At 64.0% G+C, this 115343-nt stretch carries 109 protein-coding genes and 4 tRNA genes (1 of these 113 cut by a window edge); 37 read left to right on the top strand and 76 right to left on the bottom strand.

The genetic code is table 11. The annotated features are described in order from the left end of the window. Window positions 1-398, bottom strand: part of the annotated coding region (locus TX88_RS34910; protein ID WP_244438360.1) for an MMPL family transporter (this coding region is incomplete at its 3' end). Its footprint begins 633 nt before the window's first position; 398 of its 1031 annotated nt are in view. Further along, the gene (locus tag TX88_RS04825) at window positions 395-832 is read right to left on the bottom strand and encodes an MmpS family transport accessory protein (RefSeq protein WP_084621813.1); all 438 of its coding nucleotides are present in this window, start codon (window positions 830-832) and stop codon (window positions 395-397) included. The genes TX88_RS04825 and TX88_RS34910, both read right to left, overlap by 4 nt. Window positions 833-1123: 291 nt before the next feature. On the opposite strand from TX88_RS04825, the gene TX88_RS04820 reads away from it, so the two are divergent. Then, complete coding sequence (locus TX88_RS04820) at window positions 1124-1801, top strand: TetR/AcrR family transcriptional regulator (protein WP_044515040.1); 678 nt, start codon at window positions 1124-1126, stop codon at window positions 1799-1801. Here TX88_RS04820 and TX88_RS04815 read toward each other — a convergent pair. Then, the gene (locus tag TX88_RS04815) at window positions 1763-2509 is read right to left on the bottom strand and encodes a helix-turn-helix transcriptional regulator (protein WP_044515038.1); all 747 of its coding nucleotides are present in this window, start codon (window positions 2507-2509) and stop codon (window positions 1763-1765) included. The genes TX88_RS04820 and TX88_RS04815 overlap by 39 nt on opposite strands. Before the next feature lie 109 nt (window positions 2510-2618). Here TX88_RS04815 and TX88_RS04810 point away from each other — a divergent pair, with 109 nt between their 5' ends. After that, complete coding sequence (locus TX88_RS04810; RefSeq protein WP_044515037.1) at window positions 2619-3782, top strand: LLM class flavin-dependent oxidoreductase; 1164 nt, start codon at window positions 2619-2621, stop codon at window positions 3780-3782. Window positions 3783-3945: 163 nt separating this feature from the next. Next, complete coding sequence (locus TX88_RS04805) at window positions 3946-4494, top strand: VOC family protein (RefSeq protein WP_044515035.1); 549 nt, start codon at window positions 3946-3948, stop codon at window positions 4492-4494. Here TX88_RS04805 and TX88_RS04800 read toward each other — a convergent pair. After that, a complete protein-coding gene (locus tag TX88_RS04800; protein WP_244438359.1) occupies window positions 4460-5236 on the bottom strand; it encodes a hypothetical protein in 777 nt (258 codons plus the stop codon). The two genes, TX88_RS04805 and TX88_RS04800, sit on opposite strands and share 35 nt — an antisense overlap. 14 nt (window positions 5237-5250) lie before the next feature. Further along, complete coding sequence (locus TX88_RS04795) at window positions 5251-5808, bottom strand: TetR/AcrR family transcriptional regulator (protein WP_280113232.1); 558 nt, start codon at window positions 5806-5808, stop codon at window positions 5251-5253. A gap of 196 nt (window positions 5809-6004) precedes the next feature. Between TX88_RS04795 and TX88_RS04790 the strand changes: the two genes are divergently transcribed. Beyond that, entirely contained in the window at window positions 6005-9235 is a 3231-nt protein-coding gene (locus TX88_RS04790) for an ATP-binding protein (RefSeq protein WP_049924851.1), read from the top strand. Between the two features lie 2 nt (window positions 9236-9237). Here TX88_RS04790 and TX88_RS04785 read toward each other — a convergent pair whose 3' ends face one another. Continuing rightward, a complete protein-coding gene (locus TX88_RS04785; RefSeq protein ID WP_044515031.1) occupies window positions 9238-10401 on the bottom strand; it encodes an aromatic ring-hydroxylating oxygenase subunit alpha in 1164 nt (387 codons plus the stop codon). A 69-nt stretch (window positions 10402-10470) separates the two neighbouring features. Between TX88_RS04785 and TX88_RS04780 the strand changes: the two genes are divergently transcribed. After that, on the top strand, window positions 10471-11070 hold the full coding sequence (locus tag TX88_RS04780) for a TetR/AcrR family transcriptional regulator (RefSeq protein ID WP_044515029.1): 600 nt from the start codon (window positions 10471-10473) through the stop codon (window positions 11068-11070). Here TX88_RS04780 and TX88_RS04775 read toward each other — a convergent pair. Then, window positions 11067-11909 carry a PhzF family protein gene (locus TX88_RS04775; protein WP_044515027.1) on the bottom strand — a complete coding sequence of 281 codons (843 nt, stop codon included), beginning with the start codon at window positions 11907-11909 and terminating at the stop codon, window positions 11067-11069. The genes TX88_RS04780 and TX88_RS04775 overlap by 4 nt on opposite strands. A gap of 91 nt (window positions 11910-12000) precedes the next feature. Between TX88_RS04775 and thiD the strand changes: the two genes are divergently transcribed. Then, a complete protein-coding gene (gene thiD / locus TX88_RS04770) occupies window positions 12001-12807 on the top strand; it encodes a bifunctional hydroxymethylpyrimidine kinase/phosphomethylpyrimidine kinase (protein WP_044515025.1) in 807 nt (268 codons plus the stop codon). Window positions 12808-12813: 6 nt separating this feature from the next. Here thiD and TX88_RS04765 read toward each other — a convergent pair whose 3' ends face one another. From TX88_RS04765 to TX88_RS04755, 3 genes are all read right to left on the bottom strand, one after another. After that, window positions 12814-13695 carry an LLM class F420-dependent oxidoreductase gene (locus TX88_RS04765; RefSeq protein ID WP_049924850.1) on the bottom strand — a complete coding sequence of 294 codons (882 nt, stop codon included), beginning with the start codon at window positions 13693-13695 and terminating at the stop codon, window positions 12814-12816. Window positions 13696-13778: 83 nt separating this feature from the next. Continuing rightward, complete coding sequence (locus TX88_RS04760) at window positions 13779-15059, bottom strand: DUF4185 domain-containing protein (RefSeq protein WP_110917890.1); 1281 nt, start codon at window positions 15057-15059, stop codon at window positions 13779-13781. Continuing rightward, window positions 15056-17107 carry a DNA/RNA non-specific endonuclease gene (locus TX88_RS04755; protein WP_049924849.1) on the bottom strand — a complete coding sequence of 684 codons (2052 nt, stop codon included), beginning with the start codon at window positions 17105-17107 and terminating at the stop codon, window positions 15056-15058. The genes TX88_RS04760 and TX88_RS04755 overlap by 4 nt, the downstream gene beginning before the upstream one ends. Window positions 17108-17347: 240 nt before the next feature. Between TX88_RS04755 and TX88_RS04750 the strand changes: the two genes are divergently transcribed. The 3 genes from TX88_RS04750 to TX88_RS04740 are packed head-to-tail and all read left to right on the top strand — an operon-like array spanning window position 17348 to window position 20032. Further along, window positions 17348-18670 (top strand): LLM class flavin-dependent oxidoreductase, encoded by a 1323-nt coding sequence (locus tag TX88_RS04750; RefSeq protein ID WP_044515024.1) that lies wholly within the window; start codon window positions 17348-17350, stop codon window positions 18668-18670. Between the two features lie 56 nt (window positions 18671-18726). Continuing rightward, window positions 18727-19359, top strand: coding sequence for a helix-turn-helix domain-containing protein (locus TX88_RS04745; protein WP_044515022.1), 633 nt, complete (start codon window positions 18727-18729; stop codon window positions 19357-19359). Between the two features lies 1 nt (window position 19360). Further along, a complete protein-coding gene (locus TX88_RS04740) occupies window positions 19361-20032 on the top strand; it encodes an FMN-binding negative transcriptional regulator (protein ID WP_044515020.1) in 672 nt (223 codons plus the stop codon). Here TX88_RS04740 and TX88_RS04735 read toward each other — a convergent pair. Further along, window positions 20007-20291, bottom strand: coding sequence for a hypothetical protein (locus TX88_RS04735; RefSeq protein WP_162563087.1), 285 nt, complete (start codon window positions 20289-20291; stop codon window positions 20007-20009). The genes TX88_RS04740 and TX88_RS04735 overlap by 26 nt on opposite strands. Before the next feature lie 96 nt (window positions 20292-20387). After that, the gene (locus TX88_RS04730; protein WP_244438357.1) at window positions 20388-21011 is read right to left on the bottom strand and encodes a TetR/AcrR family transcriptional regulator; all 624 of its coding nucleotides are present in this window, start codon (window positions 21009-21011) and stop codon (window positions 20388-20390) included. Window positions 21012-21085: 74 nt separating this feature from the next. Between TX88_RS04730 and TX88_RS04725 the strand changes: the two genes are divergently transcribed. Continuing rightward, entirely contained in the window at window positions 21086-22024 is a 939-nt protein-coding gene (locus tag TX88_RS04725) for an SMP-30/gluconolactonase/LRE family protein (protein ID WP_044515014.1), read from the top strand. Here the strand turns inward: TX88_RS04725 and TX88_RS04720 are convergent. Then, complete coding sequence (locus TX88_RS04720) at window positions 22008-22418, bottom strand: RidA family protein (protein WP_049924848.1); 411 nt, start codon at window positions 22416-22418, stop codon at window positions 22008-22010. The genes TX88_RS04725 and TX88_RS04720 overlap by 17 nt on opposite strands. A gap of 35 nt (window positions 22419-22453) precedes the next feature. Here TX88_RS04720 and TX88_RS04715 point away from each other — a divergent pair, with 35 nt between their 5' ends. Further along, window positions 22454-23116 (top strand): nitroreductase, encoded by a 663-nt coding sequence (locus TX88_RS04715; RefSeq protein WP_044515010.1) that lies wholly within the window; start codon window positions 22454-22456, stop codon window positions 23114-23116. Here TX88_RS04715 and TX88_RS04710 read toward each other — a convergent pair. Next, a complete protein-coding gene (locus TX88_RS04710) occupies window positions 23100-23582 on the bottom strand; it encodes a VOC family protein (protein WP_044515008.1) in 483 nt (160 codons plus the stop codon). The genes TX88_RS04715 and TX88_RS04710 overlap by 17 nt on opposite strands. Before the next feature lie 79 nt (window positions 23583-23661). On the opposite strand from TX88_RS04710, the gene TX88_RS04705 reads away from it, so the two are divergent. Continuing rightward, window positions 23662-24441, top strand: coding sequence for an SDR family NAD(P)-dependent oxidoreductase (locus TX88_RS04705; protein ID WP_044515006.1), 780 nt, complete (start codon window positions 23662-23664; stop codon window positions 24439-24441). Between the two features lie 82 nt (window positions 24442-24523). Beyond that, window positions 24524-25150 (top strand): hypothetical protein, encoded by a 627-nt coding sequence (locus tag TX88_RS04700; protein WP_044515004.1) that lies wholly within the window; start codon window positions 24524-24526, stop codon window positions 25148-25150. 9 nt (window positions 25151-25159) lie between these two features. On the opposite strand, the gene TX88_RS04695 is transcribed toward TX88_RS04700, so the two are convergent. From TX88_RS04695 to TX88_RS04685, 3 genes are all read right to left on the bottom strand, one after another. Beyond that, window positions 25160-26137 (bottom strand): glycoside hydrolase family 6 protein, encoded by a 978-nt coding sequence (locus tag TX88_RS04695; protein WP_044519098.1) that lies wholly within the window; start codon window positions 26135-26137, stop codon window positions 25160-25162. A 63-nt stretch (window positions 26138-26200) separates the two neighbouring features. Further along, window positions 26201-27463: a sulfotransferase family protein gene (locus tag TX88_RS04690; protein WP_044515003.1), complete on the bottom strand. Its 1263-nt coding sequence runs from the start codon at window positions 27461-27463 to the stop codon at window positions 26201-26203. Next, complete coding sequence (locus TX88_RS04685) at window positions 27460-28569, bottom strand: DUF1214 domain-containing protein (RefSeq protein ID WP_110917889.1); 1110 nt, start codon at window positions 28567-28569, stop codon at window positions 27460-27462. Before TX88_RS04685 ends, TX88_RS04690 begins: the two co-directional genes overlap by 4 nt. A gap of 70 nt (window positions 28570-28639) precedes the next feature. Between TX88_RS04685 and TX88_RS32730 the strand changes: the two genes are divergently transcribed. After that, window positions 28640-29302: a TetR/AcrR family transcriptional regulator gene (locus TX88_RS32730; protein ID WP_049924847.1), complete on the top strand. Its 663-nt coding sequence runs from the start codon at window positions 28640-28642 to the stop codon at window positions 29300-29302. Here TX88_RS32730 and TX88_RS04675 read toward each other — a convergent pair. The 3 genes from TX88_RS04675 to TX88_RS04665 all read right to left on the bottom strand — a co-directional run bounded on the left by TX88_RS04675 (window position 29242) and on the right by TX88_RS04665 (window position 32904). Next, window positions 29242-29805 (bottom strand): TetR/AcrR family transcriptional regulator, encoded by a 564-nt coding sequence (locus TX88_RS04675; protein WP_044519095.1) that lies wholly within the window; start codon window positions 29803-29805, stop codon window positions 29242-29244. The two genes, TX88_RS32730 and TX88_RS04675, sit on opposite strands and share 61 nt — an antisense overlap. Window positions 29806-29920: 115 nt before the next feature. Then, window positions 29921-31213 (bottom strand): lipase family protein, encoded by a 1293-nt coding sequence (locus TX88_RS04670; protein WP_084621812.1) that lies wholly within the window; start codon window positions 31211-31213, stop codon window positions 29921-29923. An 86-nt stretch (window positions 31214-31299) separates the two neighbouring features. Further along, window positions 31300-32904, bottom strand: coding sequence for an FAD-binding protein (locus tag TX88_RS04665; protein ID WP_044514999.1), 1605 nt, complete (start codon window positions 32902-32904; stop codon window positions 31300-31302). A 93-nt stretch (window positions 32905-32997) separates the two neighbouring features. On the opposite strand from TX88_RS04665, the gene TX88_RS04660 reads away from it, so the two are divergent. Beyond that, window positions 32998-33597, top strand: coding sequence for a TetR/AcrR family transcriptional regulator (locus tag TX88_RS04660; RefSeq protein ID WP_044514998.1), 600 nt, complete (start codon window positions 32998-33000; stop codon window positions 33595-33597). On the opposite strand, the gene TX88_RS04655 is transcribed toward TX88_RS04660, so the two are convergent. Then, window positions 33589-35886 carry a molybdopterin-dependent oxidoreductase gene (locus TX88_RS04655; RefSeq protein WP_044514996.1) on the bottom strand — a complete coding sequence of 766 codons (2298 nt, stop codon included), beginning with the start codon at window positions 35884-35886 and terminating at the stop codon, window positions 33589-33591. The two genes, TX88_RS04660 and TX88_RS04655, sit on opposite strands and share 9 nt — an antisense overlap. A 161-nt stretch (window positions 35887-36047) precedes the next feature. Between TX88_RS04655 and TX88_RS04650 the strand changes: the two genes are divergently transcribed. Further along, window positions 36048-36686: a DsbA family protein gene (locus tag TX88_RS04650; RefSeq protein ID WP_044514994.1), complete on the top strand. Its 639-nt coding sequence runs from the start codon at window positions 36048-36050 to the stop codon at window positions 36684-36686. Here the strand turns inward: TX88_RS04650 and TX88_RS04645 are convergent, their stop codons facing one another. Next, a complete protein-coding gene (locus TX88_RS04645; protein ID WP_044514993.1) occupies window positions 36687-37064 on the bottom strand; it encodes an ArsR/SmtB family transcription factor in 378 nt (125 codons plus the stop codon). Window positions 37065-37131: 67 nt separating this feature from the next. Here TX88_RS04645 and TX88_RS04640 point away from each other — a divergent pair, with 67 nt between their 5' ends. Continuing rightward, the gene (locus TX88_RS04640; RefSeq protein ID WP_044514991.1) at window positions 37132-37551 is read left to right on the top strand and encodes a DUF5313 domain-containing protein; all 420 of its coding nucleotides are present in this window, start codon (window positions 37132-37134) and stop codon (window positions 37549-37551) included. A gap of 11 nt (window positions 37552-37562) precedes the next feature. Here TX88_RS04640 and TX88_RS04635 read toward each other — a convergent pair whose 3' ends face one another. From TX88_RS04635 to TX88_RS04620, 4 genes are all read right to left on the bottom strand, one after another. Further along, window positions 37563-38501, bottom strand: coding sequence for a M56 family metallopeptidase (locus TX88_RS04635; protein WP_044514990.1), 939 nt, complete (start codon window positions 38499-38501; stop codon window positions 37563-37565). Further along, window positions 38498-38872: a BlaI/MecI/CopY family transcriptional regulator gene (locus TX88_RS04630; protein ID WP_044514988.1), complete on the bottom strand. Its 375-nt coding sequence runs from the start codon at window positions 38870-38872 to the stop codon at window positions 38498-38500. The genes TX88_RS04635 and TX88_RS04630 overlap by 4 nt, the downstream gene beginning before the upstream one ends. Before the next feature lie 85 nt (window positions 38873-38957). Next, window positions 38958-39854, bottom strand: a complete 897-nt coding sequence (locus tag TX88_RS04625) for a cytochrome c biogenesis CcdA family protein (protein WP_084621811.1) — start codon at window positions 39852-39854, stop codon at window positions 38958-38960. After that, entirely contained in the window at window positions 39851-40591 is a 741-nt protein-coding gene (locus TX88_RS04620; protein ID WP_044514987.1) for a DsbA family protein, read from the bottom strand. Before TX88_RS04620 ends, TX88_RS04625 begins: the two co-directional genes overlap by 4 nt. A gap of 90 nt (window positions 40592-40681) precedes the next feature. On the opposite strand from TX88_RS04620, the gene TX88_RS04615 reads away from it, so the two are divergent. Continuing rightward, window positions 40682-41620, top strand: a complete 939-nt coding sequence (locus TX88_RS04615; protein WP_244438354.1) for a L,D-transpeptidase — start codon at window positions 40682-40684, stop codon at window positions 41618-41620. Window positions 41621-41645: 25 nt separating this feature from the next. Here the strand turns inward: TX88_RS04615 and TX88_RS04610 are convergent, their stop codons facing one another. Next, on the bottom strand, window positions 41646-42818 hold the full coding sequence (locus TX88_RS04610; RefSeq protein WP_044514985.1) for a phage tail sheath family protein: 1173 nt from the start codon (window positions 42816-42818) through the stop codon (window positions 41646-41648). A 164-nt stretch (window positions 42819-42982) separates the two neighbouring features. On the opposite strand from TX88_RS04610, the gene TX88_RS04605 reads away from it, so the two are divergent. After that, window positions 42983-44452 (top strand): glyceraldehyde-3-phosphate dehydrogenase, encoded by a 1470-nt coding sequence (locus tag TX88_RS04605; RefSeq protein ID WP_084621810.1) that lies wholly within the window; start codon window positions 42983-42985, stop codon window positions 44450-44452. On the opposite strand, the gene TX88_RS04600 is transcribed toward TX88_RS04605, so the two are convergent. The 11 genes from TX88_RS04600 to TX88_RS04550 form a co-directional block, all read right to left on the bottom strand. Next, on the bottom strand, window positions 44428-45120 hold the full coding sequence (locus tag TX88_RS04600; RefSeq protein WP_044514982.1) for an MspA family porin: 693 nt from the start codon (window positions 45118-45120) through the stop codon (window positions 44428-44430). The two genes, TX88_RS04605 and TX88_RS04600, sit on opposite strands and share 25 nt — an antisense overlap. A 63-nt stretch (window positions 45121-45183) precedes the next feature. Then, complete coding sequence (locus tag TX88_RS04595; protein WP_409365874.1) at window positions 45184-45795, bottom strand: MspA family porin; 612 nt, start codon at window positions 45793-45795, stop codon at window positions 45184-45186. A gap of 384 nt (window positions 45796-46179) precedes the next feature. Then, window positions 46180-46953, bottom strand: a complete 774-nt coding sequence (locus TX88_RS04590) for a response regulator transcription factor (protein ID WP_044514980.1) — start codon at window positions 46951-46953, stop codon at window positions 46180-46182. 111 nt (window positions 46954-47064) lie between these two features. After that, on the bottom strand, window positions 47065-47709 hold the full coding sequence (locus TX88_RS04585) for a hypothetical protein (protein ID WP_168441628.1): 645 nt from the start codon (window positions 47707-47709) through the stop codon (window positions 47065-47067). Window positions 47710-48184: 475 nt separating this feature from the next. Next, on the bottom strand, window positions 48185-48427 hold the full coding sequence (locus TX88_RS35700) for an FAD-dependent oxidoreductase (RefSeq protein ID WP_409365846.1): 243 nt from the start codon (window positions 48425-48427) through the stop codon (window positions 48185-48187). A gap of 180 nt (window positions 48428-48607) precedes the next feature. Continuing rightward, window positions 48608-48681 (bottom strand) — tRNA-Arg (locus tag TX88_RS04580). Between the two features lie 11 nt (window positions 48682-48692). Further along, window positions 48693-48766, bottom strand: a tRNA-Arg gene (locus tag TX88_RS04575). 195 nt (window positions 48767-48961) lie between these two features. Beyond that, window positions 48962-49033, bottom strand: a tRNA-Lys gene (locus TX88_RS04565). A gap of 150 nt (window positions 49034-49183) precedes the next feature. Beyond that, a tRNA-Leu gene (locus TX88_RS04560) sits at window positions 49184-49271 on the bottom strand. 535 nt (window positions 49272-49806) lie between these two features. Further along, the gene (locus TX88_RS04555; protein ID WP_044514977.1) at window positions 49807-50421 is read right to left on the bottom strand and encodes a cadmium resistance transporter; all 615 of its coding nucleotides are present in this window, start codon (window positions 50419-50421) and stop codon (window positions 49807-49809) included. A gap of 83 nt (window positions 50422-50504) precedes the next feature. Further along, entirely contained in the window at window positions 50505-51077 is a 573-nt protein-coding gene (locus TX88_RS04550) for a TetR/AcrR family transcriptional regulator (protein ID WP_044514975.1), read from the bottom strand. Between the two features lie 96 nt (window positions 51078-51173). On the opposite strand from TX88_RS04550, the gene TX88_RS04545 reads away from it, so the two are divergent. Continuing rightward, a complete protein-coding gene (locus tag TX88_RS04545; protein ID WP_044514973.1) occupies window positions 51174-52028 on the top strand; it encodes an alpha/beta hydrolase in 855 nt (284 codons plus the stop codon). Window positions 52029-52049: 21 nt separating this feature from the next. Here TX88_RS04545 and TX88_RS04540 read toward each other — a convergent pair whose 3' ends face one another. From TX88_RS04540 to TX88_RS04510, 7 genes are read right to left on the bottom strand one after another with little or no spacing between them, the layout of a single operon-like run. Then, window positions 52050-52547, bottom strand: a complete 498-nt coding sequence (locus tag TX88_RS04540; RefSeq protein ID WP_210741651.1) for an Rv2253/PknI dimerization domain-containing protein — start codon at window positions 52545-52547, stop codon at window positions 52050-52052. A 46-nt stretch (window positions 52548-52593) separates the two neighbouring features. After that, entirely contained in the window at window positions 52594-54159 is a 1566-nt protein-coding gene (locus TX88_RS04535; RefSeq protein WP_044514971.1) for an MCE family protein, read from the bottom strand. Further along, entirely contained in the window at window positions 54159-55349 is a 1191-nt protein-coding gene (locus TX88_RS04530) for an MCE family protein (RefSeq protein ID WP_244438352.1), read from the bottom strand. Before TX88_RS04530 ends, TX88_RS04535 begins: the two co-directional genes overlap by 1 nt. A gap of 26 nt (window positions 55350-55375) precedes the next feature. Further along, on the bottom strand, window positions 55376-56722 hold the full coding sequence (locus TX88_RS04525; RefSeq protein WP_044514968.1) for an MCE family protein: 1347 nt from the start codon (window positions 56720-56722) through the stop codon (window positions 55376-55378). Next, on the bottom strand, window positions 56722-57789 hold the full coding sequence (locus tag TX88_RS04520) for an MCE family protein (protein ID WP_044514966.1): 1068 nt from the start codon (window positions 57787-57789) through the stop codon (window positions 56722-56724). The genes TX88_RS04525 and TX88_RS04520 overlap by 1 nt, the downstream gene beginning before the upstream one ends. Further along, the gene (locus TX88_RS04515; protein WP_044514965.1) at window positions 57789-58817 is read right to left on the bottom strand and encodes an MCE family protein; all 1029 of its coding nucleotides are present in this window, start codon (window positions 58815-58817) and stop codon (window positions 57789-57791) included. Before TX88_RS04515 ends, TX88_RS04520 begins: the two co-directional genes overlap by 1 nt. Next, entirely contained in the window at window positions 58814-60037 is a 1224-nt protein-coding gene (locus TX88_RS04510) for an MCE family protein (protein WP_244438350.1), read from the bottom strand. The genes TX88_RS04515 and TX88_RS04510 overlap by 4 nt, the downstream gene beginning before the upstream one ends. 53 nt (window positions 60038-60090) lie before the next feature. Between TX88_RS04510 and TX88_RS04505 the strand changes: the two genes are divergently transcribed. Then, a complete protein-coding gene (locus TX88_RS04505) occupies window positions 60091-61779 on the top strand; it encodes a GMC family oxidoreductase (protein WP_244438349.1) in 1689 nt (562 codons plus the stop codon). A 5-nt stretch (window positions 61780-61784) separates the two neighbouring features. On the opposite strand, the gene TX88_RS04500 is transcribed toward TX88_RS04505, so the two are convergent. The 3 genes from TX88_RS04500 to TX88_RS04490 form a co-directional block, all read right to left on the bottom strand. Then, a complete protein-coding gene (locus TX88_RS04500) occupies window positions 61785-62636 on the bottom strand; it encodes a CbbQ/NirQ/NorQ/GpvN family protein (RefSeq protein ID WP_044514962.1) in 852 nt (283 codons plus the stop codon). After that, window positions 62636-64252 carry a nitric oxide reductase activation protein NorD gene (locus TX88_RS04495; protein WP_049924845.1) on the bottom strand — a complete coding sequence of 539 codons (1617 nt, stop codon included), beginning with the start codon at window positions 64250-64252 and terminating at the stop codon, window positions 62636-62638. The genes TX88_RS04500 and TX88_RS04495 overlap by 1 nt, the downstream gene beginning before the upstream one ends. A gap of 95 nt (window positions 64253-64347) precedes the next feature. Continuing rightward, window positions 64348-65478, bottom strand: coding sequence for a spirocyclase AveC family protein (locus TX88_RS04490; protein WP_049924844.1), 1131 nt, complete (start codon window positions 65476-65478; stop codon window positions 64348-64350). Window positions 65479-65631: 153 nt separating this feature from the next. On the opposite strand from TX88_RS04490, the gene TX88_RS04485 reads away from it, so the two are divergent. Next, window positions 65632-66117 (top strand): MarR family winged helix-turn-helix transcriptional regulator, encoded by a 486-nt coding sequence (locus TX88_RS04485; RefSeq protein ID WP_044514959.1) that lies wholly within the window; start codon window positions 65632-65634, stop codon window positions 66115-66117. A 245-nt stretch (window positions 66118-66362) separates the two neighbouring features. Here the strand turns inward: TX88_RS04485 and TX88_RS04475 are convergent, their stop codons facing one another. Continuing rightward, complete coding sequence (locus TX88_RS04475) at window positions 66363-67094, bottom strand: helix-turn-helix domain-containing protein (protein WP_044514955.1); 732 nt, start codon at window positions 67092-67094, stop codon at window positions 66363-66365. A 63-nt stretch (window positions 67095-67157) separates the two neighbouring features. Here TX88_RS04475 and TX88_RS04470 point away from each other — a divergent pair, with 63 nt between their 5' ends. Next, complete coding sequence (locus TX88_RS04470) at window positions 67158-69044, top strand: alpha/beta hydrolase family protein (RefSeq protein ID WP_044514954.1); 1887 nt, start codon at window positions 67158-67160, stop codon at window positions 69042-69044. A gap of 44 nt (window positions 69045-69088) precedes the next feature. Continuing rightward, the gene (locus TX88_RS04465; protein WP_049925124.1) at window positions 69089-69727 is read left to right on the top strand and encodes a DUF3159 domain-containing protein; all 639 of its coding nucleotides are present in this window, start codon (window positions 69089-69091) and stop codon (window positions 69725-69727) included. A 38-nt stretch (window positions 69728-69765) separates the two neighbouring features. Here TX88_RS04465 and TX88_RS04460 read toward each other — a convergent pair whose 3' ends face one another. From TX88_RS04460 to TX88_RS04450, 3 genes are all read right to left on the bottom strand, one after another. After that, on the bottom strand, window positions 69766-70263 hold the full coding sequence (locus TX88_RS04460; RefSeq protein WP_244438348.1) for a nitroreductase/quinone reductase family protein: 498 nt from the start codon (window positions 70261-70263) through the stop codon (window positions 69766-69768). Further along, a complete protein-coding gene (locus TX88_RS04455) occupies window positions 70260-70838 on the bottom strand; it encodes a VOC family protein (RefSeq protein ID WP_044514951.1) in 579 nt (192 codons plus the stop codon). Before TX88_RS04455 ends, TX88_RS04460 begins: the two co-directional genes overlap by 4 nt. A gap of 102 nt (window positions 70839-70940) precedes the next feature. After that, on the bottom strand, window positions 70941-71615 hold the full coding sequence (locus TX88_RS04450) for a helix-turn-helix domain-containing protein (protein ID WP_044519088.1): 675 nt from the start codon (window positions 71613-71615) through the stop codon (window positions 70941-70943). A gap of 444 nt (window positions 71616-72059) precedes the next feature. Here TX88_RS04450 and TX88_RS04445 point away from each other — a divergent pair, with 444 nt between their 5' ends. Next, a complete protein-coding gene (locus TX88_RS04445) occupies window positions 72060-73349 on the top strand; it encodes an MFS transporter (RefSeq protein WP_162563084.1) in 1290 nt (429 codons plus the stop codon). A gap of 54 nt (window positions 73350-73403) precedes the next feature. On the opposite strand, the gene TX88_RS04440 is transcribed toward TX88_RS04445, so the two are convergent. Both TX88_RS04440 and TX88_RS04435 read right to left on the bottom strand, forming a co-directional pair. Next, window positions 73404-74144: an SDR family NAD(P)-dependent oxidoreductase gene (locus tag TX88_RS04440; RefSeq protein ID WP_044514948.1), complete on the bottom strand. Its 741-nt coding sequence runs from the start codon at window positions 74142-74144 to the stop codon at window positions 73404-73406. Between the two features lie 270 nt (window positions 74145-74414). Further along, a complete protein-coding gene (locus TX88_RS04435) occupies window positions 74415-75593 on the bottom strand; it encodes a 3-ketosteroid-9-alpha-monooxygenase, oxygenase component (RefSeq protein WP_044514946.1) in 1179 nt (392 codons plus the stop codon). Window positions 75594-75672: 79 nt separating this feature from the next. Between TX88_RS04435 and TX88_RS04430 the strand changes: the two genes are divergently transcribed. Further along, window positions 75673-76284, top strand: a complete 612-nt coding sequence (locus TX88_RS04430; RefSeq protein ID WP_044514945.1) for a TetR/AcrR family transcriptional regulator — start codon at window positions 75673-75675, stop codon at window positions 76282-76284. A 414-nt stretch (window positions 76285-76698) separates the two neighbouring features. On the opposite strand, the gene TX88_RS04425 is transcribed toward TX88_RS04430, so the two are convergent. Further along, window positions 76699-77703 (bottom strand): oxygenase MpaB family protein, encoded by a 1005-nt coding sequence (locus TX88_RS04425; protein WP_044514943.1) that lies wholly within the window; start codon window positions 77701-77703, stop codon window positions 76699-76701. Between the two features lie 542 nt (window positions 77704-78245). On the opposite strand from TX88_RS04425, the gene TX88_RS04420 reads away from it, so the two are divergent. Next, window positions 78246-79052, top strand: a complete 807-nt coding sequence (locus TX88_RS04420) for an SDR family NAD(P)-dependent oxidoreductase (RefSeq protein WP_044514942.1) — start codon at window positions 78246-78248, stop codon at window positions 79050-79052. Window positions 79053-79055: 3 nt separating this feature from the next. On the opposite strand, the gene TX88_RS04415 is transcribed toward TX88_RS04420, so the two are convergent. The 5 genes from TX88_RS04415 to TX88_RS04395 all read right to left on the bottom strand — a co-directional run bounded on the left by TX88_RS04415 (window position 79056) and on the right by TX88_RS04395 (window position 83624). Continuing rightward, complete coding sequence (locus TX88_RS04415; RefSeq protein ID WP_044514940.1) at window positions 79056-79325, bottom strand: helix-turn-helix domain-containing protein; 270 nt, start codon at window positions 79323-79325, stop codon at window positions 79056-79058. A 376-nt stretch (window positions 79326-79701) separates the two neighbouring features. After that, window positions 79702-80619 (bottom strand): alpha/beta hydrolase, encoded by a 918-nt coding sequence (locus tag TX88_RS04410; RefSeq protein WP_049924842.1) that lies wholly within the window; start codon window positions 80617-80619, stop codon window positions 79702-79704. Then, window positions 80612-81586 (bottom strand): ketopantoate reductase family protein, encoded by a 975-nt coding sequence (locus tag TX88_RS04405; RefSeq protein WP_044514939.1) that lies wholly within the window; start codon window positions 81584-81586, stop codon window positions 80612-80614. Before TX88_RS04405 ends, TX88_RS04410 begins: the two co-directional genes overlap by 8 nt. A 54-nt stretch (window positions 81587-81640) precedes the next feature. Then, window positions 81641-82087, bottom strand: coding sequence for an SRPBCC family protein (locus TX88_RS04400; RefSeq protein WP_044514938.1), 447 nt, complete (start codon window positions 82085-82087; stop codon window positions 81641-81643). Further along, window positions 82071-83624: a flavin-containing monooxygenase gene (locus tag TX88_RS04395; RefSeq protein WP_044514936.1), complete on the bottom strand. Its 1554-nt coding sequence runs from the start codon at window positions 83622-83624 to the stop codon at window positions 82071-82073. The genes TX88_RS04400 and TX88_RS04395 overlap by 17 nt, the downstream gene beginning before the upstream one ends. 228 nt (window positions 83625-83852) lie before the next feature. Here TX88_RS04395 and TX88_RS04390 point away from each other — a divergent pair, with 228 nt between their 5' ends. Then, on the top strand, window positions 83853-84584 hold the full coding sequence (locus tag TX88_RS04390; RefSeq protein ID WP_044514935.1) for an IclR family transcriptional regulator: 732 nt from the start codon (window positions 83853-83855) through the stop codon (window positions 84582-84584). Between the two features lie 17 nt (window positions 84585-84601). On the opposite strand, the gene TX88_RS32725 is transcribed toward TX88_RS04390, so the two are convergent. The 13 genes from TX88_RS32725 to TX88_RS04325 form a co-directional block, all read right to left on the bottom strand. Next, window positions 84602-85246, bottom strand: a complete 645-nt coding sequence (locus TX88_RS32725) for a TetR/AcrR family transcriptional regulator (protein WP_162563083.1) — start codon at window positions 85244-85246, stop codon at window positions 84602-84604. After that, window positions 85243-85881 (bottom strand): TetR/AcrR family transcriptional regulator, encoded by a 639-nt coding sequence (locus tag TX88_RS32720; protein WP_049924840.1) that lies wholly within the window; start codon window positions 85879-85881, stop codon window positions 85243-85245. The genes TX88_RS32725 and TX88_RS32720 overlap by 4 nt, the downstream gene beginning before the upstream one ends. A 100-nt stretch (window positions 85882-85981) precedes the next feature. Beyond that, window positions 85982-87106 (bottom strand): DUF3500 domain-containing protein, encoded by a 1125-nt coding sequence (locus tag TX88_RS04375; protein WP_280113217.1) that lies wholly within the window; start codon window positions 87104-87106, stop codon window positions 85982-85984. Next, window positions 87103-87933, bottom strand: coding sequence for a fumarylacetoacetate hydrolase family protein (locus TX88_RS04370; protein WP_044514934.1), 831 nt, complete (start codon window positions 87931-87933; stop codon window positions 87103-87105). Before TX88_RS04370 ends, TX88_RS04375 begins: the two co-directional genes overlap by 4 nt. Further along, entirely contained in the window at window positions 87930-89522 is a 1593-nt protein-coding gene (gene mhpA, locus TX88_RS04365) for a bifunctional 3-(3-hydroxy-phenyl)propionate/3-hydroxycinnamic acid hydroxylase MhpA (RefSeq protein WP_044514933.1), read from the bottom strand. Before mhpA ends, TX88_RS04370 begins: the two co-directional genes overlap by 4 nt. A 92-nt stretch (window positions 89523-89614) precedes the next feature. Further along, the gene (locus TX88_RS04360) at window positions 89615-91174 is read right to left on the bottom strand and encodes an MCE family protein (protein WP_044514931.1); all 1560 of its coding nucleotides are present in this window, start codon (window positions 91172-91174) and stop codon (window positions 89615-89617) included. Window positions 91175-91176: 2 nt separating this feature from the next. Continuing rightward, complete coding sequence (locus tag TX88_RS04355) at window positions 91177-92334, bottom strand: virulence factor Mce family protein (protein ID WP_084621805.1); 1158 nt, start codon at window positions 92332-92334, stop codon at window positions 91177-91179. Beyond that, the gene (locus TX88_RS04350) at window positions 92331-93731 is read right to left on the bottom strand and encodes an MCE family protein (protein WP_044514928.1); all 1401 of its coding nucleotides are present in this window, start codon (window positions 93729-93731) and stop codon (window positions 92331-92333) included. The genes TX88_RS04355 and TX88_RS04350 overlap by 4 nt, the downstream gene beginning before the upstream one ends. Continuing rightward, complete coding sequence (locus TX88_RS35525; RefSeq protein ID WP_044514927.1) at window positions 93732-95177, bottom strand: MCE family protein; 1446 nt, start codon at window positions 95175-95177, stop codon at window positions 93732-93734. Then, window positions 95174-96205: an MCE family protein gene (locus TX88_RS04340; protein ID WP_044514925.1), complete on the bottom strand. Its 1032-nt coding sequence runs from the start codon at window positions 96203-96205 to the stop codon at window positions 95174-95176. Before TX88_RS04340 ends, TX88_RS35525 begins: the two co-directional genes overlap by 4 nt. Beyond that, window positions 96202-97407, bottom strand: coding sequence for an MCE family protein (locus TX88_RS04335; protein ID WP_044514924.1), 1206 nt, complete (start codon window positions 97405-97407; stop codon window positions 96202-96204). The genes TX88_RS04340 and TX88_RS04335 overlap by 4 nt, the downstream gene beginning before the upstream one ends. A 211-nt stretch (window positions 97408-97618) precedes the next feature. Further along, window positions 97619-98062: an SRPBCC family protein gene (locus TX88_RS32715; RefSeq protein ID WP_049925122.1), complete on the bottom strand. Its 444-nt coding sequence runs from the start codon at window positions 98060-98062 to the stop codon at window positions 97619-97621. A gap of 207 nt (window positions 98063-98269) precedes the next feature. After that, window positions 98270-98899, bottom strand: a complete 630-nt coding sequence (locus TX88_RS04325) for a TetR/AcrR family transcriptional regulator (RefSeq protein ID WP_244438347.1) — start codon at window positions 98897-98899, stop codon at window positions 98270-98272. 78 nt (window positions 98900-98977) lie between these two features. Between TX88_RS04325 and TX88_RS04320 the strand changes: the two genes are divergently transcribed. Next, the gene (locus tag TX88_RS04320; protein ID WP_044519081.1) at window positions 98978-99943 is read left to right on the top strand and encodes an alpha/beta hydrolase; all 966 of its coding nucleotides are present in this window, start codon (window positions 98978-98980) and stop codon (window positions 99941-99943) included. A gap of 58 nt (window positions 99944-100001) precedes the next feature. Next, window positions 100002-101096 carry a saccharopine dehydrogenase family protein gene (locus TX88_RS04315; RefSeq protein WP_044514922.1) on the top strand — a complete coding sequence of 365 codons (1095 nt, stop codon included), beginning with the start codon at window positions 100002-100004 and terminating at the stop codon, window positions 101094-101096. Between the two features lie 786 nt (window positions 101097-101882). On the opposite strand, the gene TX88_RS04310 is transcribed toward TX88_RS04315, so the two are convergent. After that, entirely contained in the window at window positions 101883-102530 is a 648-nt protein-coding gene (locus TX88_RS04310) for a porin MspA (protein WP_044514921.1), read from the bottom strand. Between the two features lie 1124 nt (window positions 102531-103654). On the opposite strand from TX88_RS04310, the gene TX88_RS04305 reads away from it, so the two are divergent. Beyond that, window positions 103655-105103, top strand: a complete 1449-nt coding sequence (locus TX88_RS04305; protein WP_162563082.1) for a hypothetical protein — start codon at window positions 103655-103657, stop codon at window positions 105101-105103. 483 nt (window positions 105104-105586) lie between these two features. Here the strand turns inward: TX88_RS04305 and TX88_RS33165 are convergent, their stop codons facing one another. Then, the gene (locus TX88_RS33165) at window positions 105587-106444 is read right to left on the bottom strand and encodes a sugar phosphate isomerase/epimerase family protein (RefSeq protein WP_162563081.1); all 858 of its coding nucleotides are present in this window, start codon (window positions 106442-106444) and stop codon (window positions 105587-105589) included. 192 nt (window positions 106445-106636) lie between these two features. On the opposite strand from TX88_RS33165, the gene TX88_RS04295 reads away from it, so the two are divergent. From TX88_RS04295 to TX88_RS04275, 5 genes are all read left to right on the top strand, one after another. Continuing rightward, window positions 106637-107500 carry a transketolase gene (locus TX88_RS04295; protein WP_044514918.1) on the top strand — a complete coding sequence of 288 codons (864 nt, stop codon included), beginning with the start codon at window positions 106637-106639 and terminating at the stop codon, window positions 107498-107500. Beyond that, entirely contained in the window at window positions 107497-108489 is a 993-nt protein-coding gene (locus TX88_RS04290) for a transketolase family protein (RefSeq protein WP_244438346.1), read from the top strand. Before TX88_RS04295 ends, TX88_RS04290 begins: the two co-directional genes overlap by 4 nt. 155 nt (window positions 108490-108644) lie before the next feature. Then, a complete protein-coding gene (locus TX88_RS33160) occupies window positions 108645-109559 on the top strand; it encodes an NAD(P)-dependent oxidoreductase (protein ID WP_084621801.1) in 915 nt (304 codons plus the stop codon). 5 nt (window positions 109560-109564) lie between these two features. After that, window positions 109565-110887 carry an MFS transporter gene (locus TX88_RS04280; RefSeq protein ID WP_044514915.1) on the top strand — a complete coding sequence of 441 codons (1323 nt, stop codon included), beginning with the start codon at window positions 109565-109567 and terminating at the stop codon, window positions 110885-110887. Between the two features lie 61 nt (window positions 110888-110948). Then, complete coding sequence (locus TX88_RS04275; protein ID WP_244438344.1) at window positions 110949-111920, top strand: cyclase family protein; 972 nt, start codon at window positions 110949-110951, stop codon at window positions 111918-111920. Window positions 111921-111996: 76 nt separating this feature from the next. Here TX88_RS04275 and TX88_RS35520 read toward each other — a convergent pair whose 3' ends face one another. Further along, the gene (locus tag TX88_RS35520; RefSeq protein WP_280113216.1) at window positions 111997-112131 is read right to left on the bottom strand and encodes a hypothetical protein; all 135 of its coding nucleotides are present in this window, start codon (window positions 112129-112131) and stop codon (window positions 111997-111999) included. Window positions 112132-113161: 1030 nt separating this feature from the next. Here TX88_RS35520 and TX88_RS04270 point away from each other — a divergent pair. Next, window positions 113162-114709: a purine-cytosine permease family protein gene (locus TX88_RS04270; RefSeq protein ID WP_084621799.1), complete on the top strand. Its 1548-nt coding sequence runs from the start codon at window positions 113162-113164 to the stop codon at window positions 114707-114709. Window positions 114710-115343: the final 634 nt, after the last annotated feature.

Below are 115343 nucleotides of genomic sequence, written 5' to 3'. Positions count from 1 at the left end.
TCGCTCTGCGAGCCGGCCGAGGTGATGCGATCACCCCAGAAATCCTGCACGTGCTGGACGTGCTCGGTGTCGCGTTCCAGGTTGGCGACCAGTTCGCCGTAGAAGCGGCGGGCGTCGTCGCCGAGGGGCTCGTCGCCTTCCAGCACCACCATCAGTGCACTGTCGGAGTTGAACTCGCCGAACTTCTCGCCGATGTGCTTCATCGCGATCACCGACGGCGCGTCCTGGGGAGACAGCGAGACGGCGTTGTTCTTGCCGACGATCTCCAACTGCGGCACCAGCACGCTCACCGCGATGGTGGCCGCCAGCCAGAACAAGATGATCGGCACCGACAGCATGCGGATCAGTCGGGGATACAGCGGCGGCCGGGCGCCCTCGACGCTACGGTGGCCGCTCATGCCGCCTTCACCAAACAGCTTGTGGTGGCGGTGTATCCGTCGGCGGACTGCTCGTCGCGCACTTCGCCGTTGACCGTGATGCGGCAGCCCAGTGCCCCGCTGTCGCCCTGCGCGATGACGTTCGCGAACACGCTGGGCACGGTGGTGGTCAGCGTCAGCGTCCAGGGCAGGGCGCTGAACTGCGCTTCCTGCGCCTGCGCATGTTCGTCGATATAGCTGACCATCCCGGAAGTTCCGGCAGGTCCGTACACCTCGTAGGTCACGTACTTGGGCACGGTCGAGACGATGTTCTCGACCCGGGCGTCACCGCCGGCGAGCCGCTGCGTGCCGAACACCCCGTGGAACCGGTTGATGACGAACCCGCCCGCGCCGACCACCACGACGATCGCCAGCAGAATCCACATCCGCGCCAACGCGCTCACCAGCGTCTTCATCGCCTGCACCCAGGCGTGTTTCGCGCTACCGCACCCAACATGAATGGTGACCTTACAACCATAAGCAAACAGCTGTAAAGTTGATGGAATCGAGTGACCTCTCAAGAATCGAGAGGTGCATGGAAATCACTTAATCCGCTGAGCGGCAATCGTTTTGAGTGAAACCCGGACGCGGGCGTCGACAACGCCGCCCTGCGCGCAGAAATGCCGCCAGGGCCAGGCACCGCCACCTATAGTGGGCAGGCGCGCCAAATGAGCGAGCCCTAACCTAACACGTGTTAGCATACGGGCATGGTTTCCGCCCCTCGCCGACGCAATGTGCGTGGTCAGGGTGCGCTTCTCCGCGACGAGATCTTGTCGGCCGCCATCCGCGTCATCGACGCCGCACAGAACGAGGCCGAGGTCTCGCTGCGCAGCATCGCTCGGGAGGCCGGCATCGCGGCCCCGTCGGTCTATGCGCACTTCGAACACCGCGACAGCGTGCTCGACGCGGTGGCCGAAGCGAGTTGGGCGCAGGTGTCCGAGGAGATCGCCGAGCACCGCACCGGCAGCAAGCCCCCACGCGAGCGACTATTCCTGGGCTGCCAGACCTACGTGTCGTTCGCCGAGCGCCATCCGCTGCGCTACGCGCTGATGAGCCAGATCACCGATACCTCGCCGGCCGCCCGGCAGGCATTGGCGATCGTCACCCGGGGCCTACTGGCCTGCCGCGGCGATGAGCCGCAGGCACCGCCGACCCCCGAATCCGACCGGATCGCCGCGGCCCTGTCGGTCGCCGTGCACGGCGTGGCGATGTTGCACCGCACCGATACTCCGCACCTGTGGCTGAGTTCGTTCAGCACCGACGAGATCCTGCGCAGCCTGATCGACGCGGCCATCCTGCAACTCGATCAGGCCGGCACCGCCCCACCCGCAAAGCGGAAATCGACATCAGGGCGTGGCCGCAAGGACCGCAAGCTCGGTACGTGACCGGCAGCCCGTCGTCGCGAGAGCACGGCTCACGTACTTCTTGACGGTGTCCTCGGTCAGGCACAGCGTCTCGGCGATATGAGCGTTGGTCTTCCCGCGGGCCAGTAATTCGACGACATCGCGTTGCCGTTGCGACAGCTGCGCGAGCGGGTCGGTCCGCGCGGCAGGCAGCAGCGGACGCGCCAGTCCGCGCAGGCGCCGGCACAGCAACCGCAGTGCCGAGGCATCCCGCGCGTCGACCGCGTCCGGGTCGGGATCGAACACGCCGAGCAGCCCGTGCGCGGCGCTGCCCATCGGGAAGGTGAACGCATTGCACGAGCGCAGGCCGGCCCGATGCAGAAACTGCTCGACATAAGGGGCCGCCGACGCGGGCACAGTGGGCAGCTCGCGCAGGCTGACCGATCCCGCGGTGTGCAGTTGCCTCAGGGCCACCGGGGTGGCGAAGACGTCGTGCCCGCGCCACCTGCTCATGTAGTCCTCGAGCAGCACGTGCTCGCGATCGGTGGTGACCGGGGCGGTGTCGGAGAATGCGCCGGCCACCGACGGCCCGGTGAAGAACGTGACGCCGCGGACCTCGAACACCTGACGGATCGCGTCCACGACGGCACGGCGGAACTCGGTGAAGTCGGCTGCGTCATCGCAGGCATCGAGCACCGCGAAGACCTTCTCGTAGTCTGCGACCTGCAGCTCGGCTGTGACGCGCCTCACCCGACGAGTAAACGACGACGGGCGTCAAATTGTCCACTTTCGTGCACTGTCGGCGCCGCGGGCGCGAGGCTAGCTTTCTGGCAAGCACACTTCGCGTCTAGGAGGCCCCGTGTCCCGACTCCGGTTCGGCTATTTCATCGCCCCGTTCCACCGCCCCGGCATCAACCCCACGTTGGCGCTGCACCGGGACCTGGAGTTCATCGAGCATCTCGACGCGCTCGGGTACGACGAGGTCTGGATCGGTGAGCACCACTCCGCGGGCAGCGAGATCATCAGCTCGCCGGAGGTGTTCATCGCCGCGGCGGCCGCCCGAGCCAAGCGCATCAAGTTCGGCACCGGCGTGATTTCGCTGTCGTACCACAACCCACTGTGGGCGGCGGACCGGTTGATGCTGCTCGACCACCTCACCCACGGCCGCATCATCGGCGGCGTCGGCCCCGGTTCCCTGCCCACCGACTCGGCCATGATCGGGCTGAACCCGACCGACACCCGCGAGCTGCTGGAGACCAACCTCGACATCATGGTGCGACTGCTCGCCGGGGAGACGGTGAGCGCCAAGACCCCCACGCACGAACTGTTCGACGCGAAGCTGCAATTGGCGCCGTACGCAGAAGGCGGGATCCCGCTGTCGGTCGCCGCCGTCGCCTCCCCGACCGGCGCCCGGTTGGCAGGCAAGCACGGCATCGGCCTGCTGTCGGTCGGCGCCACGTTGAGCGCAGCCGGTTTCGATGCACTGGCCCACCACTGGAACATCGCCGAGGAGCGGGCGGCGGCGTTCGGCACCACGGTCGATCGCAGCAATTGGTCGCTGGTCGGACCGTTCCACGTCGCCGAGACTGATGCGCAGGCCCGCGCCGAGGTCCGGTACGGCATCGAGGCCTGGTTCAACTACTTCCAGAAGGTCGCGGCATTCCCGCAGATGACCATGCCGGGCGACACCGTTGACGGGATGATCGACACGATCAACGAACTCGGCGCCGGCGTGATCGGAACGCCGGAACGGGCACGGGCCCAGGTGCAGCGCCTGTGGGATCAGTCCGGCGGTTTCGGATCCATGCTGCAGATGGCTGCGGATTGGGCCAATCCCGCGGCCACCCGGCGCTCGGCCGAATTGTTCGCCGAGGAGGTGATGCCGCATTTCCAGGGGCAGGCCCAGCCGACCCTGGATGCCGCGGCGCGCGCCGGGCAGGTGCGCGAGGAGCTGGCCCAGACCCAGATCGACGCGATCGCGCACATGGCGCAGAAGTACGAGGCCGAAAAGGCTGACACATAGGGGGATTCGGTGACGATCGTCGCCGCCCTGACACGCCGATTTCTACGCCTGGTCTGCCACTTCGCAATGATCGCGACCAGGACGTAGAAAACGGCGCGTCCGGCACTTCCCAGCGCGCCCATTGAGTACTACATTCGGTAGTAGTCGACTCCCAGGGGGCAGGATGCGGTGGCGCGGCGTAAGTCATGTCGAGTTCGCGGTCTTGGACTATGACGCATCGATCGAGTTCTACGACGCGATGTTCGGCTGGCTGGGGTTCAGCAGTTTCTCGTCACTGAACATGGAGTACCAGTCGGTCTACTACATGACGCGATTCATCAACCCGCACAGCTATATCGGTATCCAGCCAGCTCGTACCGGGGAGAAACTCACCCACACCGACCAGGCCGTCGGGATCAATCACATCGCGCTGTGGGCCCGAAACAGGAAGGAAGTGGACCGCTTTCACCGCGACTTCCTGACCGCCAGGGGCATTCCGGTCACCGATGAGCCCAAGGACTATCCGCAGTACTGGCCCGGCTATTACGCGGTCTTCTTCGACGATCCGGTCAACGGAATTCACTGGGAGCTGGCCTGGGTGCCGAAAGTTCCCACCCCGCGGCAGGTCTGGTCGTTCTATCGGACGATGCGCGCCTTCGGTAAACAGCGACCGGACCTGGCGAACTCGGTGCCCGGCATCACCCGGCAGGCGACGCGGCCGCTGCAGCGATGATCCAGTTGCCGAACTCGACGGCTAGGTGCCAGCGGTGCGCGGCGATCATGCGCGACGGGAACAGCCCGGGGAACTCGACCGTCAGGACCGCCTCCATCGCACCGTCATGGTCTCGGAACTGGTGGCGGACGCCTCCGATGACCAGACCGTCGTCGAGCACGGCCCGACCGGCGATCTGCACCGGATAGCCTGGTTTCACCGGAACCGAAACCGACTCGGCCGCAGCGTAATCGACCAGGAATCGGGTCGGGGTCGGCGATCCCCCGGTGGTCTCGACGACTTCCTGACGTCCGTCCGGCAGCCCTCGCAGCAGATAGTGGTCCGGACAGGACCGAACCATGGCATCCTCGTCGTTCGTCGCGGTGAGGCCGTCGAACCATGCGCCGAACTCCACGGCGGATATCCCCTCGGCGACGAGTCGAGTTGTGCCGTAGGCCTTTCTGCCCCGACTACCGGCCACCGCGATCCGGGCTACCCGTTCGGACATGGCCAGCTCGTGGCGCAGCATCGCATAGATACCCGCATGCCCGAGTCCGGATTTGAGTGCGCACAACGCTTCCCGCTGCGCATCCAGGTCCGCGTCGATCACCGTGTGGAGGTCGGCACCGGGAAGAATCTCGGCGACCGCCCGCCGGCCCAACCTGGAACCAAGTTTGGCCAGGACCGCCTTGGCGCGCCGCGCTTCCCAGCGCTGGACGTCGGAACGGCTGACTTCACGTCCGTCGATGAACGTCTGAATCACGACATCACCTGTCATCAGTTGCTACCCGCTTCACCGTTGATGGGGCCGCGCGGCAGAATGCCGGCGAGCACGAGATCGACGAGGCGGATGCACAGACCGTCGTCGATCGCCTCGCGCGTGACCAGAGTTCGAAAGCTCAATGGAGCGACAAGGACCTCCAAGACCAATCGAGGGTCAGTGCCGGCCGGCAGTTCCCCACGGTCGATCGCCCGATCGATGATGGTGCGGGCCAGCTCCAGCCGCCCGGTCCAGAATTCCTGCCGGACTGCGGCCCAACGCGATTCCTCACCGCTGAAGGCCAGCGCTTGCGCCAGCGCCCGTCCGACCGGGCTGCTGAGGTAGGCCGCGATACCGCTCAGCAAGCCATGCAGGTCAGTACGGATCGATCCGGTGTCGGGCACCGGGATGACCTTCTCGCTGTAGCCCAGCAGCGTCTCGGCGATCAGGCTCTCCCGACTGCCCCATCGCCGGTAGATCGAGGTTTCATGGACCCCGGACCGCGCTGCGACGTCGCTGACCGTGAAGTCGGCGATGCCCTTGTCAGCCATGACCTCCAACGTCGCATCGACCACGGCGCGGCGGACACGCTCGGAACGGCCACCTGGCCGCCGTCGGATTTCTTCAGCCACAACAACCCCCTAACGCTAGCCACTCATGCGTTAAGTATGAGCACGTCGATCGGGCTAACGCAAGGAGTACTTGCGTTAACTCGCGGTTCGGCGCCGTTGATCCGCCGCGGACCAGCAGCGACAGTGCCAAACTTGTGACGTGGTGGATGGCCCGATCACCGCACCGCTCGACGGAGACCACGAGATGCAACGCGCCTCGATCGAGGCGCTGATCGACCGCGCCGTGTCCGCGATCAACACCGGCGACCGGGCGACCGCGACGGAGTTGGCCGACCAGATCCTGGCAGCAGACCGCGGGAACACCGATGCCGAGGACCTACTGGCTGCCTCGACGAACGTCGGGGAGATACGACGCCTCACCATGTTGGTGGCCGATCTCGTCGATTCCACCGCCCTGTCCACCCGGATCGGGCCGGACGCGTACCACTCGGTGGTGGGCGGGTTCCGCGAGCAGGTACATCGCATCATCGCTGACCATGGGGGTCACATCGGCGGTACCGCCGGCGACGGCGTCTTCGCGGTGTTCGGTCATCCGACCGCCCACGTGGACGACGCGGGCCGCGCGGTGCGGGCTGCGCTCGCACTGTGCGAGGGCGTCACCCGCATCAGCGAACAGGCCCGCCGCCGGCATGGCGTCGAAATCGCCGTGCGAATCGGAATCCACCGGGGCTTGGTGTATCTCGATGTCGCACACGACGACGTCTACGGCCTGGCAGCCAATCTCGCCGCGCGGGTCTCGGGCCTGGCTCCACCAGGGTCCGTGGTCGTGTCGACAGCGGTGGAGTCGCTGATCCACAACGACTTCGACCTCGTCGAGCGACCCGCGGCGACAGTCAAGGGCGTACTGGATCCGGTCGCGCATTTCCAGGTGCTGGGCGAGCGGTCCACGCCGCTGACGCTGACGCGAGCTCCGCTGATCGGGCGGGAGCGCGAACTCCGATTGATCGAAACCCGTTGGCGGCAAATGCAGAACGACAGTCCGTCAACACGGGGAATCCTCATTCGCGGCGAACCCGGGATAGGAAAGTCCCGGCTGGCCGCCGAGGCCGCGGACCGGATTCACAGCCGAGCGGGCTCGGTACTCGAGGTGGCCGGGTCCCCGGACCACACCGATGTGGGGTTGCACCCGATCCGGAAACTGCTCGAGCGACGTTGTGGGATCGGACGCGAAGCTCCTCCCGCCGAGCAACTGCGCAGACTCGAAAGCGAGTTCGCCGCTTGCGGTCTGGACCCGGCCACGATGATTCCGGCCCTCGCCCCCGTGCTGGCGATCGGGCCGGAGCACGGATACGAACCGATGCCCGCCGAAGGGCGGAACCTGGTGGGACTCATCGTCGCGTCCGCCCGCACCTATCTCATGGCCTGCATCCGCGCAGACGCCGGAATGCTGATCGCCGACGATCTCCAATGGTTCGACGAAGCAACGCTCGGGCTGCTCGAATCGATCCTGGTTGACGGGCAACACCGCCTGCTGGTCGTCGGGACGTGCCGGGACAACTGGCCGCCACCGCAGTGGCCGCTCGAGACGATCGACCTGGAACGCTTGTCCGATGCACAAACAGACGAGCTGATCGATGCCCTGGGCATACCGGCTGATCAGACCCAGCGAGCTCAGGTTCGCAGCCGCTGCGACGGGATCCCGTTCCACATCGAGCAGGTGGCGGCGAGCATGCGGGAGCGCGCACCAGAAGCTCCCCACGTACCCGATGCTCTCTACGATCCGCTGCTCTCGCGGCTGTACGCCGAACGGCTCGGTGTGCCGGTAGCCGAAGCGGCGGCGGTCATCGGCCGAGAATTCGACGGTGCGCTGCTCCGTGCTGTGCTCGGCATGGACCAGGCTGATCTCGACGACGCCATCGCTCGACTGACCACGTCCGCGGTCGTCGAACCCATCGGCACCGACACCTGGCGCTTCCGCCATGAGCTCCTCCGCGAGGTTGCCTTCGAATTGGTGCCGGCCGAGGCACGGCGTGCTCTACATGGCAGAGTCGCCGACGCGCTGATCGCCCAGAGCCCGGGCGAACCCGACTGGTCAACGGTGGCCGCCCAGTACGAGAATGCCGGCCGGGACGCCGACGCCGCGTCGGCCTCTCACCAGGCCTCGGTGGCCGCACGCCGGCGAGGAGCCTTGGCAGAGGCCCGTGCTCACCTCGGTCGCGCCTTGGCTCAGATCGATCGCTGCTCTCCAGGCACCGTCCGCGACCGCATCGAAATCACCGCGCGGCTGGAACGCGGATACCTCACGGCCACGGTCGAGGGCGCCCAAAGCGTGGTCGCCGTGGCGGACTTCGAGCGGTGCCTTCAGCTGGCAACCGACGGCGCGTACGACGAGGAGCTTGTGGCCGCGCTCGGCGCGGTGGGCGCGTACTACTTCTGGCGCGCCGACCTCCGCCGAGCGCGGCAGCTGCTCGACATAGCCTCGACGAAGGTACAGAGCCAGGGGTTCCCGCAGTTGCTCGACGGATTCCGCGGAATCCTTGCCTGGCTCGGCGGCGATTTCGAAACCGCCACAGAATATTTCGAGCAGGCGACCCGGTCACTCGACGAGAACTATGACCGCCAACTGGCCAAGCTGTGGTTCGTGGCCCACGATCCGGTGGCACTGGCGTATGAACACCGGGCGTGGACACACCTGATCCATGGCGACATCGCCGGCGCTGACGAGCGGTTGGAGCGCGCGGTCCAACGGGCTGAGCAGCTGACCTACCCGCAGGGGCCGTACAACCACCTCTACGCGACCGATATGCAAATCTGGCTTCGCGCGGAATCCGGCCAGTTCGATCTCGCCCGCCCGTTGGTGGACTCGCTGCTCGATCAGGCACACGAATACGGACTCGATGAGGTGTACTGGCAGTTGCTCACCGCGACCGAACGCGCCATGGTCACCGGACTTGCCGAAGTATGCAGTGAAACACCGGATTTGGATGTTCTCGGCGCGCAGATCGAGGCGCTCTCCGGAGCGGTCAGAATCTGGCAGGCGCTGGGTGCGGCGACGTACCGGCCGTTCTTCTGGTGCATGCTTGCCCGGTTCCTCATCACCGCCGGTCAGTTGGACGCGGCGCGCAGTCGCATAGACGCAGCCCTGGCCTTCGCCGAGGAGACCGGAGTGCAGTTCTACAGCGCCGAACTCCTACGGATACGGGCCCGCACCCAGACCGATGCGGCCGCGAAGGCTGTCGACCTGTCGGCGGCGCGAGAGCTGGCGAGAAGCCAGCAGGCCTGGCTCTTCGAACTGAGGTGCAGCCTGGACGATTTCGACCTACGCGGAACACCCGCCCGTCAAAGCCTCACCCAGGTGGTCGAGAAGATGCCCAGCAATTGCCCGCTTCCCGAAGTGCAGCGGGCCCGCACGATCCTCGGCCCACCGTAGGGCTAGGCCAGAGCCACCCCCAGCTCCTGGGCGAACACCTTGATCATGTGCTGAACCGCAATTTCGTTGCGGCCGATGATCATATGGTCGTGCTGACCGTGACGGACTCCTTCACCGCACTGCGGGAGCATGGCGAAGTCCTCGTCGCGCACCGCGGCGTGGACCCCTTCGTAGACGGCGTCATAGGCCGCGCGCATGTCGTCATTCGTGGCCGGGACCCGACCCATCCAGCTGTGCCGCACCGTGCAGCGGGTCGGTTCCCCCTCCGGCAACATGTCAATGATCTCCACCCCCACCGGGCTGTTCGCGAGAATGAGGTTCGGGTAGACCCAGTAGATGACACCCATGTTGGCCGATGGGTCGAACGAGGCACTCGGGTCGTCGGTGAGATTCTTGATCCAGTTGAAGGGGAAGCCGATGCGGTGATGTCTGCCGAACTCGTCGTAGATCGCGGTGTTCGGCAGGGTGTTCTGCCCGATCAGGCTCTCGCCATGGACGAACGGGAAGTGGTAACCCTCGGCGAACGCCTCGAGTGCTCCCTTCCACGACACCTCTGAGGAGAACTCGCGGTCGGTGTGGTAGCCGTACGCCTCGTAATTCCATTGCGCCAGTTCGGGACCGAGTGCTCCCAGGTGGCCGTCGAGATCAATCGTGGCGTCCGCGGTCAGCACCGCCCAGACGAAGCCGTAACGCTCCTCCGACGGCAACTCCACCAGGCCGTACTCCTTGGGGTCCATGGTGTCGAAACCGGCCTTGCCCGGGACCATGAACAGCTCACCGGTGTTGCGATAGGTCCACGCGTGATACGGGCAGACGAACCGTGACGCGTTGCCGGACCCGCAGGCCGGCATCGCGCCGCGGTGACGGCAGTAGTTGAGGAAAACGTGGCTGGCACCGGTGCGGTCCCGGGTGACCAGCAGCGAGTCCCCGAGCACCGATCGGACGACGAAGTCGTTCTTCTCCGCGATCTGGGCCGACGGCACGATCGCCAGCGGGACCCGGCGCAGGATCTGGGATTCCTCGATCTCGGTGATCTTCGGGTCGCGGTAGTAGTGCAACGGCACCTTCAGCACCTGGTCGGCCATATCCGTCGTCCCCTCGACGGCGTGCCGCAGAGCGCGGCGGGTCAGGTCCTCATCGGTGCTGCTCACTGGGCTGACAGTCATGATCTGACCATACAATGATCATCGACTGTATTGTCAAGATCTGATCGTCGTTCATGCGACGATCAACGGATGCGCAGGCACGGCTGGTCGGGAGACATTCCCGCCGATGACGACGAAGCCGTCGGCCGCATCATCGGCGCGGCCCGCCAGGCGATCGACGCGCGCGGCACGGTGAGCGTGTCCGAGGTGGCTCAGGCCCTCGGGGTGACGCGCCAGACGATCTACCGTTACTTCCCCACGCTCGAGAGCCTCATGGTCGCCACCGCCGTCTCCTCGGTGGACGGGTTCCTCGACCGGCTCGCCGCGGAACTGGGTTCCATCACCGACCCCAGCGAAGCGGTCGTCGAAGGCATCGCCTACACCGCCGAACAGATCCCCCACGACCGCTACCTCAGCCTGGTCCTGCAGCCCGGCAAGGCCAGCGCCTTCACCGCCGGCGTGACATCGGACCTTGCCATCGAATTCGGCAAGTCGATCCTGCGGCGTTTCGATATCGACTGGGCTGCAGTCGGATTCGCCGGAGACGCGCTCGATCAGCTGGTCGAGTTCATGCTGCGGACGCTGCAGTCGTTCATCGTCGACCCGGGCGGGCCGTCACGCCATGACACCGGACTGCGTACCTACCTGCGGGACTGGGTGGCCCCGGCCGTTGCCGCGCACGCGCGTTAGAGCGTCGCGACACCCTCGAAGCAGGTGGTGGTGGCACCGCCGACCCAGACCGACCCATCGGATTCGGCCACCACACTGATCTCGCCGGCCCGGCCGAGCCGTGCCCCCTGAGAGACCCGGTATTCCGCCGGCGCCGCACCGGTACTCGTCAACCATTGCCCCACCGAGGCATTCATGCTGCCGCACACCGGATCCTCGGGAACGCCGACGCCGGGTGCGAACGTCCGCATTTCGTAGTCGTGCGCCGACCCGGGCGGATACGCGCCGACGAAACCGACCATGGCCGTGGGGATCCTGGCCAGGTCAGGTTCCAGTTCGAGCACACGTTGCGCGCTGTCCAGTACGAGGACGGCCCATCCAGGACCGTTGTCCGCCCACTGGTGTGCCAGGACATCGGTGCGTGCCACCCCGAAGGCGTCGACGATCTCATCCAGATACTCATCGTCCAGAGACCCCGACCGCAGCGTCGGTGGCGCCTGGAAGTACAGCTCGCCGTCGCGCTGCCGGACCTCCACGAGGCCGGCACCGCATTCCTGCACGACGCGTCCCCGACGCCGGGGCTGCCCGCCGTGTCCGAGCCAGGCGTGTGCGGAACCGAGTGTGGGGTGCCCGGCGAACGGCAGTTCGCTGCCAGGAGTGAAGATCCGTAGGCGGTAATCGGCCTCAGGCCGCGTCGGCGGCAGCACGAACGTCGTCTCCGACAGGTTGGTCCAGCGTGCAAGCCGTTGCATCGCAACGTCGTCGAGGCCTTCGCTGTCGAGCACGACCGCGACGGGGTTGCCGAGGTACGGGGTTCGGGAGAACACGTCGACCTGGGCGAATGCACGATGACGGGGCATGGTCCTCCCACCTCTGAAGAGCGCAGCAACGTACGCCAGTATCCGCCGAGTTCATGTCGGGCGCTCACAGCTCAGGCGTACGCTCACCCACGTGGTCGATCTCTCGTATGTCATCGCCGGGTCCGAAGCCACCGGCGGCGCCGGCCTGCAGGCCGACCTGCGCACCTTTCAGGAGCTCGGCACCTACGGCGTGGGCACCGTGACCTGCATCGTGTCGTTCGACCCCAAAGCCAGCTGGGGCCACCGGTTCGTGCCCGTCGATCCACAGGTGATCGCCGATCAGATCGAGGCGGCGACGTCGGCGTACGACCTCGATGTCGTCAAGATCGGCATGCTCGGCACCCCCGCAACGATCGACGTCGTCGCCGGCGCGCTCGCCGTCCAATCCTGGCGGCACATCGTCGTCGACCCCGTGCTGATCTGCAAAGGGCAGGAACCCGGCGCCGCGCTCGACACCGACACCGCCCTGCGCCGTCAGATCCTGCCACTGGCGACCGTCGTCACCCCGAACCTCTTCGAGGCCCGCACCCTCGCCGGGATGGACGCCATCTCCTCGATCGACGACCTCGTCGAATCTGCCCGACGCATCGCCGACCTCGGCCCCCGCTATGTCCTCGTGAAGGGCGGCGTCGAGTTTCCCGGCGACGACGCGGTCGACGTCCTCTTCGACGGCGACGACGCCGAGATCCTGCGCGCACCGAAGGTCGGACACGCCCGCGTCGCGGGCGCGGGATGCACTCTGGCAGCGGCGATCACCGCCGAGCTGGCCAAGGGGGCCGGTGTCCCGGAGGCAGTGCGCCTGGCCAAGGACTTCACCACCGCCGGAATCGTCGATCGGATCAGCGGTAACGCACCGTTCGACACCGTGTGGCAGGGTGCGCGCGGCACGACTCGCTGACACCGGTCACCCGGGCGCGATTCCCAAAGCGCCGGCGAGGGTTTCGTAGATCCCGAACGCGTCGTCGTCATACACCTGGAGCAGAACCTCGGGCATCTGCGGGTGCGGCGCCGAATGCTCGCCCACCACCTGGATCTGCACGTGATTCGCCCCGGCCGCGAGATGCTCACGCAATCCGCGCGCGACCGTCGCCGCGTCACCGTGCACAGCCAGCTGGTCGATCAACCGGTCGCTCCCGTCGCCGGCCAGATCCTCATCCGCGAAGCCGAGTCGCCGTAAGTTGTTGGTGTAGTTCACCAATCCGAGATACGGGTGCTTGATCCGTGGACGTGCGAGAGCACGCGCCCGTTCAGGGTCGGACTGCAGAACCACCTTCTGCTCGGGTGCAAGTATCCGCTGCGGCCCCAACGCCACCCGTGCGCGCCAGGTGTGCTCGGGCGTGACGAGATAGGGCACCGACCCGGCAGCGCGCTCGCCCGCCAGGGCGAGCATCTTCGGGCCGAGTGCGGCCAGCGCCCTCTTCTCGCGGGGCAACCCGTGCTGATCGAGCGCATCGAGGAATCCGTTCAGCGCGGCCATCGGGGTGCGGTAGTCGCCAACCTGTTCAGGGTGGCCCACGCCGATGCCCAGCAGCAGGCGGTCCGGATATGACCGCTCGATCCGCCGGTACGCTGCCGCCAACGTGGCAGCATCACCGCGGTAGATGTTGTAGATGCTGCTGGCCACCACCAAATGGTCCGTGGCGGCCAGCAGTTCGTCGATCCCCGACAGATCCGGCTCCGGGCCACCCAACCACAAGGTCGTGTAGCCAAGGGCCTCGATCCGCTTGGCCATTTCGGGTGTTGTGGCATAGGCCGGTTGCCAGACACCGAACTCACCGAGATTCACTGCACACCTCCAGTCACACGCTGATACCTCACGAGCGTGGCTCGAGAAAAATGGACCAGCAAGTCCAAACTGGGAACTGCTCCCTACATGTTTCTCGGGTCGGCCGGGTTGTGGACCACCGCGGTCGTGTCTGCGAGGGTGACCCGGAACTGCATCACCCGATAGGGATATCCGGTGTCGGTGTTCCATTGCGAGACAACCAGGCCTGTGCCGCCGACGACGTCGAGTTGCGCGCCCGGCAGGACGTATCCGCCGTAGAGTTGCGCCACTGCGCCATCGGCATGGTCCTCCTGCTCCCACGTCGTGCCGACCACCGGTGTCTGAATCGGGGTCTGATGGAGGTTGGCCGTCGGCGAGGCGATGACGCGGTAGCCGAGAGCGTACTGCGACGCCAGGAAGCCACCGAGCACCCACTTTCCGGGCGCCAGGCGCCGCAGCGTCAGTTCCCCCCAGTGCTCGTCCGCGGGAGTGATCGGTGTCGGCTCATTGCCCCATCCCCAACGCTGACCATCCCAGCCCCATCCGACGTATCGGGTGTTGTCACCGATACCGTCGGGCCGTACGCGCCGCAGGATGATGCCCTTGTCTCGTTGAAAACCGGTGGATACCACGTAGACCCACCCGTCGTCGGGTTCATAGTCCCACGACCAGCACTGGGCCTGGCCGTGATGCAGGTCTGCGGCGAACTTCGCCTTCTCCCCCATGTGGTGCCAGGTGATCCCGTTGTCGGTCGAGGACCAGATCTCGGTCCAGATGACGTTCGGGAAGCCACGATTGACGATGGCGTGCAGATACAGGGTGTCGTCGACACGCAGCAAGTCCGACGGCAGCACCGTGCTGATTCCTCCGTGACTCCATCCGGTGCTGGGGTCATCATGGATGTAGAACCACAGTTGTTGCGCGAAGTTCGGATCAGACCCGCCGGCATCTTCATAGCGGATGGGGTGTTGCGCGTCGCCGGAGCCGATGAGGACCACAGGAGCCCGCCACAGGCCTTCCCCGACGTGCACGCCCGAGAATGTGTCGCCGAACACCGAGACCAGGGTGCCGTTCGGAGCCAGAACCGATGCGCCGAGATCGGTTGCGGTGACTCCCCATCGGTCGGTGATTCCGACGCCGGTGACATCGGCGAGCTTTGCCCCGCGCCGGGCGGGTGGCTGCGCGGGGGCGGCGGCCAGCTGAGCGTGCGAACGCCGGCCGTTGGTGGCGTTCTTCCAGCGGGACAGCGTCGACCGGCTGATGCCGGTGTCCTCCGCTATCGCCGCGACAGCCTCACCGGAGTTCATCCGATGCATGGCTTTTCGGCGCACCTCGACCGAGTAGCGGCCGCCCATCCGGTCGACATCTTCCTTGGTGACACTCACCAGCCGGCCTCATCCAGCGAGCCCAGCGGGGGTGCAACCGCCTCGAGTCCCACTGTCATGGTGTCGTGGTCGCGCAGCGCTCCGAACGACAGCCCCGAAAGCCGCTCGATGTCGGCGACGGATTTCTGGAACATGACGACTTTGTCGATGTCGGTGAAGGATTCGGTGTCGGAGCCGAAGGCCGCGTCCAACGCCGCGTTCTGATCGGCCAAGAACGCGGTGGCACGGAGATTGCCGTCCTCGGCACTGACCCGAACGACGATCTTCCAGAACTGCCGCGGCACATTGACACCCCGGTACAACGGATCGTTGCTGCCGAACACCGGGCCGGTGATGACGGTGATCTGCCGCTTCTCGGCACCGGCGTTGTCGAGGGCGTAGTTCTCGATCTTGGCCCAGAGGTGCTGGTTGAATGCCGAGATCTGGGGGCAGCAGTTGGCGAAGTGGAATGTGTCGTCGGCGGCCTGTTTTGCGGCGACCGGACTGCCCCAGGCCGGATCGAGGCGACGCACCATGTGGCCACGGTCGAACAACCGCGGCTTCTGCCGGTCGAACACATCCTGGTCGAGCTGCTGCTCGGGTCGTAGGCGAGGATCGACGTACCAGGTCTCGACAGCCTCGACCTCTCCGGTCGTGCGGTTGATCTTGCGCAATCGGCGGCCGTCGATGTTGACGATGGTGAACAGCGGCATCCGCCGGTCAGCCCGGATCACCAGGCTGAAGTGGTGGTAGCGCAGCACGACGTTGGCCGTCGATCGCCTGAGGCCTTTCGGAACTGCGCACTGCGCCAGCAACTTGGCCGGGATGGACGGAACGGCGACGGCTTTGGACAAGAACTCCGGATCGTAGCCGGAGCGGTTGCTGTAGTCCGGGTTCGGCGCGTCATTACGTTCGAGGATCGATGGTTGGGCGGCAGCCGGCGCTTCGTCGGTGATGGCGACAATCGGGGCCGACGAATCGAGTCCGGGCGCATTGCCGGTGATGGTCAGTCGCGGCAGGAACAAGTCGGCGGTCACCACTGACGGTGACGCGCCGACAACCGGGGTGCCGCCACCAGTGACCTGACCCGGCACGGTCGTCGTCGCCTCCAACGGGGTGGCGGCGGCCGGGGGGTTGAGCGCTTCGGCCAGCAGATCCCTCAGACCGGAAGGCAATTGGTCATGGCGGATACGGAGTGCTTCGATGATGGCGCTGATCCGGATGCCCTCGTTGCAGTCGTCCGGCACGGGCTGACCGTCTTCGAGCTCGGTGTCGTTGTGGCCGCCACCCGCGTGGTGCAGGGCGACCAGCACGAATTGATCGTTGAACACCGGGCTACCGCTTGAGCCGTGCAGCGTGTCGGCGGCGTAATACAGCGTGACACCCTTCTTTCCGCGACCGATGACCCGGTTCTCGCGTAGTGCGATCTGTTTGTAGTCGGCTTCGGGATGTTCGATGATCGTGACGTGGTCGCCTTCGGCGTGTTTGTCCTGAGCCGATGACAGTGCGCTCCAACCGAAGTCCGGCAGGTTTCCGTCTCCCGCCGAACGGGGTCCGACGGCGATCAGCGATACGTCGAGTTCGTTTTCGGCGCTGGTCCAGAAGAACGTCGCCGGGTCGAGGCGAAACTCCGTGACCGCGGCGGGCACGTCATCGATGTCGAGTTGGTAGTTGAACTGGATCGAGGTCGACGCGGCACTCTGGGCGTCCGCGATGACGTGGTTGTTGGTCATGAACAACCGAGGTGACACCATCACGCCGGTGCCCAGCGGCCTGCGCTTCCCGTCGATGACGCGCGCCACCGCTCGCGCGGACAGCCTCGCCATCTCGACGTAGTAGATCGGCACGAAATCGGTCGTCGGACCGATGATCTTCTCCAGTTCACCCCGCATCTGCGGCTTGACCAGAGCGGCCACCTTGTCCTTGCCGGACTGCGGGAGGCCCTTGAGCAGATCGAGGTCGCCGTCGACGACCTTGTTGATCTGCGTTGAGGTCAGGTCACCGGCAGTGATCGCAGCAACGCGGCGAACCAACCGGCAGTGGTCGGGTTCCATGAACACGTTGGACATAACGCCTACCTCGGTTGCGTCGGGATATCGCGGTTTCCAGTCTTTTCCCTGCGTGTCATCAGCACACGCGTAGGCGACTACTCGATTCCGGCGGGGCGGCCGATTCGGATCCACCTGATCGCAACGCTCCTCAGCGAGATCCGCATTGGGCTATGTTGCCTCGGCTCATGACCGCACCGGACGTCATGGCATTCACACCGGCTCCGTCGTCGACGTTCAGCGCGAGCCAGGAAGGGCTACATGTCACCGAAGAAGAAGGCACACCTGCTCGGGTTCATGCAGAACGGATTCAACAGTCACGCGACTGGCATGTGGCGCCATCCCCGCGACAAGGTCAACTGGGACTTCGGGCACTACGACTATTGGCAGCACATCGCACGAGTTCTTGAGCGCGGGTTGTTCGACGCCATCTTCATCGCTGACCAACTCGCACCGTATGCCACATATCAGGGCTCGTCGGACGCGAGCGTGAAGTACGCGGTGCAATTCCCCTGCAACGAGCCGTCGACCATCGTCCCGGCGATTGCCACGGTAACCGACCGGCTCGGCATCGGCGTGACGCTCTCGACGGCCTTCGAGCATCCCTATTCCATGAGCCGCCGGCTGTCCACACTGGACTATCAGTCCAAAGGGCGCATCGCCTGGAATATCGTGTCGTCGTTCTCCCATGGCGAGTGGAACGCGTACGGCGTCGACGGTCGCGAACGCGGAGATCGTTACGAACGCCTCGAGGAGTACATGGAGGTCTGTTACAAGCTCTGGGGTTCCTGGGAGGATGGCGCCGCCGTCGCCGACAAGGCATCCGGGGTCTACGGTGACCCCGACAAGATTCACGAGGTCACCCACGAAGGAAAGTACTTCAGTTGCAGGGGAAGACATTTCGTCGCCCCCTCGCCTCAGCGCCACCCTGTTCTGTGGCAGGCCGGCTCCTCGGATCGGGGCCGGGATTTCGCGGCGAAGCATGCCGAGGCCGTCTTCGCGGTCCATCCCACGATCGCCCGGATGCAGGAGTACTCGGCCGATCTCGAGCACCGGGCGACCGAGCGATTCGGTCGCGAGCCGGGCAGCGTCAAGCGGATCTTCGGCTTACAGACGGTTGTCGGCGAGAGCCGGGCGCAGGCGGAGGACAAGTTCGAGCGGATCAAGGAGTGCATACCGCTTGAGGGAGCATTGGCCTGGATCTCAGGCCACTTCGGCCTCGATTTCTCCCAGTACTCGCTCGACGAGAATGTCGCCGACATCGAAGTGCCCGGTATCCAGGGGCTGTTCGAGTCGATCCTGTACGCGAAAGACGGCGCGCCAGTCACCGTGAAGGAGGCCGCTCTGATCTACGCCCAAGGCATGGGAATGCCCGTGGCGGTGGGGACCGCTGCCGACATCGTCGATCAGATGGAGACCTATCTCGATGACGGCGGCGCCGACGGCTTCATGTTGGCGACCACATTCACCCCCGGCTGCTACGAGGAGTTCGTCGACTGGGTGGTGCCAGAGCTACAACGGCGGGGCCGCTACCGGGAGCGCTACACCGGCACCACACTGCGCGAACACCTACACGAATACTGACCCGGGCCGACACCGGATCACTGAGTCATGCACTTTGAGTGCGATATATTGCACTGATGGATGAGGCCGCGGCCAAGCTGGCCACCGCGATCGGCGCCCGCGTGAAACAGGAACGCGCGGCCCGGGGCTGGACGCTGGATCAGCTTGCCGCCGCCGCATCGGTCAGCCGGCGCATGGTCATCAGCGTCGAGCACGGCGAGGTCAACCCCAGCGTCGGAACGCTGCTGCGGCTCAGCGACGCGCTGGGTGTCGGGCTGCCCGCCCTGGTAGAGCCCCCGGAGACCCGCCCGGTGAAGATCACCCGCGCCGGTGACGGTGCGCAACTGTGGAGCGGCGCGGCCGGCGGGCGTGGCGTTCTGGTGGCCGGCACCGCCCCGCCGGATGTCGTCGAACTATGGGACTGGTCTCTGGGCCCCGGTGACCGTCACGCCAGTGAGGCCCACGCAGCCGGCACCGAGGAGCTGATTCACGTGCTCGAGGGCGCGATCACCGTCGAGATCGACGACCAGGCGATCACCCTGGAGACCGGGGACGCGGTGTCCTTCCCCGGCGACGTCGACCACGCGTACGCCAACCCGCACGCCGCCCCGGCGCGGTTCTCCCTGACGGTGTTCGAACCCGGTGTCGGATCCCCCACTAACCGACCGGACGCGTCACCCCCATCCGCCCACCGCAGGCAAGGAGAATGACATGTTGATCCACCCATGGGACGCCGCCCTCGACGAGGCCGAATGGCAGAACTGGCTGGCCGGCACCGACCGATTCGGCATCCTTGCGGTGAACAACGTCGACCCGGCTTCCGCACCGCTGATGGTGCCCACCCACTTCACCCACGCCGGCGGCGAACTGCTGCTGCATCTGGCCCGCCCCAACCCGGTCTGGCCGCACCTGGAGGCCGCCACCGAGGTACGCCTGACCGTGATCGGTGACTACGCGTTCATCCCCACCTATTGGCGCGCCAAGGCCGGCGGCCCCGATGAGGACGGAGTGCCGACGAGCTACTATTCATCGGTTCAGTTCATCTGCCGCCCAACGATTTTGGATGACCCCGAAGGCAAGACCCGTATCCTGGCCGCTCAACTCGCCGACTTCCAGCCCGAAGGCCGCCACGCCACCGTCGCCGTCGGCGAAGACCCGTACGGACGCATGCTGCCCGGCATTCGCGGCATACGCCTTGAGGTACTGCGGGTGGAAGCCAAGTTCAAGTACGACGATGCCAACCCGATCGAGCATCGCGAGCGGGTCATCGAAAACCTCGAACAGCGCGGGCATGGCCTGGACACCGCGGCCGCGGCCCAGCAGCGCCGACGCCTGGCCGCGATCGGCGACTGGAAGCTCAGGCGGAAGGAAAACGGAAGATAAGGGCGTCGAGTAGGCGCCTCACCTCGTTGAGTCGTGTGCGCACCGCGGTCTGATGATGATGGGCACCGGGCCGTCCGGCCCTGACCCGGTCGTCGATCCGCGCCAATTGCGACTGGAGGTCGGCCATCTCGGCCTCGAGAAGTGCGATGAACGCCTGTGCCTGGCGCACATCGGCGCTGGCCCGGGGAGCCAGGTTGACCACCGGTGCCGGCGCGGCCACCGGCCGAAGCCAGAGTGGATCAACAGGGTCTGCCGTCATCGCCCTACGGTCGCAGTACCCCTCGGCGATCCAGTTTCCCGGCCGTATCCGTCCGGTAAGGAGCTGTTCACACCGGCGTCAACCGGAATGTGAGCTCTACCGAAACAGCGCACTGGCGATGTCCGCGAAATGCTTGCGCACCGCCTGTTCGTCCATGTCGAGGATGAGCTGCGCGATGGCCCCGTCATAGACCGTGACCAGCGCGCGCGCCACATCGACCGGCGTGGGCAGCGACTCCGGCAACTTCGACACCCGGTCGCCGATATGGCCGGCGATCATGTGGGCGAAGTCCTCGCGCATCTGCGAGCGTTCGGTCGCGAGCTCCAGCTGCACGTCGGGCCGGCGAGCGGCATAAAGGACGAAGTCGGTGTTGATCAGCAACCAATCCCGGTTGATGGGCAGAGCCTGCGCCCAGGCCTGAATCGTGGCGTCGACGGTTTCGAACGGTTCGGCGTCCAGGAATCTCACGGTGTGCTCCGCGAACTCACGAGACTGCTCGCGGTACAGCGCCAAGAACAACTCGTCCAACGTTCCGAAGTTCGAGTAGAACGCACCCTTGGTGTACCCCGAGGCCTGACAGATGTCGTCAATCCTGGTGCGCCCAAAACCTTTTGCAGCGAACACCTCGAACGCCGCATCCAGCAGCCGCTGACGCGTCTCGATACGTCGCCGCGTCATCGGCCGTGGGGATTCAGCAGATCGACCGTCGTCCTTCTCCACGGATTCATGATACCTTTTGGCATCCGATACTAAAAGGTATCAAACTCGGGTGGGGATGACTGAGGGGTGATTCGATGCTGCAGAAAAGAATTGGTGTCGCGGCATGCGCCATCGCGACCCTGTTCATGGCGGCGACGCCGACCGCGCGTGCACATCCCGACACCGGAAACCGGACGGGCGCCTGTCAGGCCTGGCAGTCGACCACGGTGGCCAGCGGACTCGGCGCCCTCGAGAATCTCGAGCCCGACGGCCGCGGCGGTTTCTACCTCAGTGCGATCAACGACGGTCGACTGCTCCATGTCGACGACCGCGGGACCGGAACCACAGTGCTGTCAGGTCTCGACCATCCTGCGGGCCTTCGACTTTCGGGAAGCAGCCTGTACTTCCTGACCGGAAACAACCCCGGCACCTCGCGCGGCACGCTGCAACGCCTGGATCTGGACACCGGTCAGGCCACGACCTTGCTCACCGGATTGCCCGCACCGAATGGACTGCTGTTCCTACCGGGCGGCGATCTGATCTTCTCGCAGCTGACCGTCCCGACTCGGGGCATCGACCGCTACAGCCCGGCCACCGGACGCCACACCAGATCCTGGTCGGACACACCGCTCCCCAACGGTCTCGCACTGACGCCCGATCGCACCGCGCTCTATACCGAGAATTCGGCTCTGTCAACGGTTTTGCGGCTCCCACTCGACAAGCCGAACGCTACCTCGACCATCGCACGATTGCCCGGACTGATCGCCGGCTCCGACGACATGCAAGCCACCCGCGACGGGACGCTCTACGTCGCCGGCGACACCTCGGGTGAGGTCTACGCCGTGAACACCGACACCGGTCGGGTGTGCACGATAGCCAGAGGACTCAGCCAACTCGCCCTGCCGCCGAACGGACCGACCTCGGTGCGGGTGGCGCCCGGACCCGAGGGCAATGCCCTGTACGTCACGGCCATCGATGGCAAACTGCGGCGCCTCCAACCCCCGGCCGGGATCGACCTCACGCCGGTTGTCTGATCGGAACCACAGCGAGGGCCTCGATCTCGACGAGCTGATCGGGATATCCGAGGACTGTGACGCCCAGCAACGTGCTCGGTGGTCGGTGGTCCTCGAAGGCAGACACCACTTCATTCCACGTCAGAGCGAGATCGTCGCGCCGGCTGCTCGCGACATAGATCGTCGTCTTCACCACGTCACGCAGCTCGGCTCCGCACTCCTGCAACGTAATCCGGAGATTGCCCACCGCCTGACGGGCTTGGGCCGAAACATCGCCGGGAGCGACAACCCGACCCTGATCGTCGAGCGGACACGCGCCCGCGGTGAAGATCAGGTCCGATCCCCGTGCTATCGCGGCGTAGGCATAGGGCACACCATCAAATAGCCGCGCACCACGCACAAGCTCTATGGCCATGACCAAGTGTCGCAGGCCGACCTACCCTCGGTGGGGTGGACGTGTACGAAGCGGTGGCGTCACGGCGCTCGGTGCGGGCGTTTGCGGATCAGCCGGTGGATTGGGATGTCTTGTCACGGGTGCTCACGGCAGCCTCGCGGGCTCCGTCAGGAGGCAATCTTCAGCCTTGGCACATCTACGTGCTCGGCGGTGAGCGCCTGGCGCATCTCAAGGAACGAATCGGCCTTCGGGTAGCGGCAGGCGACCGCGGAGATCCCTTGGAGGTCGCAACCTATCCGACACCGCTGAGCAATCCCTACCGGGAGCGCCTCGAGGAATTCGGGCAAACACGTTACGGCGCCCTGGGTATCAGCCACGACGACCACGCGGCGCGAGCCCGAGTCCGCGCCGGCAACTGGGACTGCTTCGGCGCCTCCACTGCCCTGTTCTGCTACCTGGACCGCGACATGCCGCCACCGCAATGGGGAGATGCCGGCATGTACCTGCAGACGGTGATGCTCCTGCTACGAGCGGAAGGGCTGCACAGCTGCCCACAAATCGCGTGGGCGGAATACCATCGCACCGTTTCCGAGACCATCGCACCTCCGCCACAACGAATCTTGTACTGCGGTATGTCAATTGGCCATCTCGACTCGACACTGCCGCAGCCGCCCATACCGCGCGCGCCGCTGTCAGAGACGGTTACCTTTCTGCGGTGAGTTCCGTGCCACGGTGCATCTCATAGCTGCTGCGGGCGCCACCGGGAAATTCGACGAATTCCACCGCGGTGCCGTCGGGATCGTTGACGAAGAACATCCGGACCCGGTCGATGGGGAACGGCTCCTGGGCGGGCTGGAAGCCCGCATCGACCACAGCGCGATACGTCGCGTCGAGATCGGTGACCGACAACGCGATGTTCTGGTTGCCCAGAAAACCCCGTTTCCCCGATCCAGATGGCGTCGACGTACCGAGGCTGACCAGTTCGAGCATGACTCCGCCCACCACTCCCCCGACGACACGACCCTCCGCCTGGCGGGACGCGTGCAGGATCGCATCGAACGGCTCACCGGAAATCAACTGGTCGAACACCACTTCCATGCCCAACAGGCCACGGTAGAAGTCCAGGGACCGGTCCACGTCGGTCACGCCGACAACCAGATGGCACAAACGTAGATCACTCAGCATGGGGTTCCTCGACTTCCTCGTCAGCGCTTGATCATATGAGCTAGCGTGCCAAATCTGGCCGACTCCGAAAGGCAACTTCATGTCCACCTACAGCCATCCGCACTCGCTGGACGGCCACGTCACGATCGTCACCGGGGCCGCCCGTGGCGTCGGCAAAGGCATCGCCACCGCCCTGCTCTCCCGCGGGGCCCGCGTACTGGTGACCGACATCCTCGATGACGTACTGGCAAACACCACAGCAGAATTCGCCGAGGCGGGGTTCGACGTCGCATCCGTGGTGGCCGACCTGCGTGACGCCGACAGCGCCCAGCGCATCGTCGACGCGGCACTCGACGCCTTCGGAACGGTGAACGGATTGGTCAACAACGCGGTGGCCAGCGCCGGACCGATCCCGTTCGTCGACATTCCCGCCGAGGAATACGAGCGAGTCCACGACACCGGGCCACGGGCAACGTTCCGGCTGATGCAGGCGATTCACCCCGTCATGGTCAAAGGCGGCGGCGGATCCATCGTCAACCTGGGTTCGGCCGCGGGCACGGTGGGCACGCATTCATTCGGCGCGTATGCCGGTGCCAAGGAAGCCATTCGCGGCATGTCCAAGGTGGCGGCACTGGAATGGGGCGTCGACCGGATCCGGGTCAACGTGGTTTGCCCGCTCGCCGAAACCGACGGCCTGAAGGTGTTGCGCGACATGGCGCCCAAGCAGTACGAGGCAGTCGTCAGAAGCACCTCACTCAAACGGATCGGCGATCCCACCACCGACATCGGTGCCGTTGTCGCCTTCCTGATCGGCGACGACTCCGCCTATCTCACCGGGCAGACACTTCTCGTCGACGGCGGGGCCGGTTCGTTCCGCTAGCCGCAATCGCCGCCAAACCGCTGGTCACCCTTGTAGGTTCGAATTTGCCGAGGAAAGCACGAGCCAATAAGGAGGAAGACCAATGACGAAACATTTCGGGAGCTCGTTCTCCCGCCGCACGTTCATCCGCGGTGCCGCCTTGACGGTGCCCGTCGTCGGCGCTGCCGTAGTCGCACCAGTTGCCTTGGCAGCACCACAGGAATGCGGTGACCCATCCGGCAAAGTCGGCAACTGCGCGGCTCAACTGCCGCAGCAGTTCACTTCGACAAGTTTCAGCACGACAGCAATTGCCGGCGGCACGAACTACTCAATCCTGTTCAGCACGAACATCCGACGGGGCCCGCTCATCCCGTCGGGCACCACGGGTTATCGCATCAGAAGCGTCAGCGTGTCCGGCACGAAGCTCGACGGCGCCCCGTTCTATCTCACGCCGGGGATCGGTGAGGTCGGCCCGCGGCTCCTCAATGCCCTGTCCGCGTCGTCGTTGGGTTTCGCCGTGGATGTGCCGTGGGACGCCAACCAACTCGTGCGTTCGTTCCTCTACACCTATGACGTCGAGTTCCTCACCGGCCTGACGGTCAATCAGACCTGCCGCTACACGACGACGATGACTCTCGCCGACAACGGGATGACGCTCGGCGGCGTCGGATCGGTCAACTTCTCCACGCCGATGCTCGCCGAGTGCGAGACAGCCCCGCCGCCCCAGTAGCTCTTTCGGCTAGCCGTGCGCCTTGCGCACCAGATCGATGGCGTACTGGTTGACGAAGGTGCCCGCGGACGCCTCGCCCGTACCGCACGCGCCGTCGGACTCGCCGGGACGCTTGACCCAGAGGAACGCGTCGACGTTTCCGTTCCCGGTCGCCGTGGTGGGCGCCGCGCCGAGGGCCCGGCCGCTGGGGTTGCACCAGTACATCTCGCCCTCGGCAGGCCCGGCACCATTGCGCGACGTGTCGATGACGTAGGGCTTGCCACCCGTCCCACCCGAGATGGCATCGCCGTAGCCGATTTCCTCCTCGGTGGTGAAGAAGTTGGCGGTGTTGAGGCTGAAGCCGCGCGCCTTGGCCACGCCGACCCGGTTGAGCCGGTTCGCCATTTCGCCGGCGGCCGTCCACCGCGAGTGGCCCGCGTCGACGTACAGCGCGGTGCCCGGATTGCGGGTCAGGGTGTCGACGGCGTAGCTCATCAGGTTGTAGCGCTCCTCGCGCTGATCGCCCGACAGGCAGTCGGCCATCGCGAGGGCATCGGGTTCGAGGATGACCGCGGCCGGTCCGCCGCCGATGGCGGCGGCGACGCCGTCGATCCAGCCCTTGTAGGCGGCGGCCGACCCGAAGCCACCTGCCGCGTAGCTCCCGCAGTCGCGATGCGGGATGCCGTACAGCGCCAGGATCGGCATGGTGCCTGCAGCCTGCGCCGCGGCGATGTACTTCGCGTCCACTGCGGGGCTGGAGACGTTGTCCATCCAGTACGCCGTGGGCGTGTTGGCGATCGCCTGCAGCTCGGGGCTCGGGTCGCCCTGAGCGGCGCGCGCGGCCTTCGACGAGGGGTTGACGTAGAACGAGTGCCCCTCCAGCGGGTTGCCGTCACTCGCCAGGCGCACCGTCGGCCCCGGCTCGGCGGCTAGACCCGCGCCGACCACGGAGGCAACTGTGAGAAAAGGGACGATCAACCGTGCGACTGCGCCAGCAGCTGAGGACATCACCTCAGGGAAAGTAATGGCGCGACGCGATAAGCGCCAGTCGCTGCCCGCCGCGACGGCGCGTCAGGACGGGGCGCGGCCGGCCCCGGACGTGTCGAGCGCCTGCGTGTAGAAGCGCATACGCTCGCGCAACTGGTCGGGGTTGATGCCGAAATCCTCGGGCTGATAGCGGTGTCTGCCCTTGCCGTCGCGCGGTTGGGCGCGGTGGTGTTCGGTGAGCATTCCGGCGATGTCCGGCGGCTCGATCTGTGCTGCGGCGTAGATCCGACGCACCGTTGCCTTCGGGTCGGCGACCAGGTCGGAATACTGGATGTCCAGCCAGTTCGCGGTGGGCGCCTCGGCGCGGGTGGCGACGGCGCGCCGCAGCCACAGTTCGGTCTGCTCGGTTTGAAATCGCCCCACGTCTGCCCCGTCGACGTGATCGCTGTAGGTGGATCGGTACGTCGCGAACAGGCTCGCGCCGGAGGCGACGGTCTCCACGATGTCGCGGTGCAACTGCACGATGCAGGCGCCCGGATACGTCGCGACCACATGGCTGAGCTCTGCGGTGTGTGCCGGTGCCTTGAGGACCCAGCGGCGCCCGTCGCCGGCGTCGAGGATCTGCAGCATCCGGCGGTGCTGCCCGTATTCGGGTGCGAAATCCTGCCCGGCCAGCCAGGTCGCGTAGCTGTCCAGGCGGGTCGTGGCGGTGAACCCCCAGTTGCGCAGGGTGGTGCCCATGCCGAGCACACACTCCTCAGGCAGGTGCGGCCCCGAGTCGTGCACCACCGCCATCATCGGATTGAGGACGTGCAGCATGTACTGGCCGGCAGCGGCAGCCTCGAGGCGCCGGAGGCGCTCGTCGGGGTCGAGGTCCCCGGGTAAGCGCCACGGCGCGCCCAACTCGGCGGGCAACGGTGCCCGCAGGCTGGGATCACGGTCGAGCAACCGGAACAGGAAGGTCGTGCCCGTGCGCCAGCCCCCGGTGATGATGATCGGCGGCAGCAGCGGCCGCTCCTCGGTCGCGGGGTGCTCCTGCAGATACCGGTCGATCGCGATCCGGGCGGCCAGCCGGCCGGCCGCCGTTCTCTGCGCGGTCAGCGCTCCGAGCGCGTTGAGCCGTCCGTCGTCCTCCGCCGATGCGAGGTACTGCTCCAGTCCCGGACGCCACTGGCCGGGGGCACCGAGCACGCCGGCGCCCGCACCGCGGGTGCCGCGGTCGATGACGATGTCGACAGCGTCGGTGCCGAGCCGGTACCGGTCAGGACGGACAGCCCGGTCCGCTTCGGCTGCCGCATATGCCTGACGTGCCTCGGGTGTGCGGGTGGGTGCGGTCCATCCGGTCATGAGCGCTCCACCAGGTCAGCCAGACGGACGACGCGCGTCGAGGGCACGACCGGCTGCTGATGGGGTTGCAGGAACCGCATGACGACGATTCCGAAGGCGCGGCCCTCACTGTCGATCCAGTCACCGGCCGCCGGGCCGGGATCGGTGGCCGAGACCACGAATCGGTAGCGACCGCCGTCGAGGTTCGCGGTGGCTCCGGTGTAGGACACCCGCCGATGGCGGTAGTCCAGTGAGTTGAGAAATCGACTGTACGCCAGGATGTTCCAGTACCGGCATGGCACCAGCTCGCCCTCGATGAGCAGTGCTTCATCAGGGTTCAGCTGCCAGCCGCCGCGCAGGTAGTGGATGGCTGGTTCGGTGAACACCGCGCCACCGGTCATCTCGGTCCAGTGCCGCAGCTGGTTCGGTGTCTCGCTGTCCGCAGCTGCGGCCGCGTTCCAGATGCGGGGCAGGTGGGTCACCGCGGCCGAAGCCTTGGCCAGCTGCTTGCCGAACCGCGCGGGATCGATCGGTGCCGGCAGCGGGGGCTCCTCGACCGGTTCGATGTCGCACCCGCCGGAACGCTCGGTCTGCACGTCGTCGTGGAAGTGCCGCACCCAGATCACGCTGGCACGCTCGGGCAGGGTCAGCCAGTCACCGGTCTGCGGTCGTTCACCGCCGACCGCCACCTCGTATCCCCCATAAGCATCGAAAGTGATTGCATCACTGTCGATACGGGCGGTTGCCTGGGCCTCACTCCCGCCGGTGCCGTACACGGTGATCGATACGTACGCCGCGTCTCCTCGACTCCCGCGGATCCGGTATCGGCCATCGGGGCGGATGTCGGCGACCCAGTACTGGAAGTCGGGATTGTCCATCAGGAACTTCTGACGCCAGCCGTTGAACGCGATGAAATCGGGCTTGTCGCGATCGACTTCGAAGCGTCCCAGTTGATTTGACAGTGCCCGAAGCAGAGCGCGGAAGCCATCAACGCGCTCGGTCTCCGGAAGGACGGCGGTATCGCCGGCGAGTTGCTCACCTGCCGTTCGTAATCCGTCGACGAATGCGTTCCAGGCCGCCACTTCGGCGCGAGGTTCTTCTGCGGCGCTGTCGTTGGGCGCGGTCACGATTCCTCCCCCTCACCAATTCCGGAAGCATGCGCTTCCGGAATTGGATGTTGCCCGCTACACTCGCGGCATGTCAAGGCCGTACCGCGGCCAGGCCGCCGATGCACGGTCGGCGGATCGCCGCGCCCGACTGCTGCAGGCTGGCGTCGATTTGGTCGGCACTCAAGGGGTGGCCGCCATGACGATGCGCGCCGTGTGCCGCGAAGCCGAGCTCAGCCAGAAGTTCTTCTACGAGAGCTTCACCGGCACAGACGATCTGCTCCAGGAGGTCTACCGCAGCACCTTCGAGCAGGCCCGCCGCGTCGTCAACGCCGCGGGCGACCCGGAGGCCGATCTGACCTCACGCACTCGTGCCGGGGTGTACGCAGCAGCGCAACTGGTCAGGGATGATCCCCGCGTCTGCCGAATCCTGTTGGTGGAGCCCATCGCCGACCTGACATTGCGGCAGTTCGTCCGCGACACCATCGGCACGATGACGATGGGTGGTCTCACCGCCCCGACCGGCGGTACAGCGGCACGGGCGAAGATGCAGTACGCCACCGTGTTCGGCGCCATCATCTCGCTGTTCATCGAATGGACCGAGGGCAATCTCGGCTCGGACCAAGAGGCCTTCGTCGACCACGTGACGACAATGCTGCTGTCGTCACCGTTGTTCGGCGGGAGGGGCGCCGTTCAGGCAGTTCCGTCAGCCGGCCATCCCGCCAGAACTCCCCGGATCAACCGGTCGAGCTGATCGGCGTTGTCCACCAGGGGTTGCCCTATGACGAACGTCATCATCACCCCGTTCACGAATGAGAACAGGGCTTTGGCCTGGTCGTCGATGACATCCGGTGCCATCGGATTCTCTTCGGCGGCATGCCATTCGGTGACGACGGCACGCGCGAGTCCGTAGAACCCCTCCACGGACTCGCTCAGCGTCGCGGCAAGATCATCGTCGCGGCCGGCGTGCAGGGCCAGTTCATAGCGGGCCTTGGTCCGGGTGAGCCAAGGCTCGGTCGCCGAATACATGACAAGAGTGGCGAATCCGATCGTGCCGGCGAACTCGGTCCGATCAGCATCCGTCAGCTCGGTCAGTCGGGACAGATCGGCGAGGTCGAGCTCGTTGAGGCGCACAGCGATCGCATGCATCAGAGCATCTCGGGTCCGGAAGTAGAACGACGTGGTGCCGTCAGGCACCCCGGCCTTCTTGTCGACCTTGGGGTGACTGACGCCGCGCGCGCCGTCCGCGCCGAGCAGTTCAATGGCAGCGTCGGCCAATTCGCGGCGACGCTGGGGTGCGTTGTACTTCCTGCGTTCAGCGATGCATCGCAGTGTATCGACCGTCCAGCCGACGCTCGGCGACAACGGTTGGTCAGAACTGCCCGCAGTTGGGCGTGGTGGGTTCCCCGTTGAAGCGGGCGGCGATCCACTGCATGGCGGGCTCTCCGTCTACCAGCATGGGGAGCGCGTGGTTGATCACCAATTTGTTCAGGAACGGCGGTTCCTCGTTGGTACGGAATTCGACGTCGGCACCCTGCGCACACCAGTCCCTGCCCAGCTGGTTCGCGGCTGTCCACGGCACCAACGGGTCGTAGCGGTTGCTGTTGATCAGTACCGGCGCGTTCGGCTTGTACCGGCCCAGCTTCTGCAGATCGAACAGGCTGCTGAACGGTTCTTCGTTGACCAGCTTGTTGATGTCCTCGTTGAAGTAGGGCTGCAGATGACGGAATGCGAAATCGACGATCGTCTGCCCCACGCATTGGCGCGACACCGACTCGAGCATGTCCTTGCCGCGTTGCGTGAGCTTCGAGCGGATCGCATCGGCGGCTTCCGGATAGGCGGCGATGACGCCGTTGAGCGCGTACCCGACGACACCCACGAGCGCACTACCGTCGGCGTAGGGCAGCAGTTCCTTGAGATTGGCCGGCGGCGCCCCGGCGTAGGTGCCGACGATATTCAGGTCGGGCGCGTACGCCGAAGCCAGCTCCGCCGCCGACGCGGTGGCTCCACCGCCCTGCGAATATCCCCAGAATGCCACGGGCCCATGCGGATCCAGTGACGTCTCGGGCAATTTCATCGCGGCGCGCGCGGCATCGAGCACGGCGTGCCCCTCAGCCAGGCGGTTCACGTAGGTGTGCATCGAGTCTGTGCCGAGACCCTGGTAGTCGGTCATCAGGATGGCGAAGCCACGGGCCACCAAGGTCGCGACGAAGGCCTCCTCGTAGTTGACCATGATGTCCCAGCCACCCGAATAGTGGATGCCCTGGTTGAACTGGCGCGACGGCGCGCACTGGTTGCCCTGCCCCTGGGTGCCGGGCGCATAGACGAGCAACGGGCGCGGCCCCTTACCCGGCCAGTCGTTGTACGGCTCGAAGTAGGTGCCGGTGACGGCGGTCGGATTCCCGCGAGAGTCCGTGCTGCGGTACATGATCCGCGTCCCGGTCGCCATGATGGCGCCCAGCTGACCGGACGGTTCGAGCACCAGCCGGCTCGGTTCGGTTCGGATCACATCGCCGGGGATACCGGCCGGCAACGGGTCCGGCGGGAGATAGAAATCCGCGTACTGCGGTTCGTCACCAGTGTCGGCCAACGCCGTCGTCGTAGATGCAACGAGCGATCCGATCATCAGCATGAGGACGACGACAATCCCCCCGGCATTGCGCATTACCGGACAGTAACAAGAAAGTGTCTTGCTATGCCACTTTTCCTCTAACAAACTAGAGAAAATGGCGACATGCGCAGGTCAGAAGCCTAAGATGACGGCACGGGCTCCAGTTCGACCGCGTGTTCGGCGGCGCGACGGCCCGAGAAGACGCAGTCGGCGATCGACAACCCACTGACGTAGGAGTTGGCGCAGATTCCGATCGCAGTCCGCCCTGCGGCGTAGAGGCCCGGAATCGGCTGTCCCTCAGGCGTTGTCACCGCTCCGGTGAGTTCGTCGACGATCAGGCCGCCGAGGGTGAACATGGGGCACGGGTTGATCAGGCTGGGCTTGATGGATATCGCGATCAGGGAGAACGGCCCCTGCTCGACAGGCTTCACGAACTCGGCCGGCTTCCCCATCGGATCCGGCAGCCCATCCGCGGCCGCGGCGTTGTGGGCCTCCACGGTGGCACGCAGCCCCATTGGATCTACACCGGCCTTGGCGGCCACCTCCTCCAGCGTGTCTCCCACGACCCGGTCGGTACGCAACATCGCTTCCATCTGCAGGCGCTGAAACCAGATGGCCTGCTTGGGAAGTTGCGCTCGGGCCTCGTCGAGCAGACGCCGGTCGGCCAGAATCCAACCGCGCCCGCCGTGGTCTTGAATCATGGCGTGCCCGACGGCCGCGCCGTAGCGGGTCTCGTCGATGAATCGTTGTCCGGCTACGTCGACGACGAGGGCACCAAGGAACGCGCTCGGCGGGGTGATGAATCGCCAGGCCGATACGTTGTCGAGGCGATCGACGGCGGCACCGACATCGGCGGCGAGAGTGATTCCGCTGCCGTCGTCGGCGCTGGTGCCGAGCTGGAGTCCGTCGCGGTACTCCGGTGCGTGCTCGGCGATCCATTCGCGATTGGCGATGTAGCCGCCCGCGCTGAGGATGACCGCTTGGCGCACATGGATTTCGACAGTGCGGGCGTACCTGCGCTCCAGACGTTTCAGGAGCTTTTCCATCGCGGCCCGCAGTGGCGGGTAGTAGATGCCCGGTTTGATCGCGAGCTCGGCGTATGCGCGATAGCGGTGGCGAACCCAGGCCGGCGCATCGGCGAGCGTGCTGGCCCGCACGCCGACCACCCGGCCCTCCGAGTTGGTCAGCAGCGCGTCAGCGCGGGTGTGGAACTGGGTGCGCACCCCGAGCGCCGCCGCTGATTCGGCCAAGGGCTGATAGATCTTCTTGCCCGATGCTCCCGGCCCTTTCGCCCGGTGACCACGTTGCGCCGGCGGCGTGATGGCGCGGAAACGACCGGAGTTCTCGCTGCCCGAGTAGTACAGGTAGTACTTGTTGTTCGGGTAGGACGTCTTGTACGGGCACACCGACGCTTCGAACGGCACACCGTGTTCGGTGAGCCAGTCGATCATCGCCGGACTGGTGTCGACGAAGCGGCGAAGCGTCTCGGGACGGACGGCGTCGCCGACCTCGGCCTGCAGGTAGGCGTACATCGCATCGGCGTTGTCATCGACACCGGCTTGACGCTGCACCCAGGTCCCGGCGCCGGCGTAGATGATCCCGCCCGACACCTGAGTCGCGCCGCCGCCGTTGAATCGGTCGATCGCCAACACGTCGGCACCCCTCGACCGCGCTTCCAGGGCAGCACAGACCCCCGCGGCTCCGTATCCGACCACGAGGACATCGACTGTGCGCACGTCTGGCATGGCTCTCCCTGAAAGTGATCGACCACCGCTCTTAAACTCATAGTTTGTACTCAAAGTACAAACTATGCGCAAGGACGCTCGTAGACTGCCCTCGTGGCTGAACAGACCGGGCGAACGGTGCCTCCTGCGGTGGCCGAGAAGCTGTACACGGCGACGGACCTCATTGCCGCCCGTGGGCTGCAGAAGACGAAGATCGAGGACATCGCCAAGGCGTCGGGTGTCCCGAAGGCAACGCTGTACTACTACTTCAAGGGCAAGGACGACATCCTGGCCTTCCTCTTCCGGGATTCCCTCGATGCGCTCGCCCGCGACGTCGCTTCGGCCGCCGATGCGCCCGGGCCGGGCAGAGACCGACTGGCCGCCGTGATCGAGGTTCAGGTCGCGCACACCATGCACCGCCCGGGAACCGCCCAGGCACTGGTCGGTGATCTGGGCCGCGCAATTCGACTGCCCGAACTCGCGTCGGCCGTTCAAGAGGCTTTCTACGAACCCATCGCCCGAGTGCTCCACGCCGGAGCCGCCGACGGCTCACTGCGGAACCTCGCCGACCCGGAGAGCACTGCGATCAGTATCTTCGGCGCGATCATGATGACCGCGATGTTGCACAACGTCATCGATTCCGAGAAGACGCAGGACGAAGTCGCGAGCGAGGTCATGCATCTCATCGAACACGGGCTCGCGCCGTCACATTGACGTGGTCACTCGCGCCTGGATCGGACCACCCGCTGGGCGTACTTGGCACGGAATGCCGTTGGTGGCATGCGTATTGCTGGGTACATCGATCACGTCGGTCGGGTTGAGCAGATTGTTGTTGACCCCCGGATGGGCGTTGGCGATGTCCAGCCGGGTGCCGTCAAGGCCGTGGCCCCAACCGTGCGGGAGGCTCACAACCCCGGGCATGACTTCGTCGGACACTTCGACCGGGACGGTGACGACCCCTTCGGTGGTACGCACTTCAGCGGCCGCACCGTGCGTGACGCCGGCCCGTTCGGCATCGACAGGATGAATGAGCAGGGTGCATCGGTCGCGCCCCTTCATCAAGGTCGGGACGTTGTGCAGCCACGAATTGTTCGAGCGCAGATGGCGCCGGCTGGTCATGACCAACTCAGGTGTCGGACGATCCATGCGGGCCATGAGTCGGGGGACGTCGTCGGTGATATGTGCGTGCAGCAGTTCAACTTTGCCGGATGGGGTGATGACCGTCTCGTCGAGTCGCCCACCGGCCAACTCCTCCAGCCGAAGTCCGTTGGGGTGGCGCTTGACCTCTTCGAGGGTGAGTCCGCCCGGGTTGGCGCCGAAACGGTCGCCCCACGGCCCGACCCGAATGCTCAGGTCCGCCAGTCGGTCCGGCCCTCGCCCGTCGAGTGCCGCCATCACCTCGTGAGCGTCCAGCCCGGTCAACGGGTTGTCGGGCAGCCCGGAAAAGGTCGCGATGGTGCCCGCGGTGTAGAGCTCATCGAGTGCTGCGACGTCAACCTCGGGCACGGGTGTTCCGAACAGTGCGCCGCCGAGGCGCAACAGAAGCTCCCATTCGTGGGGCCGATTGGCGTCGGGATGTGGATCGAAGACCGCGGCAGAGTATTTGACGCCGGAGGCGACGGCGTAGCTCCAGTAGAGGTCATCGATGTGTGGATGCTCCAGTGGGGAGAGCCCGGGGAAGACCACGTGGGCGTGGCGGCTGGTCTCGTTGAGCCAGTTGTCGATCGAGATCAATGCGTCGAGGCGGCCCAATGCTTTTGAGAGTCGTGCCGCGCCGGGTACCGATACGGCCGGGTTTCCGGCCACCGTGATCATGGCCCGGATCCGCCCGTCGCCGGGAGTGTCGATCTCCTCGGCCAGACATCCCACCGGGAAACAGCCCAGCACTTCGGGCGCTCCGCGCACCCGGCTGTGAAAGCGCCCGAAGCTGTAACCGGGCCCGTCGTGCTCCGGCGGCTTACCGAACATCGGCACCCACACCGCAGGCTTGGCGAAGACCGCACCACCGGCGCGATCCAAAGCGCCCAGCGCGGTATTGATCACGAACACCAGCCAGGTGGTCAGCGTCCCGAATTCCTGTGCGCACGCCCCGATCCGGCTGTAGACCACCGGATTCTGTGCGTGTGCCAGCTCGTGGGCCAAACGTCGAATGCCCTCGGCGGCAACACCGGTGGCCGCCGACACCCGCTCCGGCGTGAAGGGCTGGGCCAGCGCCACAACCTCGTCGAGGCCCAGAACCCGGTCTCGCAGGTGTGCCGGATGCCGCACCCAGCCGTTCTCTGCGAGTGTTCGCAGGATCGCGAACAGCAGCAGCGCATCCGTGCCGGGCTGAATCGGCACCCACTGGCTGGCACGCTCAGCCGTGAGAGTGCGGCGAGGGTCGACCACCACCACGGTCCCACGCTTGGCGATGTCCGCCAGCAATCCCATGATGTCGGGGGCCGAGAGCATCGATCCCTGCGAGGCTGCGGGGTTGGCGCCCAACATCATCAGGTAATCGGTCCGATACAGGTCGGGGATCGGTCCATTCCACATCGCGCCGAACAGCAGACAGGACACGACATTCAGCGGCCATTGATCGACGGTGCCCGGCGAGTAATAGCCCTGCATCCCGGCAGCCTGGGCAAAACCCAGCAGTGACCCGATGTAGGTCGCGAGATCGCTGTTGTGCGCCACAGGATTGCCCACGTACACCGTCAGGGCACGGACACCATCGGTGTCGAGGACCGGGCGCAGCACACGCTCGGCCTCGGCGTACGCGTCGTCCCAGGAAACCTCGACATGACTCCCATCCGGGCGGCGGACGAGGGGGCGACGCAGGCGATCGGGGTCGTCGTGCAGATGCCCGATCGAGGCACCCTTGGGGCAGATGTGGCCCGCTGACCACACGTCGTCCCGATTGGGGCGCACCCTTCGCACCTGCCCGTCGGCGACCTGAACCCGCAGGCCGCACATCGCCTCACACAGAGGACAGGTCACGAAATGCTCAGCGTCTGCCGCCATTTCACCCCTTCGGATGAGACCGAGGTCATATCAATAGGGTTTTGATAATGACTATCAAAATAGCGGCTGTCAACGCCCGGTTCGCCTGGGAAGGCAAGATGGCGACCATGAAGGCGAACCACAGGAGAACCGACACCGTTACCCGGCCGACGGCTACATCGATGGTCATCGCGATGGCACTGGGTCTGCTGGCCGCGGTTCTGATGTGGGGTCCGGGTGCCGCACGCGCGTACGCAGCGGACGCATCGCCGGCCGGGGACACCCTCTCGATCGGCGACCCTGCCGCACCCGGCCAGATCGACCTCTACCTGGATCCGCTCTGCCCCTACAGCGGAAAGATGATCCGCGACCAGGGCGCCGAGGTCGGCCGTCGCATCGAGGCAGGCAAGCTCCACATCAATCTGCGGCTCGTCAATTTTCTCGAAAAGTACTCAGCCAGTGGCACTTACGACAGCCGCGCGATCTACGCAGCCTTCATCGTCGCCGATCACTCCAAATCGAGCGACGTCACCTGGCAGTTCATCGAGCAGATCTTCTCCGCCGATCAGCAGCCGAAGGAGAAAGGCCCGACAGACCTGAGCAACGATCAGCTCGCCGGTCTGGCCGATCGTGCCGGCGCGCCGCCGTCAGCGCAGGACATGATCAAGCTGGGACTTCCGATCCCCTTCGACGGACATGTGATCGCCGCCAACAACCTGCCGCTGCTGCGGGCAATCCCTGACTCCGGAGTGCCGATGGTGGTCATCGACGGCGAGTCGGTCGACGGAAACTCCGATTGGCTCGATCGCCTGCCGCGCTGACTATCGAGAGGTTCCGATCGGCGGCAGCGAGCCGACGGCCTCGAGCTGATCATGCTGGGCAGCGAGGGTGTCGGCGAGGAATGTCCGGGCGATGAGCAATAGCTCGGCGATCTTCGGGTGCGCGAGCGTGTAGTACACCGCGTTGCCGACCCGATGCCCGCTGACCACGTGATGTCGCTTGAGGACCGCGAGATGCTGGGACAGCAGGGTCGGTTCGATATCGGTGGCAGCCAGGATCGCACTGACCGGGGTCGGCTCCTCGTTGACGGACAGGATCTCCAGCACCCGGATACGCGCCGGATGCGCGAGCGCCTTGAACAGGTTGGCCTTGATCTCGTACAACGGCCGCTCGGGACCTTCCAGGACGCTGTCGGTCACCGCTGCCCCAATGATTGATGGATTGATGAAATTCGCAATCCATCATAGCGACCGTTACCCTTCAGCAATGCCCACCGGCCAAGCCCCACGCACGAAACCGGGCCCGCTGCAGTACATCGGGTATTGCTACGGCAAGCGGCTACCCGACTCGATGCGCGACTGGGTGGCCAATGACCTGGCAGGCCCCGGAGCCACCATCCGGATGATGGTGCGCGTCGCCATCCCGGCCATCCTCATCCTGGCGCCGATCTGGTTCATCCCCATGTCGCTCTACCTGCACGCCAGTATGACGGTGCCCATCTTCATCCCGTTCGTGTATTTCTCCCACGCCCTGAACAAGGTGTGGCGGCGTCACATGCTCGTCAAACACGGTTTGAACCCCGCCCTCATCGACGAGCTGTCGCGCAAGAAGAATGCGCACATCCACCAGGCCTACGCCGAACGCTACGGACCGCGCACCGGCCCGCGCAGCAGCGGCGATATCTGACCACTGTTCGGTCAGGACTGGAGGGTGCACAACGTGAGCGCGAAGGCGGGTGCGGCGGCAGTCCCGATGACGATGAGCAACGTCGCCAGCGACCGTGGGTGCCACCAGATCGTGCGGCGGGGTTGCATCAAGCGGGTGACCCGGTCGGTCACCGCGGTACCGGTCGCGGCCAGCACACCTTCGGGGAGCCGGAGCCGGGTGCTCAACGTGACGAGACCGGCCAACAGTGGCTCACGGCCGTGCCTGCGGGTGGCCGCATCGTCGGCGCACATCTCCAGTAATGCCGGTACCGCCTGCGCCGCCGCTCGCATCAGCGGCAGCCGCGGCAGCGCGGCCGCGAGCGTTCCCAGCGTCGCGATGATGTGGTGATGACGCCCACGCAGGTGGGCCCGCTCGTGGGCCAGAACCGCGGCCAGAGCCGGCGGGTCCAGTAACTCCAGCGCGGCGGTCGTGACGACGATGGCGCGGTGCCGGCCGCCGGATACGCAGTATGCCGTCGGCTGGTCAGCCGTGATGGCGACGACGCCGTCATGGTCGGTGCGCCTGCCGATGATCCGGACCGCTTCGACGTGCCGGCGATTGGCGCGCCGCGTTCTGCACAACGTGACGATCACACGGCGCGTGGTGTTGGTCGCCACCGCGGCAGTGACTGCGAGCAGGGCGACGACCAACACCGTCGCCACGGTGGGCGGTAACGTCACCGCGCTCGCGATCCCCAGAGTTTCGACGCAGAACGTCGGTGCGCTGCGAGTGATCAGGCTGTGGGCGGCACCCGCGATCAGGATCACCAACGCCGCCACCCATGCGAATGACGCGGTTGCGACGACCACCAGCCAGCCCGCTACCGAGAGCCGGGGATGGATGCGGCTTGAGATCGGACCGGTGAACAGCACCGGCGCCAGCCAGCTCAAAGCCATCGCGTAGCCGAGGAGGAAGGTGACCGCGTTCATCGTGGCTGCCCCTCGGTGAACCGCTTGAGCGCCTGCCGGAGCTTTGTCGAGTCGTCGTCGACGATCTGCTCGAGGAAGAAGTTGAGGATCAGCTCGCTGTCACCGCCAGATTCGAACACGGTGCGCATGAGCTGCGCGGAGTGTTCCTCGCGGCTCATCACCGGCCGATAGCTGTAAGCCAGACCGACCTTCTCTCGCTGCAGCCATCCCTTTCGGAACAGGTTGTCCATCGTCGACATGACCGTGGTGTAGGCGATCTGGCGCTTGGCGACGAGCTCATCGTGCACGCTGCGCACTGTGGAGGGCTCCGTACGTGACCAGAGCAGTTCCATCACCACAGCTTCGAGATCGCCAAATCCCTTAATTCCCATACCTACTACCGCCCACCCAGGTGCGCCGTCACCGTATCCCGGCCCCGCGCGTCAAACCTATGTAGCGCGATAGTAGCTGCTCTGCTCATTTCGCCGCGCTCCCGATCCCGGTGGCATGAGGATCAGCCTCTACCGCGGCGGATTCCACAGGGCGGGTTCGCGAACGGGCGCGCCGCCGCCACAACCGAATTGACCGCCACAGGATGAGCGCAACCACCACGCCCAGGATCAGCCAGGGATCGCTGACGCTCGACGACAGTCGGCCCAGCCAAACTTGCAGGTCATACTGCGCGTCGACGGAAAGCACGGCGCCGAGGTTCGCGGTGCCGTCGGTGAGAAGGAACACCCCGCCGAGGATGATGAATGCCGCACCGGTGAGCAGCGAGGTGGTGTGCGTCTCCAGCGGACCCAGGCGTACCGGTCGCCCCCGTAGCCAGGCCCGCTTCGACAGGTTGAAGCGATCCCACAACCAGGCGAGCAGGAACAACGGCGCGGCCATCCCGAGGGCGTAGACGGCCATCAGCAGTGCCCCGTAGGCCGGGTCGGCCCCCATCGCCGACATCGTCAGGACCGCGCCCAGCAGTGGACCCGCGCAGAAGCCGGCCAGTCCATAGACAGCGCCCAACGCGAACACCGAGACGGTGCCGGAGATGTTGATCCGTGCCGTCATCCGTTGCATGGAGGACAGCCCGAATCCCTTGCCCAGCAATGTCATCAGACCGAACCCGATCAACACCAGCCCACCGATGGTGCTGACTTCCCCGCGATAACGCGTGACGACGCTACCCAGCAGGCCGACGCCGGCGCCCAACGGCACCAGCACCACACAGAGGCCCGCCCAGAACGCGAAAGTGCGTCGGATCAACAGGTGTGCCCGGTCGAAGGCGTAGGCGAAGAACGACGGCAGCAGCAGGGCCGAGCAGGGGCTGAGCAGGGAGGCCAACCCGCCGAAGAAGGCTCCGAGCAGACCGACGCCACTCACCGGCCGGCCAACGCGCCGTCGATGGCGCGCACGAAGTCGTCGATGGGCTGGGCACCGAGCGTCGGCACGTCGTTGATCAGGAATGCCGGGGTGCTGGGCACACCGATCCCCGTGCCCCGGGCCAGATCGGAATTGATGACGGCGTCGAAGGTGTCTCCGCGCATCGCGGCGGTGAATCGGTCGATATCGGGAACTCCGGCCTGCCTGGCGAAGCCGATCAGGGCCTCATCCGTCAGGTCTGCCTTCGACCGCTCGGGCGCGGCAGCGTAGACGGCGCTGTTGAACTGCCAGAACTTTCCTTGCTCGGCCGCCGCGCGTCCGGCACGCGCTGCCGACATCGACTGCGGGCCGAAGATCGGGAAGTCGCGCCACTCGATGCGGAGCCGGCCCGCGTCGACGTAGCGCTTGACGAGTTCGGGCTCGATGTCGCGGCTGAACTTCGCGCAGAACGGGCAGCGATAGTCGGAGAACACCACCAGCGCCACAGGCGCGTCGGGAGCACCCAGCGCGAGTGGGTCGCCCGCCTGGCGACGCTCCACCGGCGAGCCGCGCCCCTCGGCGCTGCCGCCGGCTGCTTCGGCGTCGGACAGGGACGTCACCGACGGCCCGGCGGCGGGCGCGGCCGGGGCGTCATTGTCGGGACGCAACACCAGGTAGGCGATCAGGGCAGCCGCAATGACAACGAGTCCCCCGATGACGATGAGGTCCTTGTTGACATTCTCTCGCCGTCCGTTCACTGCGCACCTCCATGCTAGCCTGACCTACGTAGCTACGCCGTAGCTACGTATTCCGTTCTAGCACACTGCGTCACCGAGACGTAGACACAGATGGGAGACGCCGCGATGTCGGTGGGTTCACCCCAGAAGCGGCCGGCACCGATCCTGTCCGCGCTCGCCCTGATCCTCGTCGCCACCATCAGCGCGCTTTTCTGGCGCGCCGATGCTTCGTTCGCCTACACGCTGGCGACATCCAGCGAGAACGCTCCGGTGAGTTTCACCACGACCTCGGGTGCCAAGCTGGTCGACGGTGGGACATACGGCGTCGGCACCGTCATCGTGGCCAAGTTCGACGGACCGGTTGCCGACCGTGGGGCCGCGGAGAAGCAGCTGGCAGTCCAGACCGTGCCGCCCGTCGAGGGGTCCTGGTACTGGATGAACGACCAGCGTGCCCACTGGCGGCCGCAGAGCTATTACAGCCCGGGCACCCAGGTGGTCGTGACCGCGGACGGCCAAGGCGCCGGTCGAGTCTCGTTCCGCGTCGGAGAATCTCACGTATCCATCGCCGACGACGCCACCAAGCAGATCCGCGTCTACCGCAATGACGAGCTGGTCCGCACGATCCCGACCTCCATGGGCATGGGCGGATCCGAAAACGTTGCGGGAAAGACGATTTCATTCTGGACCCAACCCGGCGTCTACACGGTGATGGACAAGGCAAGCTCCGTGGTCATGGACTCCTCCACCTACGGGCTGCCGGTCGATTCACGACTGGGCTACAAGGTGACCGTCAGCAACGCGGTACGACTCACCAACAGCGGGATCTACGTCCACCAACTCGACAGCACGGTCTGGGCGCAGGGCAAGACCAACACGTCGCACGGATGCCTGAATGTCAACGCCGACAACGGGCGGTGGTTCTACGAATTCTCCCAGCCCGGAGATGTCTTCGAGGTGCGCAACACCGGCGGTGAGCCCCTGCCCGTCTGGCAGAACGGCGACTGGGGTGTCCCGTGGGAGAAGTGGGTCGGGGGCAGCGCCCTGCGGTGACTCGCAGGTGCGGGCACAGGCGTGTCTATCCCGTCGGGGCCGCGGCCGATAGTTGGATGCGGATGATCACGAACTCCGCGGGCTTCACCGGCGCGAACCCCACCATGACGGTGACGAGGCCCTGGTCGATGTCGTCCTGAGTCATGGTGGTCCGGTCACACCGCACGAAGTAGGCATCTTTCGCCGTCTGCCCCTGAATAGCCCCTTGCTGGAACAGGTTCTGCATGAATGCGCCGACACTCCGGCCAAGCTGCGTCCACAGTGGTTCCCCGTTGGGCTCGAACACCGCCCATTGCGTCCCGCGATACACAGACTCTTCGATGTAGAGCGCCAGCCGGCGCACCGAGACGTACTTGAACTCGTCGTGCAGGGCGTCGGTGCCCGCCAGCGTGCGGGCACCCCACACCACTGGGCCCCTGCCAGGGAACGTCCGCAAGCAGTTGATCCCCGACGCGTTGAGGGTGCCGTTCTGGCCGTCGGTGAGCACCACTGTCAACCCGGAGACCCCGGCCAGCCCCGCATTCGCGGGTGCCGTCCACACGCCACGGTCGGCATCGGTGCGGGCCATCACGCCGGCCACCGCGCCGCAGGCCGCGAAGTCGCCCGCCGCCCCGTTGCGCAGCGGGTCGAGCCGCCGTATCCGGGGAAAGTAGACCGCGCCGTTGCGGGCGGCGCCCCCCGTCAGTCCGTGTTCGGCCGGCCAGGCGGTGACGGTGCTCGGTGTCGCCCCACCCGGCGCGTCGACAATCAGGAATGCGCGGCGTCGAGCACAGTAGGCGAGCGCCGCCTTCCACACCGTCTGCGGTAGGTCACCGTCCGGCACCGGCGGCGGTAGGCACAGCAGCGTGAACAGATCGACCTTCGCCAGTGCGTAGATACCCTTGTCGGCGTCCTCGAAGCCCGCGCCTACGTAGTCGGTTTCCGTGAGAACGCCATCCTTGGCAACCAGGCGAAGGATGATCGCGGACCCGCCGCCGTTGGCGAAGAAGTCCTGCACCGCATATCCGAGGCCGCTGTCGGCCGACAATCCCCCGAACGTGCTCTCGAACTCGGCGTACGAGGTGACCCGCACCGGGTCTTCGGCAGGGCCCTGAGCGCAGCTCCCCACGAAGGCGCAGATCGCGGTGGGCACGCCGGCGATGATGTGGCCCCCGACCTCCTCGATCTCGACGCCGGGAGGTTGCTCTGGGACTGGCATGACGACCCCTTCCGACCCCTCCGGAATCGATCATTCCACCTGTGACCTGCGCCACTGCAGATTCTCACCGCCCTACCGTGGCGTTTTGTGAGATCGGACAATCGTTAACATCGAAGCGCTACTCATCCGAGGGGCCAGCCCACACGACCCACAGGACGCTTGATTTGAACTCGCCAGAACTCGCCCACTGGAATGCCCAAGAAGCACTCGCGGAGGCGATGATCCCGATCATCGGCACCCTGTACCGGGCGAAGGGCGTGACGGTCCTGCTGCACAGCCGGTCGCTGGTGAACAGGTCCGTCATCAAGATCCTGCGGACCCACCGGTTCGCGCGGCAGGTGGGCGGTGAGGAACTGTCGGTCGAGGAGACCTTCCCGTTCCTGCAGGCGCTGGCCGACCTGGACCTGGGCCCGTCGAAGATCGACCTCGGCCTGCTGATCATGGCGTACCGCGCCAGCGATGCGGGACTGTCCGTGCGCGAGTTCACCGCAGAGGTGCTCAGCGACGTGACCGGTGAGAACAAGAGCGAACCGCAAGGTCCGCGGGACGTGGTGCTCTACGGGTTCGGCCGGATCGGCCGACTCGTCGCGCGCCTGCTCATCGAGAAAGCCGGGTCCGGAAACGGCCTGAACCTACGCGCCGTCGTGATCCGCAGCAACGGCGAAGGCGACCTGGCCAAGCGGGCGTCGCTGCTGCGCCGCGACTCGGTGCACGGCCAGTTCAACGGCACGATCAAGGTCGACACCGAAACCAACAGCCTCATCGCCAACGGCAACGTCATCAAGTTCATCCACAGTGACGACCCGGCGAGCGTCGATTACACCGAGTACGGAATCGACAACGCGATCCTGATCGACAACACCGGTAAATGGCGCGACCGCGAAGGCCTGGCCAAGCACCTGCGCCCCGGCATCGCGAAGGTCCTGCTGACCGCTCCGGGCAAGGGTGACGTCCCGAACATCGTGCACGGGGTCAACCACCGCACGCTCGATCTCGAGCAGCAGATCTTCTCCTGTGCGTCATGCACGACCAATGCGATCGTCCCGCCGCTCAAGGCGATGGACGACGAGTACGGCATCGCGCGCTGCCACGTGGAAACCGTGCACTCGTTCACCAACGACCAGAATCTGTTGGACAACTATCACAACGCCGATCGCCGCGGCCGGTCCGCGCCATTCAACCTGGTGCTCACCGAAACCGGCGCCGCCTCCGCGGTTGCCAAGGCGATGCCCGACCTGAAGGCCAAGATCAGCGGGAGTTCGATCCGCGTCCCCACCCCGGATGTTTCGGTGGCGATCCTGAACATGCAGCTGAACCGCCCGACCACCAAGGAAGAGGCGCTGGAGTACCTGCGCCAGGCGTCCCTGTCGGGGCCGTTGAGCCGCAACCTCGACTACACCGCGGCGACCGACGCCGTCTCCAGCGACTTCATCGGCTCACGCGCGGCGAGCATCATCGACGCCAACGCGACGATCGTCGACGAGGACAACGTCATCCTCTACGTCTGGTACGACAACGAATTCGGCTACTCATCTCAGGTCGTGCGCACAGTGCAGTACCTGTCGGGAATCGAATACCCGACGTATCCAGAGATACGGGCCGGCGCGGATCAGACAGCCTTGGTGGCTCCGTAATAGGCGACGATGTCTTGGGATCCCGGGGCTGCGCTGGTCAGCTTCGCGTATGACCGCAGAAAAGACTGGCCAACGCACCCATCGATCTTGATGTGTACGTCTTTGAGCGTGACCCGGGAATCCTTGCCTTTGAACTTCATCTCGGTAACCGAGACGTTGATGACCTCGCCGGGCTTGGGTCGCACTTCGACGTTGCCCTGGATCGGTGCGCTGATCCCGCCAAGGCCGGACCGGCTGACCGACGAGGAAAGCCCGAGGCTCCCGGTCAAGCGAACCGAGCTCAGTGCGATCCCGCAGCCGATCTGGTAGCCCGCCTCGAGAGTGCCGCCACGCAATGACGTACTGCCACTGCCGCTGACGCTGCCGGTGAAGGTTCCGCCCGCCAGGTACTCACGGGACGTGGTCGCGGTGGTGAGGGCTGGGATCGGCAATTGTGTTTCGTCCTTGGCAGCGAGCCTCAGAACCCAACCGTCTGGCGTCGTGACCACGGCCGGTTCCGCCGAGGCGACGGTCCCGTTGTCCGGCGTCATTCCGGGTTCGCCTTCAACGGGCGGGAGCGCATCTGGACCCGGCTCATGCGGCACGGCGGGTTCGGGAGCGGCGATCGCGTGTGGCGCCGGCACCATCAGCGCGCCAACCGCCATCAGCGCAGCAAGAATCTTGGTCATGTGAATTGTAGATACCTCTCGGAACGTAAATGATTGAGCGCGTGGGAGTTTGGGCTTCCGGATTCACACGGCCTTGGTGACGCCCACGTAGGAGACGACATCCTGCGTGTCGGCGGTGGAGCTGGTGAACGTCGCGTAGGAGCGGATGAAAGACTGACCGACGCAGTTGTCGATCTTGATCCGCAGGCCGGTGATCGTCACACGTGCCGAATCGCCCTCATATTGAATCTTCGTCACCGGGATGACGGATGCGCTGCCCGGCTTGAGGGTCGGGCGGATCTGCGCAAAGAGACCACCGCCGACGCTCGGCACACCCACAGAGCTCAGCGACGGCGTGATGTTGCCGCCGAACCTCGCGTCGACGACATCAGCACTGATACCACAACCGATCTGGTACCCCGCCTCCAGTGTGCCGCCTGCCAGCGCGGCCCTACCGGATCCCGCCACCTCACCCAGAAACGTTCCGCCCACCAGGTATTCGCGCGAGGAGACGGCAGTGGTCAAGGGCGCGACGTCGAGCTGCGTCTCGCCCACCGCCTTGACCGAGAGAATCCAGCCCTCAGGCGTTGGCAAGATCCCGGGTGCGGCCGACGGTACGTCGCCGTTGCCGACTCCTGGTCCGGTCGCGACATCGGGCGCCGGCGGAGCCGGAATCGGTTGGGCCCCAGACTGGATGGCGCCAGAAAGTGACGCAACACTGCCGAGCTAACATGCGGCAGCCAGTGTGACAAGAGTTTTCAGCATGGTGCGACGGAGCGCCTCTCAGTATCCCGGAAATGGCCTTCCGGGGGAACCTAGCAGCGCGCGCAAAGCGGTGTCACCACCCGGCGCCGTGCATCCATAAACATTTGGGACACAGCGTTTCTCGAAGGTTAATGGCGAGAAAACTGCGCCCGCACATTAACCTTCGGTTACGCATCACACGCTTCCGACCAACAGTGCCAAGTCAATTCAAACACGGTTCACACGACGCGCACAGATATCGCCAACCAGTGAGCGAACAAACGCCTTGATGGCAAAGGGTTTTGGTGCCCGGTCGATCTCAGGGAGATCCCGCGATCACGACGCGGGTCGCAGCATGTAACCCACCCCGCGCACGGTGTGGATCATCGGCTCGCGGTCGGTATCGACCTTCTTACGCAGGTAAGAGATGTAGAGATCCACGATGCTGGACTTCCCGCCGAACCCGTAATTCCACACCCGATCCAGGATCTCAGCCCGGCTCAACGCCCGCCGCGGATTACGCATCAGATACCGCAACAACTCGAACTCGGTCACCGTCAGATTGATCGGCTCACCAGCCCGAGTCACCTCACGACTGGCCCCGTCGAGCACCATGTCCCCGACCTTCAAAGTCTCATCGGCCGGCGGCGTGGTGTGACTGGACCGGCGCAACAACCCACGCAGCCGGGCCACCAGCTCCTCAAGGCTGAACGGCTTGGTCATGTAATCGTCGGCCCCCGCCGTCAGCCCCGACACCCGGTCCAGCACCGAATCCCTGGCCGTCAAAAACAGCGTCGGCGTGTAGCCATCGGCCTCACGCATCCGCTGCAGGATCTGCAAGCCGTCGATATCGGGCAGCATGATGTCCAAGACCACCACATCCGGTTCGATCTCGTCGAACTTTGCTACCGCGTCATGGCCGTTGTGCGCCACATCGACTTCCCAACCCTCATAGTGCAGGGCCATCTTCACCAGGTTGGTCAGCGCCGGCTCGTCATCGACCAGCAACACCCGGATAGCTGATCCGTCGGCGCGGTGAATCTTCGGCAACTGTCCGAGGATCGCCTGGCGGGGTTGCTGGTCGCGGGGAGGAACCGATGCCAGGGCCATAACTCCATAGTCCGGAGCACATAGGAAGTTGTCACTGAACTCATAGGAGTCTCATGCCCGGGGCAGCGGGACAGAACCCGGATCGCTCGCCATGGCAGCGCGCCGGGACGGTCAGTGAGCAGGGGCGACGTGCACCGCAATGCGGCTGATGGCGGTACCCATGTGTACGGCGATGTGCTCGCGGGCCGACATCTCGGCATCGGCGCGGCTGACAACGGTGACGACCAGATCCAGATCGGGGATCCGAACCCGGTAGCCGTGCCGCGTGGGGTGGATCTCGATGGCGAAACGGTGGTCCGGCAGCGCCTTCGGCCGGGGCCAGAAGAACCTCGCGCTCAAAGACTCCAGCAAACAGTCAATCTGATATTGCTCACGGCGCTTGAGCCTGATGGCTTCACGAAGACGAGGCATCCGGCGTCGGTTGCGATCGTCGGCCAGATGCCGGACGAGCAACTCGCAGTCACGGGTCAGTTCATCTTCGACCACTGCCCGCTGCTCCTCCAGCATCCCGCGGTAGTACCGGGCCTGTTGCAGTTCCTGCTGGCGAGCCAGGCGAACTACGCCCACCTGTTCGGCAGCCTCGGCCCGGTCACCGTCGGGTAGGGCGAGACGCGCGCCTCGGTCCTCCGGTGCCGGCTCCTCGGCACCACCCAGCACTCGAATCAGTGCTCGTCCAGCACGATGCTTCGTCGGCAACTGCCCGTCGGCCGACTGCCGTCGTTGCTGGGCGCCGGAGGGAGCAGACATCGCCGTCACACCGTCATTCTGCGGACGATAAGGGCGTCCGCCGAAGACTTCATATCAACTTCATGCGTATCGGCGGACCGGCGACTCAGAACAAGGCGATGATTCGGTTGTTGTGAGGATCAACCCCCGGCCGATGAAAACTCTCAGGAGGAGCCGGACGCCACGGAGCTTGACGAGTTGCAGATCAAGCTTCTCTGTCGATCAACGCCAAGAGCTTGAGAGGCGCGGCAGCGATGAGGACCGCGACGAGAGCAGAGAGTGTCAGCCCCAAGAACGCGGCCGTGAGCGTTATATACATGGCAGTTTGCAGCCGCTCTAAAACACCACTCATGAAGCAACCTCTACAGACGAACTGACGCTCTTGCGGTGCGCTCTCGTCGCGCACAACGCAGACCTTAGGCCGCGCCCCGGCGGGGCCGGGGCTACGTTATGTAACGAACTCACCGAAATCGTTGACACTCTGCCATCAGGGCACGCGAGCTGCTCAGCTGCCAGGGACGGGCTGATGCAGTTCTCCGAGATCGATCGGTCTTCCGAGGACGTGCTCAGCCGCCCGATCTCCCGGCAGCAACGCCCCGTTCACTGTTGCCGGGTCGGTGCTCCAGGTTGCTTCCCCAGCAAGGTGCACCGCCCCACCGACCGGAGTCGCCATCGCATCGTGGTCCTCGTGGGAAGCTCCCACCGCCACATGGGAATACGAATCCAACGAATACGGACTGCACCCCACCGGGTAACCCAATAGTTCACCGGGCCCGGGACGCTGTCGCCATAAATCTGTCTCAGGGAGGCCAACGTCGAGGCGACGACCTGCTCATCAGTCATCCCTCGACCTCCCGGCCCCAATGGCGGGCTATGCGTCGCCGTGCAACTCCCCGCGAGGCCAAAACAAGCGGTACTGGTCAGTGCGCACCCGCGACTGGACTCGAACCAGCAACCTCCTGCTTCGTAAACAGGCGCTCTCTCCACTTGAGCTACGCGGGCATCGTGTGTCGCACCCCTGGACGGACTCGAACCGCCAACCTTCGCCGTCGGAGGACGACGCTCTATCCGCTTGAGCTACAGGGGCATGGACATGGGCGGGGTGACGGGCGGGATTCGAACCGGTGACGTCCAGATAATGAGCCCGGTGGACTACCGAATTGTCCTACCGCGCATGGTCTTCATTGCGTCATCTGGCGCGGATGGAGGGACTCGAAACCCGTTCTGTCGGTTTGGACGACTGACGTGCAAACCCGTTACACCTCAACCGCTTGAATATCGGTGCGCCGTGGGGGTTTCGATCCCCCGTCCCCAGATTAAGAGTCTGGTGCTATCCCAACTCAGCTAACGGCGCATGTGGCTCTTGAGTAGGCCTCCCAGGACTCGAACTCGGAATTCACGAGTAAAAGCCAAGAGTGGTAATCGATCTCATTAACTACGCGTTCAACGATACTCACCGCTCACGGCACGGTACGAGTCCGCAATCCACAGGCCTAAGCATCGATGGTGCGCTCGACAGGAGTTGAACCTGCATGCCCGTATTGGGCACCCGGGTCTGAGCCGGGCGCGTCTTCCAGTTCCGCCACGAGCGCGGATGCCACATTGTTCAGTTTTCAAAGAGCCAGCGGGAAAAGATGTTTCACCTGTCACGCCACTCTGCACACGGTCATTCGGGTGCGTTGCCCTTAACAGCATGGGGTGCGGGCAACGCGATTGTCGAGCGGTTTCTTCTTCGTAACCCGTTGCACACCAGCCTAATTAGGCGTGGCGAACTACAGCAACGTCAGGCGACGTTCCTGTCAGCGACAACAGCGAAGTTGAGAAGTTTGTGAGATTGTTCTTCGGTCTCGTGTTTCCGGCCGCGGCCCGCACCCATTGACAGGGTGGAAGGTCGTTGACGAAGCACCTGAGATGCCCCAGGGCATCATGCTCGACCGATTGTCGGGCAAGGCCTCTGGCGTCGACGGTGCCCGCGCACCACAAACTCGCCGCGGATGCTTCATGCATCCCGGCGAGCGGCTCATAGCCGTGGCAGGACCTTGTCACGCCGCGACGATAACACCGCATTCCGCCAGGTCCCAGCGAATTTTTCAAGGGGAGATCATCGCCATGTTCGAAGTACGCCCGCTACATCGAGAGGCCGAACGCACCGCCTTCGACGAGGATGACCGTCCCGATAACGACGAGTGCGACGGGCAGGATGATGTGGCCCCAGCGTGAGAGCGCCTCGGCAATGATCGGGCGGGAGGCGAAGTATCGCCCGGCCGCGCACCACACCGCAACGCCGATGAGAAACACGACGGCATAGGCAGCGACAGTGCCGATGGTCGCGACGGCGAAGATCGGCACGTACACACCGATGTTGTCTCCACCGTTGGCGAAGGTAACCGCTGCGACTTGCCAAACCCCCGGCCCTGCAGGTGGCGACGCGAATTGGGCATCTGGCGTTTCGGTGTCGTGACTGCGGCGCCACGAAACCCACGCGGCCCTGAGCCCCAACATGATTGGCAGCAGCCCGAAGTACGGAAGAACCGTGGGGGGTAGCAGCGTTTCGCCGAGTAGGGCGCCGCTGATCGATACCGCCAGGATTGCGCCGAAGCCGAGGTACTGACCGACGATCACCCGGATCGCTGCCCCGCGATGGCCTGGCGCCTGACCGAAGAACACGGCAAGTACGACGATGTCATCGATGTTGGTCACCGCGAAGGCACCCATTGCCTGGGCGATGGGTGCCAGGCTCACGTCACATCCCCAGCCGGTCGCTCATCGGCGAGGACACTACGGGAACGGCTTCGTCGAGGTGCTGAAGTGGTGGCCAATGGCGGCTAATTACTCCCCTTGCTCATGGACAGGATCAAGGCAATGGCGTCCTCCGAGTGGCCGCCTGGAGTCAGAACCTCCCGCAGGAGCAGGCCACGCATCGCGGCGACGGCGATGATGGCCATGTTCAGCGCCTCCTCGGAGTTGTGCCCTTCGCGTTCTGCGAGCGAGGCCAGCATCATGGTCAGGTCGTCGAGTGAGTCGATGAACTCACGAAAGTCCGCTGGTCTATACGCGGCGAGCCCTACGACGTGAAAGAAGCCGCGGATACGGGACAGCCGCTCCGGGCGGGTATAGGCCCGCCAGATCGCCACGACGAGTTCGTCGAAGGTGCCATGCTGGGCGGCCTCGAGAAACACCTCGTTGTCACGAGATCGCTGCACCTTGAGCATCGCCGCCAAGACACCCGAGAGCGACCCGAAGTGGTACCGCAGCAGGGCGTGGCTGGTCTCGGCCCGGGCAGCGACCTCACGCAACGACATGTCCGGAGAGGGAAGCGACTCCCCGAAGGCAGCGAGAAGCCGAGCCAGAAGGCGCTCGCGTGCGTCCCCTTTGCCTTGCGCGGTTGACAAGATCACTCCCACACTTTATCCATTGGATAAGATTTCTCCAATGGATAACGAGCCGCTGAGGGCGCCGTGCTGCGCGGCCGGCCGAGTTGTGAAGGACCTTTGATGAGCGCCATGTGGCAAGGCTGTCTCGCGGACACCGACTACTTCGAGATGCGTTCCAACGGTGGGCATGGCTACGGCATCTGGGTTACCACGCCACCTGGCTACGACCGGGTCTCGACGCCGGCGCCCGTCGTGTACGTGCTCGACGGTAACTTTGCCGTGGGCCTGACGGCTCCGCTCATCGTGACCCAGATGGACCCCATGCAACGGATCCAGCCCTACATCCAAGTCAGCGTCGGGTACGCGGGCGAGGAAGCACAAGACTGGGACCGGCTGCGCAACAGAGACTTCGTGCCACCCGGCGAGCCCATCGCCAAGGAGCTCATCGATGCCGTGGAGATGGGACTGCAATCAGGCATGAGAACACGCGACGAAGCTGACGCCTACCTCGCCGAACTACGCGACACCCACGCCGATGTGTTCCTGAGTTTCCTTACCGCGGAACTGCACCCACGGATCGAACACGAATACGGCACCGCCACAAGCGGTCACGGCCTTTTCGGCTACTCCTACGGCGGACTTTTCAGCCTGTATGCCTGGCTCACCGGCAGCACCCTCTTCGAGAGCATCGGATCGGGCAGCCCCGGCGTCATCGGTGACGACAGTCAGATCTTCGCCCAGCTCGACGAGTTGGGTGACAGCCGGCGTGCCGCCAAGCTCCACGTAACCTTCAACGACCGCGAGCTTCTCGGGGACCTGGCCGTCTATCAAAGCCTCGCGAAGAACACGGCCACCGTCCTTCACCGCCTCACCTCACGCAACGAAGCGGTCACCAGCGAGATCCTGCACGAAACGCACGTGACTGGCCTGCAGGTATCGTTCCTCAGTTACCTCAGGACCTGCCGTTCCGTGTAGTGGCGTCCCTGCGGCCCCTGATCACGCGGCCGCAGCCAACCTGAACGGCATCTCGATGGTGAGCCAGAGGTTGACACCACATCCACCGCTCGGTCCGATGGTGCGGTCATAGCCCTTGAAAGTCTCTGGGTCGTCGGAGATGCGCCAGAAGCGGAAGGCCTGGTCGCCAGGCGTGGTGCTGCCGTCCGGGCAGGTTTGCCACTTGTCGAGGTGATGGCGCACCAACCACACCCCTGCTTGACAGCGAAGGCTCTCGGTCCAGCCCTGTTGGCTCACCACCTGCCCCGCGCAGTGCATCACGTCGTCACAGTTGGACGTGACCGTCCACGTCGTGACGACCGTGGATTCGTCGTGGTACACCTCGCGGGTCTTTGCCCATTGCCCGTCGGAGGTAGCGGTGAAGGTCCCGTTGATGGGCCGGTCGCATGACTCTGCTTGCGCGACGGCGGCTGTAACGAAGCTCGTTGCCACCACTACAGCCAGGATGGTCGATGCTGCGATGGCACGTCCGGGAAACAATGGCTTCTCCTTGAACTCCGTTGTGGGCTGGCATGTTCAGCGGTCGTCATCCGGGCAGGATGAGTTCCTTCCAACTCGCCGTGTGGCCTGTGGTCATGAGGTTGCGCTGCACGTAGACCTGCCCATCAGGAGCCATGTACTTCCCGGAACCGGGGTCGTAACGGGTGATCGCCACGGGTTCGGCAGGACTGAGCCCCTGAAGGCCGAGGGGCCCCGACGCCTGCGGCTGCCCAGCGGAATCATCCGGCGGAGTCGCCGGATTCTCGGGCGCGGGCGGCACCGAACTGGGCGGATCTTGACCCGGTGGAGGTGGGGTGCCTTCGAGCGGCCCGTCGAGGTTGTCATCCTGCCCTACTCGCCAATCGGGCGGTACTCCTTGGCCGGCCAGGTTGGGATCGAACGGGTAGGGGCCCAACGCATGTTGGCGTTGTGCGAGCGGCATAAAGGGTTTGTCGCTGTCGCACTCCTCGACGGTTGGTGCGCGCTTCCCGGGATGGCCCATACAGGGGTAGTTGCGGGCGCCGCGTACGGCGATCGGCGCGTCCTGGGGCAACTTGCAGTACAAGCCGTCGGGGGTATCGGCCGGGCTGGTGTCGCCCGGTGCCCGCCACTGGTTCGGGGGCAGATATCCGACGGTGCACGGCGACGGGTCGGCCACGGTGAGCCGGAAATCGCCGAGGCCTTTGCCGACGTAGTTGTTGTTCGGTCCGGCGCCGATGAACATCGAAGTCAACGGCGGCGCCAGCACCAGGACCTGTTCGAGCGAGGGGTGGTAGGTGACGCCAACCTGTCCGATCGAGGTGAGGTTCGCAAGAAGGATCGGCAGTGTGGGCTTGACCTGATCGAGAAGGCGAGTCGTTTCCTGGAAGGCGCCGGGGCCTTGTCGCAGCAGCGTGCGGATCTGCGGGTCGTTCGTGGTCAGTTGTGTGGTGACTTCCGCCAGGCTGTGCGTCCACGTGCGGATTGCGTCCGATGTCTGCAGCTGTGAATCCAGCAGCGGCTCACTGTCTTCGATGAATCGGCGGGCCTGTTCGGCGGTCGGCCGGAGATCCGCTGCGACACGGGAGGACGAGTCGAGTAGGGAGCCCAGGTCGTATCCGGCGCCACCGAGGCCCTGTGCGGATTCATCGAGAAGCCTGGTCAATGAGTCCTTCGGGATGCTGCCCAGCAGGGCGCTGAGTTGATCAAGCATCGGACCCACCGGTTGGGGGATCGTGATGTCATCCGCGGATATCACCGAACCGTCGTGCAGGTAGGGCGCAGCGTCGGTGCGCGGACGGAGTTCCACGTATTGCTCACCGATCGCCGAGACACTGCGCACCTGTGCCTGCAGGTCCGCCGGAATCTTGGGCGAGCTATCCAGCGAAAGAGTCGCGGTGGCACCGCGGGCGGTCGGTTCGATGGCGATCACCTTGCCGATCTGGCTGCCGCGGTAGGTGACGTTGCTGAACCGGTACAAGCCGCCGGCACCCGGCAGTTCCATGGTGACGGTCATCCGTCCCATCCCGAGCAAGGTGGGGACCTGCATGTAGACGAAGGCCATCACAGCCATACCGATGACCGACGCCACGGCGAAGACGATCAGCTGGGTTCGAATGAAACGTGTCAGCATCAGCAGCCTCCGATGGCGCCGTCGGTGGGCAGTGGTGCGCCGGGAACCCGCGGCGGAGGCGGCCCTGCGCCATCGGGAAGCCCGGTGGGTTTCGGTGTCATCGGAGGGGCGACGCCGACCCCAAGCGGGTTGTCGCTGTAGTAGGCGTCGTAACCGGGGTCCCCGGGTGCCGGTACCAGTGTCAGACCTTCTTGGCCCCAACGGGTTCCGAGAAACATTCCGCTCTTGAGCCGGTTGACCGTGAGGTCGATGACGGCGAACAGGTTGATGTAGTCCCCCCGTACGGCACGGTCGATGAAGTCCTGGGTGAGCGGATAACTCGACAGGAATGCCAGCCCCCGGTCCAGGTCCGGCCCGACGTTGGCCAAACCGCACAGGGTCGGCTCGAGGTTGTGCAGATTCGCGACCAAGTCGGCCTGGGTGTCGTTGACCACCTGGTGTGCGGTATCGGCGAATGTCCCGAGTTCGCGCAGCGCGGCGGTGAACCTGGGACGCTGCCGGACCAGAACATCCATCGCACCCGGCATTGTGCGCAGCGCACGCGTCAGTACGTCTTTCTGTGCACCGAACGTGCCGGCGAGCCGATCCACGGCGCGCATCGCTTCGACCATGTCGCCGCGCTGCGCATCGAAGGTGCCCACCAGCCGGTCCAGCCGCCCGAGCAGGTCACGCAACTGCGGTTCGTGACCGGACAGTGCGGCATTCATGTTGTGGATGATGTCGCCGATCTGACCCAGGCCCCCGGAGTTGATCAGGGCCGACACTGCGGCCAGGGTCTCCTCGGTGGTGGGATAGGTGGACGATTGATTCAGGGTGAGTGTCGCGCCCGCAGGCAACTGCCCGGCCGGCGGTTGGTCGGCGGGCGGATCGAGGGCCAAGTGACTTGATCCGAGGAGGCTGGTCTGACCGATGGTGGCCACGGCATTCGCTGGTACCGAGACGTCGGGGCGAATCGACACCTCGACGTCGGCGTGGCCGGCCTTGACCTTCATCCCGGAGATGCTGCCGACGACGACGTCGTTGATCATCACCGGTGAATTCGCTTCGAGCGTACCGACATTGGCGATTTCGACATGGTAGGCCCGGGCGTCCGGTCCGCGCCCGACGGCGCCGGGCAGAGGCAGGGAGTTGACGCCCTGGAAGGCACATCCAGCAGTCGAGGCCACCAGGATGCAACAGCCGGCGCTCACCCATCGCCTTAACGCTGAGCTATTGATCACGGCGGTGGGGTCCCTGTCGGTTGTGGTGGCGTGCCGGGTTGAGGTTCGGCGGGTGGCGGTGGCTGCGCGGCGGGTAGCAGCATCTCGGGCAGGCTGTCGGGATGGGGTGTACCGGGTGCGGGGTCGTAAGCCGATATAGCCGGCGGTATTTCGGGCGGCCCGGGCGTGGGGCCGGCGCCCCCGGGCATGAGACCCGGCTCGGAATAGATCAGGTCTTCCGGTGGCGGTGATTTCGCCAGGAACGGGTTGATCGGGAACGGCAGCATGTTGAAGCTCGCGGCATTGAGTCCGGGTCCGAGGTACTGGGCGCACAGTTTTCCGGTTTCGGAGGCGGTCACGTTGGCGACCGCACCGATGGCTGAGCAGATGAACTGGACAGGATTGGAGAAGTTCGTCAACACGAATGCACCTGCCCCCGAACCCATCTGGGGGTCGAACATGTTGACGGTGTTGGCCAGGGCATGCGGTGCCACGTGGAGCACCTGCTCGAGGTCTTTGCGGTGATCGACCAGGGTCTGTGTGACGTTGGTCAGGCGCTGCAGTTGTTCGCTGGTCTTGTCGCGGGTGCCGGCGACGAAGGTCTGGATCTCACCGGTGACCGCCGACAGGTTGGTCAGCGCGGCATCCAGTTCTGACCTGCTGTTGTCCAGCGTGCTGGTGAGCGTGGCGAACCGGTTCTGGAATTGGACGATTTGCACATTGCTCTCTTTGAGCGCGCTGACGAACACCTGCAGGTTCTTCAGGATGTCGGCGATGTTTCCGCCGCCATCAGCCAGGATGCGTCCAACTCCAGACAGTTCGGCCAGGGTCTGGCGCAGCTTGTCGCCGTTGCCGTTCATGGCGTTGGCCGCACTGTCGACGAACCGAGCCGCCGAGGTGGACGAGATGCCGTTGTGGGGCCCCAGATCGGTGGCCAGGCGCGTCAATTGTTGTTTGACTTCGTCCCAGTCGACGGGCACTGCGGTGCGGTCAAGCGGGATCAGCGCTCCGTCTGCGATGACGTCGGCGCTGGCCGCACTGGGCGCGACAAGCTGAATATAGCGGGCGGAAACGAGGTTTGGCGCGACGATGACGGCGCTGGTGTTGGCGGGGATCGGCACCTTTCTGTCGAGTTGCATGGTCACCCTCGTCTGGGTGCCCTCGGGGTGGATCGCCTCGATGGTCCCCACGGCGACCCCGGCAACCCGGACCTGATCGCGCGGGTAGATGGAGCTGGCATGGGTGAAGTACGCGGTGATCGTCTTCGGGGCGAACAGGGTCACACGGGTGAGCCATGTCGCTGCGGCCGCGATGATCGTGATCAGCACAACGGTGGCGATCCGCCGGATCCGGGATGTCGTCATCAGCGGGGCGCCTCCGGTATCCCGTTGCGAGGGAATGGGAATTCGGCGCGAGGAGGATCGCCGGGCTTGCCTCCACGCCGGAACCCGAAGGCGTAGTCGAGGAACGGTTGCAGAAAATTGCCGGGGAGCAGATCCGGGACGTAGGCGTTGTAGTAGAAGCCGTTGGCCACCGTCTCGCCGAGGGTGACCTGAAACTTCGCCAAGGCCGGCAGCATCCTGGCGATGTTGTCCCGGCTGCGTTCCAGCATGGCGGTGACCGAATTGAGCTTGTCCAAGGTAGGTGCGAGCTGCTGCTCGTTGTCGTGGATGACGCCGGAAAGTTGTTGGGCCACTGCCGAAGTATTGGAGAGCAACTCGATGATGGCCTGCCTCCGCTGAACCAGTACGTCGACGAGGTCGTTGGCGTTGAGGATCAGTGCGTTGAGTTGCTGGCTGCGGTCGGCGAGGATGCCGGTGACCTCGGAAGTGGACGACAGCAATGCCGCGAGTGTCTGATTGCGGCTGTTGAGAGATTTAGACAGCCGGGTGAGTCCGTCGAAGGTAGGCGCGAGCTGCGGCGCGATCTGGTCGATGGTGGTGGCCAGAGTTTCCAACGATTGATTCAGCGTTGCGGTGTCGGTCGCCCCGGTGTTGCGCGTCAAGTCGCCAACGGCATCGGTCAGCGAGTACGGAGACGACGTCCGGGTCTGCGGTATCAGGTCGAGCGGCTGCAGGTTCCCGTCGCCGGAAGATTCCAGAACCAATACCCTTTCACCCAGCAGGCTGCCGGTGCGGATGTGGGCCGATGTGTCCGAACCGAGCCGCACTGTGCTGTCGACCTTGAAGGTGACCAGCGGCTGCAGACCCTGCAACGACACGTCGGTAACGGTCCCGACCGCGACGCCGGACATCTTCACCTTGTTGCCGCTGGTGAGACCGCCGGCTTCAGCGAACTGGGCACGGTAGGCGATCTGGGCCGCCAGTGACCACAACCGTTCGGGCTGCAGTCCGACCGCGATGATGAGGGTTATGACAATCACGCCGATGAATCCGGCGCGGATGAGATGGGTGCCACGGTACTTGAGCATCAGGGCTCACCGCATCTTCCGGCTTCTTGTTTGAACCACGGGAATTCGGCGGTGCGTCCCTGCAGATCAGACACTCGGACCGCCAGGCCGCATAGGTAGTAGTTCACGAAACTGCCGTAGGCACCGGTTCGGATGAGCTTGTTGTAGTTGTCGGGCGCCATGCGCAGCCCGGTCTCGAGCCGGTCTTTGTCTTGGTCGAGCAGCGGTGCCAGGCGGTCGAGTTGATCGACAGTGCCCGCCAGTGGGGGGCGGGCCTGGGTGAGTAGGTCGGCCAGTGACGCGGTGCCGTTGTCGAGCGACTCGATGGCAGCGCCGATCGGATCGCGGTCCGTCGACAACCCGTCGACGAGGCGTTGCAGACGGTCAATCGTTCCGGAGAACTGATCGCTGTCCTGGGACAGGGTTTGCAGCGTGGTCTTGAGGTTGTCGATGACCGACTGCACGGTTGCGCTGTTGTCGGCCAATGTGTTGGTGAACGACGCGGTCTTGGCCATGAGCGAGTCCACCGTGGTGCCCTGGTCCTGGAACACCGCAATCAGCGACGAGGTCAGCGCGTTGACATCGTCGGGGTTGAGCCCCTGGATGACTGGCTTGAGTCCGCCGAGCAACAGATCGAGATCGAGTGCTCCGGCGGTGCGCTCCCGCGGGATCTGTGCCCCGGCAGCAAGTTTGGTGTTGCGGCCCGGACTGTCGACGAGTTCGAGGTAGCGGTCGCCCACCAGGTTGAGATAGCGAACCACAGCGCGGGTCCCTTGGGTTAGGACGACATCACGGTCGGTGTCGAAACCTACTTCGACCGTCTTGTCCTGGCGCAATGCAACCTTGTCGACGGTCCCGATCTGGATGCCGGCCATACGCACCGAGTCGCCTTCGCGCAGGCTCGAGACGTCGCCGAAGACCGCTGAATACACTGTCCTGGAACCGGATCGGACTTCACCGAAAACCACGAAGAGCGCGGCAGTCAGCACCGTCATCACCGCCGCGAAGGTGCCGAACTTGATCAAGGTCGTGGCCGTCCGAATCGTCATCCGGGTTGTCCGATCTGAGCGGTGTTGCGGGGCGGGCCGTCGATCGGGCCGAACAGCCACTGTTTGAGACCGTCGGTATTGACCAGGATGTCTTGGTTTCCGTACTTCCACGGGTTCGTGCCGGTATCGGCCACCACCCATCGGGGCCGCGAGAGAAACGGCAACGGCAAGTTCTCACAGCGGGGGCCGCCTTTGGATCCGGCCTTGGGCAGGTCTCCGGGGTAGCGGTAGCGTTCCTGACCGGCCGTCAGGCCGGCGGCCACCTCGGCGCCGGGAAGTCGCAGCGGTTGCCACTTCGAAATGAACGCCATGCCGGTGATCTGGCAGTTCAGCGCGGCGTTGTATTCGCGGGTCAGATCGGTGGTCGGGACCAGGAGATGCAACGCGTCGGCCAGCGGGGTGTGGTTCTGGCTGAGTACCGGGGTTCCCGTCTGCGCCAATCCGATAGCGCTGAGCAGGAATGCGTCCAGGTTGTCCTGCTCGTCGACGATGGACTGGCTGACGCGGGTGGCGTTGTCGATGGTGGTGATCAGGTCCGGTGCCGCGTCGGCATAGGTGTTGAACACCACGGGCGCGGCGGCCACCTCGCGGCTCAACGCCGGTAGTGCGGGCTCGGTGGCGGCCAGGAAGGCATCGAAATCGTCGATCGTCTGGCCGATTTGGTGTCCACGCCCACTGAGCGCCGATCCCAGCGCCGACAGGGTTTCGTTGAGTTTGTCCGGGGCGACGTGATCGAGCAATGTGGTCAACTGATCGAACAAGGTGTTGATCTCGACCATCACATGCCGCGCTTCGACGACCTGTCCGGCCGAAATATGCTGCGAATCCGGATGTTCGGGATCGATCAGTTCGATCGACTTCGCCCCGAACGCGGTCGGCGCGGCGATCTCGACGAGCACGTTCGCCGGCACGAGATGCACCTGGGATTCGTCGAGCGCGAGTCGGATCGCTGCCTGCCCGTCGGGACGGGCGTCGATGGCGGTGACGCGGCCGATCTGGACACCGTGCAGTTTGACCTTGGCATCGATGTTGAGGACCAACCCGGCACGCTGGGCGAGCACCGTCACCGGCAGACCCCGACTGAAGTCGCCGCGAAACAGGCTGATCGACAGTGCCGTCACCCCCACGAGCGCCGCAACGGTGGCCAGACCGGCCAGTAGGCGCGCGTATTGCGGTCGCCCCGGTCGGCTCATGACCCGGTCCATGTCGATGACATCCATGCCCCCGTTTTGACAGTCGTTCGTCGTTGCCCTGCCCGGTACCGCGCTCGACCTTGGGCGGCTACAGTATTGCCGATAGTATTTCAGAAAATGAAATGATTCTAGTGTCAATGGAGGCTTGGATGAAGCCAGCAGGGACGGCCGACTATGTCGTCGTGGGGTCGGGCAGCGCAGGGGCGATCGTGGCCCGGCGGCTCGCCGATTCCGGTGCGACGGTCACCCTGATCGAGTCGGGACGCCGGCGCCGGGGCCCGCTGGTGACGGTTCCCGGTCTGTGCGGGGCCATCCACGCAGTCACCGCGCTGCAGCGATTGGTCACCTGGCCTGCGCACAGCGTGCCGCAACAACACATGAACGGCCGCACGCTTCCGCAATCGCACGGCCGGGTCCTCGGTGGCGGCAGCGTGGTCAACGGGATGGCGTTTGTCCGCGGCAATCGGCAGAACTACGACGACTGGGCGTCGGCCGGGGCGAAAGGCTGGGGGTTCTCCGATGTATTGCCGTCGTTCCGTCGACTGGAGAGCTTCGAAGACGGGTCCAGTGAACTGCGAGGCGGCGACGGGCCGATCGCGGTGGAACGGGCCACCGGCCTTGCCGATGTCACCGAAAGCTTCATGAGTGCACTGGCCGAGACCGCCTGCGTCGAGAGGAACGAGGACTACAACGGCGCACGCCAAGCAGGAGTCGCGCCGATACAGCAGAGCGCGGGCGGGGGCCGCAGGGTGGGCACCGACCGGGGCTACCTGCGGGAGGCACCGCCGAATCTGCGTGTGCTCACCGGCGTGACGGCGACCCGCATCATCGTCGAGAACGGCCGAGCGACCGGCGTGGAGGTGGTTGCGGGGCGCAACCGGCGATCGATCGGTCCCGTCCGCGCCGGCCGCGAGGTGATCGTCAGTGCCGGGTCGCTCGGCACCCCGCGATTGCTGATGCTCTCGGGAATCGGTCACGCACAGCACCTGCGCGAGCATGGAATCAAGGTCATTGCCGACCTCCCGGTCGGCGACAATCTGCACGATCACCTGTTCGTTCCCATGTCCTATCAGGCGCCCGGCGGGCGCCGCTCCTCACCGCTGAGTTTTATCGGTGCCGCGGTCCGGGAGTGTGCGCGCCCTCGCTCAACCTTCATGGCACACACACTGTTTGAGGCTGTCGGGTTCGTGGACAGCGGGACCCGGACAGGTACCGATCTCCCGGACCTGCAGATCTTCATCCTGCCGATCGGCTATCCCGAGAATCAGGACGAGCCGGGGCTACACCTGGCCGTGGATCCGTCGCCTTCGTTGTCACTGTTGCCGACCATGATCTATCCAGAGAGTCGCGGCACGGTGCGATTGGCCTCGACCGATCCGTTCACCGCACCCCTGATCGATCCCAACTACCTGTCCGAGCCGCAGGACCTGGCGACCTTGGTGGCCGGCATGGAACTTGTGCGGGAAACCGTCAAACACCCGGCAATCGCCTCGGAAGTCGGTCGCGAGGTATTACCCGGCCCGGACCAGGCCGGAGGCGACCTCGCAGACTTCGTGCGACGCAACGCTTCCGGCGTTTATCACCCGGTCGGAACGTGCCGGATGGGCGTCGACGAGCACGCGGTCATCGACCCCACGTTGAAGGTCCGGGGCATGGAGGGACTGCGCGTGGCGGACGCTTCGGTCATGCCGAGCATCGTCGGCGGCAATACGAACGCCGCGTCGATGATGATCGGAGAGCGAGCGGCTGAACTGATCATCACCGCATGAATCGGTCAGCCGTGGGGCTGATCGGCCAGGTAGAGGTCGAGCAGACGGCGAAGGCTGGCGCCCAAGGCAAGGTCGTCGGTCAGCGGCGCGATGACGGCAGCTTCGGCGGCCTCGCGCAGTGACAGACCGGCCTTGGCCAGGCGGGCTGCGGCGACCAGGACGCGGGTCGAGGAAACCTCCCGCAACCCAGGCACCTCCAGACGCCTGATCGCCTGCGCCAGGCGAACCAGGTCCGTGGCAGACCGAGCGTCGGCGCCGCTCTCGTGCTGCACGATCGATGCCTCCAGATCTGCTTCAGGATAGTCGAATTCGATCGCCACCATGCGTTGCCGCGTCGAATCCTTGAGGTCTTTGAGGACGCTCTGGTACCCCGGGTTGTAGGAGACAACGAGGCAAAATTCTGGCCCGGCGACGAGGGTTTCTCCCAGGCGTTCGATCGGCAGTGTCCGCCGGTGATCGGCGAGCGGGTGCAGCACGACAGTGGTGTCCTGACGTGCTTCGACCACTTCGTCGAGGTAACAAATCGCGCCTTCGCGCACCGCCCGCGTCAGCGGTCCGTCGACCCATTCCGTTTCCCCGGCACGTAAGAGGAACCGGCCCACGAGATCTGCGGTGGTCAGATCGTCGTGGCACGCCACCGTGATCAGCGGTCGTCCCAAATCATGAGCCATTGCTTCGACGAATCGCGTTTTCCCACAACCCGTTGGCCCCTTCAGCAAGACAGGAAGTTGTTCGGTGAAAGCAGCGGCGAACACGCGCTCTTCATTGCCCACCGCCCGATAGAACGGACGCACACGCCCCACCGGACCGGCAGAAGCGTCGGTGGTGTCTTCGGTGACCACATGAGGGGTCGGCATCAGATCGCTGATCCTTTCGGTGTTGAAGAGTGCCGGCGGACTTCGGCCGAGCGCAAAGCCGTGTGGAAGAGTCGGGCGATGACGGGATCGAGTTGATCGGCTCGAGGCACCGAAGCGTGCGCTGCGGTGCCGAAGACGAGTCGAAGGTCCTCAGCCGATCCGGTTGCGCCGATCGTCAGGCACAGACACCCGGTGCCCCGACCACGGACCTCCATGAGTGCTCGGCGAACGTCTCGCGCACCTCGGGCCAGGTCGTACCCATCGTCGAACGCAAGCCCGTCCGATATCACAACCAACAGGCGTCTGGTCGTCCCGCCATTGTCCTCAATAAGGTTGGCCCCGTGCCGGATTGCAGCACCCAGGCGGGAGTATCCGGATGGTTGCAGGTGCTGCAGACGCATCAGCAGCGCTTGGTCGCCGTGTTCGGCGAAAGCCTTCAGCGTCGTCAACCGCACGTCGTGGCGGCCGCGGGAGCTGAACGCGTACACGGCCACGCGATCACCCAGCCGGTGCAGCGTGGAAGCAAGACCAGCCACCGCGGCGCGTTGATGATCGTGGATCCGAACGCGGCCCACGCCGAGTTCGGCCGTCGACGCAGAGACGTCAAGAAGGATCAGTACCGACAGGTCCCTGCGGTCGCGGACCGTCGCGAGGTAGAACGCATCATCAGGGTCCTGCGCGGCGAGTGCACCGACCCGGTACTCGACCGCGGCGTCGATGTCGATGTCGTCGCCATAGCGCTGCCGATGGCGAACGTCGGGACCGGATCCCAGTCGAGACAGCGACCGCCGTAGACCCAAATCGGGTGCGCTTATCGAACCCGCCGGGTGTTCCTCGGGCTCGAGAACGCGCACTGTGCACCACTTGGGTCGGTAGCTGTCGATCCTGAAGTCCCACTCAGGGTGACGAACTCCTTTGCCCGACTGCTGATCAGCCGGCTCATCAACGGGTCTCGGCTCGATCACTGCCGAGGCAGTGCCCCCTCCGGTCGCACCGAATTTCGACCTGGTGTTCCCGCCGACCGGGCCGTCCACACTGGCGATGCCCGCCCCGTGCAGCAATCTGCTCAGCAGCCGGCCGATCAAGGTCGACCCGCTGCCGGCCGAGAAGAACGAGACGTCGTCGGGCATCGGCACTTGCGACACCGCCTGCGCCGAATCGTCTTTCGTCGTGACCGACTCCGCGGTACCGATGCCGGGCCGCCCATTCGATTCGTGCAGTTCCGGTGCCGACGCAGTACGCAGCGACGCGAGGACCTCACGTGGCCGAAGTGCACCCAGATAGATTCCGGATTCGGGTATGCCATCGCGGGTTCGCGCGAAAGCGAGGGATTCCGAAGGCGAATCGCTGAGCGCCACGAACTCGGCGAGGACCAGGTGGTCGAGGGAGCGCGGCAAAAACTCACGTAGCGCGGCGACGGCACGCGGTCCCTCGATGCTCAGATATCGGCGGCGCAACCGCTCTCGTCGCACCAGTGGATGCATCAGATCGCGGGACAAGCTCCCGGCACCGATCAACGCGGCTTGCACCACCACCGCCTCGACTGTTCGTCGCGCATCGCAATCGGGATCGACGGTGATCGTGCGTCCGTCGGACCATGCCCGCTCCCCCGGCACGCCCGCTATCACTTCGACCGGCCGTCCTGCGAGTGCAGAGGCGAACAGGTTGTAGAGGTGCGTCGAGCCCTCACGGTCCGGCCCGACCCGCGCGGTTACTGAGGCTTGCAGCGGTCAGACTCCACGGCAATGTCCGTCGGGCGGCCGTCCGGTTGCAGGATCGCCCAGGTACTTCCGATGCCCGGGGTGAACGGCCCTGGCGCATCCTGGGATTGGTAGAAGCCCTGCGGATCCCAGGTCTTGGACTGCGGGTAGGGCCACGGGCAGGCGACACTGGAGGCCACGCCGGTGACCCGTACCAACCAGAAGGTCGAACTGAAGGTGATCATCGCGATGTTCAGCACCAGCACCATCACCGCAAACGTGGCGAACTTCGGGTATCGAGCATGCAGCCGCAGGCGCTGGGCGAGCTTGTCCGCCTGGGATTTCCCGGTGTCGTCTCGGTAGAGCAACACCGATGCCGAGATCATCACGATCGTGATGAGGATGCTGGCCATCAACAAGGGGAACTGATAGTTCTTACCCACATCGATCGAGCCGAATTCCACCACGTGGCTGTAGGTGAGGAATTGGGTGCGGGTCAGGAAGATTTCCTGCGCGGCATCCCACACGACTCCGATGAGGAACGTCAGCACGGCGATCGAGATCAGCGGATGGCGCCAAGCGAATGCCTTGGGATCGCTACGTCGCTGAATAGCGCGCAGAAGGGGCATGGCCAGGAAATACGGAAGCAAGACGTAGGGCGCGTAGATGAACGAGGTGATCGGCTCGATGATCGGGGAGATGTTCATCCACGGCCAATCCCTGGGGAAGTGCCACATTTTCGGGTTGTAGATCAGCCCGATCGCCCAGTTGTTGATCGGGTCCCACCAGATCAGAGTGCTGGAGGCGGCGACCATGAGAATCACCGGATGTCCAGGATGTCGACGCCAGATCAACGCCGACGCGATAACGGTCCCGGCGGCCAGGATCGCGCCGAGTATCTGACCCCAGTAGACCATGTCGATACCGGCCAGGAGTGGCTCGACCGGAGGAGGCTTGCCCACGCCGTCGGGATTCGCGTTCTCGGGCGACACCGGTCCGTGCTTCTGGGCCGTTACCAGGATGAAAACCACGAACGCCACGGCCAGCACCCAACCCGCCAGGGCCTTCCAGGTCCGCGAGGAGCCGGAATTCGCCGCGCCGTCGGCCACGGTGGGCTCGCTTCTGTGAATGGATTGCTTCATGGCACTCCGCGCTGTTCCCCGCACCATCCAAGGCTGCGGGAGGCGACCCTCGCCTTGCCGGAGCCTAACCCAAATCATTCAGATTATGAACTACTTTCGACGACGGACGCAGAGAAGGAGAGTGGCTCCCCGGGGCAGGTATCGTGAGGCGTCGTGACCGACAGCATTGGGGCCCCCGACGACGGTGACATCGTCGACTTCCTCGGCGCTGTAATGGATGTCCAGCGCTTGCTGTCAACCCTCACGCTTCCGGTCGCCGACAGTTACTCGATTTCCGAACGCGCCATGGGCATCATCTTTTTGATCCATGCCGGCGTCGACCGCCCCAGCGCGCTCAGCGAGTACCTCAACGTTTTGCCAAGCACGATCACCTCTGACATCGACAAACTCGTCGCCGCGGATCTTCTGAGACGGACTCCGTCGAGTACCGATCGGCGGGTCACCCGAATCGAAGTGACGAGGCGAGGGGCTGCCGTCCAGCGGGAGACGTTGGGTCGGTTGCAAGAGTTCTTCCGCGCGACGGCCGCCGGCGTAACCATCGACGAGCTGTACGCCTGCATCGCCACACTCCGCAAGCTCAGCGGCGTGCCGCAATCGCCCGTTCCCAATCCGCTGCGTGGGCCCGGGGACGCACGCTAGGAGCGAGAAGTGTCGGCGTGACGTCACCGCTTGCGCTGGCGTCCACGAAACGTTAAACGCTTGGACCACAGGCGAACTCGCGCTGACTCGCGACGAAATGATCGACCTCACCACCGAATCACTGGTCGCCGCGGGCGACCGACTCACGCATCTCCCGGCCGATTAGCGAAAACTGATTGGCGCCATCCAGATGCGCACGGGAGCAGATCCGCCGGGCTACCTGCTCTCGCGCTGCCGCTGCGCACCTAGGTGGCCAGCCGCCGCACGATCTGACCGGCCCGGCGCAGCACGTCCAGCTGCGCCGGGTTGTACAGATCAGCCATCGCGTCATCGATGGCCTTCTCGGCGAAGTTCGCACCGCGCGGCGCGTCGACACGGGCCTCGGTGAGTCCGGGATGGGCCTGCCGGACCGACCAGATGTAGGGCGCCAGCCGCTCGGCGAGATCCTGGCGGGTCGCCTCGTCGGCGTCGGCGGGCAGCGCGTCCAATTCGGATGCGGCCGGATCCTCGCGGGTGTCCCTGATCAGGTCGGCATAGGCTCGTCGGCCGCGCGGGCCTAACACCCGGCTCAGGACAACCATCAGTTTGCGATCCGCGTCGGTCATCTTCGCGACGGCGTCGGCGGGTGCGAACTCGGGCGGCAGATCCGTGGGTGCCGAGTTCTCGAGCAGCTCACCGAGCTCCTCGCGGGCCCGTTGCAACCTCTCGATCGTCGCCGCCAGTTCGGCGTCCAGTTCCCGCAACGCCTGTTCCGGATGGTCGTCGGTGTCACCCAACGCGGCGATCTGCGGGAGCGAGAACCCCAGGTCGACGAGCCGTTTGATGCGGACCAGCCGGACCAGGTGCGCCACGCCGTACTGCTTGTACCCGTTTGACCGGCGTTCGGGCTCCGGGAGCAGGCCGATGTGGTGGTAATGACGGACGGCTCGCAGACTGGTGCCGGCCAGTTCGGCGACCTCCCGAGTACTCCACGCCACCTGTCCATCATGCGCATGCCCGGGACTTGACTGTGCCGCTACGTCCGAGTGTGCGATGGAGGCATGCCAACACCTGCGTTGCTCTCCGTCGACGATCTGTTCGCGCCACCCGCCCGGGCGCAGGCATCGATCTCACCCGACGGCACCCGTATCGCCTACCTCGCACCGTGGCGGGGCCGACTCAACATCTGGATTCAGGACGTGGACGACCTCGACGGCGAGCCGCGGCGCGTTACCGCCGACAGCACCCGCAGCATCCTGCACTACGAGTGGACGAAGGACTCCCGCTGGCTGCTCTACCTGCAGGACACCGGCGGCGACGAGAACTGGCACGTCTTCCGGTCCGACCCGCAGGACCCCGAGTCCGGTGCCGTCGATCTGACCCCCTTCCCGGGAGCGATGGCCGCCCACGAACTGCTCGGCGACCCGGGCAAGGCGATGGTGTACTCCAACAAGCGAACACCGACCCTGATGGACGCCTACGAGCTGGACATCGCCACCGGTGAGCTCACCATGGTGGCGAAGAATCCCGGCAACGGATCAGGCTGGCGGGCCAGCAGCGACGGCGAATTGTTCTCCACCGCACTGACTGCCGACGGTGACGTGGAGCTGTTGCAGTGGGAGCCGCAGACGGAGACGCTGCGCTCCATCGTCACCTTCGACGGCCGTGACTACACGATGGGGCTGTACCCGGTCACCGTCGCCCCGGACGGCACCGGCATCTGGATCGGCTCCAACGACGGCACCGACAGGACCCGCATTGTGCGCGTCGACGTCGTCACCGGCGAGCAGACCCACGTCGACAGCCATCCGGTCTACGACGTGGACACCCGGGCCAGTGTGTTCACCACGCTGGCCGAGCCGCTGATCCTGGACCGGCGCACCGGCGATCTGCTCGGGGTGCGGTACCTGTTGGAGCGTCAGGTGATTCGGCCGCTGGATCCGCACTTCGCCGCGGTGCTGGCGAACCTGGAGAAGCTGTCCGATGGCGACGTGAACGCGCTGAGCTCCGACCTGACCGGCCGACGCTGGGTGGTCAACTTCACCCACGACCGCGAAGCGGGGATGACCTACCTCTACAACCACGACACCGGGGAGAGCCGGTTCTTGTTCGGGTCGCATCCGCAGCTGGATCCCGGCGTCCTGGCATCGATGGAGCCGGTCACCATCCGTTCACGCGACGGGCTGGATCTGCACGGGTATCTGACCCTGCCGGTCGGGTTGCCGCCGAACAATCTGCCGATGGTGCTGCTGGTGCACGGCGGGCCGTGGACGCGGGATGGTTGGATGTTCACCCCGCCGGTGCAGCTGCTGGCCAACCGCGGATATGCGGTGCTGCAAGTCAACTTCCGCGGGTCGTCGGGCTTCGGTAAGTCCTTCACCAAGGCCGCGGTCGGTGAGTTCGCCGGCAAGATGCACGACGATCTGATCGACAGCGTCGACTGGGCCGTCGAGCAGGGGTATGCGGATCCGAAGCGGGTCGCCATCTTCGGCGGCTCCTACGGCGGCTACGCGACGCTGGTTGGCGTCACCTTCACACCCGACGTGTTCTCCGCCGCAGTCGATTACGTCGGTATCTCTGATCTGAGCAACTTCATGCGGACACTGCCCGAGATCGCACGGCCGCACCTGGCCAACAACTGGCACCTGTTCGTCGGAAACCCCGACGACCCGGACCAGTTGGCCGACATGCTGTCGCGTTCACCGATCACGAAGGTTGACCAGATCCGCACGCCGCTGCTGGTCATCCAGGGCGCCAACGATGTTCGCGTGGTGCAGGCCGAATCCGACAATCTGGTCGAGGCGTTGCGCGCCCGCGGAGTCACGGTGGAGTACATGATCAAACACGACGAGGGGCACGGATTCGTCAACCCGGACAACGTGATCGACATGTACAAGACCGTCGACCGCTTCCTCGCCGAGCATCTGGGTGATGGAAGGAAGTCGTGACCGACAAACTGGAGCAAGGACATTCACCGACCTTGCTCGAACGCATGGGCGGGGTGTCCGGGCTGGTGTACGCCAGCCTGCCCACGTTTGCCTACGTAATCGCGAACGCGATAGCCGGCCTGGACGCGGCGGTCGTGGTATCTATTGGCTTCAGCGTCGGTCTGATCGTAGTCCGACTGTTGCGTAAGCAGCCCATTCAGCCGGCGGTATCAGGGCTGCTCGGGGTCGTCGTCGCCGCGCTGATCGCCTACTACACCGGTTCCGCCGAAAACTACTTCCTGCCCGGAATCTGGTTCAGTCTGGCAATGGCTGCCGTGTTCTCCGTATCCGTCTTGGTGCGGCGCCCCCTGGTCGGAGTGATATGGAACCTGCTGCGTAGCGCCGAGCCCGATCGATCTTGGCGCACCGACACCGTGGCGCTGCACGCGTTCGACGTCGCCACGCTGGCATTCGTGGCGTTGTTCTCCGCGCGATTCGTTGTGCAGCAATGGCTTTACGACGGCGGCTTCAGCGGCTGGTTGGCATTTGCCCGGATCGCGATGGGCTATCCACTGCTCGGCGTGGTGTCCGTGATCGTGTACTGGGCGATCCGCCGCGCAAACCGGCAGGTCGGCTCAGGCATCGCCCGGCACAGCCCAGAGACCGGTGCGAGCGACTCGCCGGAACCCGCTGCTTGCCCGTGATGCGGTGCCGGACCGGTTCTTGGCTACACCCGGGTCGGCTAGCAGGGCTCGGCGGCATTGTCGAGATTCCCAACACCGAAGTAGATGGTCACCAGCGGCATTGGCCTGTCGAACGTCGCCTGAAACTCGGCCAGCAGTCGGTTGTTCCGCCGTACCCAGTCGGCGAACTCGTCGTACTCTGCACCGGCCAGAATCGTCGCCGTTCCCTGCCGCGTCTCGGTGCCGATCTCGATAGTGACGGCCGGGTGCGCCCGGATGTTGTGCAACCAGTCCGGATCCCGATCCTCCCGGAAAGAGCTGAGATAGAGCCTGTCTCCGCGGTAATTGGGAGCCAGTGGCACCACCCGGGGCGCACCACTACGAGCACCGGTCGTAGTCAACAGGATCAGCGGGTTTGCAACGTAGTCACCGCCGACTTGACCCGCGTTCGCCCGGAATTCGGCGATCACGTCGTCGTTCCAGTTCGATGGATCCTGGCGGCTTTCCTGGTTCCACGGGGCGTCTGCGTCGTGGAAGTGGATCTCTTGGCTCGTCACGATGTGCCTCCGCTCGCGGAAAGGCTATGTGGGTCGCAGACTTTGGGGAGTGCCTCAAGCAGGGTGTCGTGAATGTAGGCGAGTTCGGGAGTCGGCTCCCACCCGGCGGAATCGTCAGTGGTGTCCGACCAGTCGGTGCTGGCGCTACTCTCGCCCCCGTTGCTGTCCTGGGCGGTGTCCTCTCGGGTCCCGCTTCGGTAGACCCACCACAGGTTGTGCCAGGGGTCGAGGAAGCGGGAGAAGGTATCACCATAAAACTCGGTCGGTCGGGTAATGATCTCGGCACCGCCGGCGGCCGCACGGTCCAGCACGGCCTCGACATCGTCGACGTACACCTGCAGCAGTGCCGGAGTGAAAGGCCAGTCGGGCTTTCGTTCGGCGAACATCACGGTGCTCCCGCCGATCTGAAGCTCGGCGTGGAGAAGGAGTCCGTCGTCATCGACGGTGCGAGCGTCGGGATGGTCGACGCCGTCGAAAACGTCCGTCAGGAAGCGGATCAGCCCGTCGGCATCACGAGCAACGATGAACGGGTTGATTGTTGAAAAGCCTGCCGGTGCGGCGGGGGCGGCGGTCATGGGTTTCCTTTCGTCACCCCCATTTGATCGCGAAACCCCTGGCCTGTTCTTGAACCAAAACGACAACTCTCGCGTCCCGACCCGGCAGCTGTAGCACCGGCGTCAGTGCTGCCGGCGGCGCTGGGCAGCGATGATCGCGGCCGGGGTCTGGCCGCGGATCAACCGCAGTGAGCGCGTCAGGTGGGGCTGATCGGCGAATCCGGCACCGGCCGCCGCTTCCGCAGGCGAGTGCCCGGTCTGCAACAGGAAGTAGCCGTGCTGGGCACGGTGAAGTTGGTCGATCTGTTGAGCGGTCAACCCGACCGTGCGGCGGTAGCGGCGTTGCCAGGTCCGCTCCGAGGCACCGCTCCGGTCCCCGTCCAGTGCCTTGCGGATCTCCTCATCGACGAGCAGCCCGCAGTGCTCGGCAAGGTGATCGACCCAGTCCTCCAGATCCGACCAATCCGGCACCGGCCATTGGCGATCCCCGAGGGTGACGCAGCCGTCCGCAACCTGCAGGGTCACCGTCCCGCCGAGGACCGCGCTCTTGGGCACGCCTGGGAGTGCGACATGGGCAGCGAGTTCGACGCCCCAGTACCGCTCACCCAGATGCCCGTCGACGATCCGGTTGCGCAGACTCGGACCATCCAGCTCCGCGGCCAACTCTCCGTCCCGGCGACGGATGAACGACAAACCCCAATACTCGGACCCGGTGACCGAATAGCTTCCGGGAGTCTCGACAGCCGCGCGCCAGACGGTCCGCAACAGCGGTGATCGTCCCGCCCGTTCCTCCCACACCCGACGAACGTACCGCTCCGAGACGACGGTGTGGCCTGTCGGCACGGGACCGCCCCGAGGGCGACTCGGCGATCGTGACGGCACAGTGGTTTCGATGTGCGTGGTGAACGGTCCTGCGGCTGTGGCACTTTCGGGCGTGTCGACGCTGGAGGTGATCGAATTGTGGTCGATGAGTTTGTGCGTTCCGCCGGTTTCACGCTGGCGGCTCGGCGGACTCTCCCCCACACTGTCGGTTGCCATTCCCGATGGCGGACGACGACGCTCTGAACTGCATTTTTCTCGGTGTTGCCACGGAGTTGGCGGACACGTTCTTGCCATCCATATGGCGGATCCGAGAATGGGACGGTAGTCCACGAACGGTCCGGGGATTGCACCCCCGCGATCAATCCGGCATTAGGGTTGATTGGCACGCAGTCGAGATTCGGCAGGTGGGGGACTTAGAGGATGGCGCGGGCCCGGACGATCGGTCGAGGACGCCTGGGGCCTGCTGCACGCAAGGCGTTGATTCCCGGTTCAGGACTGGTGCTGCTCAGCTCGGCGACCGGCGGGATGCACGGCGATATCTTTCAGCTCTACGTCGTCGACACGCTGGGCTTCAGTCCGAGCTTGGTCAGCGTTATCGCACTCGGAATGATCGTCAGCATCCCCGTCCAGTTGTCGGCGCCGGGTATCGTCAGCCGCTTCGGACACCGCACTGTGATGGTCACAGGCTCACTCACGCTGGCTCCGGCACTGCTACTGCTGTTCTCGGCAGGCCTGATCATCGATGAGTCCCGGATCGCCGCCGCTGCGCTTCTATTCACGGGAGCAACTCTGGCCGGGGTCGGGATCTCGATCTGCTTCGGTGCCGCCTGGACGGCGTGGTATGTCGAGTTCGCCGAGCCGGCCGACCGTCCACTGTTCTTGGCCATGTTCAGCTTCGCCGCGCAAGGGACCGTCATCGTGGCGTTTGTGGTGCAGACGATTTGCTTCGACGGGGTGGTCACCGAGGTCTTTTACCGCGGCGTGCTGGTCTACTGCCTGGTGTATTTGCTCGGGTCGGTCATTGTGTACCGTCATCTGCCCGAAACGTCGGTGCGCCAACCGATTGCGACATTCGGCAAGGGCGGATGGCGCGAAGCCCTGCGCGACCACCGCTGCCGGTTGATCGTGTTCGGGGCAGCAGCACAATTCGTGATCGGCGTGCCGCTACTGGCGGTCTACGCGCTGACCGTGCTCGGCATCCCCGCACCGGCCATCGGTGTGATGCTCATTGTCCGCGCGGCAGCATCGTTCGTGCTGGCTCCGATGGCCGGCTGGTTCATCAGCCGGATCGGCATGACCACCTCAGTTCGGGTGCTCGGCGTCGCATTGACCGCTCAGATGGTCCTGTGGACACTCCTCCCCGCCGTCGGCCACCGCTTACCGGCCATCGCAGCTTTCACTGCGTTGGTTGTGCTGTCTCAGGTGTCGCGTTACGCCTTCGGCTTGGTCATGTCGGCCATTGCCTTCAATGTCGTCGAACCTGAGCACCGAGTCCGAACATTCGCTCTAGTTGACGTCGCCTCTTCGGCGGCAATGCACCTCAACCTCGCCGCCGGAGGCGCCCTAGTGGCTGCCAGTTCAACGGCCGCCCTGCTCGACTCCCCCTGGATCCGCCTGGACCCCGTCAAGATAGTCACTGCCGCCAGCGCAATAATCATTGCCTACCTGACGGTTGAGTTTCACCGTATGGCAACCTGTTTCGTCAAATAGTCGCCACCCCACCCGCAACGCCCATCAAGGTGTCTGTTGTCCGGACCGGGTTCGTTAGCCTGCACCCTTACCGTTGTCCACCCGGTACACGGCACCGTGCACAGCTGCCGCAGCGTCGCTGGCGAGGAAGGTGATCACTTCGGCGACGTCGAGCGGAGTCATCATGCCGCGCGGCGACGCCGCACGCAGGACCAGGCTGAAGTCCGCGCCGTCGGGGGCGTGGAACTTCTCGATCTGCGGGGTGAGCATCCCTCCCGGACATACGGCATTCACGCGTAGGCGATCTCCCGTGAACTCCACGGCCAGCGCCCGAGTCAGCCCGACGAGCGCGTGTTTGGCCGCGCAGTATCCGGCCGAGTACGCCTGCCCTTCGACGCCGGCGATCGAGGCAACGTTGACGATGTTGCCACCGCGTTCCAGCAGGTGCGGCAGCGCGGCCCTGCACAGGTAGAACGGCGCGCTGACGTTGACCGCCAGATCGGCTTCCCACTCCTGCTCTGTCATCGACTCCGTACGCCGCATGTGGTGCTGACCGGCAATGTTGATGAGGACATCGATGCCACCAAACAGGCCGACGCAGTTGATAATTGCAGCTTGGCAGGACTGCGGCGAGGTGACGTCCAGTGATGCGTGGGCACCGTTGTTCACGTCGGCGAACACCTCGGCCAATCGAGTCTCGTCCCGGGCGATGCCGAAGACGGTCGCGCCCCGCTGGGATAGCAGCCGTACCGTTGCGGCCCCTAAGCCCGATGACGCACCGGTAACCAGCGCGACCTTGCCTTGCATTGCCGTCATAGTGGGGTTGACCTTTCTTCAAGAGCTCGATTTCGTCATCGGGCGATGTGTCGGTGCAGCGGCATTGTTCGACGTCAAATACACCCGCTGGCTTCATCGACCGCTCGCTTGACGAACGCCACAACGGCGCACCGCTCCGCGACATTGAGCAGCATCGCTTTCACGGCTGTCGACACGGTCCTCAGAAGCAGTGAACGCGTGTCCAATGTCCAACGCCGATCCGGTGTCGATGGCGGCCTTGTCGACGAAGCCCCGACCGGCGGTGGGCCATCAGCCACCGTCGGCTCGTCGAGCGGACACGGCGACCGCCTGCGCCGGCGTGTCGAGTTCGACGAGATTGTCGGCGACCTCCTGCCGCCAGAATTCGTTGGCGTGGCTGGTGTCTATCTCCAGTTCGAACCGGTCTGTCATGTCGGATGTCACGTCAGCCACATCGACGTAAAACTGCTCGTACCAACGGCGATGCTGATAGACCGCGCCGTCCTCCTCGGTGAGGAGGGGATTGTCGATGCGCGCCTTGTGCCTCCAGATCTCGACGTCCTCGAGGAATCCTTCGCCGAACGATTTGGCCATCGCTTCCGCCAGCCTGGCGGCCTTGCCTGCCGACAACCCCGGAATTTCTTGAACGGCGACACCCCATTGCAGGACAAACGAATCGTGCGTCACCGGGTAGTGACAGTTGATCAGAGCGACCTCGATCGTGAAGTCGGGAGCCACGTCGTTGTGCAGCCAGTTGATCATGTAAGCCGGCCCGAAGTACGTCGCCTCCGATCTCAGTTTGGTTCCCTCCCAAAGCTTGTCGAAGTTCGGCGTCACATCAGGACGAGCCTTCGACTCCATGAACTGGGTGGCGGTGTGTCCCTCGATGACGTTCTTGAAGTACGTCGGATAGGCGTGATGGATGTAGAAGAAGTGCGCCATATCAACGTTGTTGTCGACGATCTCCCGGCAATGCGACCCCTCGATCAGGATCCGCTCCCACACCCACGGCGACCACTTGCCTTCGGAAAACCCGTCGATCTCCGGCGGAAACAGTTCGTCTGGAGGTGAGGTTCCCTCGGGGTCGTGCCACACCAACAGTTGGCCGTTGACCTCCCGGCAGGGCCATCGCCGCGTCCGGGCCAATCGCGGTGTCCGCTTGGCGTAGGGAACAAGGGAACACCGTCCCGTCGACCCCTGCCAGCGCCAGTCGTGAAACGGGCACGCCACCGAATCGCCCTTCACGATGCCAGATGACAAATCCCCACCCATGTGGCGGCAGTAGGCATCGAGCACGTGTCGCTCACCAGTGGCGTCGGCGAAGATCACGAGTTTCGTGCCGAAGGCCTCGATGCCGTGCGGCGCGCCGTCATCGAACTCCGCGGCGAGACCGACACAGTGCCACCCCCGCGCAAACCGCTGCATGGGCGAGCCCGTGTCGATGTCTCGCACCCCGTCGTGATCTGTCATGCAGTCACACCTTCCCGTAGCCCCCGGGAGACACTATTAAGCACAATCGCTTAATTTTCAAGTTCCCTAGAATGCCCTCGTGGGTCGAAGTCAACAGGCCAGGGAGGCACTCCTCGACGCGGCCGAGCAGATGATCGCCGAGAACGGCGTGAACGTGCCGCTGCGAGACATCGCCCGGGCAGCCGGACAACGCAACAACTCGGCCGTCAACTACTACTTCCGCAATCGACAAGAAATGATCGACGCCGTCGTCAAACGCCGCCTGGAACCCATGGAGGACCAGCGCCGACTGATGCTCGACGCGCTAATCGCCGATGACCGTACGAGCGTCGAAAACCTGCTGCGCGTGATGGTGCTACCGCTGCTGTCCGTCGACAGCCGCTACTACGCGCGGTTCCTGCAAGCGGCAGCACTGAGTCTGCGCACCGATCCCGATCCGACGTACGGGTCAGTGTGGCCTCAAGTCGTCGACGGACTCATGCAGGCAGTACCTACCTCCGACCGCGGCACACGGCAACGCCGTGTCGGCGCCGTCGCCACCGCGATGTTCGCGTTGCTTGCCGAGCACGAACGGCTGACTCAACAGCGCACCTCAGCCGCAACCACCCACCACGAGGCCGAGGACATCATCGCCATGCTCGGAGCGATGCTGGCCGCCCCTGTGCCAGTGATCGCACAACGCCATTCCTGAGGCCGCAGCAGCGCAGGGTAACGGCCTGCGTTCGGACGAAGCCCGGGCGGACAAAGTCCGCGAAATTAGATGCCACAGGCGAATTCGCGTACGGGCTTGCAGAGGACACGTTGTTGCTTATCCGGCCCGACGGCTACGTCGGCCGGTCAGGGAATGTGAAACCCTGGGCTAACCGCACTGTTGGGTTCCAACCGACGGCGAGGATGCCAATGCCGCGGCTCCTCTCCTTTCGATTCACCTGACCCACGACTTACTTCCCCACCCTTGCGGTTTGTTCGCGGCCATATATGAGGCGAGGGCGGTCGCCGCTGCCTACTGCCAGGTCATCGAGCTCTGCGAGAACAAACCAGCCGATCGGATCCTGTGTCACGGCTCCGGGTCAGCTTGTCCCCGCCAGGGCACGACCGTGCGGCCTCAGACTTTCGGGCAGTAGAACTGCGGTTGGTCGCGATACTCCACCGGCGGCAGATTCCGCGCCGGCGTCTGCGCCAGCGGGGAGTCCGCGGGCAGTCGGCCCGCGACCCGATCGACCGCGGAGCGCTTGCGCGGGTGCATCAGCATGCGCTTTGGCAACACTTTGGTGGCGACGGTGATCACATCGCACAGCCGCCTGTGCATGAACTCCTGGCGGGCCGACCATGTGTAACCCATCAGCTCCCGCACCGGCGGATCGTAGAGGGCCACCGTCATGAATGTGAGGAAGCGCTGCATCACCTTGAGGTTCAGCGCCCACATCGGATCCGGAACCCATTGCAGGGAGGGATGTTTGGGCATGGTGGACAAGTCCATGACCTCGCGGGCGGCGTAGTTGCTCTCCAACACGTTGCTGCACATGTGATCCCAGTACTCCTGGAACTCTTCCCAGGTCTTGGGCACCGGCCGCATGCTCATCCCGTACATCCGGTACCAGGTGATGTGCTCGTCGAACAGCTGACGCTTGTCGGCCTCACTGATCCCGCCGCCGAACTTCTCGGCCGCGAGCAGGGTCGATTTGAAGAACGTGGCATGCGCCCAGTAGAAGACGTCCGGGTTCAGCGCGCTGTACCGCCGCCCCTGCTCGTCGACGCCCTTGATGCCGACGTGGTAATTCCGCACCTCCGCGCCGGTCCTCGGCGCACGGTCACCGTCGAAGACCACCCCGCCGATCGGATAGATCGACCTGAGCAACCGCGGGATCCGCTCCATGAAGAAGATCGAGTGGTCCTTCACCGCCGCACCCAGCTGCGGATGCATGTTCTGCATCGAACCCGCCCAGGTGCCCTGGAACAGGCCTGTCCACTGCCCGAAGTACCGCCACGTCAGCGAGTCCGGTCCAAGTGCCTCTGGTGGTCCGTCGTAGCCGCCGAAAGCGGCGGGACAGCCACTGCTGATCGCCGCGTCGCTGGTGACGGGGCAGGCCGGGGACATATCTTGAGTCACTGGCGGGTATCTCCTGACGGTCAGGACGTTATTCTGACTACGTGCGTTGTCACCCGTGAGCCTAGGGGGGATGTCGCGTCAGGTCAACGAAGGAGCCAGCAGTCGGGCGCGGCGGGATTCGCCACGCACCCGACGGATCTGTAGATGGCGACGCTGGCAGGTGGCGGAGGCCAGTTTGGGTTCTCAGTTCTGATAAGGCGTGCCAATTGTCAAGAAGCAGGGCGGAGCGGCGGCCGTGACCGTCGCTGCGGCCGCCACTTCGTTGCCCGGATGAGTGTTGCGGTGGTGCCGAGCGTGTCGCGTCGACGCGATGTCAGTCTGATGTGCGCGGGTTGGTTACCGCAGGATCGGAGCTTCGAGTCAGAATTGGCCGCTGTCTAGGATCGAGCGTGATCATGTTGCTGGGCAACGAGATTGCTCATAGAACTGGCGTGGACGCTTGACGCTCGCTTCTGCACCGTGAAGATTCCGTGAAAGCACCTGCCGGAAAGGGCATCCCCGACAACCACAGCGCCGCCACGCTCACCCCGAAAGGGCACCTTATGAGTCTGCCTCCGCCCCTCCCGACCAGCACCGCCGTGGTCACCGGCGCCTCAGCAGGCATCGGCGCCGACATCGCCCGCGAACTGGCCTCCCGCGGCTACGGGGTCACCCTGGTCGCCCGTCGCGAAGACCGCTTGCAGGAACTGGCAGCCGAACTTTCCGGCACGGTGCGCGTCGAGGTCATCGCCTGCGACGTCGCCGACCCCACACAACGGGCCACCCTGTTCGACACCGTCGCCGACCACGGCCTGGTCATCGACATCCTGGTCAACAACGCCGGCATCGGCACCATCGGCGCGGTCGTCGACTCAACCGTCGACGCTGAGATCGCCCAGGTCCGGGTCAACGTCGAAGCGGTCATCGACCTGACCACCCGCGCCATACACGAAATGGTGCCGCGCGGGCGCGGCGCCATCCTCAACGTCGGATCGGGCAGCGGATTCATTCCGACCCCGGGCCAGGCCGGCTACGCGGGCACCAAAGCATTCACCCACACCTACGGCGAAGGGCTACGCGGGGAACTCGCCGGTACCGGCGTCACGATCGCCACCGTGTGCCCGGGCCCCGTCGACACCGAGTTCGTGGCGGCCGCAGGTGCCGAAGCCGATGCCTTGGCGCTGCCGAAGTTCATGTACCTGACTCCGCGGCAGGTCGCCCGTATCGGCATCGACGCCGTGGCCCACGACCGCGGCACCGTCATCGCCGGGTGGCCCACCCGCATCGCCACGACCATAGCCAGGCTCACCCCGAAACGGCTCCTGGTGTCGGTGCTCGCTCGGGGCAACCCGGCATTCAGCCGCGGGTGAATCTCACGGCTCGCCGCGATCTCTTCGCCCGCGCCAATGCAAGACCTCCAGCGCGACGGCGATGTGGATTCCGTTGGTGAGCAACGGTTTCGGTAGAAGCTCACCGGCACGCGCAATTCTGCGCATCATCGTGTTGCGATGCAGAAACAGCCGCTCCGCCGCCGCTGAAGCGTTGTAGCGTTCACCGATGAACGCCAGGATCGCGTCCCGCAGTTCCGGCGAGACGGGTCGGCCACGACACCTATCCAACGTATCCGGCAGGCCTTGCAGCATGCACCCATGGAGAATGGCAAACGACAGCAGCTGTAGGTTCTCAACCTCCGTGACGGATGGCGAAGTCGCTACCTGCAAGTATGCGCAGTTCTCGCGGAGATGGCGGACGCCTTTTTCTCATATTCGTGGCGGATCCTAGAACCAGACGGTCGTGTCATATTCTGTCGACTCACGCCCGAGGGTCTGTGCATCGATCTCGCGTGGCAAGTATCTGAGCAGGTCAGCGTTCGTCGATTGCCGACCCAACACTGCGGGGAGGGTGCTCGGCGTCGCTGGCGCCCATGGGCGGCTGGACCTGAAGATCCGCCGCGGCTGGCTCGGGACCGGAGTCACGTGCAGCGAGCCAGCCGGGATTCGACCCTACCGAGATAGCCTCTCAGACGGCCAGTTCCGTGATGAGAAACCTCTCCTGCGCGGCCAGCGCCCGAGAGAACGTCGGTTCCACATATACGCCGAAGTGCCCTGTGTCGAAGCAATGCAGATCAGCTCGCTCCCCCAGAAGCTGAGCGGCGCGCAACGTTGGCTCCACCGGTGTCAGATCGTCGCGCTCACACGCGAACAGTTGCACGCGGCACGGCAGGTGTTTCAGGTACTTCGCTGGCCGGTACATCGGTACCGTGGCGAAATCACGCAATGCGATGCGGTTCCTCCATGAAGGGCCCGCGATCGAGGCGATCTGGTCCATCGCCTCATCAGACGCATAAGCCGCGCGATCACCATCGCGCCCGTTGGCCGGAATGTAGTAAGGCTCTCGGCGCAACGCAGCGCGCACGACATCGCGGGCGATGCAGCGCACCAACCATGCGATGTGTCGAGGAGAGTTGTGCCGCAACAGATAGGCAAGCGTCGCCCGATTGTCGAGATTGGGGACCTGCGCCACAAGGGCGGCAATGTCGCCGTCCTGGGCAGCGGCCGCGATAGCAATCCCGCCGGAATACGATGTGCCCCATAGCGCGATACGGTCCGGATCGACATCGCCGATGCTACGGGCCCCGTCGATCGCAGCGCGGAAGTCGGCGACCTGGGCGCGGGCATCGACGACCTCCCGCCAGCGCCCGCCGCTCGCCCCGAAGCCGCAGTAGTCGATGACGAAGACGTGCATACCCGCTGCCGCGAATCGCTCGGCGTACAGCTGGAGCCCGCAGTCACGCGTCAGGCCGTAGCCGTGCCCCAAGATGACTGCGGGCGCTCCCTGTCCGTTGCGCAGAGCCTCCGCGCCAGGCGGGTAGTGCCAGGCGCTGATCGGCATACCGTCACGGTGGAACTCAACATCGAAGCGCAGCACCTCACTCATTCGGAACCCCCGCAGCCAACTCGGCGACGGGACCGGTCGCCATCGCTGCCGCTTGCCCCAACGTCGTCAGCTCGTCCAACAGCGTTGCCACCTCCTCGGGCGCGGCTCCCGAATGTGACGCCAACGAGCGCTTGGTCATCGGGAGGGTGAAGGCCACCCATAACAGCGCGGCCAGCACCCGGCGCGGCAGCCGGGCAAGAAACCTCATGTTTGCCGGGGTCAACTCGACGCCGTTCGCCTCGACAACAGCGAAGGAAAGCTGCATCGCCTCGGCAAGGAACGTGGCCTGCGCCGGCGAGAAACGCGGTCCAATACGGCTGGTCCGCGGCGAATACCCCATGGCCATCAAAGTAGCCATATACGCGACGTGGGTCTTCAACCACGCGTCCATCTTGTCGGAAGCAACAGTGGGGATACCGGCATCGGTGAACGCCTGCCGGATGGCCTGGACCTCCGGCGTGATCGCACCGTCGTGACGGCCGATCGTGGTGATCTGCGCGAACCGCATCCAAGACGGAACGACGGCGAATTCGACCACCTGCCCCCGCATGTCGGCCAGCATCGCCGGAAATCCCCATAGCTGACGTTCCGGGCCGATCTTGTCTGCCCAACGGTCGGCGCCGGAAGCGCAATTGAACATGAACATGATTTGGCGCGAAGGGTTGTCTGCCAGCACAGGAATCAGCGATTCGATCTGGGGCCGCTGCACCGCGACGATCACGAGATCGAATTGACCGGACAATGCGCCCTCGACCCGAACCGGAATCGATGATTTCCGCCGCCAGAGGCCGAGGCGTGACCTGGCAACCAGGCCATGTTGCTGCACATACGAGCGGCGCAACGGGTTGCGGGCAACGAGCGTGACATCATGGCCGGCGCGCGCCAGATGGAACGCGAAAGCACTGCCGATCGAACCAGCTCCCACCACGGCGACACGAAACTCACTGTCGATGTGCGAAGTGACCACAGCCGACTCCCTCTTCAGAGTGAAAAACGTTGATGATTCCCGGTCGACGTATGGTCACCGGTTGGTCTGCTCCGCGAGCACTCGGTCACGAAGTCCGCGTGTCGCGGTGTCCACGAACGGCTTCCGAGCACGGCGCAACAAAAACCCGGGCAGCGGAACCGCTGGGCGGACTGTGATCTCGAATCGCACCCTGGTGCCGTCACGCTCGGGCACCAGGGTGTAGCGAGCATCTTGTGACCGCTGTTGAGAGGACTTCAGCAGTGTCCAGCTCACTCCGTCGGCATGCCACGTATATCCGAGCTGATGCGTATCCGACAGACCGAAGAGGCTCATGGTGAGCTCGGCGCGGACAGGTCGGTTGTGCTCATCGCATTCGAGTACTTCGACCGATTTGTGCAGCGGCGACCACCGTGGCATCGCTTCGGCGTCAGCCATCACGGCAAGTATCTCCTGCGGTGTTGCGGCAATGAAGATCTCCGCGGACTCAGTGATCGCCGCCACCGCCCACTCCGGTCAATCCGCGCTCGGCGTAGTCGACGACGTATTCGTAACTATCGAGGTCGAACGACTTGCTCGCCCACCACAACGACGGGCCCGAGACCGGACGCACGAACGGCGCATCACCGTGCCGGTCGAAGTAGTAACTATTGGCATTGCCGCAAGGTTGCACGAACACCGTGTGCTGAACCTTCTTGCGCATGCTGTCCATGTACGCGTCGTGGGCGCCTTGCCTGACCGTCATCCGCACCGCACCCCGCTCACGGGCTTCAACCAGACAACGCACGATGTGCCGGCTACCCGATTCGATCACCGAGAACCACGAGGCACCGGCCACCGACCATGGACCGTTCATCAGCCAGAAGTTGGGCGCGAGCGGCGTGGAGATGCCCTCGAAGTTCTGGTACCGGTTCTCGTCCCAAAATGCACCCAGTTCAACACCTTGCGCACCGAAGACGGGGAATGCCGGCATCGCACCGAGTTCCATCACCTTGAAGCCTGTGGCCAACACGAGAGTATCGATGGGATGCTCGGTCTCGGTGACCTGACCGGTTTCCGGATCCCTGGCCCCGCTGACGATTCCGGTCGCGGTGATCCGCGTGATCGGATCGGTGATGAGATCAACGTGGTCGCGGTTGAACGTTGGGAAGTACGTGTTGGAGAACGATGGCCGTTTGCAGCCGAACGGGTAGCGCGGCGTGAGCTTTTCCCTCAGTGCGGCGTCGGGGACCTGCTTCGCGAGATGCCGGCGGCAGACGTTCTCGATGAACCGCACCAGAAATGGCGCGCGGGTGTGGTAGACCACCCCGGCGGTCATGACGAACTCTGCGAATGCGGTGGTGAGCACCCGGACAGCGCGCTGAGTGCTCGGGATGCGGACGAACAATCTCTGGAGCCACGTAGGGACCGTCAGATTCGGCTTCGGCACAACCCAGATCGCGGTCCGCTGATAGACGTCGAGATGCGCAGCGTGGTCCGCGATGTTGGGGATGACCTGCAACCCCGAAGCGCCGGTGCCGATGACGGCGACCCGTCTACCCTCGATGCCGACGGCGTCGTCCCAGCGCGCGGTGTGCACGATCTCGCCAGCGAAGTCGTCAATCCCTTTGATATCAGGGTTTTTCACCGCATCTAGCGGACCAACGGCGGCGATCAGGAATCGGGCGGTGATGACGCTGTCCGCGGTACGCACTTGCCAAACGCCGAGTGAATCGTCGAACACCGCGTGGTCCACCCGCGTGCGCAGGCGAATGTGGTCGCGCACCCCGTACTTGGTGGCGCAGTGCTCGGCATACGCCTGCAGTTCAGCCCCCGGCGCGAAAAGCTGCGACCACGTCGGATTGGACTCGAACGAGTAGGAGTAGGTCGTAGACGGAATGTCTACGGCCACACCCGGATACCGGTTGTGGTGCCAGACTCCGCCGATCCCGTCCGCGGCATCGAGGATCACGAAGTCGTGAAAGCCCGCCTTCTTGAGCTGGATACCCACGCCGATCCCGGAGAATCCTGCGCCGACGATGACTATCTCGTGGTCCACCATTGGACTCGCCTTTCCGTCGGCCGGTTCATTCGAGGCGATTCCATCGCGCTGCCAGCCGCACTAATTTAGTGTGCCGTACCTACACTAATGTACGCAAGTATCAGCCGGTAACTCGGTCATTTACCTGTATGTTCACACTCGTAGGTACGTATAAGTAGGACTGAAGCCGGGCCGGAAGGAAGGGGCGACCATGCCGACGACGATCGCGCACGGCAAGCGAGGTGCACGATGAGCTCGGTCAGCCGGGTGACCTCGGTCCTCGATGCGTTGGCCAGTACCCGGCGCCGCCTCACGGTGCGCGATATCGAGCAGATGACCGGTGTACCGCGGTCGTCAGTGCATCGCATCATTCAAGAGCTGGAGGACTGCCGGTATGTGGTTCCTGTTCCCATGGGTGGCTACCGACTCGGACCAGGTCTGCTGAAGGTGTCGCTGAGCAGCCAGCACCAGATCGTCTCCCCGATGCGCCCGATGGTCACGGCACTCTCCCAGGCCGTCAACGAGAACGTCGACCTGGCGGTGTTGTCGGGCGCCGACGTCGTGATCGTCGACCAGGTCGCCAATCCACAACGCCTGCAGGCAGTCACAAAAGTGGGCGCGACGTTTTCACTGCACGCCAGCTGCGTCGGAAAGGCCCTGCTGTCCAGGCTCCCGGAAGACCATGCGCGCGATCTACTTCCACGCACTCTGGAGAGCTTCGCCCACAACACGATCACCGACAAGAAACGGCTGCTTGCCGAGGTCGCCGAGATCCGCCAGACCGGGATCGCCTTCGACCACGAGGAACACGACGTCGGCATCAGTGCGGTCGCGACCTGCCTCGGTCATCCCAGTGGGGTAATACAGGCCATCGCGATCGTAGCGCCGACGCAGCGGTTTGCCCGGCGCCGTTCTCAGTTCGTCGACGCCTTGCGCGAAGCACACACGCGATCGTTGGCCACCCCGCCTCGAGCGCCGTGAGTACAGGCAATGGCCCGCTACTCGACGAATCGGACGCTGCCGGCCAGCGAGGCCACGAAGCTTTCGATTCGATCCAGCGACAAGGGATCTGACGCGTCGACCGTACGCTTGATGAACGCGTCGACCAAGCCGTGGGTCAGTTCAGCCAAAGCCTCGATATCGAGGTCAGGCGAGGTATGCAGATCCTCGGTGGAGACCGTCAGCGCCTCCTCGAGCATCCGCCGAATCTCCCCCCGAACGGCACCGATGCGGTGTTGCACACCGACGGGCGCCGTGTCGACCGGCACGCCGACCAGCAGCCAAGCAGACGACTGTTGCCGCGCGGCGTCGATGACCGCGGTGAGTACGGCCGCTAGTTGCCCACGCCCTTGGCTGGGTACCTTCTGCGATATCTGCAGTACCTGCTCGGCGATGACGGCGGCCGCGCGGTCAGCGGCGGCGGCGAGAATGTTCTCCGGTGTGCCATAGCAGTCGTAGACCACCGGCCTGACGTAGCCGGTGCTGCGGGCGACCGACTGCATCGTGACCGCGCTGAAGCCGTCGGCAACGGCGATCTCCACTGCGGCGTCAAGGATGCGCTCGAGGCGTTCCGGGGTCACCCGCCGACCGGCTGAGCGTCGCTGCGGCGTCATCCGTTGCGGTACGAAGTCGTCTGGACTCATGACTGATTCGACGACCATTCGAAGCGGATGTGCTCGCGAATCCATGTCATCGACGCCGACAGCCGCTCGATGCTGTACAGCTCCGGGTCGGCCAGGTAACGGCGGGCGCCGACTTCGCAGCCGGCCAACAGGGTGAACGCCAGCAGCTCGATGTCCACCTCCGCCGAAGTGGCCCCGGGTAGTTGCTCGAGATTGCGTTGTATCTGAGCCAGGATCGCAGCGCGCGCAGAAGTGATGGTGGCCTGCACTTCCGGCGGCGCTCCGGCCGGAGGCAACAGCACCAGGCGCCAGCTCTCGGGCGCCTGCGCGACAATGTTGAGGAACTCCGTCAGCGTCCACGACATGGTCTCGTTGAGCGTCTCGCCGCGCTGAACGGCGGCGAACACGTTCTGGGACAAGGCAAATGCCTTCTGTATCTCCCGGGCCAGCAGATCCTGTAACAGTTCGGTGCGGTCTCGGTAGAACTCGTAGACGACCGGACGGGTCACGCCGGCCTCGCGCGCCACCGACTGCATCGTTGTCGCGCCGTAGCCGTCGCGCACCGCCAGAGCCATCGTGGTGTCGAGGATCTGCTCCTGGCGGGCTTCCGGCGTCAACCGTCGCGCAGCCTTGCGGCGGCGCGGGGACGACGGCATGACGATCCTCCTACAGGGGCCTGACCGAGCTCACGACGGTCCGCGAAAGGCCGCCGCACCCGCAATTTTACAGGGGTGTGCCTACGGCAGCGTCCACGCGTCACTGCAGCCCGGGGTCCAATTGCGCACTGGAGGTGTAGCGAGTGCGCAGATGAGCCCTGCCCCAATCGGCGCCCTCACGTGACCTCAGCAGGTGCTCCCCGAAGTCGTTCTCGAACTCCCGCAGGACGGTGTGCAGATGGTTGGCGCCGCCCACTGCGTTCACGGCTTCGATCAGCAGGTCAGGACCCTGCACGCGGAAATAGTGCGGGACACCACGAGACATCCCGCCGGCCCAGGCGAAGTGCATCGCGGCCGGCTCGGCACGCACCGCTGCCCGGCGAGCAGGCGCCACTTCCTCGGGTAAGCGATCCAGGTAGCAGTCCACGAGGCGCCAGAACACCTCGCTCTGGCGCGGTGTCAGAGCGGCAGCATTTAGGCCGGCGGGCGCCGCCCTGTCGAGCTTCACCGCTACGCGGTCGGCCGCGGTGATGACGTAGTCGGGCATGCCCAGGTCATAAGTGTCCGGGAACTCGTAGGGCCCGATCCTGGGTACCTGTCGGGTGACGAAGTCCGCCGGAGCCACATGGTGGATGACCGCGACATCTCGCTGTCGGGCATCGAGGGTGTCCATCAGCGTGAACGCGAGGCCCTCGTCCTCGGCGAGGGGATTGAGCACACCGTCGTAGTCGGTGGGCTGTGCGCCCAGCGCGCAGGGCGTTGCGCTGATCCACCGTTGTTCGACGACGGTGATGTTCAGACACACATGGTGGCCCAGGAATCGCAGCATCCAAGTGTCCTCGAATCCGGGTCGGCCAAAGATGGTGAGGAAGTATGCGTCTGACGAGCGCCAGGCTTGCAGCGCCGGCCCGAGAAAGTCGCTCTCATAATCACGCAGGACGTGTTCGAGCTGCGGAATGGCCAGGACCTTGGTGAAGGTGCGCAACGGCAGCGCATGACGGATCAGGTCGAACAGCAACACTTTCTGGTGGCGGTCGAGACGGTGTAGGGCGATACCGGTTCGGTCCGGCCGGGGAATGATGTCCCAGTCGAGACGCCGAGGGTCGTCGAAGTCGGACACCACAGCGTCAGCCCGCTGCCCCGGGTCGAACGTGTCAATCAATCCCATCGCCGTCACAACGAGTTTGGTTGCGGTACGAGGAGCTTCGTACAACTCGATGGTCACGGCCGCGTACCACCTATCGGGGTCCGCAATACGCCGAGCTTGTCGACTTCGACCTCAACCACGTCACCGTCGACCAAGAACCAAGGTGGATTGCGCACGTACCCGACGCCTTCGGGCGTTCCGGTGGCAATGACGTCGCCGGGATGCAGGGTCAAGGTCCGGCTGATCAGCGACAGTAGTTCGCCAACCTCGAAAATCATGTCCTGGGTGTTGGCGTCCTGCACGGTGATTCCGTTGACGCGCGTCTGCAGTCGCAGTCCGTCGCGGAGGTCACCGACTTCGTCGGCGGTGACCAGGGGGCCCAGCGGGCCGCTACGGTCACCGTTCTTACCCAAAGTCCATTGGCTGCTGAGTTTCTGGGCGGTGCGCGCCGTCAGATCGAGAAACGTCGAGTAGCCGAGAACCGCGCGGCGGGCAGTCTCGGCGTCAGCGTCGACCAGTCGGGCTCCTACGTAGGCGGCGATCTCACCTTCCCAGTCCAGGCCCGGCTCATTGGCGGGTATCGGCGCAGCTACTCCAGCGACACTCAACGACGCCGTGAACCGGCCGAACAACGTGGGCTGCTGCGGCACGACGAAGCCGCCCTCGGAGGCGTGTGCGCGATAGTTCAAACCGACGCACAGTACGCGTGCCGACATCGGAACGACCGGAATCTCGGTCAACGCTCTCAGCGGCTGCCACGGCCCACACGTGTCGAGTCCGGCGCCCAGGCACCGGGACGGGTCTGCCCAGAAGTCCTCTTTCGTCCCGAGCACGCGGGCCCGGTCGCCGGTCACCGCTGCGACCAAGTCCCCGGCGACGTGATCGTGAACACCGATGATTTTCACGCCTGGACCCCAATCGAATTGTCCTGCAACGAGTCCAGCAGCGCGTGGACGAGGCCAGTGACCTCGGCCTGGGTTTCGGCTGTGCCGTACAGGTAGAAATCGGGCCGGATCAGGACAGCTTCGGCGGACAGTGACCGCAGCCAGTGCATGTAACTTCCGTCGACATCGATGATCGGAACCACGAACCCGTCGTCGTGCCCGCCCGACGTCTCCATCAGCACGCAGGCTCGCACGCCCAGGGCACGCAGTGTGGCGTAGTCCAGGCCGGTCAATCCATCGAGTAGGTCTCTGCGACTCACCAGGAGCACGCCCGGCCCACCGATCACATCATCGAGCCGACGGCGACCGTAACGAGAGTCGGCAACAACGGATTGCAACGACAACGTTCCACCATGCGCGCCGCTGTGGATGCCCGGACCCAGCCTGGGTTGCGGTGGTGCGGGTGGCGGTCCTCCACCGGCACGGGCAGCGGCCATTCGTCGATCACGACCTGCCGCCTCGTCAGGGTCCGTGATGCAGACGACTTCCCCGAGGCTGATCGAGAACCGGACGAAATCCGCTACATGTGCGACGCGCTCGCTGTAATAAGTATCGAGGATGCGATCATCGGCCAGGCCGTCGAGCACCGCAGCCAACTTCCAGGTCAAATTCATCGCATCGCGTAGGCCCGCTCCCAGCCCCTGCCCGGCGAACGGCGGCATCTGATGCGCCGCATCACCGGCCAGGAGAACCCTTCCGGTACGCCATTGCTCAGCCCAGCCGGCCTGGAATCGGTAGTGCGCATGCCGCTCCAAGACTGCGTCGGCCGGAGACACACCGTGCTCAGCCAACAACTGCCAGGCGAACTCGGTGGCGTTCAGATCCTCGACACGCTCATCGGGCAATTTCATGAATTCCCAGCGCCGCCGGCCGGGACCGCCAGGCACGCTGGTGTAGGGACGTCGGTGGTCACATCGCTGCCGGGCCACACGCGGGAACTTCTGGTCGCTGTTCGGCTTCACGTCGACAACCAGCCAGTCGAAGAAGTAACCCAGGTCGCGCCAGCCAATCCCGCTATTGGCACGCACCCGGCTGGCCGCGCCATCGGCACCGATCAGGTACTGCGCAGAGACCGTACGACGGCCGTTCCCGCGACGCAGTTCGGCCGTCACCTCCCGATGGGTGTCCCGATGTTCGTGGTAATCCCAGCCCCACAGAACCGTCACATTCGGTTCGTTCTCCAGCGCTTCGAGCAGCCGCTGCTCCAGAGCTGGCTGGTGAAAGAAATACGTGTTGTACCAACCTGATTTGCCGAGGCCACGCCAGTCCACCTCGAGCAGGACGGCATCGTCATCGTTGACCCAGACATACATATCGTCATAGGGCTCGGTGATGTCCGGCATAGCACTCGGCGGCAGTCCGACAGATTGAAGGATTCGGCCGACCTCGGCATCATGTGTCACCGCGCGCGGCAACGGGTAAGTGGCGGGCTGCTTTTCGACAATCACCACGGAGTGTCCGGCGCGCGCCAAACGCAAGGCGATGATCTTGCCGACCGGTCCACAACCGACAACCAGTACATCTGCCTGCACGTAACGCCTTTCGGCCATTGGACGATCATGGGCTTCAGTCGAGGCTATGGGCGCCTCACCACAACGGGCCATCGCACTGTCCCGCCATGCAGGACACCAGAGTTCGAGCCTCAACGAGACGCAGCCGCAGGCGCCGCACTGAGCATCTGTTTCCATCCGTCGTCGGCGGCGCCGGATTGCCTCAGCAGGTAGGTGACACCGTTGGGACCGCTGACAACTCCGCTGGCCGGGGTGAAGACCGCGGTGGCCGCAGCAGGCCTGTAGATGCACGGATTGGGCTGTTGGCCGCTGCACTGCACGTTGCCCTGGCTTGGCGGGCTCAGTGGGTCGCTTCTCAGACCGGGAGGCGATGGAAGCTGGTCGGCAGGTAGCGGGTTCAGTCCGGTGTTCACCGTCGGAGCCGGTACGACCAGGCCGGGCTGCACGGGCTGATCGCAGCGCGCGGCCGGCGCCGGGCAGTTGCGCATCTGGTTCGGGTCGCCGTACCAGGGGTTGGTACCGGCGGCCCGGTAAGGCTCGTCGCTGCGACACTCGGCCGGGGTGGCGGCCCGCTTACCCGGCACATCTGCACAGGGATAGTTCCGTGCGCCTCTGACGGCGTATGGCGCGTCCATCGGGATCTTGCAGTATTGGATATCGGTGGGCAGCGGCTGCCGACTGGTATCTGCCGGGGAGCGCCACCCCGATGCCGATCCATATCCCGTCAGGCATGGTGGCGGTTGATTGACCGCGACGTTGAAGTCAAGGGCCCCGCGACCGGGGAATGCCGACGTCACCGTCTGTGCGATCGCGGCCCCCTGCGGCAGCACGACGAGCAACTGTTCGAGCCCGGCGTTGTAGCGCTTGAGCATGTCGGTGACGATCGCGGTATTGGCCAGCAACTGCGGCAGACTGTCACGCAGGCCACCCAACAGCGCGGTGGTCTCGTTCGCGGCCGGGCCCGCCTGGACGAGTATCGACTTCACGTTGGCGTCGTTGTCCGCGAGCTGGGCGCTCAGCGTATCCAGATTCGCTGACCATTGTCTGATCGTTGTGGCGGAGTCGATTTGGCTATCGATCACGGGCGCACTGCGGTTGATCACGTCATCGATGTCGCCGAGATGAGCCTCGAAATCACGGGACACCGATGCCGTAGCATCAACAAGGCGTTGCAGCATCGGTCCCAACCCTCCGACGGCCTGCGAAGTCTCGTCGAGGAGCTGGGGGATCTTGTCTTGCGGCAACGCCGAGAGTGCGCGGTCGGTCGCATCCAGGGCAGGTCCGATCGGTGCCGGAACGGTGACGTTCGTGATGGTTGCACCGTTCGACAGGAAGGGCCCTGAATCACTGTCGGCGACCAGATCGACGTACTGTTCTCCCACTGCCGAAACCGAGTGCACATTCGCCGAGACACCGGCCGGAATCCGATACTGGTCGGCAACGCGCAATGTAGCGCGGACTCCCGTTCTGGTCGGGGATACATCGGTGACTTTGCCGATGGTCGCACCGCGATAGGTGACGTTGCTGCTGGCATAGAGCCCGCCGGTGACCGGCAGGTCCACGACCAGCGTGTACTGGCCCACGCCTGCCAACGCGGGCAAGCGCAGGTAATACCAACCGAGGACGATCAACGCGATCAGGGTCAGTGTGGCGAAGATGGCAAGCTGAATGCGTGCGAACCTGGTCAGCATGTCTACCGGGCTCGTTCCACTAACGGGCCACCAGGAGCATTGTTCGGATTCGGCGTGGAATGAATATCGGGAATCATCGTGTTCGGGTCGCGTCCCCATCCCTGTTCCAATGCCCTCAGCGCCCCAGAGAATCCGGTCCCGGTCAGCAGGCCGTTGTCCAGCGCGCTGAGCGTCAGATCGATGTCGCCGGAAAGATTCATGTAATCGCCCCGCACGATCTTCGGCACGTTGTCGATCGGGAACGGCAGGGTGAGTAGCAGTTTCGATGCGCCGATCAAGTAGGGGGAGGAACGCTCAAGCTCGATCAACGGGCGCTGTAGCAGGCGCAGATCTGCTTCGAGGCTGACCCGTGCCGCGGTCAGGGTCTCGTTCACGACGTCCCCAAATCGTCCGACCGCTTCGACAGCATCGGTGAAACGTTTTCGCTGTTCGGCGAAATATGCGATCAGTGACGGGAATTCGGACAGAACACGGTCCAGCGTGACAGTGTTCGCGGCCAGCAGTTCGGTGAGCCGCTCGGCGGAGTCGATGGCGCGGGTCAGGTCGTCGCGTTGACGGTTGAGTTCGGCGGTGAACGTCGCGAGCTGATTCAAGAAGTTGCGGATGTGCTCACCGTTGCCAGACAGCGCCTTGTCCACCTCAGTGGTGATCGCTTCCAGGTTCGGAATGCCACCGCCACGCAGGACCGCGGCCATGCTGGCAAGGGTGCGTTCCGTGGTCGGGTACGCCGTCGAGTTCTTCAGCGGGATGATGTCTCCGTCGCCCAGCTGCTGCGGTGACGGTTCCGGCGGGACGGCCAGCTCGACATGCTGAGAGCCCAGCAGACTGGTCAGCCCGATCTTGGCCGTCGCATTGGTGGGCAGGCGCACCCCGCCGGCCAAGCTGATGGTCAGGGTGGCCACCCAGTTCCGAAGCTCGATGGCTCGCACGGATCCGACGTAAACGTCAGCTACGCGCACACGGCTGTTGGCATTGAGTGCCAACGTGTCTGGCACCTGGACATAAATCGTGTAGGACCGTGTGCCGGTCCCGGGCCCTCCCGGAAGAGGCACGTTGGCCACTCCGCGCCAGCTGCTACACGAACTCGACAGCAGCACGGTGGCCAAGAGCGCGATGGCACCGGTACCCAACCGGGCACCGCGGAGGAAGACGCTCATCATCCGGTTCCTCCCGCCGTCGGGTTCGCGAGCAGACCGGCCAAATCCTCTGGGGCAAGCATGTTCTGGGTGAACAGCTGCAGTTGCAGGCCATCCATGCCGGGGGCGATCTTCCAGCCAGGTTCGTGGTTTCCATGGCTGAACGCCGAGTCAACGGCCCACACACCGGGAACTGTGGTGTCCTTGTATCCCGGTGGGGGCCTCAACCGTTCTTCGGAGTAGGCCACCTGGTCGGGCACGGTGTCCGCAGTCGAGGCGAGGTTCAGCCCGACGGGAGGGTAGTTGAACTTGATCGCGTCCAGTACCGGTGCGAGGTACTGGGCGCACAGTTCGGCGGATTCCTGATAGCCCAGCCGACTGGCTGCCTGAACGGAACTGCAGATCATCTGCAGTGGGTTGGCGAAGTTCGGCGCCTGTAGTTGGGCAGTGATCGCGCCGTGGGCGGGCTCGTACATGGCCGCGGAGTTTGCCGCCATGTTGGGCAGCACGTGGAGAGCGGTTTCCAGGCCATCCCGTGGCGTAGGCGCCACGATGGCGCTGGTTGCCTGCTCCAGGTTGTCGATCCCATGCGACAGCGGTGATCCGTTGTCGCGTACCAGGGTTCGGACCGTCGACAGTAGAGCGTCGATCTGCTGTACCGCATCCGCCAGTTGCCGGTCTGACTGAGTCATTCCGTCGGTGAACTGAGCGAGGTTGGCATTCAGCGCCACAAACTTCTGGTCGTTCTGATGCAGGGTGTTGGAGAATTCGGCGACACTACGGATGACCGCGAAGAAGTCGCCACGTCCCTCGCTGAGCGCGGTCAGCGCCTGTGACAGGTTCGTCAGGGCTATACGAAGCTGCGCACCCTTGCCGGCCAGGCCATCTGCGAGCGAGCTGACCGCCTGTCCGATCGGTCCAGCCGGCGTCTCCGGTGTCGGCCCCAGTTCGTCGAGCAGGCGAGTGACCTGGCCTCGCAAGTCATCCCATTCGACCGGAACCTGTGTCCGCTCCAGCGGGATGACCGCCCCGTCAGTGAGCGTCGGGCCGCCCCGGTAGACCGGCGTCAGTTCGATGGCGCGAGATGCCACGAGGCTCGGATTGATGATGGCCGCGTAAGCGTCGGCGGGCACCTGGTACTGGGCGTCGAAGTGGAACGTGACCTTCATCCGCCCACCGGCTGGTTCGATCTCGTCCACCGCGCCGACGGCGAAGCCCATGATCTGGACCTTGTCTCCGGGATAGAGCGCGTTGGCCTCAGGAAAGAATGCGGTCACCGTGGTGGTCGTGACGCGCTGATAGAGGCGCCAGCCGACGTTGATCGCCATGATCGCCACTGCCCCGGCTACTGCCAGCGCAATGACGGTACGCAGTCTGAGCCTGGGCCACTGCAGGTTACGGATACTGAAAACGGTTGACACTCAACCTCCAGAAAGCGCCGGTTCGGGCGTATCTACGGGCGCGAGGTCGGTACGGGCGCCGGGTGGGGCCGCCGGTAGCGGGACCGGGGTCCCAGGCAACACCGGCGCCGTCTCGCCAGGCGGCGCCGCGGAAGGCAGCCCCGGGGACATCGGCACGGCTGCGGGCTGCGGCGGTAACGGTGGCACCAGCGGTGGTGCGAAGCCACCGGGAACCGGACCGAACGGGCCCTGGTCAAGCCTCGCGCAGGGCTGCGGGTCCGCTGTATTCGGAACGCCGTCTGACAGAGGGGTGTAGGAGCACGGTGAACCTGGCGCGACGGCCGGACCGGGGTGTTCGGGTGTGCCTTCCATCGGTGTGGGCGCCGACGGTGGTGCGCCGTTGGCATGACGGGCGCCGTTGGGATCGGGGAACTGGAACGACGGCAGTCCCGTATCACGCCAGAACTTCTGGGGATCGATACCGCGCTTCTGGAACGCCGCATCGATGAACGGCTGCAGAAACTGGCCCGGCAACAGATTGACGATCATGGCGTTGAAATACGGTCCTGAACCGAGCGCTTCGCTCAATGAGGCCGCGAAGTTGCGGACCGTGGTCAACAGCCTCACCAGGTCAGACTTGTGTTGAGCGAGAATGCCGGACAGCGATTGCAGCTGAGTGAGAACCTTGTTGAGGTTGGGATTGTCGGCGACGACGCCCTGGACCTGACGCGACACATCGGAGACCCGGTGAAGCAGCAACATCGTGGCGTCATTACGCGCGTTGAGTTCTCCCAGCACGGTATTGGCATCGACGAGCAGCTGATTGATCTGCGGGCTGCGATCCCCCAGGATGCCGATCACCTTTTTCGCCTTCGCCAGAAGGTGTTTGACCTGCTCATCCCGGGATCCCACGGCATCGGAGAACCTGGCGACGCCGGTCAGGGCGGCGGACAGATTGGGCGAGGACTGATCGACGACCTCGCTGAGCACTTCCAGGGACCGCTTGACTGCGTCCAGATCCCAATCGGATGCGGCTTTGGTGACGTCGAAGAATGCATCGTAGATCTGATAGCTGGACGTACTCTGCCCGACAGACAGCACTTCTCCGCTGCGCAGCCGACGGTCCCCACGGGATTCGATTGCCAGGAACTTCTTTCCTAAAATGGTATCGGTGCGAACAGCCGTACGGCTCTCGGCGCCGATGGCGGTCCCGCCCAGGGTGAATCCCAGTAGGATGTGGTTGCTTTCGATGCGCTTTGAGGTGATCTGGCCGACCACGATCCCGGCGATGCGCACCTTGTCGCCGACATTGATCCCACCGGTGTGAGCTAGCTGCGCGTAGTAGACCGGGGAGGCGAACAGCATCGGGATGTTTGAAAGACTCTGCCCCACACCGATTACGAGCACCGTGAGGACGACGCCGATCACGCCGGTTCGAATGCGGTTGCCTTCGCGGAGGATTCTCATTGCGGGGTGCACCGACCTGACGTCTGGTTGGCAACCCTGACTTTGCGCACCGGCCCGCCCGGTTGCAGTCCGTTGACGATGAACGTCAGATCGCAAAGATAGAAGTTGAAGAAGTTGCCGTATAGGCCGCCGGATCTACCCAGAATCTCGAACGCATCGGGCAGTTTGGTCAGCAAGTCGTCCAATTGATCTCGCTGATCCAGCAACGGCTGCTGGAAGCCCTCGGCACGGGCCAAGGTCTCCGTCAAGGCCGGACGGTTATCGGCAAGGAGATCTGCCAAGGTTCCCGACGCGCGACTGATGCGAGCGGTGGCCTCGGCGATCGGCTCGGCCCGTTCCCTCAGCCCAGAGATCAGCATCTGCAGGTTGACCACCGTGGAGTCGAGATCCGTCTGATGACCAATTGCGGTGTCGAGCACCGTATTCAGATTGGTAATGACATCGCCGATGGTGTGGTCTCTGTCCGCCAGCGTCGATGTCAACTGTGCGGTTTGGTCGAGTACGTCGGCAATGGTGCCGCCTTGTCCCTGCAACGCGGTGATGATCGACGAGGCGATGTCGTTGACCTTCTTGGGATCGAGCGCACGAAACAACGGCCGGAATCCACCGATCAGGGCATCGAGGTCGAGGGCCGGAACCGTGCGCGCGAGCGGAATGGTCCCGCCCGGATCGAGGACGTGGTCGCTGATACCCCGCTGAATCTCAAGGTATCGATTCCCGATCAGGTCGGCGTAGCGCACCTGCGCGGTCGTCGAATCCGTCAGCTGCAATCCGCCGTCAACCGAGAAGTCCACCCGGGCCAACTGCGCGTTATCGATGAGGTGAACGCTGCGGATCTTGCCGATCTCCACACCGGATGCACGTACGAACTGTCCGGCACGAAGGCCACTGGCATCTTTGAAGATTGCCGAGTACCCGACAGTCCGGTCGAACCGGACCTGACCGAAGACGCCGAAAATCACGGCGGTGAAGATAAGCAGCACACAGGAGAAGACGCCCAGTTTGACTACTGTCGCAGTGACTTTCATGGGTTGATCGTGTTCTCCCCGACTTGACGCCCCCATACGTAATCGATCATCAGCGGGTGCCCGAGTTCGACGTGGTTGTAGGGAGCTACGCTCGCCCCGGTATCCATGACCAGGTAGGGCGCCGGCCACAGGTCGCGATTGATGGGTTGCCAGCAACCGGGCGCGCCGCCAGGGCCGCCTCGTGCACTCACTCGAGGCAGATTGTCCGGGTACACGTATGGGTTTTCGGCGCCCAGTATCTTGTTGATCCCGTGTATCGAGTAGCCGTTGTCGCCCTCGGCAGCTGCGACTTGCGGGCTGACATCGTGGTAATTGCGGATCAGACAAAACAATTCGGGACTGTAGTCATTGAGTAGCGTGGCGGTGCGCTCCAAGTCCGACAACGCACGGACCAGATACGGGCTACCTTTTTCCAGGATCGGCGCAGCGGTGTCTCCGAACCCGATCGCCTCCAGTAGGGCGGTGTCGAGGCTGTGTCGCTGGGCGTTGACGGTGTGGGCAGTGGCAGTGGCGTTGCTCAGGAAGCCCCACAGGTGTGGCGAGGCATCACTGTAGACATCGGCAAGTTCAGCCAACCGGCGGATGTCGTGGTTGATCTGTGGCATCTGGTCGTTCAGCCGAGCCATGATGAGTTCACCGTCTCGCAGGGACTGGCCGAACCGTTCACCAAGTCCGTTGAGTGCCTCCGCAGTTGCAGTCAGTGTCGCATTCAGCTTGACCGGGTCCACTTTCTCCGAGATCGACATGATCGTTTCAAACAGAGTGTTGAACTCCGTGGTGACCGCTCGTGCGTCGATCACCGTGTCTGCGCTGATCGGCAAGAGGTCCGGATGGTCCGGAGACAAGAGCGAGATGTACTTGTTGCCGAATACGGTGCTGGCAGTGATCGATGCGTCCACATTCGAAGGGATCGCCACGAGGTACTTCTTCTCGATGTCCAGGGAGATGCGGGCGGCAGGCACTCCATGTATCTCGGTTTCGTCGACGCTGGTGACCCGACCCACTGCCAACCCGTTGTAAGTGACCTTGGACCCGGGATCCATGACCAGGCCGGCGCGGCTGGACAAGATCGTCAAGCGGACTTGTGAGTAGAAACCACCGCGGAATTGGACCCAGACCACGAGCAGAGTCGCAGCACAGAGGACAAGTAGTACCGCCCCGGCCACCTTGAGCGGTGGTCCGTGAGCCTCATTGGCAACCAAGCCGGCGCCATCCCTTCGGCAGACCCAGGATTGAGTTCCACGGTGGAATTGTTGGTCCGGAGCAATACACCGCAACCGGAGCGCAGTCACAACGTCCGTGTCCCATGTTGCGGGACGCCGCTTCGCTGGTGCCGGAACCATCTGCGGCACAGTCGATCAACGGGTCGGATGACCTCCGGGCCGGGCAGTATCGGTGAACCAAATCCCTGGGTCAGCCCGTCGCTCGCGCTGCGCGCCGGATCGATTCCTCCCGGGCACCTTCGATGATCGTCGAGGTCGTCTTGCGCAGGATGCGGACGACCAGGGAAGCTGGAACACGCACGCGCGGAATTGAATCCATGACGTACACCACTGCCGTGCCCTGAGGGTGGTCAGTGAACGTGATCGTGCCGACATGGGAACGAACCGGCAGACCCCCGACGACGCGATACTGGATCCGCTCGCCGGGGACCAGATCGACGATTTCTTCACGAATCCCGAATGGGCCGGAGCTGATGTGATGCACTGCCCCCACGCCCTGGCGTTCGGTATTGCCAGGTCGGATGAGAGTGGTGCGGAAGGGCAGATATTCGCCACTGCTCTCACGGTCGGCGAAGACGTCGTAGACGATGTGGCGCGGAGCGTTGATCACAGTCTCCTGAGTGTGTCGGGCCATCGTCAATCCTTTCCTCTCGGCGACGACGGTCGTCGCGGGCCGCCGGAAACTGAGCACGTCATCGGTTGCGATTCCGCGTGCCCTGCTCGGCAAGTCGCGAACGTTAGTCCTCTGGCGTGTTGCGAGGGAGGGGGCCGTCCCGGAAATCAGGACAGAAGAGGAATTTCCAGCGGCCCGCGTATGCGCAGACCACTTTTCATCGGGTCGTCAGCGTCGCCGCAAACCGTTCAGGATCGTCGAAAGACCGAACTCGGCCGATGCCTGAACCGCCGAAGCGTCAACGACTTTGCGATCCGTCCGCCACTCGAGAGCAAGAACTCCCTCCATCATTGCCCACAGGGTCGTGGCGGCAATCGACGGTTCGGCGTCCAATTCAATACTGCCGTCGGCGACACCGTCCGACAGGATGTCGGCGAGCTTGCCAACCTGCTCTTCAACTTTGGCAGCAATTCGCTCAAGCGCGTCCGGCTCGTCCGGCGGTGTGTTGAGCAATTCGAACTGGCGCGGACGTTCCCGCGCGAATGCGACGTAGGCGCGGGCTACGGCGACAATGCGATCGAGTGGCGTCCCGGGCGAGGCAAACGCCGACACCATGTAGCGCCGATTCTCCTCCACCGCCCGCTCCGCGACAGCGACCAAAACTTCAGGGCGGCGCCCGACGCGGTTGTAGACCGTCTGAATGGCGACATCCGCCCGCTCGGCCACCGCCTCCACCGTGACGGCGCTGAGCCCACCTTTGACCAAGAGCGCTTCAGCAGCGTCGACGATCGCTTCGCGATTTGCTGCCGCACGTCGTGCGGTCCTGCCCATCTCGAAAGTGGGATGCGTCTCAGTCACGTTCAACAGTTTACTCGACTCCATACTTGGAGTAGATTCCAATATTAGAGCCAATTCCACATACGAAGGAGTTCCATGATGAAGAAGCAAACCGCCGAGCTGTACCGCGACCAGCAGGCGTGGCGAGAACTGCAGGAATACCTGCCGGAACGGCTGCGCCTCACCGGCCAGACAGCACCCACTGAGGAGTTCTGGTCCTACCGCGGCCATCGCGTCCACCTCGACCGTTACGTCAACCCCGATGCTCCGGCCAAGATCGTGTTGCACCACGGCGTCGGGACAAACGGACGCCAGATGAGCCTGATCGTCGGCGCCCCACTGGCACAGCGTGGATTCGAAACGGTTGCTCTCGACAACCTGGGCTACGGCCTGACCCAGGTGGCCCCCGGCACGGTGCCGTCCTATGACGATTGGGTGGACCTGGTGGTGGACTTCCTGGCCTACGAGCAATCCCGCGATGACCGTCCGATCGTCCTCTACGGGCTCAGCGCCGGCGGAATGCTGGCATATCACGTGGCAGCCAAGGCCCCCAGAGGGACACTGCGCGGAATCGTCGGCATGACGTTCCTAGACCAACGCGATCAGAAGGTCCGGGATGAAACGTCGCATGACAAGTTCATCTCTCGGGTGGGCGCACCCACCATGAGCTTGTTCGCTTCAACCCCGGTGGCGAAGATGCCGTTCCCCATGACGGTGGCATCCAAGATGTCCGCATTGGTGAACGACAAAGGTGCGCTCGAGGTGATGACCGCGGACAGGACGTCCGGCGGCAACTGGGTCCCCATCAAGTTCCTCGACAGCTACATGAACTACGCACCGGCCGTCGAGCCCGAGAACTTCGACGCCTGCCCGGTCCTGCTCACCCAGCCGGCCGAAGACCGTTGGTCCCCATTGGAACTGAGCCAGCCCGTGCTGTCCCGAATCACGCGGGTGCCGGTGACAACCGTGATGCTCCAAAACGCCGGCCACTACCCCATCGAAGAGCCTGGATTGCAGCAAATGCAAGACGCCATCGCCGATTTCGTTACTGCCAACACGCAGTGATCCATATCGGCACCCCCGGAGACACGCGTCAGAACCAACCAAAGGAGCCCCCACCGCCATGACTGCTCGCGTAGTACTACTCGGTGCGACCGGTTATACCGGCGATCTCGTCCTCGACGCGCTGCTGCGTCGCGGCATCTCACCAGTTCTTGCCGGCCGCGACCGGACTGCGCTCCACGCGCTCACGCAGCGCTCGGATGGCCTCGAGTACGTGCAGGCCGATGTCACCGATCCCACGAGCGTCGCCAGCCTGGTGAGACGCGGAGACGTGCTGATCACCACGGTCGGCCCGTTCGAACGATACGGATACGCCGTCGCGAATGCGGCCGCCCAAGCGGGCGCGCACTATATCGATTCCACCGGCGAAGTTGGATTCGTCCAAGAACTGCGACGTCAGTTGCACACTCGGGCCGCCAACTCGGACACCGTCATCTTGCCGGCGTTCGGATACGACTACGTCCCCGGCAATTTGGCCGGCGCCCTTGCCCTACGCCAAGCCGGAGGAGCCGCACGCTCCCTGGACATCGGATACTTCGCGACCGGTCCCCTGTGGCACGGCCTCAGCCAGGGAACACGCACCACCATGCGCGACGGCCTGCATCTGCCCTCCACGTGCTGGCGCGATCGCGGTCTCGTCGACGTCCGAACCGCGTCCGGCGTGCGCGCCTTCAACATTCGCGGCCGTCACAAGAACGGCTTCCTGGTGTCTGGCACTGAAGTGCTCTACCTGCCCGAGGCATGCCCCGCACTCGACAACGTCAACGTGTACAACGGTTGGTTCCCGAAACTGAGCCGCTCCGCATCCGCACTGTCGGCCTTTGCAGCGGCTGCATCCCACGTGCCTGGCGGACGCATGTTGGTCGATGCGCTCACCCGTCCCGTGATCGGACACCCCGGCGGGCCAGATGCGACCGAACGAGGACGAACCCGTACCCATGTCGTCGCCGTCGCCTCCTCCGCAGCTGCACCCCTGGTCGAGGTACACCTCGAGGGGCCAAGCATCTACAGCCTCACCGGTGAACTGATCGCTTGGGCTGCACAACAAATCGTCGCGGGCCATAGTCAGGCAGCGGGAGTCATCGGCCCCATCGAGGCGTTCGGCCTCAACGCCCTGCAGTCAGGCTGCGACGAAATCGGCCTCGTCTCAGTGTGATCGGAACGCAGACGGACCGCTAGGGGCAGACCTTCAGCCCGCCAGCGGTTTTCCCATGACTGCACCCGGGTGTAAGAGCCTTGGTCCCCATTCCTGGAGGGGTGCGACCCAAGCAAGGAAGCCCCAATGCCGACGCAATGTTCTTGTCTACCCATTGCCCGTAGGCATCGGGAGTACTGCCCGAAAATTCATCCTTGGCTTGGTTGAACGTCTCGCCCGGAGTTCCGGGGAGCCGGGGTTCCGATTCACACCCACAGCCGTGGTTACGTCACCCACCATTTTGGGATCCCGCGGAACCTAGGCCGTTGTCGTTGGAGCTTGGGTCGGTCGGCGGATCTGCCCATGCGACGCCGGCGAGTGGAACAGAGATCGCTGCGACTGCGACGGCGGTGACAAACAGTTTCGTGATCATCGCTCCTCCTACCAATGACGTGAGCCCGACGGCTCACCTGACCGATCGTCGCGGCGATCCGGCGCGCTGCACTCAGTAGTCAACTACGACTACAGCGACACCCACACACACTTGTTGTCTCGCGGTAGTCAGTCGATCAGACTCTTGATCACCGTGCCACCTCAGGCGAGCGACTGCGAGCGCACTACGACCAGCGAGCTGGCGGCATTGCGGATCTAACCTGACAGCAACAAAAGAGTCGGCGCGTCCCGCCCGCGGCGATGGGGGGGAGTTGTCGTCAGGTCATCGAGGTGGACAATGAACTGACGGCCGGAGGGCGGGACGCGCCGACGGCTAGTCGGGCCGCTGCAAAGGCCCCAGTCTGTTGACTTGTGTTAGTTCATGTTCCAGGGCTCGCCGTAGGTGGTGACGCTGTCACCGGTCGAGGCGATCAGGCGGGCGAACGGACGCAGCAGCACGCCACCGGCCGCACCGGTCACGGTGCCGTGCGCGTTGGACACCGCCACACCGCCGGCCGGACCCTTGACGTCCACCGAGAAGGTCGCGACTTCCTGGATACCCGGGCCGTTGCCCAGGTCAGCGCTGATCGACACACCCGGGAACAGGTTCGGGGTGATGACCGAGTTCAGGCCGAAGGGCGGGCCGGTCAGGTCACCATCGTCGATCAGGATGTTCGGGGTGGTGTAGGAGAAGTTGATCCCCACACCCAGCGACCAGGGGAAGCCGATCTGGTAGCCCAGCTCCAGCGTGCCCTCGAAGTCGTCGGCACCCGCGCCGGCCACCGTGTACTTGGCGCGACCGGAGTGGAACCACTCACGGGTCAGCCGGTTGCGGTCCAGGGGGAACACACCATTGAGGAAGGTGTCCCACTGCTGAACGGTCAGGGTGCGGTCCTGACCATCAACCAGGCTCAGTTCATTGTCCAGACCCGCATGAGAAGTGCCCGTGCCTATAAAGAGGCCAGCGATGACCCCGGCCATTGCGGTCACCATTGCTGTGAACGCCCGACTGATTGCCTTCATGTTCTCCCTAGCTGTATCGCCGACGCCCCCGCGGCCGTGGGTTCTGTTGTGCACCAGCTGTTCAACGCTGACCTTCCACACTGGACATGCGGCATGACCGGAGGGCCATCAGGCACCCCTGGCACGTTGCTCAGGTTGGCAGCAGGAACGTAACCGCGCCCCAGCCGCCCGGCAACGGCATCGCGTATACGGGCCAACACCCGTAGACCCTCCGACGAAGATTTGCTGGACACCTCGCTACTCGATACATGTAGCGAGTCGTCCAGCGCAAACGAGCCGCCATCACTTTCGCTAAAAAATGCCATTTAGGCCCAGCCTGCACCATAGGACATCGCCGCGAAACAGTCTCGACACCAGACTATTTGCACTGAACAGGAATCAGGCAGGCACCGATCAGACTCGGCCAAAGGGGCGGGCGATCCTCAAAGACATCGCCTCCTCTTCGCCGAGGCACCTGCAGCTAGATTGAACCGAGCAGTGTTAACTGCCGACGACCATGGGGGTCCCGCGGACGTCTACAGCTGGTCTTAATTGTGATATACATCACTTTCGTCATAGGCCGGTTTGGTAGGGAGTGGTTCGACGAACTGGTCGATAGCCGCGCTCAATCGGTGGCTCGCCGACTGATGTCGATACTCACGAACAGAACTGTCCGGCAACGTCGCCCAACGTCCAACGCCACCAGAATGCACGAGCAATTACGACCGGGAGTCACAACCAGAGTGGTGGGCCTTGGCGAATCGCGCGGACGTGCCTTGGCCAAGAGGCGCACGGACTGCTGGATCCACGAAGGCCAGCTCCTGATTCTCCGCGACAGCCATGCCCGGACAATCCTTGGTCCGCGGCGCAAGCCGATCGAAATTGTCGGCGTGTACTTGCCTGATTGTGGCAGGCGCGGGTAGCCCCACTGCGCAAGCGTTCAGAATTATCGAGGATCGCAGACGCGCCCAATGTTGGTGTAGACGTTGGACTTCCAGTTCGATTCGGCCATCGACGGCCTGGCCGTCAATATTGCCTCCATGATTGCCGATCACACCCGAGAATCCCTGCTACATCAATCTGGTTGTATGTAGCCACAAGAGTGTGGCCACGTCGAGTCCGCCCCGGGGGGATCAATGAGAGTGATGCTGCTCGATGCAGAGATGGCTATCGACGACGCCGTCGAGGCAACGTTTTCGTCGACGATCTCAATGTTCGAGTTCGACATCGTTATATGGAACCCCCTGCGATCTATCGCTACTTACAACACCATGGAGGAGTACGCCTTCCGGGCACGCAGCTTCGAGGGTCGGCGGTGGCTGTCGAGCCACGATTCCGCGGAAATCAAGCGAGATGTGGCACGGCGGAAAAGCGAAATTGTCGACTTCCTCCAACTTGGGCGCACGCTCGTAGTGTTCCTTCCAGGCGATCTGACAGTCGCCGTCGAGACTGGGGAAAAGCGATATTCAGGCACTGGCCGTAACCAGAAAACAACGAACATCCTCGAAGACTTCGACATCTTGGCTGCGCTACCGGTCCTGCTGGAGACACAGTTCGCTACTGGGATCGACATGCAACCCGTGGATAGCAGCATCGGCCCCCTCTATCGGGATACGGTCGATTACTGGCAGTACGGCAGGGTCATTGACGCAGACCCGCCTTTTCATCCCCTGCTTCGCGTAGCGGGAACCACGAAAGTTGTTGCAGCAGAAGTCAAATTCGATGCAGGTTCAATCATCTTCCTGCCGTTGTTGTGGACCGATGACGATGGGCAACCTGACGCCCCTGATGACGACGACGGCCACAATGCCGAGGCCGAGACTAAAGAGCCTTCACCGGGTGCCGTCGTTGACAACCTCGTTGTGAAATGGTTGATCGAACGGACCACGACGGAGGACATTGCCTGGCCTGAATGGACTGACCACTATCGCTTCCAAACCGAACTCGACCGCGCGCCTGCCGTCGAAGCACTCGCAGTGCAGGCCGCCGAGATCCAGGCTCAGCTCGACGGCCTAAATGCGGAAGCGGACGCGGACCGAAAATGGAAGCTACTGATCACTGGTACCGGGACACCATTCGAGCTGGCCGTCGCCGACGCGCTGCAGATTCTCGGGTTCCAGCTTCTGCCAGTGATCCCGGGACGCACGGACATACGCGGAAGTCATAACGACGTACCGATCGTCGTGGAGACCAAGGGTGTCACCAAGAGTGCCGCCGAAGCGCACTGCGCCCAACTGGAGAAATGGGTCGCAGAAGAAGTCGAAGCCGGCCGGAAGCCGAAAGGCATCCTCGTCATCAATGCCTGGCTCAAGGACCCGCCGCTGGCGCGGACGAGCGCTGCATTTCCGCCGCAGATGCGCCCGTACGCCGCAATGCGCAACCACTGCTTGGTATCGGGTCTTCAGCTCTTGAACATCGCACGGACCGCTGTGCGTGAACCGGACCGACGCGAGGAGCTGGCCACCGTGCTGCTAAGTACCATCGGGGTCGTCGAGGGATGGGACGACCCTGCTCAGATCTTCAATGAGATGCCCGAGCCGCCGACTAAGAAAAGAACAACACGGCGCAAGAAGAATAACAACAACAACGAATGACGGGATGTTTCAGAGGCCAGTGGGCGAAGGTTGAAGAATGCAGAACCCATGAAGGTGTGCGTCCTCGAAACGGAGTTGCAGACCATGGCTCAGACCTTCATCCCAAGAACAAATCCCAGAGCGCCCGAGCACTCCAAAATGACTGCAGCACCATTGCTCAGCGACAACAGCTCGTGGTCGCGCGACGATAGGGATTGGCAGGCACAAAGGCCGAGAATTCCGACGCCGTCGTACTGCTGCGGGCTGCGACTCCAGCCCTTTCCTGTTGAGCTAGCGCCGACGCCAGAAATGCCGATTGAAAACGGCAACAATCGTGAGGTCGCAACAGGTGCTATGCACGCGCGTTCCGAATCGTCGTCTATCGCCGCTTCGCCATGGCACGCTGCTCAAGCTTTGTCGACCCTGCGGTCAGATCAGGTCGTCGTCACGAACAAACCCCTAACCATCCCTGCCATCTGCGGAATTGGTTCTCCACCGCAGCGTTTAGGCTAGTGCAGCCTTAAAGGCGCAAACTAGTGCACTCATAGATGCGACGACCTCGTCGTGTTTTGAATCGTACGGGCTGTTCCGCGTCTCCGATTCGAGGATGTACGACCCGTTGTAGTTTACCGCAAATGTCTGATGGAAAAACGCTGAGAACGAGATGTCTCCCCCGCCAATGAAGCGACGCATGTCACCGGGGACGGCGTCTCTTAGTTGGATGTGCGCCACTCTCTTCGCCTCGGCGTGAAACGCCATCACAGGGTCAGCGCCGGAAGCACGTACATGCGACGTATCGAAGGTAATGAACGTAGGGTCTGCGATGCGGTCAAGTAGTGCATGCACGAGATCGAAGGTTTTCACGGTTCGAAGGTAGTGGGGAGCCTCCACCGCCAGTCGAACGCCGTAGGCGTTGCAAACCTCATTCGCTGCGACCAATCCGTCGGCGACTTGGCTCAGAAAGACCGTGTCGCCCCTGCCTGCAACACCTTTCCTGCCGCCGGGAAGCATAAGAACGGGTGCGCCGATATCGGCGCAGAAAGCCGCAAGTCGTTCGACGCGGGGCAGTACCACGGCGGCGGATTGCTCGTCGAACGCCTCCGGATCGGCATTGACTGCGGCGGGCCGCACGCCGCTGCGTCGGATGATATTGCTTGCAGCCGAAAGTTCCGTTTCGTCAGCGTCGGGATTGACGTGTTCACAGACGCCCCGCAATGCGCCTAGGTCGACAAGTTCTAGGCCTAGGTCGGTGATGGTGCCCAGGGCTCTGCCTAACGTCATGTGGCGAAACGAAACGGTTGAACACCCAACGCGTTCAACGAACGGCCTATCGAGCCGAAGTGCCGGGGTTGTCGTGGTCACGGCGACCATCCTTCCTCGTGACGCCTGCGCACAGGGCGACGAACCTCCAACCGTAGCCAGGCGGCGCAGGATCAGCTTTTCTCATTAGTTGGACAACATGTTCACTAGATGATTACATACTGGTGCTCCCCATCACAGCTGCACCCCGGTCAGGGGGGCTGCCCCGGGGACGTTCTATGTCAGGAGGAATGCATGGCCGCGTCGGCAAACACGACCGCGACGCTTCAAACCAACGAAATCGCCAGAATTCAGGAGCGTGCGAACTTCGCCCGCTTGGAGACGGTCCGGCTTATTTCCATCGCTAAGACAGGGCATTACGCGTCCGGGTTCTCGTGCGCGGAGATCCTGGCGTCGCTTTACTACGGAGTCATGCGCCTGAAACGAGGGGAGCCGACGTGGAAGGACCGAGATCGGTTCCTCTTCGGAAAAGGGCACGCAGCCGCCACTCTTTACCCGCTCCTCGTGGATTGGGATTTCTTCCCTAAGGAGGTGTTAGACGAGTACACACGCTTGGGAAACCCGCTCGGCGATCACCCGGACATGACGAAGGTGCCGGGAGTCGATTTCTCCTCCGGCTCGCTAGGCCACGCACTGTCTGTCGGCATGGGCATGGCGATGGCTGGCCGCATCCAGGGACGCGACTTCAATACCTTCGTCCTACTCGGAGATGGCGAGCAGCACGAAGGACAGGTGTGGGAAGCCGCGCTCAGCGCGGCCCATCATAAGCTGCGCAACCTCGTGGCGATCATCGATCGCAATGAGTATTCCTTGGACGGCAGGGTCGAAGACGTGACTGCCCTTGAACCGCTAGCCGACAAGTGGCGGTCATTTGGCTGGTCGGTGTACGAGGTTGACGGCCACGACGTCCCGAAGCTTCTATCAACGCTGCGGCAGGTGATAAGCGACGTGGAACGCTCGCAACCGGCTGTCATCATCGCGCACACCGTCAAAGGCAAAGGTATCTCGTACATGGAGTCGGAGTTCGGGTGGCATCTAGGCTGGCTTGCTCCTCAAGACGAAGCCAACGCAATCGCTGAGTTGAAAGGACAACGGTGACAACCACTTCAACCCAACTGCAACCGGAGTCTTGGGAGCTGCTGTCAATGCTCGAACGTGCTCCCGGTCTGCACACATTGGCGGATACGATCGCCGAACTTGCCGACAACAATAACGATGTCGTCGCCGGCACCGCGGACCTGAAATATTCCAACGGACTTGTTCGATTTCAGGAACGCCACCCTGACCGCTACATACAGTTCGGCATTTCCGAACAACACATGGTGAGTGCGGCGGCCGGTATGGCTGCCGCCGGACTAGTCCCGTATGTAGCAACATTCGCATCGTTTCTGGCGCTTCTATGCTGCGAGCAGATACGCACCGACTGTGCATGGACCAAACTCCCAGTGCGACTGATCGGGCACCATGCGGGCATAACTCTCGGTTTCTACGGCACGTCACATCATGCACTGGAGGACCTAGCGATTGGGCGATCGATCGCAGGGCTGACCGTCGTGGCTCCAGCCGATTCCGCGCAGCTCGAAGCCGCGCTTCGCGCCTCCATCGACCATGAAGGACCGATCTACTTCCGCATCGGGCGTGGTCGGGACCCGAAGGTCTACGACTCAGCCGAACTGTCCGATTTCAGATTTGGAGCCGCGATCAGTCATGGCGAGGGCTCCGACTTGACGATCATTGCCACCGGATCCATGGTGCATCCAGCCATAACGGCTGCAGAACGTCTCAAACGTGACGGACTAAGTGTCGGAGTTCTTGATGTGCACACCTTGAAGCCCTTCGACGCGGAAGCAGTACTTGCAGCGGCGTCACGCTCGGATGCGCTCCTAACAGTGGAGGAGCACAGTGTCATCGGCGGATTGGGCGGCGCGGTGGCCGAGACGCTCGCCGAAGCTGGCGTCGCAACTCGCCTTCGACGGCACGGCGTCAAGGACGAATACGCACCTGTCGGCCCACCTACCCACCTCTATGCCCACTATGGGCTGGACGCTGACGGCATTGAGATTCAAGCGCGGACTCTCCTCAGGTAAGAGGCGCCGCAGGTTGCCACTATTCGCGGGAGTGATTTCACACCCGCAGGTGGTGCGGTGAGCGTTCTCGTCGCAACGAATGCGGCGGTGGCTCACCGCACCACTGCCAACCGAAACCACGCTCCGCGTAAAACCCTCTTGTCAGGAGTTCATCAATGACGAAGCATCAGTCCGCTCTCCACCCCGACGCCGCTGTGACGTTTGTCGGTTTGGGGATGATCGGCCGACATATGGCCTTACGCGTGGCGGCACACGGATTCCGGGTGACTGGAGTCGATCCGATGCCAGCGGCCCACGAATGGGCGCAAGGCAAAGGGATCGCCGCTACCTCATCCCTCGTCCAGGCTCCATCGCCCGACGTTGTAATAGTCATGGTTGCAACGCCGGAACAAATGGCCGCGGTCGTAGACGACGCCCTGCACGTAACTGTCGCCGGCGAACGATGGATTCTGATGAGCACAGTAGGTCCAGACGCGATCCAGAAACAGGCTCTGCGCCTCAGTCGTGCGGGAGCCCACGTCATAGACGTCCCAGTGACAGGCGGCGTAGCCAGAGCGCGCACCGGTGACCTGACCCTTTTTGCAGCCGGTTCCAAAGCTGATCTAGATGCCGTCAGTCCGGTACTGGAGGCCATGGGCAAGATTCGGGAGGTCGGCGGGGAGGTCGGCGCTGGACAGTCGTTTAAACTGGTAAACCAACTCCTCTGCACAATCCACATCGTCGCAGCGGCTGAGGCACTAGCGCTCGCCGATCGACTCAAACTAGACCCAGCGCGCGTACTGACCATTCTGCAGGAAGGGTCGGCCGCATCCTGGATGTTGTCATCCCGAGGACCACGGATGCTAGCGGGAGCCGATTTCGAGCCCACGAGCACCGTGGGCATATTCGTTAAAGACAGCGCTCTCGTCGAGGATGCCGCACGCACCGTCGGCGCTTCGGTACCACTGCTCCAGGCAGCACGAGACCGTTTCAATATGGCTTCCGACTCCGGCCTTACGTCGCGCGATGACTCCAGTGTCATCGAAACCTATCCCCCAAAGCCCAAAAACCCTCTGCGGCAAGGATCTTGACAACGATGAACGCACAGATTGAACGTGGCACCCCGCACGAGAAGGCGGCAATGGTGTCTTTCGCTGCCATGGTTGGGACCGCCGTCGAGAACTACTCATTCTTCATCTACAGCAGTTGCGCGGCACTTTACTTCGGCGAAGTCTTCTTTCAAACCAGCGACCGAGTCGTCGGCGTGCTCGCGTCATTCGCGACGTTCGCGGTTGGCTTCTTATTCCGCCCGCTGGGCGGCTACCTGTCCGGCCATTATGGCGATCGCCTCGGACGCAAGCGAGTCCTCTTGTGGTCATTGCTCATCATGGGGATCGCTACCGTACTCATAGGGTGTCTGCCCACCTACGGTCAGATCGGCATCCTCGCTCCTATCCTGCTGGTGGTACTCCGAAGTTTGCAAGGTGTCGGCGAGGGGGCCGAGTGGGGCGGCGCAGTACTAATGGCTGTTGAGCACTCCCCAGCTCAACGCCGCGGCTTTTTCGGCTCCCTTCCCCAGATAGGGATCCCCATCGGACTTCTCCTCGCCAACGGGGCAATCCTCCTGTCGCAGTCGTTCTTCGGCGGCAGCGACTGGTCCTGGCGGGCACCGTTTCTTTTCTCGACAGCCATGGTTGCCGTCGGGCTGTTCATCAGGCTCCGTGTTGAAGAATCCCCGGAGTTCACAGAGATGGAGGCACAGAACGAGATTAGGGATTCCCCTGCCCTCGACGTCCTGCGCCGCGACTGGAGGTCGGTGCTGAGAATTAGCGGTCTGAGATTGGCGGAGACGGGCGGATATTACATCGTAACTAGTTTCATGATCTCTTACGTGGCGCTGGCGGGCTTGGCCGACAAGAACGCGGTACTGATCGGCACGGTCGTTGGCTCTGCGATCGGGCTTATCAGTCACCCGTTCTACGGTGCGCTCTCTGATCGCATCGGACGTAAGCCCGTATTCCTGTTCGGCTCCGTGTTCACAATCCTCTTCGGTTTCCCCATGTTCCTCTTGGTCAACACCGGAGCAGGTATTGCTGTTGGTGTTGCTGTTGCTGTCGGCCTCCTGCTGTCCCACGATCCAATCTTCGCTGTCGAAGCGTCCTGGTTCCCCGAGTTGTTCTCCCGAGAGGTACGACAGTCAGGAATTTCTCTAGGCCACAATGGGGCTGCCATCGTCGCGGGTGCACTACCGTTTGTGGCGACGCTGCTCTACGACAGAATCGGCTGGGTAGGTGCCGCTGCGTTGTTCACCTTGTTGGGTGTCATCTCAACCGCTATCGGCATTCTGACTCGCGAGACTGCTCCGGCACGGAGAAGCAGCGGCGACTCTGCGCGGGCCGAAGCCGGCGCATTTAGCTAGCCATTCGGTGGCTTGAGCGTCCACCGCCTTCCGTAAACGACATGGCCAAAGGAGCCGGACCGTGTTGAACGATTTACCAACCTATTCGGAACTGCTGTCACGCAGGGATGCCCCAGCTGGATCGACTTGGGGACTCTTCGATGACAACCCCGAGCGTGGCATGGCCAACCTCGCCGGCCCCAATGAGGTTCTTTCCGCAGCAGAACTCGTCCTGCGTGGCAAAACGTTCGGGCTAGACTACGCGCTAGATGCCTTTACACCGGCGTTGGGTCCGCCCAGGACGCCGCCAACGCACACAATCGTTTCCAAGCATCGCGACCAACGCGATGACCTCCTCGACGGATTCTGGCTTCAGGCCAGTAGCCAGATCGATGGCTTGAGGCACCGAAGGCACGCAGAACACGGTTTCTATAACGGAACCTCCGACTCAGCTATCAACGAGGGTGAACCTGCACTCGGGGTGCAGCATTGGTCGAACCACCCCATCGTCGGACGTGGAGTCGTCATCGATGTCGCTCGACATCGCATCGCAACAGGCCAATCGATCGATCACAAAGCAGGTGAAGCACTTACCTGCAAGCTGCTCGACGAGGTGCTCGCAGCGCAGGAGGTCGAGCTCGCTCGGGGCGACATTATCCTTATTCACACGGGTTGGGCGGCTTGGTACTTGAGTTCCACCAGCGCAGAGCGGAAGACGGTGGTCGAAAGCGGGCGACGAACGGGCATGGCGCAGTCGCAGGAACTGCTGGCGTGGATCTTCGACCACAGGATTGCGCTTGCAGCAAGCGACACCTTCGCGTTCGAAGCACTCCCGCCAGTACCAGGTTCGCCATTCGGTTCAGATACAGATAACGGCATGCTTCATCAAGACCTGATCGCCCTGCTGGGCGTGCCCCTTGGTGAACTGTGGCGCCTCGACGAACTCGCCGAAGATTGCTCGAAGGATCGAGTCTACGAGTGCCTGTTGATCGCCAAGCCGCTCAACCTCGTAGGGGGCGTTGGATCCCCCGCAAACGCCACCGCCATCAAGTGAATTGCGGGCCAAGGTACATATGAAATACCCTGCAGGACTTGGCGATTACGCCGTTTCTCTGGAGCAGTCGCGATCCTCATCCGATCCGTCCGCCCGGTTTGGCTCCGTCGTCGATTCTCCGGTTGGCCAGCAACCGGACAGTCGACAGTGACGAACGTCCGCGCCATTCCTGCAGTCCGACACCGCAATTCATCGCAATCGCAATCGGCATTCTGCTAATGTAGGTATGCGCGTCGTGCGAATAGGCGTCGTCGACGCGGCAATCCGGTTGCCGACGACAGTCGGCAACCGGATTGCGTAATGCATTCCGCACGTGACGGGGACAGCCCTTCGGACCCGAAAATTTCATCCGGCGGCCATCGGCATGGACTCCGCCACTCCGCGTTCCATAGCAGAGCAGCGAAGGATTCCTCGAAGGCTACGCACTGCCGACCAGCGTCCACCGATGAGGTCGTTGGAGACTCTCGCCGGAAGCCCGGTGTACGGATCTCTGCGAGCGCAGGTGTCGCTTGCCACCGACCCATGCGTTGCAGCGAAGATACTCGCGCACGAAGCGCCCCTACGTCGTCTCAGTTCTCGCGGTGACGCTAGGCCGAGCTGGTCTTGAGTTGTCGCGGCGTCAGGTCAAAAGGGTGAATCCGATCCTGCGCTCGAATGCACATACAGCGCGAGGCTCTCATCGCCAGATCATCGCGGCGGAACACCACGGCTCCAGCTCCACGCGCAAAGCAAAGGCCACTGATCTCGCATTCCATTGAGCCAACTGAAGGTTCCCATAGTCCAAGTTCGTGCCCGAGGCGCATCGATACCTACCGGCCGGCAAGCGAAACGAACCACTGCGGCGCAACACCCTGAACCAATCAGCGGAGGTAGTCGCGACCAAACACTGATGGTGGGCCATAACGAGGCGTTCAGATCCCAGCCGAATGTCGCGGACGTGCTATTAACACGCCCCGGCTCACGACTAACTTGCAGAGAATCTGCGGTGGTGATCTCCGTCACGGTGCCTTGTGGGACAAGGGCTTCCAAGTCTGCGCCACTACCAGATGACCCTGTTGCCAGTCCCTTCAATCGTGATGCCGAGGAGGTCCCTTACATGGCCAGAAAACTGTTGCGGGAGGTGTTCTGTGCGAGACCCGCACAAGGCCACTTGACCGCGGGGGTACGAAAACAGTCCGCGAACGTTGTTGGGCGCGAGGCCAATACCGACACTTGCGCCACACTGCTGACGGAAATCTGACATGGCAGCGATCGAACAGCGCAGCATCGACTACATTCCAGAGAGCGAACGGCACGGCACTCCCCGGCAGCTATTCACCATGTGGTTTAGCTCCAACCTCCAGGTTACGACTTTGGTCGTCGGCACTCTCGGTGTTGCCGGTGGCCTCAACCTCTTCTGGAGCACAGTCGCAATCCTGATCGGCGTCGGCGTCGGAACCGTATTTATGGCTGCCCATTCAGCCCAGGGACCACATCTTGGGATCCCACAGATGATTCAAAGCAGAGCGCAATTCGGCATCTACGGCGCCGGACTGCCCCTACTTCTTGTAATCGTCGGCTATACTCTTTTCACAGCCGCCAATGGCGTAGTAATGCGCGATTCGGTTAAGGCGGTCACGCATCTAGGTGACAATGCGTCGATCATCCTCTTTAGCCTGATTACACTCGTAGTAGCATTTGTGGGTTACGATTTGATTCACCGTATCGCGGCCGGCATGACGGTGCTGTCAGGAGTTATCTTTCTGATCGCATTGGTGCTGGTTTTCATTCACGGTTTCCCTGACTCAGCGTGGGTGCCATCAGAAGGATTTGTCGGTACGGGCTTCCTTTTGGCCATCACGGGTTCGGCATCCTGGGCAATTGGCTTCGGACCGTATGTAGCGGACTATTCACGGTACATGCCCGCCAATACGAAAACCAGTTCAGCGTTCTACTGGACATACTCCGGCAACATGCTGGGCGAAGTTATGGTGATGTTTCTTGGCGCCTGCCTCGCTGTGGCCTTCACAGATAGCACCACCAACCCGGGGGCGGCCGTGGCAGGCCTCTTCGGCAACTGGGCACTGGCGGCATACCTTATCGTCATCCTCGGAGTGGTTCTGATAAACGTCCTCAACGTCTATAGCGCCTACATGTCTACGGTCACTACATTCTCCGGCTTCGGCGGTCAGAAAGTCGTAAGTCCGGGGGTGAAGTTGATCCTGATGTCGCTAGTTACGATCCTTGCGACGGGCATCGCAATTGCGACGCAGGATAACTTCAACACCTATTTCAGTGACATCCTCATTGGCCAGGTATATTTCCTGGTGCCATGGAGCGCGATCAACCTTTGCGATTTTTACCTTGTCCGACGCGGACGGTACTCTGTCGACGAAATGTTCAACCCTGACGGCATCTACGGTCGCTGGGGTGCCGGAACACTGGCAATCTATGCATTGTCGTTCCTAGCGCAGATACCGTTCATGAGTTTATCCTTCTATCAAGGGTTCATCGCAACACAAATTGGGGTAGATCTCGCATGGATACCGGGCCTCATTGTTCCTGCTTTGCTGTACTACTTATACGGAAATCGGTATCTAGTGACGGACGAATTGATTCTCCAAAATGCCCACGGACTAGTTCCAGCTACTGACGCCCACTCCGTCCCGGTTGCCCATACGCATGCCATGTGTGAGCCCGGCACGCTACGTCGCGAACCAGGCAACCTCACCGAGGTCGATGAGGATCACACAGCCAATCCCAATGCCCTGATAGCGCCCTCCGCGTCGGACGGAGTGCGAGAGAGTTGAGGATCGTTCGTCACGCTTTCAGGCCCATGTTGCGATGACGAAAGGTGGGAGCTTGATCGACGCTCGGAGATAGCCTCGATCAAGCCTCCATCAAGCACCCCAGATCGCCTCGTCGGCAACGCCGGCCGAGACGGTATCTGATTGCGGGGCATGGTTTTCGACATCCGAAGCGACTTTGACGCCCCACGTCCGTGGGTACACGAAAAGGTCACCTCGGCATTCCCTGCAGCACATCAAGCTTCCAGACACCTCAGAGAGGGACTGCGTGAGATCGCTCGAGCTATTCGAAGCCGATGCATTCAAGCGGGGAACGCCATCGTAGTGCAACTAGGCCCGTCCGCGACAAGGAGGTCTGTACGGGACTACCTAGGACCTTTCGCTAGAAGGTCATCGCGCGGAGAGGAAGACGTCCCGCGGAGTCGGCTCACCGTGTTAGCGCTCCAGTTGACCAATATTCCGCGACAAGACAATTCAGTGACCAAAGCGATCAGGCGACGGTGATGTCGCAAACTAGCTCAGCCACTCGGCGGCGGCGGGCGACATCACTGGTAGCGATTTCAACAACGCTCTTCGCCGTGATGCCTGCGACTCTGACCACCATCGCCGGTTCGATGAATACGCTCAGCCTGCTGTG

The organism is Mycolicibacterium septicum DSM 44393, assembly GCF_000455325.1.
Classification (GTDB): domain Bacteria; phylum Actinomycetota; class Actinomycetes; order Mycobacteriales; family Mycobacteriaceae; genus Mycobacterium; species Mycobacterium septicum.
This window is presented reverse-complemented; position numbering and strand designations above follow the sequence as displayed.

Coding starts and splice junctions, on each gene's coding strand:
- TX88_RS33160 (WP_084621801.1), top strand. CDS start 108,645: ATGACGAAGCATCAGTCCGCTCTCCACCCCGACGCCGCTGTGACGTTT.
- TX88_RS04705 (WP_044515006.1), top strand. CDS start 23,662: ATGTCCACCTACAGCCATCCGCACTCGCTGGACGGCCACGTCACGATC.
- TX88_RS04725 (WP_044515014.1), top strand. CDS start 21,086: ATGCTGCAGAAAAGAATTGGTGTCGCGGCATGCGCCATCGCGACCCTG.
- TX88_RS04415 (WP_044514940.1), bottom strand. CDS start 79,325: ATGCTGCAAGGCCTGCCGGATACGTTGGATAGGTGTCGTGGCCGACCC.
- TX88_RS04490 (WP_049924844.1), bottom strand. CDS start 65,478: ATGAAGCAATCCATTCACAGAAGCGAGCCCACCGTGGCCGACGGCGCG.
- TX88_RS04695 (WP_044519098.1), bottom strand. CDS start 26,137: ATGTCCTCAGCTGCTGGCGCAGTCGCACGGTTGATCGTCCCTTTTCTC.
- TX88_RS04470 (WP_044514954.1), top strand. CDS start 67,158: ATGCCAACACCTGCGTTGCTCTCCGTCGACGATCTGTTCGCGCCACCC.
- TX88_RS04820 (WP_044515040.1), top strand. CDS start 1,124: ATGGTTTCCGCCCCTCGCCGACGCAATGTGCGTGGTCAGGGTGCGCTT.
- TX88_RS04590 (WP_044514980.1), bottom strand. CDS start 46,953: ATGGCCCTGGCATCGGTTCCTCCCCGCGACCAGCAACCCCGCCAGGCG.
- TX88_RS04320 (WP_044519081.1), top strand. CDS start 98,978: ATGAAGAAGCAAACCGCCGAGCTGTACCGCGACCAGCAGGCGTGGCGA.
- TX88_RS04515 (WP_044514965.1), bottom strand. CDS start 58,817: ATGACGATTCGGACGGCCACGACCTTGATCAAGTTCGGCACCTTCGCG.
- TX88_RS04710 (WP_044515008.1), bottom strand. CDS start 23,582: ATGCTGAGTGATCTACGTTTGTGCCATCTGGTTGTCGGCGTGACCGAC.
- TX88_RS04640 (WP_044514991.1), top strand. CDS start 37,132: ATGCCCACCGGCCAAGCCCCACGCACGAAACCGGGCCCGCTGCAGTAC.
- TX88_RS04805 (WP_044515035.1), top strand. CDS start 3,946: ATGCGGTGGCGCGGCGTAAGTCATGTCGAGTTCGCGGTCTTGGACTAT.
- TX88_RS04745 (WP_044515022.1), top strand. CDS start 18,727: ATGGATGAGGCCGCGGCCAAGCTGGCCACCGCGATCGGCGCCCGCGTG.
- TX88_RS04650 (WP_044514994.1), top strand. CDS start 36,048: ATGGTCATCGCGATGGCACTGGGTCTGCTGGCCGCGGTTCTGATGTGG.
- TX88_RS04785 (WP_044515031.1), bottom strand. CDS start 10,401: ATGACTGTCAGCCCAGTGAGCAGCACCGATGAGGACCTGACCCGCCGC.
- TX88_RS04750 (WP_044515024.1), top strand. CDS start 17,348: ATGTCACCGAAGAAGAAGGCACACCTGCTCGGGTTCATGCAGAACGGA.
- TX88_RS04315 (WP_044514922.1), top strand. CDS start 100,002: ATGACTGCTCGCGTAGTACTACTCGGTGCGACCGGTTATACCGGCGAT.
- mhpA (WP_044514933.1), bottom strand. CDS start 89,522: ATGGCCGAAAGGCGTTACGTGCAGGCAGATGTACTGGTTGTCGGTTGT.
- TX88_RS04735 (WP_162563087.1), bottom strand. CDS start 20,291: ATGACGGCAGACCCTGTTGATCCACTCTGGCTTCGGCCGGTGGCCGCG.
- TX88_RS04690 (WP_044515003.1), bottom strand. CDS start 27,463: ATGACCGGATGGACCGCACCCACCCGCACACCCGAGGCACGTCAGGCA.
- TX88_RS32715 (WP_049925122.1), bottom strand. CDS start 98,062: ATGGCCCGACACACTCAGGAGACTGTGATCAACGCTCCGCGCCACATC.
- TX88_RS04665 (WP_044514999.1), bottom strand. CDS start 32,904: ATGCCAGACGTGCGCACAGTCGATGTCCTCGTGGTCGGATACGGAGCC.
- TX88_RS04545 (WP_044514973.1), top strand. CDS start 51,174: ATGAGCGCCATGTGGCAAGGCTGTCTCGCGGACACCGACTACTTCGAG.
- TX88_RS04355 (WP_084621805.1), bottom strand. CDS start 92,334: ATGATGAGCGTCTTCCTCCGCGGTGCCCGGTTGGGTACCGGTGCCATC.
- TX88_RS04420 (WP_044514942.1), top strand. CDS start 78,246: ATGAGTCTGCCTCCGCCCCTCCCGACCAGCACCGCCGTGGTCACCGGC.
- TX88_RS32720 (WP_049924840.1), bottom strand. CDS start 85,881: ATGCCGTCGTCCCCGCGCCGCCGCAAGGCTGCGCGACGGTTGACGCCG.
- TX88_RS04305 (WP_162563082.1), top strand. CDS start 103,655: ATGCTGCTCGATGCAGAGATGGCTATCGACGACGCCGTCGAGGCAACG.
- TX88_RS04310 (WP_044514921.1), bottom strand. CDS start 102,530: ATGAAGGCAATCAGTCGGGCGTTCACAGCAATGGTGACCGCAATGGCC.
- TX88_RS04440 (WP_044514948.1), bottom strand. CDS start 74,144: ATGACGGCAATGCAAGGCAAGGTCGCGCTGGTTACCGGTGCGTCATCG.
- TX88_RS04395 (WP_044514936.1), bottom strand. CDS start 83,624: ATGGTGGACCACGAGATAGTCATCGTCGGCGCAGGATTCTCCGGGATC.
- TX88_RS04655 (WP_044514996.1), bottom strand. CDS start 35,886: ATGGCGGCAGACGCTGAGCATTTCGTGACCTGTCCTCTGTGTGAGGCG.
- TX88_RS04455 (WP_044514951.1), bottom strand. CDS start 70,838: ATGACCGCCGCCCCCGCCGCACCGGCAGGCTTTTCAACAATCAACCCG.
- TX88_RS04295 (WP_044514918.1), top strand. CDS start 106,637: ATGGCCGCGTCGGCAAACACGACCGCGACGCTTCAAACCAACGAAATC.
- TX88_RS04780 (WP_044515029.1), top strand. CDS start 10,471: ATGCGCAGGCACGGCTGGTCGGGAGACATTCCCGCCGATGACGACGAA.
- TX88_RS04410 (WP_049924842.1), bottom strand. CDS start 80,619: ATGAGTGAGGTGCTGCGCTTCGATGTTGAGTTCCACCGTGACGGTATG.
- TX88_RS04670 (WP_084621812.1), bottom strand. CDS start 31,213: ATGCGCAATGCCGGGGGGATTGTCGTCGTCCTCATGCTGATGATCGGA.
- TX88_RS04755 (WP_049924849.1), bottom strand. CDS start 17,107: ATGTCCAACGTGTTCATGGAACCCGACCACTGCCGGTTGGTTCGCCGC.
- TX88_RS04740 (WP_044515020.1), top strand. CDS start 19,361: ATGTTGATCCACCCATGGGACGCCGCCCTCGACGAGGCCGAATGGCAG.
- TX88_RS35520 (WP_280113216.1), bottom strand. CDS start 112,131: ATGCCGATTGCGATTGCGATGAATTGCGGTGTCGGACTGCAGGAATGG.
- TX88_RS04465 (WP_049925124.1), top strand. CDS start 69,089: ATGGGCGGGGTGTCCGGGCTGGTGTACGCCAGCCTGCCCACGTTTGCC.
- TX88_RS04600 (WP_044514982.1), bottom strand. CDS start 45,120: ATGACCAAGATTCTTGCTGCGCTGATGGCGGTTGGCGCGCTGATGGTG.
- TX88_RS32730 (WP_049924847.1), top strand. CDS start 28,640: ATGTCAAGGCCGTACCGCGGCCAGGCCGCCGATGCACGGTCGGCGGAT.
- TX88_RS04360 (WP_044514931.1), bottom strand. CDS start 91,174: ATGCTGACCAGGTTCGCACGCATTCAGCTTGCCATCTTCGCCACACTG.
- TX88_RS04500 (WP_044514962.1), bottom strand. CDS start 62,636: ATGCCGACCCCTCATGTGGTCACCGAAGACACCACCGACGCTTCTGCC.
- TX88_RS04825 (WP_084621813.1), bottom strand. CDS start 832: ATGAAGACGCTGGTGAGCGCGTTGGCGCGGATGTGGATTCTGCTGGCG.
- TX88_RS04610 (WP_044514985.1), bottom strand. CDS start 42,818: ATGCCAGTCCCAGAGCAACCTCCCGGCGTCGAGATCGAGGAGGTCGGG.
- TX88_RS35525 (WP_044514927.1), bottom strand. CDS start 95,177: ATGAGAATCCTCCGCGAAGGCAACCGCATTCGAACCGGCGTGATCGGC.
- TX88_RS04615 (WP_244438354.1), top strand. CDS start 40,682: ATGGGAGACGCCGCGATGTCGGTGGGTTCACCCCAGAAGCGGCCGGCA.
- TX88_RS32725 (WP_162563083.1), bottom strand. CDS start 85,246: ATGAGTCCAGACGACTTCGTACCGCAACGGATGACGCCGCAGCGACGC.
- TX88_RS04445 (WP_162563084.1), top strand. CDS start 72,060: ATGGCGCGGGCCCGGACGATCGGTCGAGGACGCCTGGGGCCTGCTGCA.
- TX88_RS04630 (WP_044514988.1), bottom strand. CDS start 38,872: ATGGGAATTAAGGGATTTGGCGATCTCGAAGCTGTGGTGATGGAACTG.
- TX88_RS04390 (WP_044514935.1), top strand. CDS start 83,853: ATGAGCTCGGTCAGCCGGGTGACCTCGGTCCTCGATGCGTTGGCCAGT.
- TX88_RS04280 (WP_044514915.1), top strand. CDS start 109,565: ATGAACGCACAGATTGAACGTGGCACCCCGCACGAGAAGGCGGCAATG.
- TX88_RS04720 (WP_049924848.1), bottom strand. CDS start 22,418: ATGGCCATAGAGCTTGTGCGTGGTGCGCGGCTATTTGATGGTGTGCCC.
- TX88_RS04510 (WP_244438350.1), bottom strand. CDS start 60,037: ATGGATGTCATCGACATGGACCGGGTCATGAGCCGACCGGGGCGACCG.
- TX88_RS04520 (WP_044514966.1), bottom strand. CDS start 57,789: ATGCTCAAGTACCGTGGCACCCATCTCATCCGCGCCGGATTCATCGGC.
- TX88_RS04535 (WP_044514971.1), bottom strand. CDS start 54,159: ATGCTGACACGTTTCATTCGAACCCAGCTGATCGTCTTCGCCGTGGCG.
- TX88_RS04635 (WP_044514990.1), bottom strand. CDS start 38,501: ATGAACGCGGTCACCTTCCTCCTCGGCTACGCGATGGCTTTGAGCTGG.
- TX88_RS04270 (WP_084621799.1), top strand. CDS start 113,162: ATGGCAGCGATCGAACAGCGCAGCATCGACTACATTCCAGAGAGCGAA.
- TX88_RS04775 (WP_044515027.1), bottom strand. CDS start 11,909: ATGCCCCGTCATCGTGCATTCGCCCAGGTCGACGTGTTCTCCCGAACC.
- TX88_RS04340 (WP_044514925.1), bottom strand. CDS start 96,205: ATGAAAGTCACTGCGACAGTAGTCAAACTGGGCGTCTTCTCCTGTGTG.
- TX88_RS04435 (WP_044514946.1), bottom strand. CDS start 75,593: ATGACAGATCACGACGGGGTGCGAGACATCGACACGGGCTCGCCCATG.
- TX88_RS04525 (WP_044514968.1), bottom strand. CDS start 56,722: ATGACGACATCCCGGATCCGGCGGATCGCCACCGTTGTGCTGATCACG.
- TX88_RS04700 (WP_044515004.1), top strand. CDS start 24,524: ATGACGAAACATTTCGGGAGCTCGTTCTCCCGCCGCACGTTCATCCGC.